This is a genomic window from Anaerolactibacter massiliensis (assembly GCF_900290205.1).
GTDB lineage: Bacteria > Bacillota_I > Bacilli_A > Erysipelotrichales > Erysipelotrichaceae > Bulleidia > Bulleidia intestinalis.
On record NZ_OLMH01000001.1, the window covers coordinates 520,509 to 635,851 of the forward strand.

Here is a 115,343-nt window from a genome sequence, read left to right on the forward strand (position 1 = left end):
GCAGATGATTCGTGTATTGTTCTGTCTGCTGTCTTACCTTACAGTGCAATAAACTGTAGATTCCTGAATGTGGGACTATTCTTGGACACGGGTTCGACTCCCGTCAGCTCCACCATTGTAAAATCAGCCTTTCTGTTTCGGGACACACCCGATTCCCCTCTGTGGGGTAAAGGTGATTATCCTGGACACCAGGCACTGTGTAATTAGCACAAGATTAAGATCTCGTAGAACACGAGGTCTTTTTCTTTTCAACCGCCTTTGTAACCCACCTCAAAAAATTCCGCGATTTGTCCCCCGAGACCGCCCCCGAAGCGTTACCGGAACGAAACAGAAGCGGAAGAAAAAGCCCTGAAAAAATCCACCCGGAAAGATATCGGAACCGAACCGGAACTGATCTGAAAAGATCTGAAACCAGATCGGGAAAGAGATGGAACCGAAACGGGAATTCACCGGGAAACGATCGAAAAAACCGGGGTGTTTCGCCCCGGAAATTGAGGGATTATCGGGATTTTGGGGAATTGTTGTGGGAAGGCTTGTGGATAACCGCCCTTGGATATGGCTGACATTCCAGTACCGTTACCGGAGTGTCCTATGGCTTATGGAAGGTTTCCGTAGGCGTTTCAGGGGGTGACCAGAACAGAGATAATTGACCTTCGTGACGTTCCGGATTCGTTTCAGGATTGACTCGTAAGTGAACTGATTTTACCGAAAGAAAAGACCGAAAAGCACAGTAGTACAGGACCGTACAAAGTGTTGTCAACCGCCGAGGGGACATATCCCGGAATTTTTTGCCGAGGATAGTTGGGTTTGCCCCTTGGAGGATGATTGTTGTTGCCTTGCAACACTTTCGAGGCAGCAATACTGTAAAAGTGTCGGTTTCCGGCAGATGGATGCTGGATGTGCAGATTGATGCGGGCCCTCACTTTTTTCTTTACTGTGTTTCAATAAAAAAGGAGAAGATCAGATGAGAACAACGTCGATCATGGTACAGAATCTTTGTGTTCCGTGCAGCTGCAGGTGCAGATACTGTCTTTTATCATGGGATGGAAGACCGGTTGGCATCTCCTGGGACAAAGGTGCATCGTTTGCGCAAAGATTCATTAACGAAGTGAGACATTCACACCCTGAAATAAACATCTCGTTTACATTTGGTTATTCCATGGACCATCCTCGTCTTCGTGAAACGATCACCTTCCTGAAAGAGATTGGCAGTCCTCAGGCACAGTTCCTGCAGTGTGACGGAATGCGGATGAGAAACGAAGCAGAATGTGATGATCTAATGAGGGTGCTGAAGGAAGAAGGAGTGCAGGATCTGAATTTTACTTTCTATGGTCAGAAAGAATACCATGACCGTTTTGCCTCAAGAAAAGGAGACTATGATCTGCTGATGCGTATGATCCGGGCTGCGTTAAGTCATGGGCTGCAGGTTTCAGCAGGCATTCCTCTTACTGCGGAGAATATATCTCAGGCTGATGTTCTGACAGAAGATCTGAAAAAGCATGGTGTTGAGAAGATCACCATGTTTATCCCGCATGAAGAGGGAAGAGGTATCACGCTTTCGGATATCCGGCTGGATGAAACAGACCTTGCAGGATTATCCGAAGAGTCTTTAAAGCTGCTGAACCGCAGTGTGTACCGCAGTGAACGCGACTGGATCACCGGCATGGATATTCCGGAAGAAAAAGGGAGAATGCTGCTGATCTCGCTGAGACCGGACAATATTGAACGGTATGAACGGATGCGTGCAGAGGAGATCATTCAGGAGATCGAGGAACTGGATGACTGGTACTATGACTCCTTTCCGGACTTTCTTGATCTTGCAAGGATGTACGGAGATCCCCAAAGCGGCAGAATGTATCGATTCCGTGATTTGTTTTACCACTATCGGAAGCTGTATGAGAAAGATCACGGTATACAGGCATACGATGTGACAGATGAACGTCAGTCCGGCAGCAGAAGGTATTAACCAATACATCAGGACAAAATAATCTGCCGCCGCAAACAGGAGGTTCTGCTGAACTCCCGCCAGGCTCACCATTTAAAGAGGAAAGCTTGGAATAATCTGAGCTTTTTCTTTATCTCTTTCTGATCCGGAGAATAAGACGATTCTCCCTGAGGATTAAAAGGAATGCCAAGAGCCCTCGCATAGTCATGCGGTCTTTCTTAATGCTCGACAGGATAGCTCTGCGGAATAAGAATAAACGGGATATTAATGCGTTTGCAAAGCATCGCTTGCCTGGCTGAATACTGCCTGCAAGCACAGCTTTCTTGAAGAACCTGCCCATGTCAGGTAAACCGGAAGAGCCGGAAGGAGAAATGGTATGGAATTTTCAGAACAGATCAGAGAACTCAGGAAAGAGAATCATCTGACCCAGGAAGAGATGGCCGCACGTGACCCGTCAGGCTGTATCCAACTGGGAAAACGGGAAGAATCTTCCTGATATCGAGATGCTGATGGAAATCTCGCTGACCTTTCAGATCTCTCTGGACCGGCTCATATTCGGAGGAGAAGAGAAGATGAATGACATGGCAGAAAAACTGATTGATGATGGCAGTGAAGGAAGACGCGCAAAAAGAAATATGGCTGCTTCCCTGTCCGGAGCAGGTCTTGTGATTGCAGGCGTATTGCTGTTTCTGATGAAAGGCGCAACTGTGGAATATATAGATGCAGAAGGCATCCTGCATGAGAACTTCTGGATGATCGGGATCGGCTGGCTGCTGATCTTTGCAGGAATTGTGACGCTGACGGTCAATATGATCCGCAATCTGCACAGCAGAAAGAAGACGCATTGAGTGAATCGGGAGCAGTGATCAGAACACTGCTTCCTTTTTGAACTCCATTTTCAGAGAAGCTCCGATGATCACCGTTCCGGCTGCGGCATATCCGATGCAGAGCAGAATCATGCTGGAAAGACCAAAGCCATCATAAATCCATCCGGATGTCAGATTGCCAAGCACTGCTCCTACCATCGTGCAGGAAGTCATCATGGCCTGGGCGCTGGAAAGATATCCCGGTGCAATCCGTTCATCCGCATAATACGGAGCAGCACCGGAATAGAGAGCATAGGAGACAATTTCAAGCAGCTGGGAGAGATAGATGACAGCGACATTTCCTGCCATCAGATACATGATTCCTTTGAAGAAGAATCCGAAGCCTGAAATCAGGAGCAGCTTATCTGAAGAAATCTTTTTCAGAATTTTCTCAATGAATATCTCTACAGGGACTTCCATGATCGCTGAAATTGCAAAAGCAGTACCGAGTGCTCTGGTATCTCCGCCGACTCGTTCCAGAATCGGCAGGAGGTAGGTATTGGTTCCGTTATGGAATGCAAACAGCAGAACCAGGCCGAGTGTCATAAGGAAAAAAGCTGGATACCGTCTGCGAATTTCATTTACACCTACCTTCTTGTCTGCTTTCTCAGGGGCTTGCTGATGCCTGGATGATTTCATTGTCATCAATACAATCCATTCGGCAATGCAGAGTGCAATTCCGGAAATCGGCACCATGATCGGACCGCCTTTCTCGGTCATGACACCGATCAGATAGACCGCAATTGCATAGAACAGAGATCCTCCTGCACGGGTTTTTCCGTAGTCCACGGGAAAGCCATTGCTGCGGTATTCAAAGCAGATGATGACCGTGAATGGCATCATGCCATTTCCGAAGATCATCGCCATCATGAACAGGATGCCGGCAATCAGAGAATTGCGAATCAGAGTCATGCAGATCAGAAGGCCAGCGGTGAGCCCAAGCATCAGCCGGAAAATGCGTTTCCAGTTCCACCACCCGCCGCGGTCGTTCAGAGTCCCGAGAACATTTTGGATTGCTGCAGAAAGAACACTTCCGATTGCGGTCATGATTCCGATCTGGGCACTGGAATACCCGATTGATCTCAGATAATATGTGGAGTATCCATAGAAGATGGCCATGATTGCCCAGAACAAGCCATCCATCAGGAAGCACTGGATTGTTTCTTTTCTCATAAATTCTTCTCTCTGATGTTTCAGCTCTTCTATTCTATTACAAAACAAAGAAGGAAAACCGGTGTTCCTCAGCTTGGAGATTTTCAGAGGATACCCTGTTATCTGGAAAGACTGAAAGAACTGACAGAAGCTGGAAATGGCAATAAAGAAAATTGCAAGTATTCTTCAATAAAGAATATCATGCATAAAAGTTGATAATATATTGCTTTAAAGCACAAAAATAAGGTAAAAAAGATAAAAAAAGAAGTAATTCCCACAATTCAACGATGGATTTCCATGTTATAGTGTAACTGCAAGAAAAGGAGAGCAGACCGGAGATCGGAATCCTGACTGATGAAGGGACTTCAGATCTGCTTCTCATTCTCAAAGGAGGTAATGAATGATGTTTGGCAATCCGTTTTCAGCAAATGTAGAGCGCAAGATGACAAAAGAAGAACTGGTTCAGGCAATTCGTGCAGATCTCTCCGGAGAACTGGAAGCAATTTACGGCTATGATGCCCATGTTCAGGCTACCGATGATCCGGTTGCGAAGGCAGTGCTTTCGGATATCCGTGATGAAGAGAAGACACACATGGGAGAGCTTCTGACTCTGCTGAAGTATCTGGATCCGAAAGAAGGAGATCTGTATGCGTCTGGTGAGCAGGAAGTTTTGGAAATGCTCGAAGAACTTGGAATCAAGCCGGCAGAAATTCCAGGCGTGAATGCAGGAACAGTAGGAAGCCTTAAGGAGGAATAAATCATATGGAATTCCTGATGAGAAGTGACAGCAAGCTTTCAGAGGCACAGTGGAAAGCAATTGATGAGAAAGTAGTAGCAGCAGCGCGTTCCGTGCTGACTGGCAGAAGATTTCTGAATATCTATGGTCCGCTTGGCGCAGGCGTGCCTGCAGCAGAGATCACAAGAGATGGAAAGAAGCAGATTGTGATGCTTTCTGAACTGTCCTCTGATTTCACGCTTGGCTGGAAAGAGCTTGAGGCCTCAGAACGGCTCAATGTGCCGATGTCATATTCTGAAGCAGTTTCTGCAGCAGTGAATACTGCTCTGAAAGAGGATCAGCTCATTTTCCTCGGAGACGAGGAGACTGGCGCTGCAGGTCTGCTCAGCAAGCCTGGCAAGACGATCAAGATGCAGAACTGGGATAAAGATGAACATGCATTTGCGGCAGTCTCTGCCGGCCTGCAGTTCATGCTGGAACATCGTACCTATGGTTCAAAAGTTCTGGTGGTGAGTCCGGATGTCTTTGCAATGCTGCAGCGGATTCAGCCTGGCACCGGTACCCTGGAAAGTCAGAGAATCAGTGCGCTGATTGAAGGAAAGATTTATCAGTCACCGGTACTTCCGGCAAAGACTGCTCTGCTGGCAGCGCCGGATGAGCAGAACATGGATCTTGCGATCGGACAGGATCTTGTGACCGGATACCTCGGATCTTCAGAAATGAATCATGATTTCCGGGTATTCGAGACGGTTCTCCTGAGACTGAAAAATCCGAATGCAGTAGTTGTTTATCAGGGATAGAAGACACGGATCGGTCTATGACAAAAGGACTGCGGGAAGTAAAGTGGTCCCTGTAGAAAGGACAGCACTCTGACAGTGCTGAGGTCCTCCTGCAGGGGCCATTTTTATGGGCAGAAAATCCAGAAAACGCAATCCTAAAACTGATTATGTATTCTTCTCTCCAGAGGAAATCCAGATTCTCCAGGCTAATCCGAATGTGAAATTCATCCGGACGAATCACATCGCATTCACCTATGAGTTCAGATGCCGGATGTATGACTGGTATGTCTCTCATCACGAGATCCGCAAGTTCCTGGAGAACAATGGAATCTCCACGAAAATGATAGGGAACCAAGTGATTAAGAAACTGACTGAGAATTTCAGAAAACATGGTCACCCCACCAATGGAAATGGGCCTTCGATTTCTGTTTCTGCGCCGAAGCTTTCAGAAGAAGAAATCCAGCTGCTCATTGACACCGGAGTATTCGTCAGAGCTCGTGGCGGCATCTCTTTTTCAGATGCGTTCGTTAAAGAAGCGATAAGGAGATATCCTGGCACTGACCTTAGAACGCTTCTGAAGGAGCACGGCATTGATCCGAACCGGATCGGTTATCAGAGAATCCATAGGCTTAAACTCCTTCTGGAAGGAAAATTACCTGTTACGGGTAAATTTTTCCGTTCCGATGAAGTGATTTCTGAACTGAAGAGCTGTTCCTGGGTCAGAACAGTCACCCGGAAAAAACTTTCCCTCCGATCAGAATTCTATGAATGTGCTTATCTGATCAGAGACCTTCCGATTCTGGATGTAATGCAGGTATTTGAGATTCCTGCAGACTTGCTCAGCGCGGGAGAACTGATGCGGATTCGATATAAGCTTCTGCACTGGAAGCCGGATCGTGTTAACAGAAAGGTTCATCTTGCCGCTCTGGATCTCAGCACCGCGAAGAAACTGTGCGAGCTGATGGAGAAGATGGAAGAGAGAAAAATGAGTGAGCTAAGAGAAAGCCTTCGTATTACTTCTCCTGAGACTCTCCGGAAAGTGTGTGATCTCATTCATGATCAGGTGAAAGCCTTCCCTTACGTCAGAGGATTCTCGATCAGCGGTGCGTGCAGAATCCTCGGCTTCAGCCACTCTCGCTTCTATCGTCTGAGATACTATGTTTCCAACGGAAAACAGCGTCAGGATGAGAAAGACATTGAACGGATCAGGAAAGTGATTGAATACCGCGGATATCCGAAAGGAACCCGCATGGTGACCATGATGATGCCGAAGCTGCAGAAGACGGTCATGAACCGCAAGAAAGTTCAGAGGCTGATGAGAAAGGCCGGACTGCTGTGTACGGTCAGAGCACCGAAGAAATCCAGGCAGGCAGCCAGAGAACTGCTTCAGAGGAACCGGAAAGAGAATGTGCTGAAGCGCAGATTTCGTCTTGGGAAACCTTATGAACAGGTCATGACAGATGTCACCTATATCAAAGACTGCCGGGGAAATACTTCCTATTACTCTCCGATCAAAGACAGTGTTTCCGGCCTGATTCTGTCTTCTGCAGTAAGCGATACACAGGATCTGAACCTTACTGATGAGATGCTGAGCGGAATCATGAAAGATCAGGATCAGAATACCGTCTGTTCGACAGGAATGGTATTTCATTCCGATCAGGGGGCACTGTATCTTTCCGATGCGTTTCAGAAGAAGCTGAAGAAGATGGGATTCGTTCAGTCCATGTCACGGCGTGGAAACTGCTGGGATAACGCATCCATGGAATCCTTCTTCGGGCATATGAAAGATGAAGCTGACTTCTCCGATGCCCATGATACGTCTGAGATCCGGCAGAAAATCAATGACTACATTGACTATTACAACTTTGAACGGCCGCAATGGAACCGCGGCAGAAAGACACCGATGGACTTTGCCGTCTATCTGAACAATCTTTCTGAGCAGGAATACCAGGAATACCTTTCCAGGGAACAGGCAAAGTATGACCGCATGATGGCCAGGTCTGCAGAAAAGGCACGGAAGCACGCTGCAGATCTTGGTGCTGTGATACCATCGGAATCATAGAGAGGTAATAGAGATGGGTAAGAAGAAAACGAAGTATTACGAGAAACGCAGTGCCATTCAGGAAATTGCAGAGAAGAACGAATACGTGAAGGACATTCACGGAACGAATCTGATCTACAAGACGGAGTTCTATATCAGGATGTGTCAGCAGATGAACAAAGGAATGACGGGAGTGGAAGCTTATGAATCACTCGGCTTCCCGGTAAAGGAACTGGGTACTGATCGTGCAAACAGTGCTGCCAAGCGTGCCAGAGAGATGGAGAAAGACGGATCGTTCGTTGATCCTTCCAGATTTGACGGGAGTATTCCCCGTGATGAGATGGGAGATCTGACGCCGGAGGAAGAAGCCGCTTATTACAAAGCACGGACAGCTTATCTGGAAGCACTGCTCGAACTGGAAAAAAAAGTACACGAACTATTGGCGGAGACGAATACATCATCGAATCCGAACTGAAGAACCATCAGAAGTTCAGAATGGTGTATTACACTCTTCAGAAGCAGGAGACTCAGCCAGCAGGACATGTTCATCAGTTCTCGGCATCAGATCTGTTCCGGATCTTCGGCTGCAGTTCCAGCGGCTATTACAGCTGGAAGAAACGATTTGAGAATCCTGTGGAAACGAAAACGCAGAAAGAAGACCGGGAGATCAAGGAGAAGATGATCTCAATCATCCATAAGCACTGCGGAATTCCCGGAGCGCGGACCTTCCGTACTTACCTGTGGCGTGATTACGATCTCAGGGTGAGCAGAAAACGGATCACCAGACTGATGAAAGAAATGCGCATTACCGCATATGTCCCTCATAAAGATGCCTATAAGGGACAGGCAACTCATTTCCATCCATGTGATGCCAAGCAGAACTATGTCGATCGTGACTTCGGTGACAGCCCGCGGAAAGTGATCCTGACAGACATTACCTATCTCTACTATGGAAGTAATCGCGAGCTCTGCTATCTGTGTGCGTTCAAGGATGGATTCACGAGGGAAATCCTGGGATCAGCAGTAAGCAGGCATATGGATGTCTCTCTGGTTACAGAAGCCTATCACCGTATGATGGACCAGCATCGCAGCGAACTGAATCATCCGGACGCTCTGATTCATTCCGATCAGGGGAGTCAGTACCTGTCCGTTACCTTTCAGAAGCTGCTCGAAGATGACGGCTTCGTGCAGTCCATGTCCAGGCGAGGGAACAGCCAGGACAACGCACCGATGGAATCCTTCTTCGGAAGAATGAAGTGCCAGCTTCTGAAGCTGATCGAGATGTGTCCGGACTATCAGACAGTCAGAGATCTGATTGCAGGCTATATGCACCACTACAATGAGAAAGCTTATCAGTATGATCTTGCCGGTCTTACTCCTGCGGAGTTCTATCAGTACAAGACTACAGGAGTCTATCCATTAGATAACTACTACGGTATCGCAGGAGATCGGATGAGGCCGGTTGAAAGCCTGGTAGAGGATCATCTGAACTATCTGAAGAAGAAGCGGGAAGAAAACGTTCAGAAGAAGAAGGAAGCAGAAAAGAAGCTCCTTCCGATGCACATCATTGCGACAGATCAGAAGAAGCTGAAGAAAGAAATTCAGAAACTGAATACGCTCATTGAAGACTCCAATGAGGAAATCAGAGAACTGGAAGCACTTCTGGAGCGAGTGAGAGCAGCAGGAAAAGCTTACGAAACAGCAGATGAAGAACTGAAGAAGAAGCTTGAGAATCCGCAGGAATGGAAGAACACACCGCCATTTGACTACGTCACAGAAATGGACGCTCTTTACTGATACAGGCACAGAAAGAATAGAGCAGCTTACTTCCCCTGGCCAGAAGATGTTTTCGTCATGCGCAGAATGAATCATCCGAGCACTGATGATCCGGAAACATCTCTCTGAAACCTGCTGAATACAGAAAGAAGACAGCTATGATTCAGCTGTCTTCCGTCTTGATCAATGCATGTGACCCTCAGAAACCCGAACTGTCAGAAAACTGTCCTTGACAACGGGGCCACTTTAAAGCAGTCCTTTTCATGTTAAGATGGTCCTGGGCGAAAGAAGGGCTATTATGGATACGCTGAAGGATTACCTGCTCTGGCACCGGAATATTCCGCTTGCAGAAGATACATTCAGCGATACTGATCATTTCATGCTTGCAGCTGATACGGAAAGGTCCGGAAGACTGGTTCTCAGAAACTATGAGGATCATTTTGATGAGAAGCATGCATGTCAGTTCGGAGCAGTTGAAATAGTTCTGAATGAGCGGTGCCCTTATCTTTCTTTCCGGGGAACAGATACTTCTATAGCGGAGTGAATGGAAGATTTCATGATTCCCTTTGCAAAGACCATTTCCCAGCAGTACGCCCTGAGCTATGCAGAACATGTGATGAAACCGGAACGGCGATATCTGATCGGAGGACATTCCGAAGGCGCAAATCTGGTGCTGTACTGTTCTGCAATGCTAGGCAGGGAAAAACAGAATCAGATTGTCAGAATTTGTATGAACGATGGCAGGCAGAGCAATTCTGATCTCGGCTGCAGGGATTCTGTTCGGTGTTTCCGGAGGGGATATTCTGGCTGCTATGGACCGGGGAATCGGCTGATATATGGTTTCGCTCGGATCAATTCTGATTGCAGATGGCGGAGTTCGGATGATCCAGATTGCAAGATCAGCAAAGGAGGATATGAATGCAGGGAAGGTATGATCATTATGAGCGTGTTTCCTGTGTAACGGAAATCGCTGACGAGAAGGATGGGTGGTATCGCTTTGCCGATACGGTGTTTTATGGCGAAAAAGGCGGGATGCCTGATGATCGTGGAACGATCAATGGCTTTAACGTGGATGGACTTTACTGGGAGGGAGAGGAGCTCTGGCATCATGTGAATGGAATTCTGCATAATCCGATTGTCATGGAATTGGATGCAGAATACCGGCTGGCGGTAACTGCTCCCCAGACAGCACTTCATATTCTGGATACGTATTACCGAAAGAAAGGAATTCTGATTTCATCCACAAATGTGAATCCGGAGAATTCCTACTATGACATCAATACAAGAGATCTGCCTCCATCTCATCTGGAAGAAGTGCAGAGCTATATCAATCACGCAATCGAAATGGATGTGCCGGTGACCTTTTCGTATGTGAAGGGAAGAGAGTATCCGGATCCTGAATATGCGAAATATGACCGGGTGCGGATCGTTACGATCAAAGGGCTGGATCAGCAGCCATGCGGAACGCCGCATGTAAATCATACGGGAGAGATCGGAAGCTTTGTGCTGCTTCACAGCGAGCATATCAGCTCAGGTGCCAGAATCTATTTTGCCTGCAGCAGAGCAGCTGACTGGATGCTGGTCAGGGAAGACCGTCTTCTGCATGAGCTTGCCGGAATTCTGAATACCGGCATCAGTGAGCTGCCAGAGAAACTGGAGAAGCTCTTTGAAAACAATAAGAAGCAGAAGGCAGAGCTTCAGGATCTGACCAGGAGTCTCTGCAGATATGAAGCAGCTGAATATGCAGAGAAAGAGCCTCTGATCATTGACCTCGGAAAGAATCAGAGTCAGAAGCTGAGAGTGTTCTCACAGGAATATGGAAGGGTGGCAAAGTGCACGACGATGATCTATTCCGCAGGTAGTCTGATTGACTTTGCTATCGTGTCACCAGACCAGAAAGCACGTGACTTTCTGGAAATTCTGAAGCAGAAGACAGGATGTTCAGGAGGCGGAAGCCCGAAGATCGTAAGCGGAAGAAGCGAACTCAGCAAAGCGGATTTTGCGGCTGCGGCAGAAGCAATTATGAAAGAAAAGAGAGGACAGTAACAGGATGCTGGAAGAACTGAAAGAACAGGTGATGGAGGTCGCAAAGACGGCTCAGAGAGATGGACTATGCAGGCATAAGTCCGGGAATTTCTCTGCCAGAGACCTGGAGAGCGGCCTGGTTGTGATCACGCCGACCGGAGTGGATCGGGAGAAGATGGTGCTGCAGGATATGGTAGTCATGAATATGGATGCAGAAGTGGTGGAATCGATCAATGGACTTAAACCGACCAGCGAAGCGATGATGCACCTGGCGATCTACCGCACAAGGAAGGATGTAACCGCAATCGTGCATACGCATTCCAAATTTGCTACGGTATTTGCAGTGCTGAATAAGCCGATTCCTGCATTGGTGTATGAGATGTTCCATCTTGGCAATGCGGATGAAATCATCCCGGTCGCTCCCTATGCAAGACCGGGGACTATGGCATTAGCAGAATCGGTCATTGAGCCGGTGAAGCATCATGATGCGTTCCTGCTGCAGGCTCATGGTGATGTGACGGTCGATGAAACAAGTATTGAAGAGGCATATCTCAAGGCATGCTATGTAGAAGAGATTGCAGAATTGTATGAACATGCCTTGCTGCTGAATCAGGGAAAAGAACCTGAGGTGCTTCCTGCAGAGGAACTGCAGAAGTGGGGCTATCCTGCAGAAATCCATCTTGGAAAGTAAAAAAGAGGCTGCAGATTTGGCAGGTGTCCATAAAACAGTAAACCGACCTATGATTACGATCATAGGTCGGTTTTTCGTGTTATGCACCGGCGCAGTGCATAATCGTACTCAACGCACTACACCGGGCGGCGTATAGAAGTGCACCCTTTATCTGTTCAACAAATTGGAATTGGCTGCTCACAATTCCTTTTTTACTAAAACGTACTCGGTGGTTCGCAGAACTTCCACAAACCCACATTTAAGGAATAGTGCAACAGAAGAATTGTCTATAGCAATATCGTCATAGAGTTCCATGATGCCGTTGTCTTTTGCCGTTTCACATAAAAGCAATAGTCCGTTGCGGCCGTATCCCTTTCCTCGGTACGGGGCATAAATGATCACGTCAGCAATATAAATCTGCCGTTCTTCATCAAAATGATATGCTGCCTCGCCAATAAAAGTGCCATTATCTTTAATGTATCTGTAAAAGCGTTTGTTATTGTGGTTTATGATCCATCTGTCATGCCAATCTGCCCAATATTCTTTAGGGAATGGAATTGTGCCTCCGCAGGCATGGTTGTAAGCCATCGTCTGCTCATCACTCATCATTTTTTCCTTAAACCACAAGTCCTCAATATGAGGCTTATATAATTCAAGCATTTCCCTATCTCGTCAAATTTAAGCTTGTCGAATTGTTAAGTCTTTCTATCAGATCGATGAAATATACACAATATACAAGAACATTCCCGTCAGAAACATCTGCCGGGAATGCAACTGTTTTATGAATCCCTGCCCTTCCGCAGCCTCTAGCAGTTTCTTCCCGGGAACAGGCCGAATTCTTCCGGCCGGAATCTCGGACAGACATTTTCTTTTGTTGCGATGACGGAGGAAGCAAGTCTTGTTCCGATCTCACATGCTTCTTTCAGCTTCTTGCCATAGGTGAGTCCTATCGTGACTCCGGCAAAGAATGCGTCCCCGCATCCGGCAGTATCGATGACAGCTGTTTCCTGAGCAGGACATACTCCGCATCCGATATCGGGCTCTGCATAGACTGCTCCGCTTTTTCCCATCGTCACGACAACTCTGCGATATTGCGCAGTGCATGCTTTACGGTAGATGATCGGAGCAAGTTCTTCTGGAGTCATGCCGGTGAAATCGTCGGAAAACAGGAGCCCGGCTTCTTCCTGATTGCATACAACGCAGCCGGTGCGCATCATAAGATCTCTGCGCTCCAATGCAATGGACATATTGGAAACGACTGCATAGACGACTTTATGATACCTGTCGGCAAGATCGAAAATCTGCTTGAGGAGGGAGGAAGCCATATCGATCTCGACTACTACACTGTCGCAATCGCGGAAGATCTCATCGCCATGTTCCGCAAGGACGTCACTGAGCACGGAAAGATCCGGACGCTGAGAGATGGATCCGACAACATCGCCATCCTGATCGAAGATTGCAAGCCAGGTGCCAAGACCTCCTGGGACTTTCTGAATATAATCTGTCACGACTTTGTGCCGCTGAAGTTTATGAATGACGTCTTCACCGGTTCCGGTATCATCGACGACGCTCAGAAAGGTCGGCCTGAGTTCGACGTTTGCGATGTCTTCAGCGACATTGCGGCTGACACCGCCATGAACCTGGACAACCCGGCCGGCGTTTCTTCCGTCCGGTACGTATTTGCCGAGCGGATAGCCTTTGATATCCACGAATACTGCTCCGATTACGACAATTCCCATCTGTCCCCTCCTGTGTTTCAGTAGCCCTTCTTAAGATCAATGACATGCTTCAGAGGCTCACCGGCCGCTGCGTGTTTCAGGTTCTCGAGAATCACTGCACTGACCCGGTCATAATTGAGCGGATTATGATATCTTCCGCTGATGTGAGGCGTGATGATGACATCTTCTTCATTCCAGAGCGGGTTGTTCTTCGGCAGCGGTTCCGGTTCGGTAACATCGAGAATCACTGCCGAAAACCAGTGCTGGCGGGTGAAGCTGAGAAGAGCAGTCTGATCAATCGCAGTGCCTCTGCCGACATTCATGAGGATGCTGCCGCGTTTCGTGCAGGAAAGCATTTCCCTGTCAAACAGGTGAATCGTTTCGGGTGTTTCCGGAAGGCTGAGAGCAACAGCATCCATTTCCGGAAGAATCTGTTTCAGATCGCTGGTCTGATATACGGCTTCCGCAAATTCCGGAACTTCATGAACAGATCGGCGGACGCCATAGCACTTAGCTCCGAGTGCATGCATGCGTTTCAGAAACTCAGAACCAATTGAGCCCATGCCAACCGAAAGAACCTTCATGTTCTCGATGCCGATCCCGTAGCCGAGATTCTTCCAGGAATGATCTGCCTGTGCTTTGACATAGCGATTCAGCTTTTTATCTGTCATCAGAATGCAGGCAGTCATGAATTCTGCAATGCCTGGACCATAAGCTCCATAGGCATTCGACAAGACGATCTGCGGGTCCAGACTACGATAGCGGTCGACTCCGGCAGAATCTGTCTGGATCCATTCCAGATGCTCAGCCATGCGGATCTGCTCCATGGTCGGATCTCCGACAATGATTTCTGCCCAGGAAAGGTCATCGGCAGTGACCTCCTCTGGTTTTCTGAACCGGTATTCATAGCCATCAATGCCATTCATGGCATCGATGGTTTTCTGCTCAAGCAGAAGGGTTACTAGAGTATGCTTTTTCATAGGCATTATTCTAACACAGGCGATTAGACGCAAATCGTCATATGTTGATTGAAATCTATCCGGAAACTCTTATGATTCAAAGGGAGGATGTTATTATGAGAAAACTGAAACACTTCAAGTGGCAGTCGATGATTGCTGCTGTGCTCTACCTGATTGCCGGTCTTCTTCTGCTGTTCTATCCGCAGAATGTTGCAGACTTGGTCTGCAATCTGGTCGGCATCGGCATGATGGTCTATGGTGCAGTGCTGATGATCAGCTATTTCATGATGGATCTGCAGGATTCGCTGTTCCGCAATGATTTCGTGTTCGGCATTGTATGGATTCTGCTTGGTATTCTGATCGTTAAGGAGAAGACGATATTCCAGACGATGATTCCGTTCATCATGGGCATCATGATCATCAGCAGCGGTTTCCTGAAGCTGCAGGATGGCATTGATGCCATCCGGATGGGGTATCCGAAGAGCTGGGTCTATCTCATTATGGCATCGATTTCCATCGTGCTTGGGCTGGTGATTCTCTTCAACCTGCTTTCTGCGAATACCTTGCTCTATCAGATCATCGGTGCATGTCTGATCTACTGCGGGATTACTGATCTCTATTTCACGATTACACTTTCTTCCAAGATCAGAAAATTCATCGGCAAAGCAGAGCAGGCAGCTAAGGTGCTGAATGGAGATGTGATGGACTCTGAAACCGGTGCTCCTCTTCACCAGCCGGAAGATATTCCGGTTTCTGACGATTCTGAATCAGATTCCGGTACGATTGACGCTGAGTACGAAGAAAAGGATTCTCGCAGAGATTGATCTGGATGCCGGCAGGAATGCCGGCGTTTTTCTTTGCTTTAGCAGGCAAATATCATAAAATGAAGAACGGAGGTTATGAATGTACAATAACTGGTTAACGATTGGAAATTTCACTATTCACGGATACGGAGTCATGATCGCAATCGGAATCCTGCTGGCATTCTGGCTTGGCGAAAAACAGGCGAAGAAGTACGGTTTGAATCCGAATGAAGTGGATAATCTGGTATTTGTCTGTCTGATTTCCGGTTACTTCTTCTCCAAGCTTCTGTTCTGTCTGACTAACTGGAACGATTTCATCCAGGATCCTCTGACCTATCTGGGTTCCAGCGGCTGGGTTGTATACGGCGGCATTCTCGGCGGTATTTTCGGCGCATGGCTTTGGTGCAGATATAAGAAGCTGGATTTCATGGGCTATGTGAATCTTCTGTTTCCGGAGGTTGCACTTGCACAGGCATTCGGCCGTATCGGCTGCTTCTTTGCGGGGTGCTGCTATGGAAAAGTGACGGATTCGAAATTCAGCCTGGTGTTTCCGGCTGGTTCGGAAGCCCCGGCAGGGGTCAGGCTGATTCCGACGCAGCTGATTTCTTCTTTCGGAGACTTTGTGCTGTTCTATATTCTGTATACGATTTACAAGGACAGCAGCCGCAGGAATGAAACTGCAGCGTGGTATCTGATTCTGTATAGTGCCGGAAGGTTTGTGGTTGAATTCTTCCGCGGCGATACGATCCGCGGGTTCATCGGAGTGCTTTCTACGTCTCAGTTCATCAGCATCTTTACTGCTGCTGCGGGGGTCATTCTCCTGCTTATGAGCCGCACTCGGACAAAGAATCAGAAGAAGACGGTTCTGATGGAAGGAACTCTGGATAAGTCTGTTACGGAAGAAAAAAAACAGGAAGTTCATGATGCAATCAATGCGCAGGTAGAAGAAATCTCTGCCGGCCGGAAGGAAGGAGAATCATCTAATGAAAATCGGAATTGCGAATGACCACTCTGGTGTTGAGATGAAGAATGAAGTCGTGGAGTATCTGAAGTCGAAAGGCTATGAAGTGGTGAACTACGGAACTGACAGCACAGAATCTACAGACTATCCGATCTGGGGGGAAAAGCTTGCAAATGCAGTAGCAGCAGGTGAAGTTGACCGCGGGATCGGTATCTGCGGGACTGGTGTCGGCATCGGCCTTGCCTGCAATAAAGTTGCAGGAATCCGTGCATGCATCTGCAGCGAGCCATATTCCGCAAAGTATTCCCGCCTGCATAATAACTGTCAGATTCTCTGCTTCGGCGATCGAGTCATCGGGATCGAATTGGCAAAGATGATCATTGATGAATTCATGACGACTGAGTTCGAGGGCGGACGCCATGAACGCAGAGTCAATGAAATCATGGATATCGAGCGCAGAAATCGTGAGAAATGAATAAACCTGTCAGATGGATCTGCATCATCCTGGCAGCTATGACGGCACTGTATTTCATGCCCTTTATCACTGTGGAGAGCAGGGATGGAGAAGGCCGGAAGTGGCGGATTCCGTTTGCCTCATGGTTTGTCTCAGATGATGGTTCTTCGCTTACGTTCGCAAGCATCCGCAGTGCATATGCAGCAGGAAAAGATTCTGCGAATGCCATGCATTCCTATGAAGAAGTAACCTGCCGCGGCAATACTTACTACTACGATGCAGATAACGATGTGTCTTTCAGCGGATATGATGCTTCATCCGGTATTCCTTCTTCCGTGCAGTACCACTATGTTTCCGGAAATGCCTGCAGAGGATGGACAGATGATGACGAAGTAGCGTGGGCGATCGGAGATATTTCAGAAGCAGATCTCTCCATTTCTGCAGAAGATGCAGAAGAGAAAGGCTGGTTTGTGATTCAGAATGGAATTGCTCTGAACGAACCGGCATACAATGACTTCTCACGTATGGCAAAGCAAGGTGTTTACAGCATATTGCGGACATTGGTGATCGATGGCCCTGACCGGAAGCTCATCGATGTGCAGCTGCTGGAAAATCCTGCAACGGTAGAACAGAAGAATTCTGAAGGCGTATCGGTTAAGGCGGAGGCTTTCTTCAAGGTAGTCACCAGGTCTGTAGAAGGCTCAGAAACGAATTATTATACGAATTTCAGCGATACAAAGTCAGATGGCACGTATCCGGTTCAGGTGAAAGCATCTGTCGGTTCGTTTGACAACCTGGAAGAAACCATCCTGTTTGAGTATTCTCTTCATTGAATAGGTTTCCGACAACTCGAGTTTCTGAAGCTCACATGCATTCATACAGAAAGAAGACATCTGAATCCTTACTGTCTTCTTTCTGTATTCGGCAGTGTTCGGATGAGGTGTTTCCGTTCTGCAAGACATGAGAATGCCTGGATCGTTTATCTGAGCATTGGAACGCCTGCATGCATACAGAAGAAATAATCCGGGCTATTCTGAAACAGAGAATGGATAAGACAAATGAAAAGGCTGCTGGAGCTTGCTTGATCAGCTCTGGCAGCCTTTCAGAAGATAAAGATTATGCCTGAGCAGATGGAGTATCTGCAGGCTTTTCCGCGGGGACAGGAAGCGGAATTGCTTTGTCTGGCTCCGGACGCTGGGCTCCGCAATTTGAGCAGAACTTTCCGGTATTTTCGTGTCCGCACTTCGGACAGGTCCATTCAATAGGCTCTTCCGGAGTTTCCGCATCCTTGTGCTCGAGGATGTTCATGAATTCTTCGCCGGTAATAGTCTCTTTTCTATACAGATACATTGCCAGACGATCCAGGTCATCACGATGCTCCATGAGCAGTTTCTTTGCTTTCTCATGTTCTGCTTTGACCAGAGCAACGACACGAGCATCGATATCAGCAGCAGTACTTTCGCTGCAGGACAGTGACGTATCTCCGCCGAGATACTGGTTCTGCACGGTTTCCATAGCAACCATATCGAAGTCATCATCCATGCCATAGCGTGTAATCATCGCTCTGGCAAGCTTTGTTGCCTGTTCGATATCGTTGCTGGCACCGGTTGTGACAGTTCCGAACTTCACTTCTTCTGCGGCTCTTCCGGCAGTGAAGGTAGCGATCTTGTTGCGCAGCTCTTCTTTGCTGTAGAGATAGTGATTGCCTTCCTCAACCTGCATCGTATAGCCGAGGGCACCGCTGGTACGAGGAATGATGGTGATCTTCTGAACTGGTGCACTGTGCGTCTGCAAAGCTGCGACTAATGCATGTCCGGTTTCATGATATGCAACTGTAAGCTTTTCTTCATCCGTGAGAATTGCATTCTTTTTCTGATAGCCGGCGAATACGACTTCAATGCTTTCCTCAAGATCTCTCTGTGTGACGACCTTGCGCTTTTCACGCACGGCTCTGAGGGCACCTTCATTGATGATGTTTGCAAGCTCAGCACCGGATGCACCGGAAGCCATTCTTGCGATCGCGTTATAATCCACATTCGGATCCATCCTGACCTTAGCAGCATGAACCTTGAGGATTTCCTCACGTCCTTTGAGATCCGGCAGCTCTACCGGTACACGGCGGTCAAACCGGCCAGGACGAAGCAGCGCAGGGTCCAGAGATTCCGGACGGTTGGTAGCCGCAAGAATCACGACACCATTATTGGACTCGAAGCCATCCATTTCGGTCAGCAGCTGATTCAGTGTCTGCTCCCGTTCATCATTGCCGCCGATATTTCCTGATACACGCTTTCCGCCGATTGCATCGATTTCATCGATAAAGACAATACACGGTGCTTTTTCCTTGGCCTGCTTGAAGAGATCGCGGACCTTGGAGGCACCCATGCCGACAAACATCTCAACGAATTCAGAACCGCTCATTGAGAAGAATGGAACATTTGCCTCGCCGGCAACTGCTTTTGCAAGCATGGTTTTTCCGGTTCCCGGAGGGCCGACCAGAAGAATTCCCTTCGGCATGCTGGCACCGATTTCACTATATGCTTTCGGATCGTGCAGATAATTGACAATTTCCTGAAGAGACTCCTTGGCTTCATCTTCACCCGCAACATCCTTGAAACGGATGCCGTTCTGAGACTTGATGTAGACACGAGCATTGGACTTTCCCATGTTGAACATCATGGAGTTTCCGCCGCCTTCGCTCTTGATGATCCTGCGCATGAGCATCTGCCCGAGGAAATAGAAGAACGCAATCGGAATTACCCAGCTCAGCAGAAAATCAACCCAGGGAGACTGTTTTTCCTGAATCTCCTTTGTGAATTCCACTCCGTTTTCATACAGACGTTCGGTCAGCCCCGGATCGTCCATGAGACCGGTCTTGTAGATTTTGCTATCTCCACCTGTCTTAGTCGTGAAGAGAATTTCTTCAGAAGTGATCTGAACTTCCTTGATTTCCTTATCTTCCGTCTCCTGAATAAATGTACTATAGCTGACTTCTTCGATCTTTGCCTGGTTGTAGGCAGGAACGAACAGCAGATTGAGCAATGCAAGTACGAGCATCACAACTGCATAATAGTAAATCAGCGGTTTTTTCGGCTTATTAACCTGGTCCACTTGAGATCACCTCGTTTTCTTCAGTATGTACAGTTTAGCACACAAGGATATAGAGTGCTAAACAATTTTGTGTGAAATGATGGGAGAAACGGTTAATTCAGGTCCAGCTGCTGCAGGCGTTTGCTGTCGGCGACAATGATCAGGGAATCATCAGGTCTGATCACATAGTCCGGTGTGAAGCTCATGGTGAGTTTTTTCGAATCCCCGCTGCGGATGCCAATGATATTGACTGCATAATTCTTCCGGAGTTCCAGTTCAATCAGCGAATGATTCTGCCAGAGGGAAGGAGCTTTGATCTCGAGGATGGAATATTCGTTATCCACATTGAACATATCAACGATATTCGGATTGAGCAGCCGTTCGGCAAGACGCTGGCCTGCTTCTTTCTCCGGCTGGATCACGCGGTCGGCACCGACGCGTTCGAGGACATACATGTAATTGTGGTTGTTTGCTTTCGCAATGATTTCCTTCACATGAAGTTCTCTCAGGTGGATGATTGCCATGATGCTTTCTTCCAGATGAGAGCCCATGGCGACAATCGCGATATCCGCATCCTGCACCCCGGCTTCTTTCAGCTGATCAAGGTCACAGCAGTCTGCCTGAACGGCATTGCTGACGACGTCTGCAACGTTCTCGACGCAGCTCATGCTGCTGTCGATGGCAATCACATCAGCCCCGGATCTGGCGATCGTCTTAGCTACGGCGCTGCCGAAGATACCGAGTCCGATTACTACATAAGTTTTGCTATTCATATGCCTCCTATCCGATCATCAGATCTGCATCCGGGTATTCCACATGCTTGCGGACCAGCCCGCTGCGGCGATTCTGGAATACTTCGATAATTGCGAGCGGTCCGACCCTGCCAATGAACATCAGCAGAATGATCACGATTTTTCCGCCCGGAGAAAGCAGCGGTGTGAGTCCTGCTGAAAGACCGACGGTTGCAATTGCTGAGACCTCTTCATAGATGAGGTCGAGGGTATCCATGGTCCTGCCATCGGTGCAGAGCATGATTGCAGTGGCTGCAAACAGAAATCCGATATATACCGAGAAAATGATGAATGCATGGATGAAATCAGAATCCTGGATTCTGCGTTTCCAGATATGGATCGTGTTTCCTTCATCATGAAGCAGGTTCTTCACCGCCACAGCAAGAATTGCAGCAGTTGTGGTTTTCATGCCTCCGGCAGTGCCGCCTGGCGAACCGCCGATCAGCATGAATACGCACATGATAAGCAGTGTCACCTGGCGGCAGGCGCCGATGTTAACCGTATAGAAACCAGCAGTACGGAGCGTGACGGACTGAAACATCGAGATCAGAATTCTGGAAGAAACCGGAAGGCTTGCCAGGGTGCTTGGATTGCCCATCTCAGCCAGGCAGAAGAAAACGGTTCCGGAAACAAACAGAATCAGAGAGATTGAAAGCACTACTTTTGTGTGCGTGCTGAGACTGATCCAGAAGCTGTGAAGGCTTTGCTTTCGTTTTCCTTCATGTAGTTTCCGGCTGAGGTCAAACCAGACCATGAAGCCAAGGCCGCCCATGGTGATCAGTCCCATGACGGTCAGAGACACCAGAGGATCAGAAGCGTAATTCATGAGACTGTTGCTTGCAAAGCAGTCAAAACCTGCATTCGTGAAGGCACTGACGCAGAGGAACAGACTGTTGAAGATTCCTTCTCCGATTCCGAAGTCGCGGATCAGATGAGGCAGAAGAAGAAGAAATCCGATACTCTGGAAGAAAAAGGTATACTTGATGATCTTCTTCAGATAATCGGCAATGTTTGAAACATCTCCTTTGCCTGCTGCTGAAGCAAACATGACTCGTTCGGTCAGAGACATGCTTTTCTTCTGGAGAATGATTGCAGCAGCGACGAACGTCATCAGTCCCAGACCGCCGATTTCCATCAGAAGGATCATGACGGTTTTTCCGAAAAAGGTATAAGTATCTGCTACGGTAAGCGGGCTTAATCCCGTTACGCATACAGCTGAAGTGGAGATGAACAGGCTGTCCAGATAAGATGGGGCTTTACCCTGGACGCTGACCGGCAGCGAAAGCAGCAGTGATCCGATCAGAATAACACTGGCGAAGCTCATTGCCAGAACCCGGGCAATGCCGAATCGGGTAATAAAGCTCACAAACCATTTCGGCCGTTTCTTTCTGAGATCCAGAATTTTCTGTTTTGTTTCCTGCATATGTCCTATTATAAAGTCCGCTGTAATTCCTGCAAATGTCCTTCGAACTGCTCACTCAGAATCAGCAGACGTGCCTGAAGAGATGATCACTTCTTCACCTTCGTATAGTTTCTTTCATCCAGGTTTTCCGCAGGAACTGCAGACGGAAGAAATGGATCGGATCCTGCGAGAAGGATCTGAAGTCAGTCCCGATTCTGTGCTGAATAAAGGAAAGCCGCATTGCTATGCGGCTTTCACACATATGGTCGGGATGACCTGATTTGAACAGGCGACCACTTCGTCCCTAACGAAGTGCGCTACCAAACTGCGCTACATCCCGAAGTGGCACCCCCAGTAGGAATCGAACCTACAACTAACCCTTAGGAGGGGTTTGTAATATCCGTTTTACTATAGGGGCGTGCCTAGTTATTATACACAATTATTCTGTGTTCGGAATTGAATTTCGCGCTTGGGCAAGTGACAATCTGAAATTGTATCTGAAACAGGAAATACTCTAAATAACGAAAAACTGCCTAAAATCTGTAATTCAATCTGAAACAGACTCAATTTTCAGGGCAGTTTTCCTGTTCAAAATCTGTAACTCAATCTGAAACAGGTTACCGTAATCTGGCAAAAGAGTTTCCATAACCAGCATAATAAAACCCATCCATGCGATGGGCTTTACTTTGCTTCAGGCGTTCGATCCTCCATCGCCGGAATCATTGTTCTGAGAGCTTGCAATGCCAAGTACTGTCAGACCAAGCAGTACTCCAGGGCCGACTTTCTTAACACCTTTCATGCTTTTATCGAGAGCCACAAACTGCTTCTTTATGGAAATCTTCTCTTCGTTATTCTTCGCCATGATCTTCCTCCTGATCACTTCTCTTTACCAATGTTACCGGCTCTTTTTCCTTTACCAGATGAATTGCATTGATGAGCTGCTGACCGGTGTATTCAATTTCCACAGCATCCTTAGAAGCGATCATATCAACTTTGGCCCTAATGCCATCCAGAAAGTTCTCTGGATTCTTATACCACATCTGGTCAAAGTTCCCATTGAGCGCGATCTCGAAGTTTGCCAGATTCTTTAGGGCCGGGTGATGCACAAGCTGCTCATTCGGTATGAATACCTTTTTATAGGATGCTTTCTCTTCAATCATGGCATATGCATAGCCGAGAAGCTGCGTTGCCAGGAGATAACATTTGAATAGTTCCTGGATCCTGTTGTAATTTTCAAAAGTTTCTGTCAGAAAATTCTTGTCTTTGACGATCTGGCCTGAAATGCCGAATGCCGAATCCTTTACTTCCGGGAAGTTGTTCAACAGCCGAGTCAGTGCTTCGATGATCCTTCCGCGGGTTCCGTTCAGACTCGGAATCAGATTATTGATGATCCCATGACGAGTGGCGTCACTTGAAACTTCAACCTGTGCCAATGTGTCCCTTGCACCTATCAGATCACCATACATGCTGTCATAATACATACCTTGCAGAGCTATAACGCGGTCACGTACATCATTGACCACTTCAGCCATCTGTTTGATTTCCTGATGCTGTGCATAGGAAGCAAGATGCGTCGGAAGCATACTTCTTGCAGCCTTTGCCTTGTCGACTTCTTCTATTATTGCATGCGCCCTAACGCCAGGTTCCTGCCCCATGATTTCCGCTACGGATTCGCCCGTGTCTTTCTTGGTCATCCAGTGCAGAGCACCTTCCTGCCAGTCCTTCTGTAGGTTCTTTGGTATCTTTGCAATATAGACGGTCTCAGGGTTGATCATGTCAGCAGCATCCTTTGCGATATCTGCCTGGCTGAAGATATCCCGGAGAATCTGATCAGCTTCTTCTCTGCCAACCGTATTAATGTTGTCCTGGATCTCCTTCTTTATATTGTCCGGCATAGAATTAACGCTGATGTCTATGTTTACTTCATATTTCTTATCTTTGCCGCTCATATTCTTTTCCCTCATTCAGAATGATTGACAAACCGCTGCCTGTTACCTTGAGTATAAACCAAAAGGAATATCTGCTGTTCAGTAAATACCAGTGCATATCTGCCAGGACAATAATAAAGCGCACAGCCGGAACCAAATCCGAGCTATGCGCATGCTTTGAATATGAAGCCTGTAATCCTATTTTCTACGGCTGAGCAGCACAACTGCCATGCCTACTGTAATGAATGCTATTACCAGCGCACCGGTATGACCCATGTTGACTCCGGTTGGCACTGAGCCTTCAAGCGTATTCGTGAACGCAGCCGTGGTGTTTCCACCCAGCGTCTGTGTACCTGTTGTTTCACCTTCTGCAAGCACAGGCATGATGTACATGCTGAATGCTGTCATGAATCCGATAACAAGATTTCTGATTCTCATTCATTTCTGTCTCCTTTTCTGTTTGAAGCTTTAATGCTGTTTCAGTACTGCATCTGATGCCAGGCTGTAGCCGGTTATACTTCCGGTAAATGTGACTGCGGCAGATGCATTGCCTGTGCTGTCCTTGCTCAGGGTGAATGTCTTGCTGTAGGAATCCGCCTTGTATCTGGATACTGGCAGGAGTTCCGCAGTGCAGTTTCCGACAGGAACATCCGTGAATACGAAGCTGACTGTGCCATTTACATTAAGCGTGTCTGCTGCATGCAGGCTTCTGCCATCCGGCGTCTTAAGCGTCACAATGGCGGCATAATCGCCAAGCTGTGATATATCAGCCAGTTCACTGGTACAGGTCACATTGATCGTTACTGTGCCTGTATCCAGCTCATTGGTGAATGCTGCGGTAGTATTACCGCCGAGTGTCTGTGTGCCGGTTGTGCGGCCTTCTGCAAGCACGGGAAGTACTGCCAGGCAGACAGCGGCAAGAATGCCGATAATCGCGTTTCTGAATTTCATAATGTGCCTCTTCAGTTTGTTGTTATTTTGCTGCTTGCCGTGTAATTCTCCGGGTCTTCCGTGATGTTATAGGTACAGCTTTCATAGAGATCCTTGAATACAATGGATTCTCCATGTTTCAGCCAGACAGTGACTGTAGCATTGCCGCTACCTCTGTCGGTGCAGCCGTTTCTTCGGCTAATGCCAATGCATTGGAACTGCCATTCATGCTGACGGCAAGCATCAGCGATATCAATATTCTCCATACTTTCTTCATACTGGTGTACCTCATTTATTACCTGCGGCTGTACCGTCTGTAACCAGATGTCACTTAGTGAATGCCGCTTCCTTTATGAAGAATAGCTATTTTATTGGGCTTTATGATTGTGCGGAGCTCAAAATGAAAGACCGCACATTCCATGCGGCCTTCCTGCTGTTTTACAACTCTGTTTCTTATGTTCTTGGCGCATTTGCCAGCTCTCTGAAAAGTTCCCCTGCCAGTGCCGCCATGATTGCATTGTACTTATCCTTATCCTGGAACAAACTGGAATAGGAATCCATGGACTCGACGTAAGCTGCCTGAGCAGTATCCTCGAATGCCTTCGGGAAGATGCTGTTGGTAAACATCTTCTCTCCATCCTGACGAGCAGAAGCCTGAACCTTGGGATCCTTTACCAGCTTGTCATGCAGAGATTTGACGATGACCTTATCAGCGTCCGTGAAGTTTCCTTTATATTCCTTGTTGATCTCATCAATGACATCATCCAGTGGAGACTTCTTTTCGGCTTCTCCACCAGTCGGATTCAGTGTAGGCGGTGCAATCATCGGTGCTGTTCCGTCCAGCATAATGGCACCTTCGAACGTTTTTTCCAGATGATAGTATTCCAGTTTTACCTTTTCACCGAGATCAAACGGTGTTGCTGGCTCCGGCGGAAGCAATCTGTACAAGTAGCTGCAGAAGATGTATTCCTTATGCAGATCCTTATCAAACATGCGGCTCAGCTGTGTGATGAAGTTATAGTACCGGACAAACGCCTTAACTGTCTTCCGGAAGGTAATCCGCTTAGTAACATCATCAATGGCGTTATATCTCTGTGCAACTGGCAGTAATGCATTGGTGATCTTGCCCTGAATGCTGCTGACGCGTTTCTCACCAAGATAGATATCCGTGACTTTCTTTACATCAATATCATCGTACAGATTGAAAGCTCTCAGCTCTTTCTGAACCTGATAGATCTTATTAACGTCTGTTTCCTTCTCAAGTTCTGTGGTCTTGTAGAACGGTTCGAAGGCTTCCTTGATGTCTTCCACGGTGTTCTTGAAGTCCAGAATAAAGGTATCCGTTTTTCCAGGATAGATGCGGTTCAGACGGGATAACGTCTGCACAGCTTTCACATCTCTCAGCTTCTTGTCAACAATCATGGTGTGCAGCAGTGGTTCGTCAAACCCGGTTTGGTACTTTTCAGCCACGATCAGAATATTTCCTTCATCATGGAATACACTGCGTGTCTGAGATTCTGTTACATGATGCCCCTGAGAATCAATATTCATGCCAGATTCCGTGTATTCCGGCCCGTTGACTTCATCCGGATCTTTCAGAGAACCGGAGAAAGCAACGAAAATCTTGTCATCATATCCCTTGGCATCAATGTATGCCTTGATTTCATGGTAGTAGCGGACTGCTGCCAGGCGGGATTCTGTAACCACCATCATCTTGCCCTTGCCACCAATGGAAGGTTTTGTCACAGTACGATATGTTTCAACGATGATCTGCGCTTTCTGCTGCAGGTTATGTGGATGCAGCTCCTCAAAGCGGCGGATCACTTTCAGTGCTTTGCTGGTAGGGACATTCGGATTATCCGGAATGTTCTTTGCAATCTCATAGCACATCTTATAGGTCATGTAGTTCTGCAGAACATCCATAATGAAATGTTCTTCAATTGCCTGACGCATGGAATACACATGGAACGGAACATATCTGCCATCCAGTGTCGGTGTGCCGAACAGCTCCAGAGTTGAAGCCTTCGGTGTTGCAGTGAAAGCAAAGTAAGAAATATTCTTATGCTTACCCTGAGAGATCAGCTCCTGTACCATGCGGTCATCACGATCTTCCTCGGATGCTTCTGCTTCTCCTTCGATCTCTGCATATTCCTTCAGGGCATCTTCCTTGTCTGCCAAGGCATACTTCAGCTTGGCAGCGGCCTTGCCGGTCTGAGAAGAATGGGCTTCATCAATGATGACGGCAAATGTCTTGCCAGATGTTTCCTTGACTTCCTTGTAGATGACAGGGAACTTCTGGAGAGTAGTTACGATGATTCTTCTCCCGTCATTGACAGCCTGCAGCAGATCCTGTGAGTTTTTCTTCTCATCAATGGTCACAACAGAGCCGAGTGTATGGTCAAAACCGCGGATCGTATCCTGCAGCTGAGCATCAAGAAGCCGTCTGTCGGTGACGATAATGACAGAAGTGAATACCGGCTCATTCTGATTGTTATGGAGAGATGCCAGGCGGTATGCAGTCCATGCGATGGAGTTGGACTTGCCGGAACCTGCACTGTGCTGAATCAGATAGCTCTTGCCAGTGCCGTTTTCCTTGACATCGGCAATGAGTTTCCTGACTACGTCAAGCTGGTGATATCTCGGGAAAATTACACGTTTCGATACCTTTTCCTTAACCTCGCCAGTATCATGATCCATGACTTCTTCCCGTTTCACATCATAGGAAATGAACTTCTGCAGGATATCCAGCATGGAATCCTTCTGCAGTACATTCTTCCAGAAGTATGAAGTAGCATAGTCGCCATCCTTGCTCGGAGGATTGCCAGCGCCACCGTCAACACCTGGGCCATTCGAACCCTGATTGAACGGCATGAAGAAAGTTGCTTCCTTCTTCAACTCTGTAGTCATCCATACCTGATAGAGGTCAGCACAGAAGAAGGCCAGGATACGGTGATTCAGCTTGAAGCACTTTTCTCTTGGATCACGGTCAGTCATCCATTGCTGCTTGGCATTATCCACGGACTGCCCGGTAAGCTGATTCTTGAGTTCAATGGCAACCACAGGGATACCGTTGACTGCCAGCATCATATCCACACTGTTGCTGTTTTCGGCAGAGTAGTGCCACTGCCGGATGCACTGACAGATGTTCTGACTGTAATGCTTCGCAGCAAGCTCATTCAGCGTTGATTCAGGCTTGAAATAGCAGACCCGGAAGAGAATACCACGATACTTGAAACCATGCCGTAAAACGGCAATCAAACCATCTGTACGGACTGCATCTTCAAAGATTTCATAGAACTTCTGCTTCGGATCACGGCCTGCACTCTTGACGAAACGAGCCCATTCCACAGGCTGAGAGCTGGATACAAAATCAATGAGTGTATCCAGATCAAGAGCCATATCAATGGACTTCTTGTAGCCGGAATCATCTGCTTTCTGCCATCCGCCCTGTGGAGAGATGAGAAAGGATTCAATATCAGATTCAAATTGTTTTTCTGTATCAGGCATTTGGCACCTCCCGTTTTCCTGTAACGCATTCATAGATGAGAGATTTCTTATAAGCTTCAAGATCAGCAATCTGCGCTTCTTGATCAGCTATCAACTGATTGATAGACTCGCATTTGTCATCCAAATAATTACAGATCATGACTTGATCGTTGTATTGAGGAAAAGCACATTTATATTGCGAGAGGACTTCCATGTTTATTCCAACATATATGGAGCCGGCCAGGTAGTAATCTCTATAGTTGATAAAAGCATTGCTCAATAATGAGTACATAATAAATCGGCTATCAAAGCCATTGTCGGGGCAAATGCGTGCTACCTCTCGTGCAATATTATATCCAGTCATACTTTGAGGAATAACAGCACAACCGCCTAAGGTACCTCTTACATTTACAACTACATCATCTTTTTCAAGAACAGTACGGCTGTATTCCTCTGACAATTCTTGTGTAATTGTACGAATACCTGACGTATCAATCCAACCATCCTTTACGTCACTGCACCGTAACACCATAACTCCTAACGGATCAGGGTCATAAAGTTTAATTACGCCATAGGATATTGCTTTTTTGGAAATCTCCTTCAATTTTTTAATATGCCAATCAGCAGGAATTCTTCCATACCAAAATAATCCGCTATCCTTCATTTCAGCCTTTGGATTCAGCCCTTTTGTCACAGCCTGTGTGATGATTGACTGCTTCAGAACCTTATAGTCTTCAATGCTGGCTTTTGCTTCGGAAATGGCAGAATCAATGTCAATGCATTTAGAATCAAGATACTTCGCAATTTCAGCCTGCGTTGTTTCATTCGGGAGTGCAATCATAAAATCCTTCAACATTGGCAATCTTACAGATGGAACAGTTGACTGTGCACTACCTTTGTCCATCTCGCTTGGGAATCTATTACTAAGCGAGTAATATAAGAATTTCTGATCAACATTCTTAAAGTGCATGAGACAGTAAACTCGTTGATGAACTGCATATTTACCTGATGCCATGTGAAATACTCGACCGGCGCCAGCACCATCTCCAGCCATTAATATTCCATCACCGTCGAAGGTGAAGTTGTTTGAGCGTTCTATTATTGGAGACCTTACATAAAATGGATATTTACCATTAGGATCAGAATTTTGCGTATCTTGATTCCCTGTATAAATGTCACATAAAAACCTAAGGCGAATATTATTCCAGTTTGAAGGAAGATAAATTTCACTTGTCATTATCGTTGGCCTTCTCCAAACAGCTTCTGCAGCTTTTCCATCTGCACTTTCTCACGCTGTTTAATCCGCTCTGCAATCTGATCCGCAGGCTCCAGCTGCTTGTATTCATAGAAGACACGGGTAAAAGGAATCTCATACCCGATCTTTGTCTTGCTCTCGTCCACCCAGCAGTCAGGATTGTACGGCTTCACTTCTCTGACAATGTAGGCGTCAATGTCTTCATCCAGTGGGATCGTCTCTGTATCACGTTTGTCAGCATCAGCAACCATCTTTCCCTTCTTCAGGATCGGCTTGCCGTCTCCATTCAGCATCGGGCTCTCCACCGTGACCTTGTAATAGCCAAGATCAACGGAATCCATGATCTTCGACTTGCATACAATCTCGTTCCCTGACTCGGTCACTGCCTTGTAATCCTTGTTCTCAAATGCACCGTAGGCTTCCACAATCATGTCACGGCATGCATCCGTGATGTCAACACGCTTGGAACCGATGCTCTTGCGGCGCGGTTCATAGCACTTGCTGGCGTCAATCAGCTGAACCTTTCCACGCCTGTTCACCGGCTTTTCTTTTGAAATCAGCCAGATATAGGTTGCAATACCCGTGTTCATGAAGGCATCGTTCGGCAGCTGGACGATTGCATCCAGCCAGTCATTCTCAATGATTCTGCGTCTGATCTCAGACGGGCCGCTTCCGGCATCGCCCGTAAACAGGGAAGAGCCGTTCTGAATGATGGCCATGCGCCCATCTTCCTTCAGCTTTGCAATGCCATTCTGCAGGAACAACATCTGACCGTCGCTTTTGGAAGGAAGACCGGCTCCAAACCTTCCTGCATCTCCCATCTTTGCTTCGGCTTCAACGGACTTTGCTTCACGCTTCCAGTCGATACCGAAGGGCGGGTTGGAGATGCAGTAGTCGAACTGGTAGCCCTTGAACTTGTCATCACTCAGCGTATCACCGAACTGCATGTTATCCGGATCACCGCCTCTGATCAGCATGTCTGCTTTAGCTACGCCAAAGGTGAATGGATTCAGCTCCTGGCCGAATACTGTTACATCCGCATTGCTGTCGAGCTGCTTCAGCCGCTCCTCCATGCATGTCAGCATCTGGGAAGTGCCCATTGTCTGGTCATAGATCGTCTTTTTGATGCCGTCTTTGAAGTCTTCGCCATCGACCAGCAGGTCGCACATCAGATACACGATGTCACGGGAAGTGAAGTGGGCTCCTGCTTCCTCATCGTAGGACTCAGAGAACCTGCGTACGAGATCCTCAAAAATATAACCGAAGTCAACAGCACTGATTTTCCGGGGATCCATGTCTGCCTTTTCGGAAGAGAAATCAGAAATGACCTGGAAGAGAAGTCCTGCCTCTACCATACGATCAATCTGCTGATAGAAGTTCATGCGGGAGAGAATATCGGCGACATTATCAGAGAAACCATTCAGATAGTCCTTGAAGTTAGTCTCGATATTCTCCGGGTCAGCAATCAATGTCTGAAAGGTGAACCTGCTGGTGTTGTAGAACTGGTATCCAGCCGCCTTCTTCAGAAAGCCATCCTTCACAACAATGCCATGCGTATCCAGTTTTTTATTCAGTTCTACTACAGCGTCATGCGTTGGCAGCAGGCAATCATGGAAACGCTTGATTACGGCCATTGGGAGAATCACAAGGCCGTATTCATGCGGCTTGAAAGCACCGTAAAGACTGTTTGCGGCATTCCAGATTACCGTTGATTTTTCCTGTATGTTCTTGCCAACTTCCTGAATTTTTTCATCTGATGTCGTCATACTTTACCCTCGTTTTCCTTATCGTAATTTTCAAGATATTCCACAGCAGCCTTCAACGGCGTTGCTGATTCCGTTACATCCTTGTTGTGTGACAGCGGTTCTGTCAGTCTTCCATACAGCAGCCGCGCCCGGATTGCCGGATACTGACACTTGTATGTATGTTCTCCCTGGGCTGTAAATCTTGCCAGTAAGCTGACATAGCCTTCTCCAAGAAAACGTCTGTTTCCTATATACGTCCTGATATAGGATGCATCTGCTTTAACCATTTTTTCGGAATCAGAATCGCCTTTGAGGCCGGATACCCAGCGGTCGAAGGAGTCAATATCCGAACAGCGGTTCATCAGCTCATCCGCTGTGCTGCTTCTCTGCAGCTTGTATATATCAGTATCTTTATCCTGTATGTGGGCAATGTCCTTCAGCTTATCGGGAATATCCGGCAGATACAGCATCTTAACCGCATCCGGAAACATTGATTCTGCTACGATCCGGAAGGAGTTATGGTAATCCGTCATAACCCTCTTTACCAGCCGGCTGTCCTTATCCGCAAAATATTCACGAAGCGTTTCATCATAGGTGTCCGGCAGAATGGTAAGTACGGTGTTGTGTGCAGCATCTGTAATCAGCGTTCTTGCCATACCTTTGATGCCGATGACATGAATACCGAGAAATTCAGGAAGCACTCTGGATCTGGCTTCATCATTTGCTGCAATCCAGCGTTTGAGCAGCTTGTTGATTCCCTCACGGGTGATTGTTCCCTTGACAGCTTCCGAAGCATTCAGCATCGGCATGTGCATGGCACAGTCCAGGGCATATGCAGCGAGCCTTTTGGAAACCAGTGTGTTGTACCAGACAAAGTTCATCGGAGCTGTAAATGTTGTCTTGCAGGCGCTGTTCCTGCACATATACCTCGAAAAGTATACATAGACGGTAACAAACTGCTTCTGACCATCCGAAAGTTGCAAAACGTCCAGAACTTTTCTTGTATCTGTGGCGTGAAGGATTACCCGCTCAGAGCCGCAGACAGGGCAGTTTCTCCTTACATCATTGCGCAGTTTTGTATAGTAAACAGAATCATCGCCTTTATCCGCCAGAACGTCTAAATCGGGCTGTCCAAGCAGATCAGTGCGTGCTTGATCGACTTTGAACGGCACGAGTTGACCTCCGGAATATATCCAGATCAATCGTACAGTTTCCATGTGTATATCATACCCCATAAGTTTATGAACATAAACACTTTAGTTGCAATTTGCATGTTTTATTAAAAATATCATGTGGATATGTTTGACAATCACGATTTATACTTTATTATGTAAGCACACATAAGTAGCACATAATGTGCTAATTATCAGAAACTGGATGGCGGAATGCAATAAGTGCTTATGAAGGAGGAATATGAAATTTGATTTCAAATATCAATATGCCACGGATGTACCCAAAGGCGGCAATCAGTACCTTATAGGCGGCAGCCTTGATGCCGATACAATTGTGGATGCCAAATATATCCGGTCAAACATTGCACCAGGCAATCCCTATGTGGAGGCGCTTCCCCGCTTCCTGACACCGGAACAGCTTGTGGTCGCTAACAATAGGGCAATTCCTCTGCCGACGGATGAGCAGATTGCGGCCATGGACAAGTACGACAAGGAAGAAGCAGTGGAACAGCTTTCAGATATTCGCTTTCCTCTTTCCTTCCATGGCGACTTCGAGCGGGAATTCCATAATGCGATTGTGACTTCCTATCGCCGCAGAAAGCTGATCTACGATGAAGGAATTGACGTGCACTACGTCATGGGGAATCAGGATCAGATCATGCATCACAAGATGACCGCCAGGAACATGTCAGATTCCATCGAAGGAATTTCTATGCTCGGCACTTCCGGCTGCGGCAAGACTTCCTGTGTAAATATGACGCTCAGCCACTACCCGCAGGTAATCATGCATCATCCATCATCGGATTACCATTTTCCTCAGATTGTCTATCTCGTTGTTGTCTGCCCTCACGAATCGAGTTTCAAGAACATCTATGATGCGATTGCTGCACAGATCGACCTGGCGCTCGGCAACATCAACCCTGTATATCAGGCAAAGATGGCCAAGAAGAAGATGATCGGAGACAAGGTCGCCTACTGTGCACAGCTGATTGATCTGTTCGGCATCGGCATGATCATCTTCGATGAAATCCAGCAGATGAGCAGGCATTCCACCTCTTCATCTTCCGTTACTTCTCTTCTCACCCTGGAAAACAATACGAATGTGGCCATGTCTGTCATTGGCACAGATGATGCCTTCTACGACCTGTTCAGCGAGCGTCATACCGCCCGCCGGTTCTCTACCTACATCAACGCCAATGGATATTGCAATGACCGTGAACTGTTTGATCTGTTCATGGCAAATCTGTTTTCCTACAGCTGGACTGACATTCCGATTGATATCTCGCAGGAAGCACTGGATGCCTCCTATGAAATTACAGGCGGAAGGCTTGGAACCATGGTAAAGCTGGCAAAGTATGTCCAGCTGGATGCGATCAATGCAGGCAGTGGCGTTCAGATGATCAACGCTGACTTCATCAGGAATACAGCAAAGAACCGTCATGTGGATGTATTCAAAGAAGCCCGGGCAAAGGAAAAGTACAAGGATGCAAAAACTGAAAAGGCTATTCAGGCAAGTTTCCCGCTGCTGAATTCCGTGGAACAAAACGAAAAGCAGGACGAGACAAAGAAGCGGATGTCTGAAGCATCAAAGGACAGCCGGAATATTCAGCTCATCGAAATGAAGCGGAATGTCGTAAAGAAGCTTTCCGATAAATACACTGCTGCCAAAGTAGAAAAGGTATTCAACGATATTGTCATGCTTCCCGAAAATGCATCAATCACAGAAGATGAAGCTGTGACAGCCGTACAGCAGAGGCTTGAGCATAATGACGCAAAGGCAGCCGCAAAGCAGGAAGGAAAGAAACGACGTCCTGATTCCGACGCCATGCAGGACGAGATTCTTGCGACAAGAGACAACATCGGGAGCATTCTTGGAAAGGCTGACGCATGAGACAGATCTCTGATGAAACACGGCGGAAACAGCATCGTGGCGAAGGACATGGCAGAACGTACAAGCCATGGATTCTGCCAAGAGAGATCCACGGCCTGTCAACTACCGTTAATTATCACGACGCAAAAGCCGGCAGAACTGTCAGTCTGCTGTCACAGGGAGAGCTGAATATCTATCTCTGCCTTCAATGGCAGGACAACGTTGCGGATATCCGTGAACAGTATCCCCTGCCGCTGACGGACACAGAAGCTATTGCAGAATACTATGGTTTGCGGCATCCGGCACACGCAGGAAAGAACATCGTGATGACAACAGACTTCCTGGTCGATCTGAATGACGGACGTCAGTTTGCTGTATCGGTGAAGCCGGATCAGTCGGAAATTGACGACAGAAGAACAGATGAAAAGCTGTTTATTGAGAAGAAATACTACGAGTCACAGAAAATTCCCTACTATGTTGTCTTCAAAACAGACATTCCTGCGAATACTGCAAAGAATCTGCGGCTTGTCATGAAATATTACAGTCTGGATGATGTGCATTCCCGCAGGGACATGGTGCTGCATCTGATTGCACATAAACGGATTCTGACGGATATGAATGTCTGTCAGCTCCCAATAAAAGAACTGGAATCGGCATTCGTGCCGAATGGAGAAGCATTTGAAAAGCTGAGGAAGGAGGAGCTTGTATGAACGAGAAAATTATGGTCAGAGATATTCTGACAGACCCGAAAACAGGAGAACAGTGGCGGGTGATCTTTCATAACGGGGATATTGCAGTCATCGTGAAGATGAACGTCTCCTCTCTGCAGATCAAATCCATCACAGTAAAAACCATCATGGATCGGCTGTCAGATAAAACACTTGAGGTAAGTGCTGATGATATAACAATCATTTCACCTCGCAAACTTTCGCCACGTACACGAGAAAAGTTTCTATCCGATAAATCCATTGCTGAAGATATATCAAAAGCTTACGGGCCAACCTTTCTCAATCTGGTTGGCAAGCAAAAGAAAGATGAATTTGTAAAAATTGCCGAACAGCACGATGCTGCCAAGTCAACTGTATGGAAAATCACACGTCTGTATCTTCAGGGCGGATTGTCAGATGCCGCTCTGATCGATGGACGCTACAAGAAAGCCGCACCAGCAGTAAAGACAAGAGTCAGAAAGCCCGGGCGGAAATCAGCATATGGCTTAGATCAGGGAAAATTATTGACTGAGACAGATCTGAAACTGTTTGATCAGATGGTTGCCATGAGAACGAAGCCGGATGGATCCGCTCATGGACAGACATGGGATTATCTTTACCACTACATGCTGGACAAATACTATTCCAGCGATATTACCGCTGATGATGGATCTGTAGTTAGAATTCTTCTTCCAGCCAATCAAAGACCGACTTACAACCAGTTCTACCATTATGTACGGCAGCACGCTCCCAAAAAGGCACTTACTGTTGCTGATACCAGTGCATTTGAAGAGAATAACCAGCACAGACTGCATACCGGATCAGCAAAGACGAATCTGATTGGCCCTGGTGATTGTTTTGAAATCGATGCATGCGAAGTCGATGCCGCACTTGTTTCAAGAACCAATCCATCGCAGGCAGTTGGACGTGCTATCGTCTATATCATCATTGATGTATGGACTTCCATGATCATGGGCGTTTCCATAGCTTTTGATAACAACTCTGTTGTCGGTCTGACAAACGCCATTTACAGCCTGGCTCTGAATAAGCATGAACTGTGCAGCAGGTATGATATTACGTTTGAAGATGATCGTTTGTGGCCGACAGGTTACAAGCCTCTGAAATTCCGTGTTGACCACGGTTCTGATTTCATTTCAAAGGATTTCAACCGGATTGCTGAAGAGCTGAATGTTGATATTGATACGGTTCCTGTCATGAACGGTTCCATGAAAGGTACAGTGGAACACATCTTTCATATGATCAATCAGGAAACAGGAATCCCGCTGATTATGCACGGAAAAATCACAAAGCGCTATGATTCCAAACACCATAAGCAGGCAGTCATGACCGTTGAGGATTATACAAAGATCGTCCTGTCCTTCGTGCTTTCTCACAATTCCAAATACATGGTCAGCAAACTGAAGTCTGAAGGACAGATTGAAGCAGGAGTCCGGCCTATTCCGGCAGAACTCTGGACATACTACTGTGATAATTTCAACTATCCCCGGATGCTTCCGGATGATGAATCGCTCAGATACACACTGTGCGTACCTGCAAAAGCAGTCATTTCCTCTGATATGCCAGGATTCTGTGTCAACGGTCTTTACTATGAATGTGACCTGTATCAGGTCAATGCAGACCGCTACAGGCATCAGAGAACACGACAGTATTATGCCATCAGAATTGACCCAAGGAACACATCTTATATCTACATTCTTGATGACGATAATCACCCGGTTCGTGAGAAACTCATTGCCAGCATTCCGGAGAACAACAGCTACCGTGACATGACATGGAAGAGATACGAATACCTCAGAAGAGCCGGAAAAATCATGGACAAGCAGAACGAAGCATACCGTCAGGAGCACAAGATCGCCCTGAACAGAACAGTAGAATCAATCGTTGATAGCGCAGCATCCCGGCATGAAGGGATCACCAACAATACAAAGGATATGGTTCCTGCCCGCAGCGAAGAAAAAGAGGCAATTTCCGTTGAGCACTCTCTTGCCAAAGATGCGTCCGTTCCAACCATGCCAGAGCAGAATGCATCGCCTGATTCTGCAAAGGGAAATACATCCAGCCACATTATCATCGGCAGCAAGATCACCATGGAAGAAAGAAAACGTCAGATCGAGGAAATCGCCCGGAGGAAGATGTAATGCTGATACCTGTCATCATACCAATTATGCCTGGTGAAACACTTTTCTCCTATGTAATGCGGCTGGCGCAGGCAAATGGCATGGGTATTAATGAGTTCTATTTGAATATTCTGTGTCCTAATCTGCCGAATAAACAGATTGGATTTGACGGATATGAGCCTCTTCCTGTTCTTTACAACAATGTTTCCGAAAAAAGCACAGATCAATTGTCATATTTCAAAGACCATACAACATACCCTGTCATAGCAGCTTTTTCCAGAAAATCCGAGCAGGACAGGATTATTCAAAATACCTTTGGAACCTATCCGCGGTATCAGGCTTTGATCGGAGATATTCATTCAGAAGAAACAACACTTCGCGTCTGCCCGGAGTGTGCTCAGGAAGAAACAGAACGGTATGGATTCTGGTGGCTGCACAGAGAACACCAGGTTCCCGGCGTCTGTGCATGTACGAAGCATCACCGGCGGCTTCTTGAAGCAGAAAAATTTATGCCCCGGAAAAGAGACCTTTCAATCAGTGATTTCACCGGAACAGATGAAATAACGGATGCCGATATTCAATATGCCGATACAGTAAATGCCTTTTTCCGTAAAGCACCTGATTGTTCTGCCGAGCAGATTGCTTCTCTCATGAAATCAAAGATGCTGGCACAATATTATCAAAACGTATCGATGAAAGACGGATACAATCGCGTATCAGAAGCAATTCCAGCTGAATACAACCGGTATTTCAAAAGCAGTGTATCAAGTGCCGTCAAAAGAGCAGTTTATCAATCCTATAACATTGTGGAATGCATTGCCCTATATTCTTTTCTCTTTGGCAGCGATATTCCTACTGCACTTGTCACAGATGACATTACTAAAAATATGTTTTTTGATGAAGCGCATGGATATGAATTGCTGGGTGATTATCATAGTAATGGCATTACCCTTCGTCATCAAAAATGTGGAACCGTATTCCAGACAACCCCGCATGCTTTCCTTGCAGGCTGGAGATGTCCCGCCTGCTCAAAAGAATCTGAGCAGGAAATGTTCCGTTCTCTTTGTACAAAGATCTCTCCTGATTATGTTTTGAAAAGCGATTTTCAACGCTTGTCAAGTCCCGTGATTTTTCATCACAAAGCATGCGGAAACGATGTAAAAATCACACCGGTGAACTTTCTGTATAATGGCAGCCGTTGTAAATGCGAAACACGGGTGCTGGAGAAGGAAGCAGTGAAGCGTTTCAAGAATGCCGGTTTTTCTCTTGTGACATACAATGGATTCAAGGAACCTGCAAGGGTTCATGGCGTTGAATGCGGACATACATTCAATATTGATAGTGCATATGTATTTCTTCGGAGCCCATACTGCCCGATTTGCCATCCATATAAAGCGCTCCGCTTTTCATCTGACGAAAATTCGAACAGGGAAATCTATGTGCGAAGAATCCGTGAATTGACCGGAGATGAATATTCCATGACTGGCACATTCGTTAATGGCAAAACACGGGTTGAATTTACACATAATACCTGTGGCCGGACATTTATGATGGCTCCGGATTCATTTACCCATGGACACAGATGCCCCTATTGCAGCAAAGTTACAGCGGACAATCAATTTCCCAGCCTTGTTGCAAAAATGACTTCAGGTATTTACACCTGCTTCCCTGGTCATCGGAAAGATGTCTATCTCATTAGGAATACCGTTACAGGAGCCGAGAAAGAACTGACATCCCATATGATTCTTCAGGAGATCCGCCGGCCAACAAAATCGGAACTGCTTCCAATGGACGGCAGGAAAAAGAGACTTGATATTGAAATAGCAACAAATCCAAGTAAATTGAAAACGCTGATCATAAAGACTTATCCCAGAGGCCGGCTGATCTTCAGCCGCGAATTATTCAAAGAAAAGGAAACCAGGCAATTTCAGGATGCGATCAGAGCATTGACACGCTGCAGATTCATTCGGGCTGTTGCCTACCGTGTTTACTGCTATGGGGACGAGCAATGGGATGCCGGCGAAGCAATTCGTGAAATTTTTATAGTGCGTACAGGCCATCATATTGGCTATCTGATTGACGAAAGCTATGAATTCCAAATAGGTCTATCAAAAACAGCACCGGAAATTCCAAAACTGGCCAGTAATGTATTTGAAAGCTGCACAAGCCTGCACAAAACTACTGTACTAAACGCCACCCTGTTTGCTTGCGGAGTCCTTTTTCCTGTCAATGATACCAATTACGAGATAGCAGCATTGCTTAATTACATTGCCAGGCAGGATAATGGCCGTCAGAAAAATTATGGTTTTCTCGCCGCATATCTTTATGGCAAAGGATGGAACCGTAATACATTTTCAGAATACTTGCATCTGATCAGCAGTTCCTGCCGGCGGCAGCTTGATAAGCTGCTTGCCACATACAGCTGTGCTTTTCTGCTTGCATCGCTTCATATGATTCCGACTGAAGTGCCGGCTATAGGTGATGGCATCATCCATATCCGCGTAAAACCTGCGAAATACTGCACAACACAGATGATGTATAACCTCATGATTGAACTTTTCGGAACTACAGGCATCATCGTTCGTGAGGATATTTCATGGAGAGAACTTGGCTTGTCTGATAGTTCATTTGCCAGTGGCATGAAGCATCTGCTGAAAAAAGGAATGATCACAGAGCTTTTTAAGGGCGTGTACACATTTGCCGGAAAATCACCGACGCCTGAAATGATTATCGGCGGCTTCTACCTCCGCAGAAATGGTGAAAACATTGGTTATTATCGAGGCAACAGTTATTTGTATATTACCGGAATTGTCAATGAAAAACCGACAATCTATACAATTGCAACAGAGAGAAGTCATGGCAAAGTAAGGCATATTGATAACAGGAATGTGCGGCTCCGTAAGCCTCTGATTCCTCTGCCATCAGAGCATCTTTCTGCTATTGCATTCCTTGATGCGGTACTTTCTGTTGTCCGGCATAAATACTGGGACAGCTTGTATAGCTATATGGAAAAAAATATTGACCAAGCAGAACTCAATACCGTTCTTAACATGCTGAGTGCTGAGCAGAAAGCGGTAATTGCAAGGTTCATCGATGATCATGGCTATGAAAAGCACAAACCATGTTATAAAAACAAAGCTCGGCAGCCCCGCAGCAGACCGAAGAAAGAAAAACAGCCAGAAAATACTGATATACTTCTCGCGGCATTAAGAAGACAGTATGCCACGGATGACGTAATTATTGTCAAGGACGTCGATCAAAAGAGTCTTCCTTTTGTGAATCTGCAGTTCTATGCCGCATTCAGGCAGCTCTGCACGAATCACACGCTTGTCCGCATTACAGAGGGTGCCTATCTGTTCAGCGAGCATTGTAACGATATTTCTACCGAAACTATCATCAGAAAGTTGTTTCTGGAAAAAGATGGCCATCATATTGGGTATTACACAGGAGAATCGTACCGCTACACAATGGGCATGTCAGATACTATGCCGGCAGCGACTACAATTGCCACAAATCGAAGAAGTTACCCGGGCGGCCTGTATAAGGCAGACATCCGTGATACAGCAGTGTTTTATAAGGGAACGGTTCTCCCTGTAAATGATGAGAACTATGAGCAGATTGCCCTGCTGAATTACATCTGTACGAACAACGATGAGCGAGCAGTCGATTATCCTTTCCTTGCACAATACATTCACGGGAGAAAATGGAAGCCGACAGATTTGCTTGATACAGCCGCAAGGATTTCGGAAACCTGTGTGCAGCGTCTGAAAGCTCTCCTTGGCGTTTATGATACGGCATATGGAACAATTTCCGTAGATTCCATTCTGATACAGGATCGCATACTGCAATATCTCAAAAAGAATTGTCAGAATAAAGTCATTATTGTAAATGACATTGACCACAAGAATATCGGCGTCTCCCGCAGAACAATGAATTGCAGTATGAGAAAGTTTGAAACAACCGGATATCTTGTGCGAATCACAAATGGATACTATTTTCTGCGCGATGCTGTCATTAGGCCGGATGATGCAATAGACCAAATCTTTCTTCACAGGAAAGGGACGGTATCCGGATATTACATCAATGACAGCTACAGATACCATATAGGTGCTTCCAATATTCAGCCGGAGACAGTGGAAATTGCAACCATATACCGGAAGAAAGACACACACGTTCATCTGATGAACGTTATGGGAACAGTGGTCTCTTACACATACACGCCATATGATCTGAATGCTATTGATGCTGACATGGCTGCGTTCCTGCATTACATCAATGGGAGATCATACAAAAAAGAAGATATTCCCGTTCTCAGAAGGCTTGTTGCGCAGAAAGAATGGGGTATTGATACTTTTGCTCAATGCACGATATCGCTGACAGTCATACAGAAAAGCCGTCTAAAAAAGATTTTCTACAGCCAAGGAAGCAGCGTGTCATAATCATTTCATAAAATCAAATAAGAAAAAACTGTTCGGCTGATTAGGCTGGACAGTTTTTAAGTGCAAAATCAGTTTGAGATTGCAATTCACATTTATACCAAATATTTAACCTGTTTGAGATTGCAATTCATTATTCGAGATTGCATTTCATTTTGTCAGCAAGAGAGGGATTTGAATTATCCTGATTGCCTGAAGTTTATTTCAGGCCGCCGCGATGATCGCAGAAATAGAACAGGGTAAGACCGCTCGGGCCGAGATGAGTTCCGACTACTGGTCCGACTCTTCCCATGACAACTTCCTTTGCAAGACCGGATTCGAGAATCTTCTTCTTCAGGAGTTCTGCATCTTCCGGGCATCCGCATGGGCAGATCAAGACCGGCTTGTCAGCACTCTTGTCAATGCGGGCAGCCATGATGTCGAAGAGACGCTTGATGGATGCCTTGCGGCCATGAACGGTGCCGAGACCGACAAGATGACCGGTGTCATCGATATCGCCGACCGGCTTAAGCTGCAGCAGAGTGCCCGCGAATGCAGCAATATTGGAAAGACGTCCGCCTCTTCTCAGATGATTGAGGTCGGATACAGTCCAGGTGTAGTTGATGTGGAGTTTGGTGTCTTCAAGCCACTTTGCGTTATCTTCAATGCTCATGCCGTTGTCACGGTTTTCTGCTGCGAAATAGGCATGATAGCCCATGCCTCCGGTTGCACCGAGGGAATCGACGATGATGAGCTTGCGGTCCGGGAATTCTTCCTTGAGCTGCTGCTGAGCCAGCAGAGAATTGCTGTACGTGGAAGACATGCCGGAAGTGAAGCAGTAATATAGAATATCTTTTCCCTGGGCAAGCAGCGGGCGGAAGAAGTCCAGGTAAGCTTGAGGAGTGATGGCAGTAGTAGAAGACATCAGTCCGCTTTCTACCTTCTTGTAGAACTCATCCAGAGGCAGCTCGGAACAATCATAGGTTGCGTTGAATTTAAAACCGTCGGTCATGACGACTTCCATCGGAATGACAAGAATTCCTTTCTGATCAGCATATTCCGGGATGATATCAGAACATGCGTCGGTGACAATCAAATAATTCTGAGCAGTCATAGTAACCCCCTATATTTTTACAGAGGTAATAATATCAGACACATGTCTTTTTACAAGTGACGAATTCGGGAGTGTGTATGGGCAGAAGTACAGCGTTTCACGCAGTTTTCACGAATTCTGCATGAATAGAACACAACCGGTGAATATGATGACAATGTCAATAATCATGATTGACGACATTATTTCTTCCCCCTATCTGAAAAGGAACCTGATGCGGCAGGTCCTTTTTCAGTTTGGAAGGAAGCACGAAATGCATCGGATCTGGATCATAGATCATTTCAGCGGGTTCATGGAGAGAGAGTCATGATTCTGAAAGCTGAATCAAAGATTCATGGCGGCCTGCATTTACAGAAAAGGAGTTTTGTATAGTCGCTTTACTTTGGCTACACGGTAAAATGAGCGGGATTGAAGGGAGATTTTTCTTTATGCGAGGATATCAGGCAGTCCTGCTTTTCATCGGCTTGTCACTGGATTCTTTTGTGGTGATGATGAATAAAGCTGCAACGCTGCGCAATCTCACGTTCCGGAAATCTCTGCTTTTTTCTCTCATTTTTTCTCTGATGAATGCAGTTGCCGTGCTCTGCGGGTATGGCCTTTCCAGCATTTTCATGCGCATGATGAATGATCGCGTAGAGATGGCAGTTGCGTGCTTGATTGTGTTTGCAATCGGTATTATTCTTACTACTCGCTCCTACCGGCTGAAGGATATCGAAGAGAAGTGCGATCCGGACTTCGGCTATCGTGAGTGCTTCCGCCTGGCAGCAGGCACCAGTATCGATACCCTGTTTCTGGCTACGAGCTTTTCATTTCTCGATATTTCACTTTCTGCAGGCTTATGTTATGCGTTTTTAGTGACTTTTGTTACAATACTTGTGGCACTTTATGTCGGGTACTCTCTTGGAAGCCGGTACAGCAGGACGCTGGGCATGAGCGGAGGTGCCTTGATGATCATACTTAGTATTTATCTGATGAGCGTTTATGTTCTAAGGTGACGGTGGGAGGAACCTGCGATGGAGAACCGCAAGGGAATGATGCGGACATTCCTGTATGAGAATCTTCGGGATCTCATGCTGCGGAATGTATTTGAGAAAATAACCATCAAGCAGATCTGCGATCAGACCGGAGTCATCCGGGCTACTTTTTATAATTACTTTGAAGATAAATATGACTGCCTGAACGCCATTGTCTACCATGATCTGGTAGAAAGTGCAGAGCAGAATCATAAAGATTCATTTGATGACCAGAAATATCTGGAAATCGTTCTGACGAATGTAGATCAGAATCGTTCGTTCTATCGGGTTGCCTACAATGTGACTGGTCAGAACAGTTTTGAGGACATGGTCCGTGCGAATCTGACACTGGTATTCCGGAACTATCTGAACCGGCAGCGTAAACCGGGAGTCATGGAGAAATATGATAATGATGTGGTTGCCAGATATTTCGGGGAATGTCTGGCGTTTCATGTGAAGAACTTTGTGTTCCGGAAGGATCCATCGTTCGGAGTGAAGGAGTCAAAACAGATGGTGGTTGACTTCATGACGGTTTCGTTCCAGGACTTCATTCAGTCGAAGTAAGCTCTGAAATGGAAAAATTTCTGTTCTGAAATTGTATATTTCCATCAGGAAAAACCCGTCTTGTTGAAAAAGGATAAGAAGTATTGTATAAAAGAATAGCGGATCTTACGGGTACCCGTAAAAGCCGTGATCTGAAGCGCCGATAGCTCAACTGGATAGAGCATTTGACTACGAATCAAAAGGTTGCGGGTTCGACTCCTGTTCGGCGCACCATTGCATTCTCAGAAGCCCGCTTAGGGCTTTTTTCGAGAATAGCAGAGACTGGCATAATCTGTCAGTGAAGGGAGAATAATAATGAGTGATTTTTCTGCTAAGATTCTGGACGCTTCCAGAGCTGCCGTCAGAACTGTGTTTGGGATTGACCCGGATGACAGACAGCTGATGGTGGAAACTCCCAAGGATCCGAAGATGGGAGACTACTCCACAAGTGTTGCAATGCGTCTTGCCAAGACTCTGCATAAGAGCCCGATGCAGATTGCTGAACCGCTCGTGGAAGAACTGAAAAAAAGGCTGCCGGAAGCTCGGAGCATTGAAGCGGTGAAGCCTGGCTTCATCAACTTCCGGATTGCAGAATCTTCGCTTTCTGACTGCATCAATAAAGTCATCGAGGCAGGAGATCATTATGGTCATAATGAAACCGGCAAGGGAAAGAAAATTCTCGTAGAGTGGGTTTCTGCAAATCCGACCGGCGATCTGCATTGCGGCCATGCGAGAAATGCGGCATGGGGAGATAGCATCTGCAGACTGCTTGAAGCTAGCGGGTATGATACTCTGAGAGAGTTCTATATCAACGATGCCGGCAACCAGATTGTCATGCTTGGGGAATCACTCATTTCCAGATATTATGAACATTTCGGGAAGAGCTATCCGCTTCCGGAAGAAGGATATCATGCTCAGGATATTATCGATATTGCAAACGATATCGCGGAACATGATGGCGAGAAATGGCTCGAGGCTGACCCGAAGGAAAGACTGGAATATTTCAAGAAAGAAGGCGTCCGCAGAGAACTGGCAAAGATCCAGAAGGACCTGGATCTGTATGGGGTTCATTTCGATTCCTGGATGCATGAGACGTTCTTCTATGAGAATGACAGCGAACGGATCCGGAAGGTGCTCCAGCGGATGAATGATATGGGGCTGACCTATGAAAAAGATGGTGCCCTCTGGTTCAGAAGCACGGAGTATGGAGACGATAAGGACCGGGTACTCCGCAAGAGCGACGGAACCCTGTCGTATCTGACTCCGGATATTGCAAACCATGTTTATAAAGTGGAGCGCGGATATCCGAAACTGGTAGATCTATGGGGTGCAGATCATCATAGCTATGTAACCCGCATGCAGTGTGCCCTCACTGCTCTGGGCTATCCGAAAGGAACACTTGAGGTGGATCTGATTCAGATGGTCCGCATGGTAGAAGACGGAAAAGAAGTTAAAATGTCCAAGCGTACCGGCAATGCGATCACCCTGCGTGAGCTCTGCGAGGATGTCGGAACGGATGCGGCAAGATGGTTCTTTGTCTCGAAGGATGTTGCGACGCATATGGACTTTGATATGAAGCTTGCAAGAACGAAAGACAATAACAATCCGGTATATTATGCGCAGTATGCATACAGCCGCATGCATTCGATTCTGCATAACCCTGACATTCCTGCATATACTCCGACGGATGATTACGGGCGTCTGACCGATCCGAAGGAACTTCAGATCATGAAGCTGATCAATGAGTTCCCATCTGAGGTTGCAAATGCTGCTGCGATCCGCAAGCCGAATAAGATCACGGAGTATATTCTGAATCTCGTCAAGATCTATCACAGCTATTACAACAGCTGCAAGGTCAACAATCCTGATGATCCGGAGCTGACCAATGAGCGTCTCGGGCTGGTGAAAGCGGCTTCCATCACCTTGAAGAATGCATTGGATCTGATTGGTGTCAGTGCCCCGGATAAGATGTAAGGTTTCCGCAGAACGTACAATATTTCTAAGAAGAGCCATCTCCTTCATGCATGGCTCTTTTTATGCATGTCGTGAATTTCCTTATGTCATGTGGTTTTTTCTTTGCGTAACAAGTTTTTTCTTTCAGAAAACAAATGATGGGAAACCGGATGATTAATCCCGAAATGTACAATTTCCTATCTGGTTTCTTACCGGAGTGATCTTCCTGGAAAAGCTACAGTAACAGTGTAATGAAACCGGATGCAGCGCCTGGCGCGCGGGACTGTATCCCCTCATACAATTGCATAACATTCAGGAGGTTTTTATGAAGGGAATTAATGTCCGGAGCGAAATCAAGCCGCTGAAGAAAGTGCTTCTTCACCGGCCTGGAAATGAGCTCCTGATGCTGACACCGGATCGTCTGCAGGAATTGCTGTTTGATGATATTCCGTATCTCAGAGTTGCTCAGGCAGAGCATGATGAGTTCGCACAGATCTTAAGGGAAAATGGAGCTGAAGTTGTCTATCTCGAAGATCTCATGACGGAAGTGCTGAAACTCCATCCGGAGCTGGTAGAGCCATTTCTCTACCAATGGCTGGAGGAAGGCAATATCCGGACCAGAAAGTGGCAGAAGAAACTTTACGATTATATGATTTCCAATTTCCATGGCAAGGACCTTGTTCTCAAGACCATGGAAGGAATCTCGCTCAAGGAACTGGGAACCGATTATTCTTCCTACTCTCTGCAGGATATGATCACACCGCCTGACAGTCTGATCATTGATCCGATGCCGAATCTCTACTTTACGAGAGATCCGTTTGCGTCGGTAGGAAACGGCGTCTTCCTGCATCGGATGCGCTTCCCGACCAGAAATCGCGAAACGATTTATGCAGACTATATCTTCCGCTATCATCCGGATTTCGAGGGTCTGGTTACCAGATATTATGATCGGACGATGCCTCGCAATATCGAAGGAGGCGACGTTCTGAATCTGACCGAATCGGTTCTCGCAATCGGTATTTCGCAGCGTACTTCTCCGGATGCCATTGAGACTGTATCGCGCAATCTGTTCTCCGATCCGAATGCAAAGATCAGGACTGTGCTTGCTTTTGACATTCCGGTATCCCGCGCATTCATGCATCTGGATACTGTATTCACACAGATTGACACGAACAAATATACGGTTCATCCTGCGATTCTCGGACCGCTCACCGTATATGAAATCACTCCGGGAGAAGATCCCGCGAATCTCAGAATCCGCCGTGTAGATGGAACCCTGGAAAGCATCCTTGAAAAGTATACGGAGACAGACCATGTTGAACTGATCAAGTGCGGCGGTGACGATCTGATTGCAGCAGCACGGGAGCAGTGGAATGATGGCTCCAATACACTTGCAATCGCACCTGGAAAGATCGTTGTCTATCAGCGGAATGAAGTGACGAACGATATTCTCCGCGCTCATGGAATCACCGTGATTGAGATGAGCTCGGCTGAGCTTTCCAGAGGAAGAGGCGGCCCAAGATGCATGTCCATGCCGCTGATCCGCGCAGACTGAAGAAAAAGAAAATGAAAGGAAAAATATAATATGGGTGTGAATATCAGAGGAAGAAGCTTTCTGACACTCCTGGATTTTACTCCGGAGGAAATCAATTATCTCCTCGATCTGGCTTCAGAATTCAAGAAGCTGAAAGCAAATGGCGTTGATCATAGTTTCCTGAAAGGAAAGCAGGTTGTGCTGCTGTTCGAGAAGACATCAACTCGCACTCGCTGTGCATTCGAAGTGGGCGCGCGGGACCTTGGCATGGGCGTTACATTCCTGGATTCCAAATCTTCTCAGATGGGGAAGAAGGAATCGCTGGAAGATACTGCAAAGGTGCTCGGGAAGATGTTTGATGGTATCGAATACCGCGGTTACAAGCAGTCAGTCGTTGAAGACCTTGCAAAGTATTCTGGTGTCCCGGTATGGAATGGTCTGACAGATGACTTCCATCCGACTCAGATGCTGGCAGATGTCATGACGGCACGGGAAGAATTCGGAGATATGCGCGGCCGCAAGCTGACATTCTTCGGTGATGCCCGCAATAACGTGGCGAATTCTCTGATGGTGGTCAGCGCAAAGCTCGGCATGCATTTCTGTGCCTGCGGTCCGAAGGCTCTGATGCCGGATCAGAAACTGATTGAACGCTGCGAGAAGATCGCTGCAGAGACCGGAGCAAAGCTGGAATTCACGGATGATCCGAAAGCCGGTGCAGCAGGCGCAGATGTCCTCTATACCGATATCTGGCTTTCCATGGGTGAACCGGAGGAGCTCTGGGCAGACAGAATCAATCTGCTCCGTCCTTATCAGGTCAATAAAGAACTGATGGCAGAGGCTAAGCCAACGGCAATCTTCGAGCATTGCCTGCCTTCTTTCCATGACCGCAATACGACGATCGGAGAAGATATCTACCAGAAATACGGACTGGAAGCGATGGAAGTTACGGATGATGTATTCCTCGGTCATCAGGCTCGTCAGTTCCAGGAGGCAGAGAACCGCATGCATACCATCAAAGCGGTCATGTATGCAACTCTGAAATAAGCCATGGCGGAGCGGATTGTAGTTGCTCTGGGAGGAAATGCGCTTGGCAAGACTCCGGAAGAGCAGCTTGAACTCGTGAAGCATACTGCCAGAACCATTGCAGACCTGGCGGCAGCTGGCTATGAAGTGATTGTCGGACATGGCAATGGACCGCAGGTCGGAATGATCAATCTGGCAATGGAATTTTCAGCAAATCATGGCGGGAAAACTCCATATATGCCATTTCCGGAATGCGGTGCAATGTCGCAGGGATATATTGGTTATCACCTGCAGCAGGCAATCCAGGAAGAGCTGAAGCGCCGCGGGATCCGGAAACAGTGTGCAACGATCATTACCCAGGTCGTAGTAGATGAGAAAGATCCTGGATTTGCACACCCGACAAAACCGGTTGGCAGCTTTTACAGCAAAGAAGAAGCAGAAGCAATTGCTGCTGAAAAAGGATTTGTATTCGTAGAAGATTCGGGAAGGGGATACCGGAGGGTAGTTCCTTCTCCGATTCCGAAACGGATCGTGGAGCTTGATGTTGTAGAGCAGCTTGTGAATGCGGGGGATATCGTGATCACGGTCGGCGGCGGCGGAATTCCGGTGATTGAGACACCGGAAGGTCTGAAAGGAGTCGCTGCAGTCATTGACAAGGATCGTTCGAGTGCCCTGCTTGCATGTGACATTCATGCGGATAAGCTGATCATCCTCACGGCTGTGGATCGTGTATGCGTCCACTTCAACCAGCCGGACCAGAAGGAACTTTCTGCAATGACAGTATCTGAAGCAGAAGAACTGATCAGGGAAAAGGAATTTGCTCCAGGATCCATGCTTCCGAAAGTTGAGTCGTGCATTGAGTTTGTGAAACAGAATCAGACCGGAGGAACTGCTCTGATCACCTCACTTGCGCGGGCGGCGGAAGCTCTCGAAGGAAAAACGGGAACAGTCATAACGAAATAACTGTTCGGATTAAAGGGGAAAACATAATTATGAGTCAGAAAAAAGAAAAGAGATCACTGAACACATTTACAATACTCTTAATCGTTCTGCTTCTGGTTTCAGCAATGACCTGGCTCGCAGCTGGAAAGCCATATATAGATGCAGATGGAAATGAAGGAACCGTCGCAGCAGCCTCGTTCTCTCAGATTCTCATGGCACCGATTGCCGGATTCCATGATGCGAGTGATGTCATCGGCTTCGTGTTCTGCCTTGGAGCCTTCCTCGGCCTGGTCAATTCGACAGGTGCATTGGAAACCGGAATCCATGTTCTGGTTCGGAAGATGCATGGAAATGAACTTCGCCTGATTCCAATTCTGATGGCTTTGTTCTGCATCGGCGGAACAACCTATGGCATGGGCGAAGAAACGGTTGGATTCTATATTCTTCTTGCTGCAACCATGACTGCAGCTGGCATGGACCCGATTGTCGGAGCAGCCACGGTTCTGCTCGGCGCGGGATCCGGAGTTCTCGGCTCCACGATCAACCCATTTGCGACAGGTGCGGCAGTAGCTGCTGCCGGAGTTCCTGTCAACATGGGAATCGTATATGCGGAAGGCCTGATTCTCTGCCTTGGAACTTATGGCCTGTCGGTCTGGTTTGTTCTGCGGTATGCAAAGAAGGTCATGAAGACCAAAGGATCGATCTTGACTGCAGATCAGCTTGCAACCTGCAAGGCTGCTTATGGCGGCGCAACTGAGATCGAAGATAATCCGGTGCTTTCCTCCAAGCAGAAGGTCTGCCTGAGATTATTCGCTCTTGCCTTCATCGTAATGATCCTCGGTTTTATTCCTTGGGGTTCTTTCGGAGAAGGCGGTGCATACAGCTTCTTCGGATGGTCTTCATTCCTCACCGGGAATCAGTTCGGTGACTGGTGGTTTGACGACGCGGCGACCTGGTTCCTTCTGATGGGAATCATCATCGGTCTGGTTGGAATGAAGGACAAGAAGCACATGGTCAATGTCATCATGAGCGGCTTCGGAGATATGATCAGCGTAAACGTTGTCATTGCGCTGGCTCGTGCAACTTCAGTTCTCATGGCAGAAACCGGGCTTGGTGCTTGGATTGTTCAGATCTCTGTTACCGGGCTTACCAACAGCGGCATGTCCAGCGGTCTATTCGCTTTCCTGGACTATCTGCTCCATGTGGGTCTCAGTTTCCTGGTTCCGTCTTCTTCCGGCCTTGCAGCTCTTTCTTCCCCGATCGTATCCCCGATTGTGGCAGGAATGAACTGGTCGGTTGAAACTTCAATCATGATCACGGTAGCGGCAAATGGACTGGTCAACCTGTTCACACCGACCTGCGGATTCATCATGGGCGGTCTTGCACTTGCGAGAATCCCTTATGAAACATGGGTGAAGTGGGCTGGAAAGCTCCTGATGATCATTGCAATCTTCAGTGCTGTGGTTCTTACTGGTGCAATGGTAATCCTGGGCTGAATGATACGAGTAAGCTGACTGAAGGGACCGGAAAAATCTCCGGTCCTCTTCCTATTTCGGTTATAATGAGTTTGCAGGATTCAGGACTAGGATCATGAATAAAACATGTAGGCAGGTAACACTGCAGGATAATCTGACTTCGGAAGCAGACCCTACTTCTGTCTGTTCCTTCGACTATGAAGCCATTGAAAGACCGACGAAAGCACTGATGCATCAGGCGGCAAGATTTCTGTATTTCAAGCGCGGCAGAGGAACGATCGTGATTGATGGAGAAACCTATGAGATCCGGCCGAATATGCTTGTATCGATCACACCATGGAAGATCTCGGATGTGACGGAAGTTGAGGAAACGCTCCAGCTCATTAAAGTGGTCTATGACTATCAGTATATCAATACGGTGCTCAAGACTACGGTGGGTTTTGAGGAAGACAGCGTAGAACTGCTGCGCTTCATCACTGCTGAGCCGGTAATCTACCTTGATTCCGTGCAGGCAGAAGCAATTGACGGAATTATGGATCAGCTGAAGGAAGAGCTTGGCGTAGAATCGGTCAGAATGACACCTCCGAATAAGCCGCTTACTTTTCTGTTTACCACTAACAAGATTCTGGAACTGATGATTATGTATCGTCGGTATATCATGTCGCTGCGTGGTGAAAGTCATGAGGTGAATCGGATTACCCAGGAACCGATCATGAGTTATATCTATGCGCATTCCTCCGAAAAACTGACGCTGGAGCAGACGGCAAAAGCTTTGTTCATGTCGGAATCATCCGTTGCGAAACAGCTTCAGGAACTTACAGGGACTTCTTTCTCAAAGCTGCTCAGCAGCATCCGCATAGAAAAAGCATCTGATTACCTGATCTACACCAGCTTGACCCTGAATGAAATTGCTGATCTGCTCGGCTTTGTTGATGCGTCTCATCTGACGAAGCACTTTGTGGCAAGAGTAGGGGTCACCCCGATCCGCTATCGCAAGATCTATAGCAAAGTGAAAACGAACTGCAATAAGACCGATAAGGACGTGGCTTTCCGCATTACAGATTATTTATATCAGAATTTTGATCAGGAACATCTTACGGCGGATGAGGTGGCAAGCAAAGTCGGGGTGTCAATTCCGCAGATGAACCGAGCACTGCTGTTCTATTCAGAGCGGAATTTTGATTGCCTGCTGACGTTCATCCGGATCAATGAGGCATGCAAGCTCCTGACGGAAACAGATATTCCGATCTTTGATATCGCAATCCGGGTGGGCTATAACAATATCAAGACATTCAATCTGAACTTCTACAAGCTGAAGCAGATGACTCCTTCTGCGTTCCGCAATTCCATAACCCTTCAGAAAACGGATGGATCAGAAGCTTCAGAACGGCTGAAACCAAAAAAGAAAGGAAATCAAGATGAAACAATTCATAGCGGATGAGAGCTTCTGGGAGCTGTTCCCGGATGTGGAAATTGCTGTGCTCTCTGTGAAAAATGCTGAGACATTCAGAGAACTTTCAGAAGCTCAGAGGGAAGAAATCCGGATTCTCCTTGAACAGGCAAATCAGGCAGCGCGGAAGTTCCTGACCAGCGATGTGATCAGTGAGAATCATGTGCCGGCGGTATGGCGTGCTGCATATCAGAAGTTCCCTGGCAAAAAGGGAGCGAGATGCTCCATCGAGAATCTCCTGAAACGCATCCTTCACGGAAAGCCGGTCGGGATGATTGCACCTGCCGTTGACATCACCAATGCGATTTCTCTGAAATATGCATTTCCGATCGGCGTGGAGAATCTTGATCAGATCAGAGGAGATCTTCATCTTGGCGCGATGAAGGGAGGGGAAGATTTCATTCCGATCGGATCGGAAGAACAGGATCCTCCGCTTCCCGGAGAAATTGCTTACTACGACGAAGCTGGAGCAGTATGCCGCTGCTTCAACTGGCGGGATGGCCGCCGGACCGAAGTGACAGATGATACGCACAATGAGATCATCCTGATGGAAAACGTGGAACCGGAACGTGCTGCCGATCTTCAGAACGCTCTGGAAGAATTGCAGGATCTGATGCGTAAATATCTTGGCGTGAAGATTGTTCATGCTGGCATGGTGTCTCGCTGCCATCCTTCGATCCCGATTGAAGATTGACATATTCTCGGCTTGTGCGGCTGACTGCATGGTCTGATGATCAATCTCATCATGGGAAACTGCAGGGATGAGAAAGAAGGTCTGCACTGGGGTTAGCACTGGCTTTGAAAGCAAGCAATGGTACGAAAAAAGCTGAATGTTCATTCGAGCGATGAAGTGGTTCAGCTTTTTTTCTCTCTCTGATCGGAAATTCCAGATCCTATTGTCAGCTATTCTGCAGCGGTAACTTCTGCTGCGGGGGCAAGCAGTGCTTATGCTTTGGGATCAGCTGAAATAGACGTACGGATCCTCAGGCTCTTTGCAGTGCTGAATTCGTTTTGCGTAAAGAACGACAGTCTTGCCGCCGTTTTCCATGTCGACGAGCTTGAAGGTTCCTTCTACCTCAACCCAGTCGCCAAGGTTCATTTCTTCTATCTTCACACCGGTAACCGTAACGCCGCAGAGGCTGGTATCTGCATTGCAGCATACCATTGCTCTTCTGCCGAGGATGAATGACTGGTGATATCCGGGGATGTTTTCTGCATACATTCCGCGCAGGACGACGGTCTTCCCATCATACTTTTCTGGGTCTTCCGTGCAGTCCATATACCAGAGACCATAGTCATCATCTTTGATGTCGATGACTGCTGCATTGAGGTCAAATGGAAGAGTGCCGCTTTTCAGCTCCACAGGTTCTCCGAAGTTTCCTTCGTAATAGATCTGTGCTCTGCGATTGATTGCCTTGATGTTGCCTCTCAGCATGCGGCCGTTGGTATCGGGCGTGCAGCGGTTGACGATCACCGTGTCGCTGTATCGAAGCTGCTCGAACATCATGGAACGCATGTTGCTGATATAGGATTCAAAGGTCCCTGCATCGACGGTCGTCAGGATCTGCACCAGCGGCCAGAAATCCGGCATCTCACTGAGCAGAGTATCGCTGATCGGGACGCTGCCGTTGTATTCGATGAAGACGAATGAAGGGTGGTAGATTGTGTCGAGCTCTCTCATCCGCTCTTTCGTGAGCTGGTCCGGAGAATCAAAATACTCTACGAATGCGTTGTGAGAATCGAGAAATTGCTCGTCATATTCGGTTTCTCCCTGTTCAAAGCATAGGATCAGAGAACGCTGGACGCCTTCCATGAACTGAGGGTCGTCCATGGTCTGTCTGATCAGCGTTGTTTTTCCGCTGTCTAGGAAACCGGTAAAAAGATACACAGGAGTCGGCATCGGATTACTTCACCTGGAAGATTTCTTTGATCTGGCCAAGATCAACGTGCTCTCCGATGACGGTGATCAGGCCCGTATATGCGGGGCTTCCTCTGCGGACATCGATATCGCCTGGGACGAAGTCGAAGAAGATCCATCCATTCTCATGATCCGGAACAATTCCCTTTGCGCGGACAATGTTGTCGCCTAGCTTGCTGAGCGCAGTGCGGATTTCTTCTTCAGAGTAATGATTGATGGTTTCGATTCCGATGGAATCAAAGACTTCATCCGCATCATGTTCTCCGTGATGATGGTGATGGTGGTGATGCTCGTGCTCATCCTCTCCCAGATGGATCCGGTTTCCTTCAGAGAGTCCTTCATTCGGATCGGTTTCATGTTCATGATGATGTTCATGCTCATCGTGATCATCATGTTCATGATGATGCTCATGCTCATCGTGTTCATCATGTTCATGATGATGTTCATGTTCTTCATCTTCGTCATCATCGTCATCTTCTCCGAGATCTTCCGGGAAGCCGCTGGATGCACCGGTCATCGCATCGAAGATTGCCTGTCCGGAAAGCTCATCCCATGGGGTGGTGATGACTCTCGCATCTGGGTTCAGCTCACGGATGATTTCTGTATCCGCCTCAAGCTTTGCCTCGTCCACATTCTGGGTTTTGGAAAGAATGACGCAGGATGCAGTTGCGATCTGATCGTCAAAGAATTCCTTGAAATTCCGGTGATACACTTTGCAGCGAGCTGCGTCGACCACAGTGCTGTAGCTGTCCAGTTCAACCCCGCTGACTGTTTTCACTGCCCGCAGGATATCGGAAAGCTTTCCGACCCCGGAAGGCTCAATGATGATCCGGTCCGGATGATAGGTATCGATGACCTGCTGCAGAGACTTCTCAAAATCACCTTTCAGGGTGCAGCAGATGCAGCCGCTGTTTATTTCGCGGATCTCAATGCCGGACTCCTTCAGGAATCCTCCGTCAATGCCGATTTCGCCGAATTCATTTTCTACAAGGACTACCTTCTGGCCATGGAAAACATCTTTGATCAGCTTTGAGATCAGAGTTGTCTTTCCGGCTCCGAGGAATCCGGAAATTACATCTACTTTTGTCATAACTACCTTCTTTCTTTTTCGCATCCTCATTATAAGCGGGTTTTGGAAATTGTCATGCCTATCGCCTCACTGGCTCAGCTTGCGAAGATCTGCCCCGCAGAATGGGCAGAACTCAGTCAGAAACGGCTTCCCATCGATGCTAGGGGCAAGCTTGCCGCAGGAAGGACATACTGTCGTTCCATCCGGGGTTTCAGTCCAGGTGAATCTGCCTTCTTTTCTTGCGGCATACTGATTCCTTTCGGCCTTTGCCTGCCGTTCAATCGTGAAGGAAGGATCCTGATGATTGCGCCTTGCGAAGGATTCATAATCCTGATACGTCCATCGCATGCGGTCTGTTTTCTGACGGAACGCTTCATATTCCTGCTGCAGTGCTTCGAGAGAATGCTCCAGTTCCCGCATGGCATTCAGGTTGTCAGCGCTGCGGTACTGGTCCATCTTCCAGAACACGCTGCGGATCAGGCTGTCTTTCAGCATCTCACGCTGCTGATCAGAGATGGCGCGCTTCTGAGCCTTGCGTTTTACGATGAGATCCGGGCCGGCAAGGATCCCTGCATACGGAGGAATATAATTATCAAATACAGGCTGCTGATTCCAGAGGTCCATCCCGCAGACCAGATAGTTGTAATCTCCGTACCAGCTTTTTCTTGCGTCCGATTTCAGATCGGAGACACTGACCTTCAGCTCATAGCATCGGAAGATACTGTGACTGTCCATGGACATGTAATCGACGATCTCGTCCCCATGGGAATTATGGGCAAAACCGATCGTGACCTCTCTGCAGCCGTATTCCCGTCTTTGTCTGCTTCTCTGATCCAGTGCTTCTTCCAGATCCAGAGTTTCCTGTGTTTTTGCCATACCTGTATTTTAGATCTTTTCGAAGGCGATCCGAGGATCATCGTCTTCTTCTACGTGAATGAGACCTGTTCTCTGAAATCCGAGCTTCAGCAAAGTCTTCTGCATGATGAGATTGTCCGGATGCGTATCCATTCTGAGATGGCCGGATTTTCTGAACATCTGCTGAATACACCAGGATCCGGCACCTGGAATAATCCTTGCGGAAGCGATCCGATGCACGACGCCATATGGCGAATCTGACAGCCAGGCTCCTTCAATGTTCCGATAGGTCGGATCTATGTCTTTTCCGAAGTCATAGTAAAAGACTGCAGCAATCTGACTGCCTTCGATGCATACATAGCTTTTTGAGGCTGCGATATCCATACGGATCCGTTCTTCGCTAGGCCAGTTCGAAAGTCCCCACTGGCGGGGATTCCCGGTTTCTTTCATGAATTCTCTGGCACTGGCATAGATCTTCATGACTGTCCCAAGATCTTCCGGTTTTGCAAGTCTTAATTCCATTGGAGCTCCTTCCTGTCTCTGTGTCTTTTAACATCATACTGCAGGCATTCTTCTGATCGGAATGGTCTTCCTGCATGGCGCAGTTAATGGAAGATACCATTCTGCCTGGATCAGATGAAACCGGAATCGACCGGTCCGCTGCAGAGAAGCGCAAGAAAAACCGCCCAATCAGCTTCTGTGATTTCTGAGCGGCTTCCTATTGCTAATGAATGGTGCACCAGACAGGACTTGAACCTGCACGGGTCTCCCCATACGCCCCTCAAGCGTACGTGTCTGCCATTCCACCACTGGTGCATGCCTAGATATTATATACACCGTCGACGAAAAGGTCAAAGGATTGCTATAATTTTTTATGATGAAAATGATATGGAAAATCCTGGCGGCAGGGATGCTGGTGCTTTCCATGGCTGCCTGCAGGCAGGAAACCGCCGTCTGCGAGCCGGAAGAAACTTATGCTGCTCCGGAAGATTTTCCGGATCTTTTCTGTGACTATTACTTTCTCGAGGATTCTGAAACAGGGCAGGTGATTCTGGACCATCGCAGCGAAGAACAGATTTTCCCTGCTTCGATGACCAAGATGATGACCGCCATCCTTGCGATTGAGCAGATTCCTGATCCTGAGAATACCGTGATTCCGTTTACGGAAGAAATGCTTGCAGGTCTGGTAGAAGCCAATGCAAACAGGGCTGGATTCGTCCCGGGAGATGCGCCGACCGCCCTGGACTATATCTATGGAGATCTGCTTCCATCCGGGGCTGATTGTTCGAGAGCGCTTGCGTTCTATCTGGCAGGAAGTGAAGAAGCCTTCGTGGAACAGATGAATGCGAAGGCGGCAGAACTGGGCATGCAAGATACGCATTTTGTGAATACAACCGGTCTGCATGAGGATGATCATTACAGCACCTGCCGCGATATGGCAGTGCTGCTGAATTACTGCATGCAGAATGAACTCTTCCGGACCGTGATCACCACTGAGATCTGGAGAACAGAACCGCTTGCACATTACCGCCGTGGTCTCTTGATGCAGAACTATGTGCTGCTGTACATCAACCAGGAAGATCCTCCGTTCAGCTATGAGTTCGACATCCCGGGATTCATCGGCGGAAAGTCCGGATATACGATTGAGGGACAGTATACGCTTGCCAGCTGTGCAAAGATCGGCGGCATTCCTCTGACGATGGTCAACGCCCATGGCTACCATATTGAGCACTATCCGGCTTCGATTTCGGATGCGGCGGCTCTCTATCACTGGTTCTCAGAACATTATGAACGGAAAGAAGCAGTCTCTGCCGGGCAGGACTTCGGACCTCTGAAGGTCCGGGAAAGCACGGAAGGCGATATCCGGGTTCTGGTTTCAGATTCCCTGACCCTGGATCTTCCGGAAGAGGAGAATGTTCATTACAAGGTAATCCTTCCGGATTCCGTCACTGCTCCGGTTGCAGAAGGAGAAACGGTCGGGACGCTTGAGATCTATGCCTATGATACGCTGGCAGGAACAGTGAATCTGGTTTCTGCAGAGAGCAGGACGAGAACTGCCGGAGGGGTGCTGTATACCTTTGCGGAAGAACGGATCATTCCGGAACTGCCTGGTATCCTGGCTGTTCTGGCATTGATGATCGGGGTGATATTCATGCTGAAGCGCGAACATCCTGGCAAACCGCATAGCTGAGAGGTTGCTTATTGCAGAAAAAAAGCTCGCATCATATAATAGGGAACGTTTCGAGGAAGAATGAATATGGATTATCAGAAGATTATCAACATTGCGGTGATCGCACATGTCGATGCCGGAAAATCTACGCTTGTAAATGCATTCCTGAAGCAGAGCCATGTCTTCAAGGATAACGAGAAGGTTGTGGACTGCATCATGGACAGCAATGACCTCGAACGGGAGAGAGGAATCACCATCTATTCCAAGAACTGCTCTGTCCAGTACAAGGATTACAAGATCAATATCGTCGACACTCCGGGGCATGCGGATTTCTCCTCGGAAGTGGAACGCATCATCAAGACGGTCGATACGGTGATCCTGCTGGTAGACTCTGCGGAAGGACCGATGCCTCAGACCCGTTTCGTTCTCCAGAAGTCTCTTGAAATCGGCCTGCGTCCGATTCTGCTCATCAATAAGATGGACAAGCCTGATGCACGCGCAAATGAAGTCATTGATGAAGTCTATGATCTGTTCCTGGAGCTCAATGCGACAGATGATCAGCTCGACTTCCCGATTCTTTATGGTGTCGCAAGAGAAGGAATCGTGCGCTACAACTGGGACACGGATACGAACAATGACATCACGCCGCTGTTTGAGACGATTCTGCATCATACCCAGGCTTATCCGGATCTGACGAAGGAACCGGTTCAGATGCAGGTATGTGCACTTGCGTATGATGACTATATCGGCAGACTTGGCATCGGACGGATTTACTCCGGCACGCTCAAAGCTGCTACCCAGTATGAAGTCTGCAACGCTGAAGGAAAGACCGGCAAAGGAAAGACCAATCAGATCTTTGTCTACAAAGGACTTTCCAGAATCCCGGTCAATGAGATTCAGTGCGGTGAGATCTGCATGATTTCGGGGATTCCTGATATCTCGATCGGCGATACGCTCTGCCCGGATGGAGCTCCGGATCCGCTGCCGATGATCAAGATCGAAGAGCCGACGCTGTCCATGAACTTCATGGTCAACGATTCTCCGTTTGCCGGACAGTCCGGCAAGTATGTGACTTCCCGCAATATCCGCGAACGTCTGGAAAAGGAACTGGAAGTCAATGTCGGTCTCAAGGTAGAAGAAACCGGATCCACTGATACCTTCAAGGTATCCGGACGCGGCGAACTTCATCTGACGGTTCTTCTGGAGCAGATGCGCCGTGAAGGCTATGAAGTTGCTGTTTCCAGACCGGAAGTCATTCTGAAGAAGATTAACGGACAGACTTGCGAACCGGTTGAAGAAGTTGTCTGCGATGTGCCGAATGAATATTCCGGAACGGTCATCAGTGTGCTGAACAAGAGAAAAGGCATGCTGCAGAACATGGAAGACAATGGCTCTTATACCCGTGTGACTTACCTGGTCCCGACCAGAGGCCTGATCGGCTACCGCACTGCGTTCATCAATACCACACATGGCGAAGGAACGATGGTCCGCAGACTTGCGGGCTATGAGCCATGGAAGGGAGATATCCCGCAGCGTGAGAATGGTGCGCTGATTTCCACGGAAACCGGAAGTGCCATGACCTATGCACTCTGGAACATCCAGGAGCGCGGCCAGTTGTTCATCGGTGCGCAGACTCCGGTCTATGAGGGAATGATCATCGGTGTTTCCAGCAAGAACAAGGATATGACGGTCAACCCGATCAAGAACAAGAAGATGACGGCTGTCCGTTCGACCGGAAATGATGAAGCCATGAAGCTTGTTCCGCCGAAGATCCTGACTCTGGAAGAAGCAATTGAATTCATCAATGATGATGAGCTCGTTGAAATCACGCCGACCGATATCCGTGTGCGCAAGAAGTATCTGACGATCATCGACCGCCGCAGACACGCTCGTGAACTGGGCAAGATTGATGACGAGGAAGACGAATAGAAAATGGAAGAGGAACTCGAAATTCCTCTTTTGTTTTCGGAAATGCCGGTTTTTTCTTCTTCCTGTACTGCCGGAAAATAAAAAAACCGCAGCAGATCAGAGATTGATCTGGCGGACTGTATTTTCCCGACTTTTTAATTATAGCAGAAAAGATAGTGAATGTAAGGGCTTCCAAATGTGCCGGAAAGGGATTATATAGAAAGTGCAAAGGGAACCGGCAGGAATGAGAATCCTGACAGATCGTTCCCGGGAGGTCATGAATATGAGAAGACCAGGAATTCATGGAGGCAGCGCCATCTGAAAAGGTGAGCCTGCGTTAACAATTGCTTCAGATCTGCTGATCTGCCGGAGAACAGGTGATCCAGGAATCTGAAACAGAAGACAGCCGGAAGATGGTGTAAAAACAGAAGGAAAAGAGGACGGATTCGATATCCGGACAAGTACTTCTGGGTATGAATGGAAATGTATCGATGCTGTACCGATTGAGAATTACAATTCAACACGCAGTAAGTTCCACAATGGATTGAAAAATGGTTTGATCTCCGGACTGTCACGATTGACGGATGGGCACAAAGATCCGGTGTCAACGGCAGCAGGTCGCATAAAGAGGGCTCGCAGGAAATGCGAGCCTTTTATCTGCGGTAAAGTTCCTGAGCAAGATCAATGTATTTCTGAACTGCATCTGAGACAGGAGTCTTATATATGATCCCGTAGGTACGGTCCCATCCTTCTGAGAGCGGTATGGAAAGAAGACTGCTTATGGATTGCAGAAAGAGATTGGCGGTGATCAGAATCGTCCCGTCAGACATGCATGCATAAGCCGCTTCTGCCTGATGATCGACATCATCCCTGAGAATCAGATTGAAGGCACCCTCTATGGCTATCAGTTCGGGGCTGGCGCACATTATTGCATGGGCGGCATCCAGATCAATGAGAAGACGCAGGTGCTGGATACGGATGGAAATGTGATTCCTGGACTTTATGCAGCTGGCGAAGTTGCCGGCGGGTTCCATGGGACCTTCCGGGTAGATGGTTCAGGTCTCGGGGACAGCTTCACGTGCGGAAGACTTGCCGGAAAGACCATGGCTGAACTGATCGGCTGATCTGCAGGACTCTGCCCCATGGGGACAGAGTTTTTTAAGAAATTTAATGAAAATGTAGTGCAAAAGAGTCCGATAAAATGAATACTTTTTCAGAAACAGAAAAGAAAATGATTGACAAACGATCCCTGCTCGACTAATCTAAGTTCAAAGTTCTGAGAACAGAAGAGTATCTGCTTAGGGCCATCAGCGAGCCGGGACAGAGTGGAAGTCCGGCGGCAACCGCAGCAGAGAAGCGCATCTGGGAGAAGTTCTTCTGAACGGGAGTAGGAAGAAACGCGGTCCGGCGTTACAGGAAAGAGGTGGCTGGCTGAAGAAGCCGGCAATCAGAGTGGTACCGCGGTGCATGTCGTCTCTGGAATTGAGACGGCTTTTTGTTTTTCAGAAAGAAAAGGCGGTGATGGAATGCAGAGTGACCGACGAATGAATTGCTTTGAATCAGTGAATCAGAAAGAGAAGAAGAGGGAAATGAATATGAAGAAAATGGTATCTGCTGCATTATCTGCACTGCTTGCGATGAGCCTGGCTGGATGCGGTTCATCCTCGTCATCATCCGCTGCTGCATCCACTGCAGCTGCAGAATCTGCTGCTGCGACTGCCGCAGCTGCTGAGGCTTCCGAAGCCCCTGCTGCTTCCGCAGAAGCGCAGAACATCATCATTGCAATGTCTCCGGATTATCCGCCGTTTGATGATCTGACTACCAGCGGTGAGCTGACCGGATTCGACTACGATATGGGCGAATGGCTGTTCACCTGGCTGAATGAGAATGGCTACAACTATACGCATGAATGGAAACAGATGAGCTTTGATACGATCATCTCCGCAATCCAGACAGATCAGGTAGATCTCGGTATTTCCGGATTCACGTATGCAGAGGACCGGAAGGTGCTCTTCTCGGATCCTTATTATGATTCTGCTCAGGTAGCACTGGTTACAGCAGACAGCCCGATTACCAGCACTGATGAACTCAAGGGTGCGAACCTCGGATGCCAGCTCGGATCGACTGGTGAGACGGTTGCTGAAGAACTTTCTCCGGATCATACCACTGCGGTGGAAGATATGGGTATCGCGGTCGAGACGCTGAAGTCCGGCGGATATGATGCAGTGATTCTCGATATCGCAGTTGCCAAGAACTATGCGGCAACCGGAAACTTCAAGATGCTGGATGATGTCCTGCTGGATGAGTCCACGCATATCATTGCCAAGGAAGGCAATACGGAGCTGATGGATGCAGTCAACAAGGCACTGGCTGCGTTCTTGGCAAGTGATGATTGTGCCAAGCTGAAGGAGCAGTACGGACTGCAGTGAGTCTGGTTTAGCAAAGGAGCGAGTTCATGTCTGATATCTTTACTTCAGAGAATCTGACATTCCTGGTTCAGGGAGCAGGAGTCAGCCTGCTGCTGGCGCTTGGTTCTGTGGCAATCGGCTGTGTGATCGGCATTCTGCTGGCAGCGGCCAAGCTGTCGCATTCCAAGGTGCTCCATGTGATCGCAAATGTTTATGTGGAGCTATTTCGGGGAACCCCGATGCTGCTGCAGATCCTGTTCTTCTATCTCGGCGTGCCGGTTCTCTATCAGCGGATCACGGGAACGCGCATGAGCGCAGATCCGTATCTGGTCGGACTTCTGTCCCTGTCGTTCAACTCAGGGGCATATCAGACTGAACTGATCCGTTCCGGAATCCAGGGTGTTGACAAAGGTCAGTGGGAAGCGTGCGAGACGCTTGGCATCAGCTATGGAACCATGATGAAGGAAATCATTCTTCCGCAGGCATTCCGGCATATCATCCCGCCGCTTGTCTCAGAGTTCATCACGCTGATCAAGGACAGCTCGCTGATTTCCAATATCGGTGCACTGGAACTTCTGTACCGGGCGCAGGTGCTCGGCAAGAAGTACTATGACTATCTGGATCCGCTGATCCTGGCTGGTGTTCTGTATCTGATCATGACCGTGATCACCTCTTATTTCTCGAAGAAGCTGGAGAGGAGGCTTGCAGTCAGTGAGTAAGATTAAGGTAGAACATCTGAACAAATCGTTCGGAGAACTGAAAGCATTAAAAGATATCAATCTGGAAATCAATGATGGCGATATCGTATGCCTGATCGGGCCATCCGGTTCCGGCAAGAGCACGCTCTGCCGGTGCATTCATGGACTGGAGACTCCGGAAAGCGGAACCATCTATCTGGATGGCGAAGTCATGAATCGTGCAGACAAGCAGAAATATGCTGCTCAGCGCAAGAAGATGGGCTTTGTCTTCCAGCACTTCAATTTGTTTGCGAATAAGACCGTGCTTCAGAACTGCATGCTTGCCCCGATGAGCGTGGCAGGAAAATCAGCTGCAGAAGCAGAAGCACTGGCCATGGAATATCTGAAGAAAGTCGGTCTGGAGTCCAAGCGGGATGCATATCCTTCCAAGCTCTCCGGAGGTCAGCAGCAGAGGGTTGCGATTGCCCGGGCGCTGTGCATGAATCCTGAAGTCATGCTGTTTGATGAACCGACTTCGGCTCTGGACCCGGAGATGATCAAGGAAGTGCTTGAGGTCATGAAGGACCTCGGAGCACAGGGCATGACCATGCTGGTGGTAACCCATGAGATGGGGTTTGCCCGCAAGGTCGGCAATCGTGTTGTCTTCCTGGATAACGGGGAGATTGTGGAACAGAATACGTCACAGGCATTTTTCACCCATCCGGAGTCGGAACGGGCAAAGGATTTCCTTTCGAAAGTCCTGTATGACTGAAGCTGTCTGAAGGAGATTGTATGAAGCTTCCGGATTTCAAGACGGAACAGTGGATGAATGACTACGAGAGGCAGGCTGTATGCAACATGACGGATACGTGTGCTGCGCCGCTTTCCTTTCCGGAACTGATGGGATTCGACCATCATCATCTGCTGGATTCGGTCACGCTGGATTATGGCGTGATTCCCGGAGATGAACGTCTGCGGAATGAAATCCTGAAGCTTTATTCTTCTGGTACGATTGATCAGATCACGCTTGCGGATGGGTGTCTGCAGGCAAATGAGCTTGTCATGCATACGCTGCTGGAACCGGGCGATCGGGTTGTGACTTTCACGCCTTCCTACCAGCAGTTCGAGGATGTTCCGCGTTCGCTTGGCTGCGAAGTGGCAGTGCTTCCTCTTTCAGAAGCTTCCGGCTGGCAGCCGGATGGCTCAGATCTTCAGAGTGCTTTTGAAAAGCCGGTGAAGATGGTCATTCTGAATATGCCGAATAACCCGACCGGTTCTGTACTGAAACCGGAGCTCTTTTCAGAGCTCCTTTCGCTGTGCAGAAAGCATCAGTCGTGGATTCTGTGCGATGAAGTGTACCGGGATCCGGAAATGCAGAGTGTCGCGGATGTCTATGAATACGGAATCTCGACATCTTCTCTTTCCAAGCTCTTTTCGCTTGCCGGACTGAGGCTCGGATGGGTCAGAGGGCCGGAGAAGCTGATTCATCTGATCAATGTGCGCCGGGATTATTCGATGATTTCCACGGGTCCGCTGGCGGATACGCTTGGCTATCTTGCATTGCTGAACCGGGATTTCCTGCTTTCCAGAAGCAGAAAGCGGATTTCTGCGTGCAAAGCAGTGGTGAAGACATGGCTGAAGAAAGAACCTAAGGCTTCGCTGGTGATGCCGGATTATGGAACGGTCAGTTTTCTGCACTATGAAGCAGATATTCCGAGCCCGAAGCTGGCTCAGGACCTGCTTGAGGAAAGCGGTGTCTTTTTCGTGCCGGGAAGCTGTTTTGACTGTGAACATCATCTGAGACTGACCTTTACTGCCGATCCGCATACTGAAGAATACGGGCTCATGGTGCTGAGCGAATATCTGAATCGGAGCGGCAATTGAATCCTGCTAAGTAAGAATTCGTCCGGAATGTTATAATTTTTACAAACAGAAGGGAAAAGTGATACACATGAGATGTGCGATTTTTCTTGCGGATGGATTTGAAGACTGCGAAGCATTGATTACCGTGGACATGCTGAGAAGAGGCAGCGTTCCGGCAGATATGATTTCCATTACGGATGATCTGGAAGTGCATTCCTCACATGGCGTGACGATGAAGGCAGATATGGTTCTGATGGAATTCCTTCCGGAAGATTATGATGTGCTGATTCTTCCGGGCGGAAAGGTCGGAACCAAGAATCTGGAGAACTGTCAGGTTCTTATAAATGCTCTGAAAGCGCACTTTGAAGCAGGAAAGCTGACGTGTGCGATCTGTGCGGCGCCCTCGATCCTGGGACATCTGGGAATTCTGAAGGGCCGGCATTATACGTGTTTCCCTGGTTTTGAGGAAGCTGGCTTCGGAGGCACTTATGAGATGGAACTGGCGGTCACGGATGGCAATCTGATTACCGGCCGCGGCATGGGTGCGACGATTGAGTTTGCCCGCAGCATTCTGAAGCAGATTGCTGATGAAAATACGCTGAAGCAGGTGGAGTACGGAATGCAGTATGAGCACAGCTTCCGGACTCTGAAGAAGCCGGAGTGAGTGATCGAAGGGGAGGAAGATCTATTCTATGGAGAACATGTTCAGTAACGATTCCAGACAGTTCAAGTTCGATATTCTGGTTCAGTTATGCAAGCAGGTCTATGAGACTGGCCAGGTGGACGAGAAAGCAATCCGGGATTACGGAAAGAAGCTCGTATCTATGGATACGCCGCGAGTGCGCTGCTGTGTCTATAAGGAACGTGAAGTGCTGCGTCAGCGGATCCGTCTTGCGGAGGGCAAGATGGCAAATGACGCGGCTGAATACAATCCGAGGCAGATTGTCCAGGTGATCGATGCGGCCTGCGACGGATGCACGATCAAGAAGATCCGCGTGACGGATAACTGCCGCCGCTGCATGGCGAAGAGCTGCGTGGCTGCCTGCCATTTCGGCGCGATGCATATCGGAACGACGCGTTCTGAGATTGATTATTCCATGTGCAAGGAGTGCGGTGCCTGTGCAAGAGCCTGCCCGTATAATGCGATTGTCGTGACGGAGCGGCCGTGCTATGCGCACTGCCCGGTTCAGGCAATCAGCTGGGACAAGCATAATATCGCTGTCATCGATGAGAACAAGTGCATCAACTGCGGTCAGTGCGAAGGAGCCTGCCCATTCGGTGCTATTGAAGATATTTCCTGGGTTGTTCCGGTGGTGCAGCTGCTGAAGATGAAGACGCCATGCTATGCCATTGTGGCTCCGTCGATCCAGGGCCAGTTTGAAAATACCTCTCTTGCCCAGATCATGAAGGCCATCGAGAAGCTCGGCTTCGAGAAGTGCTATGAAGTTGCGATCGGTGCCGATGCGGTGGCAAAGTTTGAAGCAGCGGAGCTGAAGGAACATAAGGAAAAAGGTCTTCCGATGACGACTTCGTGCTGCCCGGGCTTTGTCAACATGCTGAAGATTCATTTCCCGGAGCAGTACAAGAATAACAAGAGCACGACTGTGACGCCTATGATGGCAATTGCGCGCAAGCTGAAGCAGGAACATCCGGATCATGGCATCGTATTCATCGGCCCGTGCCTGGCCAAGAAGCAGGAAGCGATGAGCGAGAATACGCCGGTTGACTATGTGCTGACGTATGAAGAGCTGGCAGCGCTCCTGATTTCCAGACAGATCAATCCTGCTGAGATTCCGGCTGAGGAACTGAAGGATTATCCTTCCAATTACGGACGCAACTTTGCGGCGACCGGAGGTGTTGCGGCAGCAGTCGCAGAAGCCGCGAAGGAAGCCGGAGATGGTCCGTACACGACTTATCTTGCCAATGGTGCGATGGAGTGCAAGAAGCAGCTGATGCTGATCAAAGCCGGCAAGTTCCAGCAGGATATCCTGGAAGGAATGTGCTGCCCGGGCGGCTGTATTGCCGGACCGGCATGCATTTCTGATCCGATGCAGGTCAAGGGACGCATGATGAAGGAAAATATGAAGACCGATAAGAAGACAATTGCGAAATCCATGGAAATCTACGACTTCGATCAGGTCGACATGGATGTGACTCATAAATTCTGAGCTTGGAGGACAGATCAATTATGGTGAACGTGGAGATTTGCATCGGGAGTGCCTGCTATGTGAAGGGCAGCAGCCAGGTAGTCCAGACCCTGAATGAACTGATCAAGGAGAACGGCTGGGAAGATGAAGTTGCCGTCAAAGGTTCCTTCTGCATGAAGGCCTGCCAGAATCACCTCGGTCTCGGCATCCGGGTAAACGGAAAACAGCTGGAGCAGGTGACTGCTGAGAATGCGAAGGAAGTCCTGAAGAAGGAAATCACGGAAGCTCTGTCATGAGCACGGGTCACTTCATTCGTCTGGAAGAAGCGCAGTGCCATAATTGCATGCGCTGTGTGCGGGCATGTCCGACGAATGCAATGACATACATCCATCAGATGCCTGCCATCGTGGAAGAGGAATGCATCCTGTGCGGAAGATGCTACAGTGTATGTCCTCATGATGCGAAGGAAGTTCTGAGTGAACTCGGTCGCGTAAAGAAGTGGCTGAATGACGGGGAAGAAGTCATTTTAAGTGCGGCCCCGAGCTTTGCGGCAGTCTGGCCGCAGTTGAATGATCTGATCGCGCTGCTGAAGGCAAGAGGATTTTCAGAAGTGGAAGAGACGGCCCGCGGTGCTGCGCTGGTCAGCCGTGCTTATGCAAACCTGGCAGAAAAAGGAGAGATGAAGAATATCATCTCGACTGCCTGCCCGGCAATCAATAATCTGATCGAAAAAGAATACGGAGATCTGACGCAGTACATGGCTCCGGTGGTTTCGCCGCTGATTGCGCATGGCCGCCTGATCCGTGAGAAACATCCGCATGCGAAGGTCATATTCCTTTCGCCATGCATTGCCAAGTATAAAGAGATCCAGGATGCTCGTTTTGCGGGTGCGGTAGATGCCTGCATCAGCATGGAAGAAGTGCTGAACTGGGTAGAGAGCAGTCTGAAGGAAGAAGAGAAGACTGCCTGGGAGAATTTCACCGGCTCGATTTCAAGATTATATCCGACGCCTGGCGGCATCATCGCTACGATGGAGAAGAGCGAGAAATATCATTACGTAAATGTGGAAGGAGTTCCGAGAATCCGCAAGGTCCTGGAAGCGATGCGGGATGGAACGCTTTCGGGTTATTTCTTTGAGGTGAGTGCCTGCGAGGGATCCTGCATCGGCGGACCTCTGCTTTCTCATTTCAAGCATAATGAATGGCTTGGCCAGAGCGTGATCCGGGACAATGTCGATGTGCAGAAGCGGATCGGTCCGGGGGAGCTGCCGTTCTCTCTGGATGCAACGTGGAAAGCGGAACATATCTACCGGCCGGTTCATACCGAAGAAGAGATCCAGGATGAGCTGATTGTGATGGGCAAGACGTCTGCGGACAAGATCCATGACTGCGGCGCGTGCGGCTATGAGACATGCCGGGCAAAGGCGATTGCGGTGCTGGATGGCAAAGCAGATCCGAAGATCTGTCTGCCGGGGGCACTGGAGAGGGCAGAGTCTCTTTCCAATGTCGTGATCGAGAATACGCCGAATGGCATCGTGGTTCTTGACAAGGATCTGAATGTGCGGGAGATGAATCCCAGTGCGAGAAAGATGCTGGATCTTGATATGGTGAATCCGACCGGAATGCCGGTATCGGCAGTGCTGCCAGATGATGCCCTGGAGCGGCTGATCCGTTCGACCGGACGCAAGACGGAATATATCCGGATCTGGTATGAGGGCTATCATAAGCTGATTGATCATGCGATTGTGAAAGTGCAGGGTCAGTCTTATACGGTTGTGATCCTGATGGATCGCACCCAGGAAGATGCCAAGGAAAAGCAGCTGCGCAACATGCGTGAAAGAACGATGGAAGTAACTTCGCAGGTAATTGATGAACAGATGCGCACCGTTCAGGAAATTGCGAGTCTGCTCGGTGAAACGACTGCGAAATCGAAGGTTGCCCTGACGAAACTGAAGCAGGCTATGGATGAAGATGAATGAGGATCTGATCTACATTGATGCCTACTGGCGCTCGCTGAATAAATACGGAGAAGAACTGTGCGGTGACCGGGTTCAGATCCGCCGGGGCGAGAAGTGTTTTGTCATGGTCTTAGCGGATGGGCTCGGAAGCGGCGTGAAGGCGAATATTCTCTCCACGCTGACCAGCACGATCATCAGCGAGATGATCGTTTCCGGCATGGCACTGGCAGATGCGGTAGAGACGATTACGGCGACACTGCCGGTGTGTCAGGAAAGAGGAATAGCCTATTCCACATTTTCGATCGTTCAGATCTTCTCTAACGGGAATACGTATATTGCAGAGTTTGACGGCCCGGATGTCGTGATCATGCGGGATGATCAGATCTACCGGATTGCCAGAGAGAAGATGGTCATGAATGGGCGTCAGATCTATGTCTCCAGCATGCATGCAGAACCGGGCGACCGGTTTGTGGTGTTCAGCGACGGCGTGCTGCATGCCGGGGTCGGCATGGCGCTGAATTTCGGCTGGGGTCAGAAAGAAGTAGAAGAATACCTGCAGGAACAGGTCAGACGGAATGATACGGCAAGCGAGACCACGAGATTATTATTAGCGAATGTGAATTATCTCTATGGCGGCAAGCCGGGAGATGATTCCACGGCGGTATGCCTGCGGGTGATTCCGCTGACTGAGACAATTGTGATGGTCGGTCCTCCTTCGCATCCGGAAGATGATGAGAAAGTGGTTCATCGGCTGCTTTCTGCAACCGGCAAGAAGGCCTGCTGCGGCGGAACGACGAGTCAGATCGTTGCAAGGGTGACTGGCAGAGCACTGACCACGGATGGTCTCATGAGCATGAAGCCGGATGTTCCCCCGAAGGGATTCATCGAAGGAATAGATCTCGTCACGGAGGGTGTTCTGACGCTGCAGAAGGTTGCCAGATATCTGGAAAAAGCGGCTGGCGATGTCAGTTTCCGGGAAGAACTGATGCTGTCGAAAGATACCGATGGCGCAACCATGCTTGCAAAGATGCTTCTTTCTGCCAGCGGCATCACTTTCATGGTAGGATTAAGTGACAATCCGGCGCATGATGCAATTGCATATTCGCCGATTTCACTGAATGCGAAGATTGCTCTGATCAAAGAGATGGCAGAGAATCTGAAGAAGGTCGGAAAAATCGTGCATATTGAGATGTACTGAATGCTATGAATGGAGAGATCAGCCCGAGAGAACTGACATGGTTCCGGAAACCGGAACTGTATATTCTGGAAGATAATCGGCTTGTCCTGGAGACACAGCCCTACACGAGCTTTCATTCGCTTTCTTATGACAGCACGGATGCCTGCGGGATGATTCTGCCCCAGATGGAGTGCTTTTCGTTCTCCACGAAGATTGACTATCAGTTCACGCATCTGGATGAAGAATGCGGACTTTTTCTGAAACGTAATAATACGCATTGGGCGAAAGCGGGAGTAGAATGCAGGAAGGAATTCCTGGATCTTTCCTGTACCGTCTATGAAGACGGGTACGGAGATCGCAGCTGCCGCCAGCTTGGAGCAGGGATCCGGTGGCTGTATCTGAGAATTCTGTACTGGAATGGCAATGTGAGGTTCCAGTACAGTTTTCACGGAGAGGTCTATTCCGACATGCGCTGGCTGCACTTTGCGGACAGTTCGGTGCCGGTTCAGGCTGGCATCTATGCATGCAGTCCGGGAGATTCCAGTTTTGACTGCACGTTTTCGAAGATGAAACTGCAGAAGATATGAATAGAAAGACAAGAGGCATAGAAAATGAGCGCAGCAGAGAAACTGATCCGTTACTGCAAAGTGGATACGCAATCTGATCCGAAGTCGGGAACACATCCTTCTTCCAGCAAGGAGTTTGCCCTGGCAGAGATCCTGGTAGAAGAACTGAAGGAACTTGGTCTGAAGGATGCAGCATGCGATGACAAGTGCTATGTATATGCGCACCTGGAATCCAACCTGGATCATGAAGCACCGGCAGTCGGATTCATTGCGCATATGGATACTGCTCCGGATTTCACCGGAACGGGTGTGAATCCGAGAATCATTGAGAATTATGATGGTGGCGATATTGCCCTGAATGAGGAAATTGTGACGAGAGTCGCGCTGTTTCCGCAGATGAAGAAGCTGAAGGGAAAGACACTGCTGGTGACCGATGGCAATACGCTGCTCGGGGCAGATGACAAGGCAGGAATCGCATGCATCATGCAGGCCCTGGAAGAGTGGCAGAAGAATCCTTCTCTGAAACACGGGAGGATCTGCGTCGCGTTCACGCCGGATGAAGAGATCGGCGAAGGACCGGAATACTTCGACTTTGAGAAGATGGGTGCAGATTTTGCATATACCATGGATGGCGATGCGGTGAATATCATGAGCGATGAAACGTTCAATGCGGCGTCTGCTGTCGTTCATTTCAGGGGCTTCTCGATTCATCCCGGGGAAGCGAAGGATCGCATGATCAATGCCGGCGAGATTGCCTGCCGGTTTGCGGCAGCGCTTCCGGAGGCGATGACGCCGGAACATACGGAAGGAAAAGAAGGATTCATCCATCTCTGCAGCATGCATGGAAATGTGGAATCTGCGGAGCTGGAATATATTCTCCGGGATCATGATGCAAAGAAGATCCAGGATAAGAAGGATCTGATGCAGAAAGTCTGCGATCTCTTCAATGCAGAATACGGAGCCGGAACGGCAGAAATCTCCTTTGCGGATCAGTACCGGAATATGAAAGAAGTTCTGGCGAAGCATCCGGAAGTATCTGAGATTGCCTGGAAGTCGATCCAGGATCTCGGACTTGTGCCGGAGAATGTGCCGATCCGCGGAGGAACCGACGGGGCACAGCTCTCATTCCACGGTCTTCCGTGTCCGAATCTCGGCAATGGCGGCGGCAATTTCCATGGCCGCTATGAATACTGCGTTCTCGAAGAACTGGATCTGGCTGCCAAGCTTGTGCAGCGGATTGCAGAACGTGCTGCCGGAAAGGAGTAATCTCAATGATCTGCACATGTACGATGAATCCATCTCTGGATTATTACATGGAGTTTGAGAAACCGGTTCAGCCGGATTCGGTGAACCGGAGCCAGCTGGAATACTATGAGGCTGGCGGCAAAGGAATCAATGTCTCGATTGTGCTGAACAATCTGCAGATTCCGACGAGGGCCTGCGGGTTTCTCGGGGGCTTCACGCGTGATTTCTATATCACGCTGCTGCAGAAGTATGAGTATATCCAGCCGAATTTCACGTATATCGATGGAAATACTAGAATCAATGTGAAGCTGACCGGACAGGAGGATGAGACAGATCTGAATGCGGCTGGCCCGTATATCACAAGCAGCGATATGGAGAACCTGATGAAGAAGATGGAACGCCTGGATGAAGGAGATTACTTTGTCCTGGCGGGCAACTGCCCGAAGTATCTGTCTTCCGATATTCATACGATGCTGGAGAATGCGGTGAAAGACAAAGTCCGGGTCTGCCTCGATACGAATGCGGAGATTATCCGGGACGTGCTGGCAGATGGCCCGTTCCTGATCAAGCGCTCGCAGGCAGAACTGGAAGCAGAGCTCGGCAGGAAGCTGAGTCCGGAAGAGACTGCGGCGGAAGCAGAAGCGATGTGCAGGCAGGGTGCTCAGCATGTGCTGGTGCTGATGGATTCTGCAAAAGAAGCGCTGCTTGCCTGCAGCCAGGGCTTATTTGCCTGCGAAGTCGTGCACCAGGAGAAAGCGGTGAGCACGGTCGGCACAGGCGATTCCCTGACGGCTGGTTTCCTGATGAATTATCTGCGTACCGGTGATCCGCTGGATTCTTTCCGGTTCGGTGCGTGCTGCGGCAGTGCAACGGCATATTCCAAAGGTCTTGCAACCCGTGAGAAGATTGATTCGTTCTATGAGAAGACCGAGATCCGCCAGCTGAAATAAGGTTCTTTTCCTTGATGCGGAGGGTGGTTCGTGTTACCATTTCGCAGATGAGGAAGAATATGAGAAAACTGACTGGTCTGATTCTTGGGGCTTGCATGCTTGCCGGGTGCTCGTCTTCGGATGGAACTGCTGCTTCTGCATCAGCGTCTGCTTCTGCAGAGACTGTGTATCCTCAGGTGACGATCACGAGTCCGATTGAGATCACGATCAAGGATGAGAATCCTGATCTGAGCGGCTATCAGTTCTTTGAAGATCCGGATCCGGTTCTGAAGGAGATTACCTTCACAGAAGCAACCCGGCTGATTGAAGAAGGCGGAAGCGGTCTGATTCTGTACAGTGCAACCTGGTGCCCGTTCTGCCAGCGGGCGATTCCGCAGGTCAATTATGTGGCCAAGCAGATGGGTGTCACGGTTTACTATGTATGTCTGAACAATGATGCAGAACATGCGGTAAGCACCGAAGAGCTGAATGAGCTCTGCCGGAATCTGGACTGGATCGAATGGGAAAAGGATGAAGCAAACCCGGATGGAGCAGAGCTTCCGAATTTCCAGATCCCGCTGTTTCTCGGCGTGAAGAACGGAGAGATCACGGGGCATCATCTGTCCCTGGTCGACAGCTTCTCGCTTGTGGATGAGAATTCCCAGTTGAATTCAGATCAGATTGCAGAGCTTAGAGGCATCTACGCACAGATTATCGAAGATACTGCTGACTGAGGATCCTGAGGGATCCTCTTTTTCTGACTGCGCGGGAATTTCTGATTCCGGATTCCGGCATAAAAGAAGATAATAGATTTATGTTCGGAAGGTTCTTCAGAAAGCCGAAGCGGGTCGAGGGAAAATGCGTGGATCTGATGCTTGATCAGCATGTTGATGCCAGCAAATACAATCAGATGGTTCCTTCGGATCTGTTCGGCATCTATCTCCATGGCACGAATATCAGGGTCGGATCATGCGATCTGCGCTATGGCATGAATGAAGAGCTTTATTATGCCGGAAATATCGGATATAACGTGCTTTCCGTCTACCGGGGACATGGCTATGCATATCAGGCATGCCTGCTGCTGTTTGAGGTTGCAAAGCAGAAGGGCATGGAAGAGCTGATCATCACCTGTTCTCCGGATAATATTCCTTCCCGGAAGACGCTTGAGAAGCTGAATGGTACCCTGGAAGGAACGGTGAATGTACCCCCGGATCACTGGCTGTACCTGCGCGGGGAGACCGTGAAGAACATCTACCGGTACCGTCTGCTATAATGAATGCATTATGAAGAAACTGCTGAAGATTCTCACCAGCCGGCTGCTGGTGATTATCGCTCTGATTGCTCTGCAGATTGCTTTGCTGTTTTCGTGGCTCTGGAATACTGCAATCTATTTTCAGGTCATTCCGGCAACGGAAATATTCGGTGTGATTCTGGCAATCTATGTGATCAATCAGGAAGAAGATCCTTCTTATAAGATGTCGTGGTGCGTGCTGATTCTGGTGCTGCCATTGTTCGGATGCATGCTGTATCTGCTGGTAGCGGGCAGGAAGATGCCGAAGAAGCTTTCCAATGGCACGACGCAGGCAAGCAGCCGCATGAAGAATCTCCTGGAGCAGGATGATCGTATCATGCAGGGACTGAAAGAAAAGGATCCTGCGGTTCATAATATCTTCAATTATGCATTGAGAGAGAGTCGTTTTCCGGTGTATCAGGATACAGATGCGGTCTATTTTCCAAGCGGAGAGAAGTGGTTTCCGGTGTTTCTGGAAGAGCTGAAGAAGGCAAAGCACTTCATCTTCCTGGAGTATTTCATCATCGATAAGGGATCCATGTGGGATGAGACGCTGACAGTGCTGAAGCAGAAGGCTGCAGAAGGCGTGGAAGTGAAGCTGATCTATGATGATTTCGGCTGCATCACGCTTCCTCTGCATTATGACCGCATGCTGAATGAGATGGGCATTGAGACCTACAGGTTCAATACGCTGAGGCCGGCTTTATTGATTCAGATGAATAACCGGGATCATCGGAAGATCTGCGTGATTGATAATCAGGTCGGTTTTACGGGCGGGGTGAATCTCGCAGATGAATACGGAAACCGGATCCGCAGATTCGGCTACTGGCGGGATGATGCGATCATGATCCGCGGCGAGGCGGTATGGTCGATGGCAGTGATGTTTCTAGGAATGTTCAGCTATCTGAAGAAGGATACGGATACGATGGATTATGCGAGATATCATCTGCCGAATGAAGCATTCCATGGTCAGAAGGGGTATTTCCAGCCGTTCAGCGATACGCCGAAAGATGAGGCGAACGTGGGCCTGTGCATGCACCTGAATCTCGTGCAGAATGCAGAAGATTATATCGATATCAATACGCCGTATCTGATTCTGAATGATGCGATGAAGACGTCTTTGTGCCTGGCTGCGGAAAAGGGCGTGAAGGTCCGGATTCTGACTCCGCATATTCCGGATAAGAAGATGGTATTTGCAATCACGAGGCACAACTATACGGAACTGATCCGGAGGGGGATTGAGATCTATGAGTATACTCCGGGGTTCAATCATACCAAGAGCATTGTCGCGGATGATCGGATGGCGGTCGTCGGTTCGGTGAATACGGACTACCGCAGCTATTATCTGCATTTTGAGGATGGCATTCTGATCTATGATTCTCCGGAAGTGATTCAGATCCGGGAGTCGTTTGACGAAGCCTTGAAGGTTTCCCATCAGGTCACACTGGAAGAGTGCCGGAAGACGAATCTGATTGTACGCATGGTGCGGGGCGTCATGAACCTGATGGCACCATTATTCTGACTATGGCAGGGAAAAAGAGAAAACAGGTTCTGGATCGGGCTTCCAGGAAGATGATCGGCATCATCGGAGTTTTGCTGGTGATCATCATCGGGCTTCTGATCTATGCGATTCAGAATCAGAGCAGAAGAGCACAGCCTGCTGCTGAAGCAGCCGCAGAGGCAGCAGAAGAACGGACGTATATGACGGTGAACCGGGAATTATCTTCTGCAAACGGGATAGAGATCACCCATGCGCATATTCCGTTTGACAGCACGAGAAGACCGGGAGAGATCCGTGAGATCCGCTATGTGATCATCCATGAGACGGACAACCGCAGTTCCGGTGCAGATGCGGCTGCGCACAGTGCGTTTCTGACCGGGGATCAGAATGATATCGTATCGTGGCATTATACAGTGGATGATCATTCGATCTATCATAACGTGCCGGATAATGAGATCTGCTGGAATGCAGGAGACGGTCGCGCGGAAGATGGCGGCAATATGCATGGCATCGGGGTTGAGATGTGCGTAAACCTGACCGATGATTATGAGCTGGTGCTGGTCAATACAGCAGCGCTGACGGCAGAGCTGCTGAAGACGTACGGGCTGACGCCTGATGATGTCCGTCTGCATGAGGATTTTATGGATAAGATCTGCCCGCATCGGCTGATCACCGAGGGCAGGGTGGAAGAATTCATGCAGATGATCCGCGACGATTACGAGAATTCGTCAGTTGAAGGTTCTGAAGCGGCAGGATAAGATACCACAGGGAGACAAAGTCTATGAGCGAGAAATACGGACTGGTACTGGAGGGCGGCGGTGTCCGCGGGGCATATACGGCGGGTGCGCTTGCCTGGCTGAATGATGAGCATATCACGTTTGATTATGGGGTCGGAATTTCCAGTGGAGCAGTTTATATGTGCTGCTACTGGGAAGGAGATAAGCATACGCCGGAGCATATGTCTACGGACTATGCGGCAGATAAAGAGAATGTCGGCATCCGGGCATTCCTGAAAGAGGGATATTATGTGGCCTACAAGCATCTGTTTGATGATGACCTGAAGGGCAAGGAACACATGACGATCCAGCCTCTGAAGGATATGCATGCCCCGATTGAAGTCGGTTCGTATGACCTGGATCAGGGAAAGACAGTATTCTTCACCCCGGATGACATGGATGACAGCCTGGAGCTGCTGAGAGGGTGCTGCGCACTGCCGATTGCGTCTGCGGTTGTGAAGGTGAATGGACATCAGCTGCTGGATGGCGGTATCACGAAGATGATTCCGATTGAGCGTTCCGTGGAGCAGGGAGTCACGAAGCATCTGATCATCACGACGAAGCCTGCCGACTATGTGCGCAAGCCCGCGCCGAAGGCGATTATCTGGCTCATGGGCAAGGTATATAAGAACTATCCTCAGATCAAGAAGGATTATTCGATCCGTCATGTGAATTACTACAAGCAGATCGATCTGATCAATCAGCTGGTCAGCGAAAACAAGGCTATCAATATCCGTCCTTCTGTCGATGTTCCGGTCAGCCGCTGGAAGGGAGACCGGGAAAACTGCCGGAAGCTCTACGATCTCGGTTATTCGGATATGGAAGCCAGAAGAGAGGAGATCTATCGGTTCCTGGATCGCGAAGATCCTAAGAAGATCACAACTCCTGCTGCAGAAGAGAAGGTTCCTGCCTGAAGCGTCTTCGGACGCTTTTTATGATTGAGCCTGTCTTGAAATGAACCGGAAAGAAAGATACTCTGCTTATGAAGCAGGAGGAAGAACATGATACGGAATGAATGTTCCTTCTATTCGAAAGTTCTCGGGGAACCGGTTAAAGTGCTGGTGCTGCTGCCGATCGGAAGCGGCTATGCAATCCGCCAGAGCAGTTCTCTGGATGAAGTCTATGCACAGAAGACTTATCCGGTTCTCTATCTGTTCCATTGTGCCAATGGCTGTGCAGAAGACTGGCTGTATCGCACGGATACGGAGGCTTATGCAGAAGAGGCTGGTATTGCCTTGGCAATTCCGGATCTTCATGACAGCTTCGGAGTGGATATGGCACATGGAAAAAAGTATGGAACGTTTCTTTCGGAAGAGCTTCCGAGGTTCCTTCATCATGTGTTTCCGATCTCTGAAGCCAGGGCAGAAACTGCAGCAGCAGGATGCTCCATGGGCGGATATACTGCTGCATATCATGGATTGATTCACCCGGAGAGGTTCTCTCTGATCGGGGTTCTTTCGGGAGCGCTGCAGGGAGATGTCATTCATGCATGGCTTACTGAAAATGGCATTGCGGATGATCTGAACTGGAAGAATATCTTCGGAGAAGCTCGTACTCAGCATGAGGATACGGACGTGTTTCAGAAGATTGATCCGGACGCGGAATACAAGCCGGAGTTCCTGGTGTTCTGCGGCGAAGAAGAGACTTGCAATGTGGAAATGAATCAGAGATTTCATAAGAAACTGAAAGAGGCTGGATATGAAGCCTCCTTTGCCGGCGGACATGGCGAGCATGGATGGAGGTACTGGGATGGCTGTATCCATCAGGTGATTGAACGATTTGCAGAAAGGATCAGAGAAGATGAAGAAGATTGAGAAATACCGGTTTGACGGAAGCGGAAAGTTCCGGATTCAGGATGCGAAGACAGATGAGACTTCACTCTGCAGCGATAAGAAGAAGGCTGCAGACAAGCTGGAGAAGAATGATGCGGAAATCGATGCGCTGCAGGATAAGCTTTATGCCGAGAAGAAGGAAGGTGTGATCTTCCTGTTTCAGGCCATGGATGCCGCAGGAAAAGACGGAACCATCCGGGCGGTGCTTTCCTGTCTGAGTCCGCATGGAGTCAGAGAAGCAGCGTTCAAGTCTCCGTCTGCGACAGAGCTGGCGCATGACTATCTCTGGCGGATTGAACAGCAGGTTCCGGCCAAAGGAGAGATTGCGATCTTCAACCGGAGTCAGTATGAAGATGTACTGATCGGAAAAGTCCGGAAACTTTATGAAACGCAGGCACACGCTGATCGGATTGATACGGATCATGTGATTGAGAACCGGTACGAAGACATCAGGCATTTTGAAACCTATCTGTATCATAACAGCGTGCGGACGGTGAAGATCTTTCTGAATGTTTCCCGAGAAGAGCAGGCAAGAAGATTCCTGGATCGCATTGAAGAGCCGGAGAAGAACTGGAAGTTCTCAGAGTCTGACTGGAATGAGCGGAAGTACTGGGATGAGTACATGTCTGCCTTTGAAGATGCGATCAATCATACGGCAACGAAAGAATGCCCGTGGTATGTCGTGCCGGCAGATCATAAGTGGTATATGCGCTATGTGGTCAGCGAGATCATCCTTTCTGTGCTGAAGGATATGGATCCTCATTATCCGAAGGTGACGGCAGATCGTCTGTCGCAGTTTGCCCAGCTGAAGCAGGAGATTGAAGCAGAGCTTCCTGAAAAAGACAGATGAGGAATCAGCTGTTTCTGCAGGGGTTTGAGTGGTATCTGCCGGAAGACGGAAAGCACTGGGAACGGCTGAGAAAACAGATTCCGTTCTTTCAGAAGATCGGAGTAACCGGCATCTGGCTGCCGCCTGCTTATAAAGCATGGAATGGCATGCATAATGTTGGCTACGGAACGTATGATCTGTATGATCTCGGAGAGTTTGATCAGAAGGGCAGCATCCCTACCAAGTACGGGACAAAAGAGGAGTATCTGAAGCTGCTTCATGCATTGAAGGAAGCAGGAATATGTTCCTTTGCGGATATCGTATTCAATCAGAAGTGCGGCGCAGATGAACAGGAGACTGTCATGGCCGCGCCATGCAGCTCCAGCGACCGGCTGGAAGAAACCGGAGGATATGCACCACATCAGTTCTGGACGAAGTTTCTGTTCCAGGGAAGGAAAGGCAGATATTCTGACTTTCAGTGGGATTCGTCCTGTTTTGACGGGGCAGAAGATCAGGGCACGATCTATCAGTTCCAGGGGCATACCTGGGATCCGGATGTGAGCAGCGAGAACGGGAACTATGATTATCTGCTCGGAGATGATCTGGATTTCGATCAGGAGAAGGTCTGCCGTGAACTGGAACAATGGGGTGCCTGGTATATGAAGCTGACGGATTGCGACGGGGTCAGACTGGATGCCCTGAAACATATCAACGGACAGTATTTTCAGCGCTGGCTGGACTTTGCCGAAGCAGAAACCGGGAAAAAGCTGCAGGCGATCGGAGAATACTGGAGTGCAGATCTGAAAGCACTTCAGGATTACTATGATCTGAATGATCATAGAATCCATCTGTTCGATGTGCCTCTTCATTTCCATTTTGTCAATGCGTCCCAGGGCGGCGGATACTACGATATGCGCAATCTTCTGTCTGATACCATGATGTCTTCTGCTCCGGAAGGAGCTGTGACATTCGTGGATAATCATGATACGCAGCCAGGACAGTCCTTGCAGTCCTATGTGATGAGCTGGTTCCGGGAGATTGCTTATGCAGTAATCCTGTTCCGGGAAGAAGGAACGCCATGTGTTTTCTATGGAGACCTGTACGGAATTCCGCATGATCAGATTGCTCCGATGGAGCATCTTCCGAAGATGATGAAACTCCGGAATGATGCAGCCTATGGTCCTCAGCATGACTATCTGGATGATCCGGACCGGATCGGCTGGACCAGAGAAGGCGATGCAGAACATCCGGCTGGACTGGCAGTTCTTCTCAGCGACGGACCGGGCGGTGAGAAGACGATGTATCTCGGGACTCAGCATGCCGGCATGGTCTATGAGGATCTGCTTGGAAGAAATGCGCCGGTGATGATCGATCAGAATGGCAATGGAACGTTTGACGTGCAGGGCGGGAGCGCTGCCATCTATACACTCAGAAAAACATGTGCAGCAACGAAGAAACCGCAGGAATGACGGTTTCTTTTCTCATGGAATGCAATCATGATGGAGTATTCGGCAGGGTCAATGTCATAGACTAGACGGATGTGATCTTACAAGGGCAGGACAGGTGCCGTAAGCTTCGCAATCGTTAAAAGCCTTGGTGATCAGGCATAGCATGGCATCATTGGCTAAGGAAATGGTCTGTGTGCCAAGCAGCACGGCTTCCGGAATGCCCTCAGGAGTAAATTCAGTATCGGGTTCATATTCCATGGCTGATTAAGGAGCGATGGAGGCTGCCGCAGACACTCTAGCAGCAGAGAGATCAAATATGGTGTCCTTGAAAATGTCCGCATTTCCATCCAGATCTTCATAAATTGTGAGGATATAAAGCTCGGGCTGCCCATCCATAGCTGGCGTCTGTTCCATGCAGAGAATCGAGTAATTCATTCCTGAAACTACGTGCTGGGCAAGCGGCACGATCGGACTGTATGAGATTCCGGTCTTGCCGTCCAGTGCTTTGCCAAACGCCTTCTGTGTCTCGTCTGGAGGCTCTCTAAGCCTATTTCTACATAAGAGGTGTTCTTCTGCAATCCCGGGATAGAGAAATTCCATGCGGGTGTGTTAAAGTGATTCATATGCTGGAAATTATTTACAGGGGAGCAGTATTATTTCTGATTTATGCGTTCGGAGGCTGGTGCGGAGAAGTATTGTACAATGCGGCAGTCCGGGGAAAGATCATCAATTGCGGAATGCTGAATGGACCGGTATGTCCGATTTACGGATTCGGAGGTCTGGCGGTGACATATCTGACCAGTCAGGTCCCTTCCGGAGTCCAGGTTCCGGTGTGGGTGGTATTTCTGTTCGGAGCGGCCGCTGGCGATCTGATTGAGCTGGCTGGCGGAATGATCCTGGAGAAAGCGTTTCATGTGAAGTGGTGGGACTACAGCCATAAGCCATTTAATTTCAGAGGTTATATCTGCCTTGAATTCACGGTGATCTGGGGCTTTGCGGCAGTCCTGCTGATTGAAGTGATTCAGCCGCTGCTGTCTGCAGTTTCTTTTACAAGGCATAGTTCGACCCTCGGATGGGTGTTTCTGATCATTGCCTATACAGGACTGCTCACAGACCTGTATGTGACGAATCGTTCTGCGCATGCCCTGGATCAGGATCTGGAACATCTGGATCAGATAAGAAAGCGGCTGAGAAGCATCTCGGATCCGATGTCGCAGCGGCTTGGCAGGCAGGCGCTTGAAACCACACAGCGCATGCAGGAATCGCGCGTTCAGGCAGAGCTTGCAAGGGCAGAATTCCGGGATCAGAGAGAACTGGAGCAGAAATATGCAGAACTGAGACAGAAGCTGTATGGCGGAAAAGGCCATGGCGAAAGCCGTCTGGTTCGCGTGTTCCCGGATATGAAACATCGCCATTATGGTTCGCTGAAAGATCGAGAGAAAGAAGAACGATGAGGAGAAAAAAGAAAACATCCGGGTTTCTGAATGTTTTCTGAAGAGATTCAATTAGAGGACGGGCTGGCAGAACTATCTGCAGAAGGAGAAGCAGAAGCTGCAGGTTCTGCAGATTGTCCGAGATAATATACCTTGTAGCTGGCAGCGTTCAGCACTGCATCAGATGGTTTATTGTCTGCACTTTCCCATGGCGCCAGATACAGCATCCAGAATTCATCATAGGTCAGCTGTGAGTTATAGACTGCCTGGGCGATTTCGATTCCGACATAGCGGTAATGCCATGATTCGAATTCGTATCCGGTGATTGACTCTTTGCCCTCCGGATAGCGGAGAATCCATCCGTAGTCCTGGGAGTTCGTGCTGGTCCACTGATAGGCAGCAGTATCCTTGAATTCGAGGCCTTCATCATCTCCGGTCGCGGCTAAGTCAACAGTCAGGCCGGTCTGATGTTCAGAGAAGCCAGGTCTTGCGCTCAGTGCATCAGCACCGTCTTCCCCATAGGCAAGGACATAATTATTATAGACGTTTTCCTGGGATTCAAAGGACCGGTAGGCACTGCTTGCGTAGAAATAGACATTCACTGCCCGGCCGGCATCTCCCCATGCCTGCATGGCTGAGGCTGCTTCTGCCGCAAGCTGCTGTCCGGAGGCGGCATAGTAGCTTGAAAGCTCGGTCAGACCTGCTGGCGAATAAGACTGGTCGAGATAATAGGTCTTGCTGACCAGCATCGTGACGCTGGAGCTGTCGGCTGCTTTCGTGTTGCCATATGGGGTGTAATAGGTTCCGCTCAGCACGAAGTTCGTGCGGGAATTCGTGTCGCGGTGGCTGATGACATCATCGATATAATTCGTTTCGATGGGCTGGTAGTCGAAGACTAAGAGAGGCGTGATTTCCCACCATTCCAGATCCTTGAACAGGTTCTGAATCTGATCGGCTTCATAGCCCTTATCGCTGAGGCGGCGGGCGATCAGAAAGTCTCTGGCATCGAGGCCGCGGTCAGCAGAGACCACCGTGTAAAGATCCAGATAGTCGGTATTCAGGGTTCCATCGAGAATGGAACTCTGCAGATAGTCACTGTAATACTGATTCTCCAGCAGCGTATCAGCGAGATTGTCTTTCCGGATTGCAGTGATCGCTTCTTTGCTGTAGCCAAGCTTCTTCAAGGCATTGGACTGGCGGATGCGCGGTACATAAATCATGAGAAGCACAGCAGCAATGCCAGCCAGTACAAACCAGATTTCCTTGCGCAGGTGACGGCGGACGCGTTTCTTCTTTTTTATCGGAGCTTTGCGGACAGCAGCAGGTTTCCTGGAAGAAGTGCTGGTCTGACCGGGAATGACCAGGCGGTATCTTCTGCGCTTTTTCTTTTTTCTTTCAGGGTTTCGTTTCACAGACATGCTTCACCTCGAACAGATTCCAGGGAGCACTCTCCGGAGGGAACGAAGTGACCCGCACCGGCTCCCTGGTAATCGGGTGCGGGAATACGAGATCATATGCCCATAGGGCGATCTGGCCGCGCTTGGCGCGGGAATTGTAGCGCTGATCATTGACCAGAGGCAGATTTCTGGAAGAAAACTGCACCCGGATCTGGTGGCTGCGTCCGGTTTCAAGATGGACGCGGACCAGAGTTCTGCCTTCTTTTTCAGCAAGTACTTCATAGTGAAGAATGCACTTCTTGCCATGGGCAGGATCGCTGACTCTGACCATGTTGGTACGGGAATCTTTTTCCAGGTAATCAGTCAGGGTTCCCTGTTTCTCTTTCGGGGTTCCGTCCAGAATGGCTAGGTAGGTTTTCTGAAATTCCTTCTTCCGGATGCTGTCGCTGAGACGGGAGGCTGCTTTGGAAGTGCGGGCAAATACCATTGTTCCGCCAGTCGGCCGGTCAAGTCGATGGACGAGGCCGAGATAGACATTGCCTGGCTTGTGATACTTTGCCTTGATATAGTCCTTGCACATCGTAAGCAGATCCATGTCGCCGCTTGCGTCTGCCTGGACGGGAACGTTTACTGGTTTCTCGACGCAGAGCAGGTGGTTATCTTCATACAGGACCTTAATCATTGCGCTGCCATCTTCCGTATATGCCGCAGGGCAGATTCAGATCCCGGTTTTTCATCGGAATCGCGACTTCTCCGGCAGTGACGGCGCCATCCGGATGTTCTGGAAGAATCATCGTCTTCATGAGGTCTTCCAGAACAATGCTTGAGAATCCTGCAGTATAGCTGTTGATCAGGAAGAACAGCGCATGAGGATCGAGAACGTCCAGGCAGGCCTGAATCAGACCGGAGATTTCTTTTTCGAATTTCCACATTTCCCCATTCGGGCCTCTTCCGTAAGAAGGAGGATCCATCAGGATGCCATGATATGTATGTCCTCTGCGCTTTTCCCGTTCGACGAACTTCATGACATCGTCGACGATGAAGCGGATCGTATGATCCTGCAGATTGCAGAGGTCCCGGTTTTCCTTGGCCCACTGCACCATGCCCTTGGCCGCATCCACATGGACGACTTCGGCAGCACCGGCTGCCGAACAAGCCATGGTTGCACCGCCGGTATAAGCAAAGAGATTCAGAATTCTGAGGTTCTCATCAGAATGTGCCCGGATCAGATCGCTCATCCAGTCCCAGTTGACTGCCTGTTCCGGAAACAGGCCGGTGTGCTTGAATCCGGTCGGAGATACTTTGAAGGTGAGGTTCTTATAAGAAACGGTCCAGGATTCCGGAAGCTTCTTACGGTATTCCCACTGGCCTCCGCCTTTGCTGGAACGATGATAGACTGCATCAGCATGGTTCCAGAGAGGCTCTTCCGGATCATTGGGCCAGATAGCCTGAGGGTCCGGACGGCGCAGGGTGATGCCTTTCCACTGCTCCAGTTTCTCACCATTTCCTGCGTCCAGAAGGACGTAATCTTTCCATTGATCTGCTCGTAATAGTGCGCTCATGTTTTTCCCTTTCGGCCATTATATCATGCGGGGAGTCCGGCAGGACTGATGGTATAATCATACTCATGAGAAAAGCGGAAGAAAAAGATTTGAAAGAACTCTCTGCATATCTCGGTCAAAATCCGGCGATGAACCTGTTTCTGATCGGAGATATCGAGAATTTCGGAGTGGATGGAAACAAGGTATCCGTATGGATGGACGAAGATGCTTCGGGAATCCATTCGGTATTTCTTTATTATGCGCCTGGAAGATCGCTGATCCTGCAGAGCTATGAGCATCGGATTGATCAGAAGTTTCTGGAAGAACTGATTCAGCAGCTGGACCCGGTGACGATCAGCGGTGAAACCAGCCTGATCAGAGAATTGAATCTGGATGAATTTCCGGTTCATTCGGAATGCAGATTTGCGGCAATGAAGAAACCATATCAGAAGACGGATACTTCAGAAGTGGCAAGACTGGGGCCGGAGGATGCGGAAGACATCATGGAACTGCTGAATGCTTCGTTTCCGCATTCCCGTGTCAGCAAAGTGAATACCGAAGAAAAAGGGAGCCGGTATTATGGAATCCGGAAGAATGGGAATGCGGTATCTGTCGCTGCCAGTTCAGCGGAGTGCAGGAATCTGGCCATGGTGGTTTCTGTATGCACGAATGAGGAATATCGCTGCCATGGCTATGCGGAAGCGTGTGTGACAAAGCTTTCGGATGATCTTTTGGCAGAGGGAAGGATGCCGTGTCTGTTCTATACCAATCCGCAGGCGGCAAAGATATACAAGAAGATTGGTTATGAAGACATTGGTTACTGGAGCATGAGACAGAAATGATAGATACCGGTTTGCTGAATGAGAATCAGAAGAAAGCAGTGCTGAGTGATTCCAGATATCTGCGGATTGTAGCAGGAGCAGGCAGCGGCAAGACGCGTGTCCTGACGATGCGGATTGCGCATCTGATTGAAGATGAGCGGGTGCCGGCGTGGAAGATCCTGGCCATCACGTTCACGAATAAAGCAGCGAATGAAATGAAGGAACGGATCCGGGGAATGCTGAAGGAAGAAGAGGGCATGCCCTGGATCAGCACGATTCACAGTCTCTGCGTGCGCATCCTGCGCCAGGATATCCAGTCGATGGGATATCCGCGGAATTTCACGGTCATGGATGCGGATGATCAGAAATCGATTCTGAAAGAGGCGTATAAGAAGTATGAGGTTGATACGCAGCAGTTCAGTTTCGGTTCTCTGCTGGATTACATCTCGAACAACAAGGCTGCGGAGATCACGCCGGAAAGGGCAATGGAGATTGCCGGAAAGTATTCCGGAGAGAAGATCAAGGCAAAGGTGTATGAATACTATCTGAAGCGCCAGGAAGAGCTGTATGCGCTTGATTTTGATGACCTCATTTTCTGGACGGTCAGGATGTTCCGGAAGTTCCCGGATATTCTGGCTAAGTGGCAGAATCACTTTGCCTATATCCATGTCGATGAGTTCCAGGATATCGACCGCATGCAGTATGTGCTGATCCGCCAGCTGGCTGGTGAAAAGAACAGTGTCTATGTGGTCGGCGATCCGGACCAGACGATCTATACGTGGAGAGGTGCGGATGTCGACATCATCATGAACTTCACGAAGGACTTTCCTGGTGCAGAGACGATCATGCTCAATCAGAACTACCGTTCGACTGCCTGCATTCTGAATGGGGCAAACTCGGTCATCAAGAATAATAAGCATCGTCTGAAGAAAGAACTGTTCACGACGAACAAGAGCGATGAGAAGATTGTCCATTACAGTGCGGTGAGCGATGAGTATGAAGCTGCCTGGATTGCAGAAGAGATCCGCCAGCTTCATGCCAAGGGCAGCGGATACCGCAGCATGGCGATTCTGTATCGTTCCAACTATCTGTCCCGTTCGATCGAAAAAGGACTCCGGGATGCGTTTGTGCCTTACATCATCTTCGGGGGCACGAGGTTCTATGAGCGTCAGGAAATCAAGGATGCATTATGCTATCTGCGCATGGTTGTGACTGGCGATGATCTGTCGTTCCGCAGAATCGTCAACCGTCCGAAGAGAGGGATCGGTCAGAAGACACTGGAAACATTAGCTGCCAAGGCAGAGGAAGAGTCCTGCAGCATGTACGAGGTTCTGAAGAAGGAACCGCTGTTTTCCGCAAAGACTCAGAATACGCTGGATCATTTCTCTGCTCAGGTGGAATCCTGGCGCAAGGACATGGAGAGCGGAGAATATTCTCTGGATCAGCTGTTCAGCAAAATCATGACGGAATCCGGATATCAGGCTTCCCTGGAAGAGAATCCGGAGGATTCGGATCGGGTGGAGAACCTGAAGGAACTGATTGATGATATCCGCCAGTTCGAGAAGAACAATCCGGAAGGAACCATGGATGAATATCTGCAGGAAGTATCGCTGTATGGAGACCGGGACGAGGCCCAGACGGCAGACTGCGTGCAGATGATGACGGTTCATGCGGCCAAAGGTCTGGAGTTCGATACGGTCTTCGTGACGGATCTGAATGATGGCATCTTCCCGAATGAGCGGGCGATGAATGAAGGCATGCGCGGCGTGGAAGAAGAGCGCCGGCTTGCCTATGTCGCATTCACCCGGGCAAGAAAACGGCTGTTCCTGACGGAAGCAGGAGGATTCAGTTTCATCTTGCAGCGGGTGCGTACGCCTTCCCGCTTCCTGGAAGAAATTGATCCTGCTTATATCCGCCATATCGGCGGACAGCGTCAGGAAGAAGCTTCTTCCGGCAGAAGAATGGCTCAGAATACCAGAGTCCGGGTCGAGGCTGAGCCGAAGATGGATCTGATCCGGACAAAGTCGGTTCTGGAACCTTCGAAAAAAGGCGGCGTGAAGACTGGCGATGTAGTGGAACATGCCAAGTTCGGCGAAGGCGTCGTGATCAGCGTGAGCGGTGGCATTGCCACGATTGCGTTTGCATATCCGGCCGGAGTTCACAAGATTGCGGCAGGACATCCTTCCCTGAAGAAAAAGAACAAGACAGAGGGCTGAAATGAGCGAAGCAGAAGACAAGACTCTGCGCATGCGTCAGCTGGTTGATCAGCTGAATACGGCGGCAGATGCATATTACAACGGCAAGACTGAACAGATGACGGACTATGAATGGGACGCCATGTTCGATGAGCTGAAGAAGCTGGAGCAGGAAACCGGAGAAATCCTCCCGGATTCCCCGACGAACCGGGTCAGTGCAGACTCGATTGCCGGGCAGAAAGAACCGCATGAATTCCCGGCGCTGTCCCTTGCCAAGACCAAGAAACCGGAAGATCTCGTGAAATGGGCAGAGGGCAGACCGATCTGGCTGTCCTGGAAGCTGGATGGCCTGACCCTGGTCGTGACCTATGATAACGGGAAGCTGACGAAGGTTGTGACTCGCGGCGATGGTCATATCGGAACGAATATCACGCATCTTTCTTCCGCGATTCATGGCATTCTGCCTGAAATCACGGAAAAAGGGCATCTGGTCATCCGCGGCGAGGCGGTGATCAGCTATGCGGACTTCGAGAAGTTCCGCATGGAGAGCGATGAGGACTATGCAAATCCAAGAAATCTGGCCAGCGGTTCGCTGTCTCTGAAAGATGTCGAAGAAGTAAAGCGCAGAGGCATCCGCTGGATTCCGTTCACGCTGGTCTTTACCGAGCATGAGATTGTTTCCTGGGGAGAACGCATGGCATTCCTCGAGGGACTCGGATTCCATACCGTGGATCATGAGCGGATTGATCATCCGGATCTCGAGACGATCAATTCCCGCATCCATGCATGGACCGAGAAAGTCACGGATGGCTCCAATCCTTATCCGGTAGACGGGCTGGTCATCTCTTATGATGACACGGTTTATGCAAGCACCGGTTCCGTGACCGGACATCATGCGACCAGGGCTGGATATGCCTTCAAATGGCAGGATGAGTCGGCGGAAACAAAGCTGGAGTATGTGGAATGGTCGTGTGCTGCTTCGACGATCACGCCGGTGGCAGTATTTGATCCGGTAGAGCTCGAAGGGACAACGGTCCGCAGAGCCAGTCTCTGCAATATCAGCGAGTGCGAGCGGCTTTGCATCGGCAGCAAAGGTACCGTTCTTTCTGTTATCAAGGCAAACAAGATCATTCCGAAGGTCATTCATGTAAGCCATACGGAAGGATCTCTGGAGATTCCTTCCGTATGTCCGGTGTGCGGTGCACCGACCGAGATTCATGAAAGCGATGTTTCCGGAACGAAGACGCTGCGCTGCACGAACCCGAAGTGCACGGCCAAGTCGCTGAAGAAGTTCACGCGCTTTGTCTCGAAGGCTGGCATGGATGTGGATGGCATTTCGGAACAGACCCTGTCAAGGTTCATCAATGAAGGCTGGATCAGGACGTTTGCGGATGTGTACCGCCTGCCGATGCACCGGGATGAGATCGCACAGCTGGATGGATTCGGGGAGAAGAGTGCGCAGAATCTCGTGGATTCTGTCGCAAAGGCTTCTTCCGTGACGGATGCCAGACTGATCTATGCGTTATGCATTCCGCTGGTCGGGCCGGATGTTGCCAAGAAGCTGCTTGGTGCTTATTCCTGGAAGGAACTGTTTGCAAAAGCAGAGTCTGCAGAACAGGATGATGTGTTCTCGATGATTGACGGAATCGGTCCGGAGAAGAGCAAGGCGTTTGTGACCTGGTTCAAGGATCCGGAGAACCTGGCCGTGCTGAATGATCTTCTGACGATGATCACCGTCGAAGAGACGACGCAGAAGGCAAGCGGAAATCGCTGCGAAGGTCTGACCTTCGTGGTCACCGGCGATGTGCATCATTACAAGAACCGGAATGAACTGAAGGCATATATCGAATCTCAGGGCGGAAAGGTAACGGGCTCTGTCTCGAAGAGCACGTCCTATCTGATCAACAATGATGTGAATTCTACATCATCGAAGAATCAGAAAGCACATCAGCTCAATATTCCGATTATTTCGGAAGATGAATTCACGGAGCGGTTCGCTTCCTAGTCAGTTGCAATCCTCCAGGGTTGCCTTTAGAATTGAACATTGGAAAAAGAGGCTTGATATGGAAGAAAAACATGATGCGGCTTATTTCAAGGGCCTGGCACATCAGCTGATGTTTGATCTGTCCGATCAGGAAGCAGATGACATCGTAAAAGAATTTGATACGCTGAACCGGCAGCTGGAACTGCTGGATGCAGTGAATACGGATGGCGTTGAGCCGATGGTCTATCCGTTTGAAGAAGAGACTTCTTTCCTCAGAGATGATCAGGTGTCCAACGTCATCACGCAGGAAGAAGCACTTTCGAATGTGGATAAGAAGCTGGAAGGACACTTTGTCCTGCCGCGGGTGGTGAAGTGATGATTGAAGAGATGGCAAAAGACAAGGCCGGCGCAGCAGAACGCTGCCGCGAAGCCTACAGGAAAGCACAGGAACTTCAGCCGAAGCTGAATGACGTCATCACCTTCGTGGATCCGGAAGAACAGCTGAAGGAACTTCCGGAAGAAGGACTGATGCGCGGGGTTCCGATTGCCCTCAAGGACAACGTGAATACGAAAGGAATCCTGACAACAGCCGGATCCCGGATTCTCAGCAACTATGTGCCGATCTACAATGCGGCAATTGTCGACAAGCTCAAGGCAGCCGGGGCTGTGACCATTGCCAAAGCATCCATGGATGAACTGGCCATGGGCGGCACGAATACGACCTGCTTCACCGGACCTGCTTACAATCCATGGGATCAGACCAGAATGACCGGCGGTTCATCCGGTGGCAGCGCAGCGCTGGTCGCAAGCGGGGTTGTGCCGATGGCAATCGGTTCTGATACGGGTGACTCAGTCCGCAAGCCGGCAAGCTTCTGCGGCATTGTCGGCGTCAAGCCGACCTATGGCCGCATCAGCCGCTATGGCATCATCCCGTACGCATCTTCGCTGGATCATGTCGGATACTTCACGCGTTCGATTGAAGACGCATGCGTGACGCTGAAGGTTCTGGCGGGAAGAGATGACCGGGATATGACGACGTCCTATCGCCCGGTTCCGGATTATTCTGCCCTGCTCAATTCGGACATGCATGGCAAGAAGATTGCCGTTTTCGGCAACGTGATGGATTCCCAGCAGAATCAGGAAACCGTGAAGATATTCAATGACCTCATGGCGAAGCTGAAGGAACGCGGGGCGGAAGTGTCGGTGTTCCATTTTGATGAAGACCTCATGAAGGTGATGCTGCCGACGTATTATCTGATTGCTAACTGCGAAGCTACTTCGAATCATTCGAATCTTGACGGAATTCGCTTCGGAGTGCGTGAAGAAGGTGCTTCGATGCAGGAGATCATGACGAATTCCCGCACGAAGGGATTCGGACCGCTGATCCGCAGACGGTTTGTCATCGGTTCCTATGGCTTGTTTGATGAGAACCAGGAGCGTCTGTTCCGCAAAGCGCAGAAGGTCCGCAGACTGATCGTCAATCAGCTGAATGACTGCCTGAAAGATGCGGACTGCCTGATTGCGCCGGCTTCCGGAGGAATTGCACCGAAGCTGAATGACCGCAGCTTGAATGAGCTGAGCGACAACTATCTGATCGCTGAGAATCATATGTGCATCGGCAATTTCAGCGGCTATCCTTCCATGACGGTTCCGATGGGATTTGAAGACGGATGCCCGATCGGAGTGAATCTGACCTGCCGGGCATTTGAAGAAGAAACAATGTTTGACTTCGGCAAGGCAATTGAAGAAATCACCGGTTACAAAGATCTTCATGCGGAGGTGAAATGAGATGGCAGACTATGATGTGACAATCGGCATTGAAATTCACGTACAGCTGAAGACGGCTACGAAGATGTTCTCCGGAGCACCATGCACGTATGGCAGAAAGGCAAATACGGCAGTTAACGAGATCGATCTCGGCGAGCCGGGCGCGATGCCTTGCGTGAACCGGGAAGCAGTGAAGCTCGCTGTTGAAGCATGCACGGCTCTGCATCTGACGATTGATCCGGTCGTGAAGTTTGACCGGAAGAATTACTACTATTCGGATCTTCCGAAGGGATTCCAGATTACGCAGCAGTTCCATCCGATCGGCCGCAATGGCTATGTGATGATCGACACGCCGAACGGAAAGAAGAAGATCCGGATCAACCGGATTCATATGGAAGAAGATACTGCCAAGCAGTATCATCTTGCGTCAGTCAATGAGACGCTTCTGGACTACAACCGTGCCGGAACGCCGCTGATTGAGATCGTATCCGAACCGGATATGACGACTGGCCAGGAGGCGGAGGCATATGTCGAAGCACTGCGTCAGACGCTGTATTATGTCGGTGTTTCCGATGTCAAGATGGAAGAAGGATCCATGCGGTGCGATGTCAACGTATCCATCAAGCCGAAGGGATCTTCTGTGCTTGGCACGAAGAATGAGATCAAGAACCTGAACAGTATCTCCAATATCGGGAAAGCGGTTGACTATGAAGTGGAACGTCAGAAGAAGGTTCTGGAATCCGGCGGAGAAGTGCATCAGGAAACCCGCCGCTGGGATGACAAGACTCAGACCACGGAGCTGATGCGGCGCAAGGAAGGAAATGTCGACTACAAATTCTTCCCGGAGCCGAATATCTTCCCGATCCGGCTGGATCCGGAATGGATCCGGAATATTCAGGAACATATGCCTGAACTCCCGGATGCCCGCAAAGAGCGGTATGAGAAGGAATACGGACTCAGCGAACACGATATCAATATCCTGATTGCCAACAAGGAGATGTCAGAGTTCTTCGAGCAGTGCATGAAGACTTCGAAGAATGCGAAGAGTGTCTGCAACTGGCTGCTGAGCGATGTCAGCGCATGGCTGAACAAGAACGAGAAGACGATCGATCATTGCGCACTGAAGCCGGAAGATCTGTCTGAGCTCGTTGCAATGATTGATGATGGAAAGATATCCAGCAAGCAGGCAAAAGAGCTGATTGATGATGTCATGAACGGAAAGAATCCGGAAGAAGCTGCTAAGGCTAAGGGTCTGTCTCAGATTTCTGATGCCGGGGCAATCGAAACGATGGTGCAGTCGGTTCTGGATGCGAATCCGCAGGCGATCAGCGATTATGCGGCTGGCAAGGATCGTGCAGTAGGCTTCCTGGTCGGACAGGTCATGAAACAGTCGAAGGGGAAAGCAAACCCAGGAATGGTTTCCGGCCTGATCAAGGAAGAACTCGCAAAGCGGATCGGAAAATAACAGAGGAATATGGCAAAGACTGTTCGGAAAAAGAAGAAATCGCGGGCGTATAAACGGACCAGATTTGTTTTCTGGACAGTTTTTATTCTGTTTATCACGCCGTTTGTGATTCTGGGATATATTCTGCTTTCAGCAGCCGGAGATACTGGCAAGCCGATTCTCGGAAATCGCTATGAGGGAGATCTGAATCCGGCAATTGCCGAAGACCAGCTGAAGCAGATTTCTGCTTCAGTCAAGGGCATCAGCGGAGTGGAAGATACGTATTGCAATCTCGCTGCTGGTACGCTCAGAATTTATGCGGATATCAGTGATGATGCATCTTCGGATACTGCTTCTTCAATTGCTTCAGAGATCTATGATGATGTTTCTTCCGTGCTGGATCCTTCCGTCTATTTCTCTCAGCATGATGACATGAAGATGTATGATCTTGAGATTCATGTGTACACGCAGAACTCCGATGCGGATGCGGATAACTTCGTCTATGTGATTGAGACGAAGACAAGCTCCATGGATGCGCCGGTGACGCAGCTGGTCAGCGAACCCATTGATGCTGCCCTGGCAGAAGAACTGCGTCAGAAGGTTGAGGAGCGAAATAACCCGGCGCCATCTGCTTCTTCTGCAGGTGATATGAATGTCAGCGCAGGAGAGACCGAAGATACTCCTTCTCCGGATACGGCTGAATAATGGATGGCAATTATGCAGAAGAATGAAGTGTGGCGCGGAACCTGTGAAGGATATACCTATGATGGCGAAGGCGTAGTTCATATCGGCGGGATTGTTTTCTTTGTGCCGGGCCTGCTGGAAGGCGAAGAAGCAGAACTCGGCATCACTGCCATGAAGAAGAACTATGGCTATGCTCGCATCATCAAGCTGCTGAAGCCATCCCAGCATCGTGTTCAGCCGGTCTGTTCCGTCTATCGGAAATGCGGCGGCTGTCAGCTGATGCACATGGATGAAGAAACGCAGAAGCATTTCAAGGAAGATAAAGTAAAGGGCGTATTCCGCCAGAATGCAGGCATGGAAATCACGCCGGAGCCGATTCTCACGGAGGAACATCGGACCGGATACCGGAATAAAGTTCAGGTTCCTGTCCAGGTGAAAGATGGAAAGGTGCTGATGGGGTTCTATCAGCCTCGCTCGAATACGATCGTGGAATTTGATCGCTGCTGGGTGCAGACGGATCTTTCCAATGCAATCATCCGGGACTGCCATCGCTGGTTTGAGGACCTCGGCTGTGCAAAAACAATGCGCTTCGTGCTGATCAAGCATGCCCATATGACCGATCAGGTCATGGTCTGCCTGGTGGTGCGGGAGTATCCGTTCCGCAACTCAGATCAGCTGATTCAGAAGCTTACTGCAAAGTATCCTGAGATTGTCAGCATCCTTGCGGTCATCAACCGCAGAGAAGACAATGTGATTCTCGATGGCAAAGAGATCACAGTATGGGGTAAACCATATATCGAAGAAGAACTGCTTGGATGCCGGTTCAGGATCAGCGCAAGATCGTTCTACCAGATCAATCCATATGCCACGAGAATTCTTTACAGCAAGGCAATTGAAGCTGCTGGGCTGACAGGCAAAGAAACCGTCATTGATCTTTACTGCGGGACTGGCACCATTGGCATTCTCGCTTCCATGCATGCAAAGAAGGTTTACGGAATCGAGATTGTTCCGGATGCGGTGAAAGATGCTGAAGTAAACGCGGCCATCAATCACAGGGACAACATTGAATTCTTTACTGCCGATGCTCAGGCCGGGGCAAAGAAGCTGATTGCAAATCATATCAAGGCAGATGTGGTCATCGTGGACCCGCCCAGAAAGGGATGTTCCGAAGATACGCTGAAAGCGATTCTGAAGATTGCTCCGAAGCGGCTGGTCTATGTTTCCTGCGATCCGGCAACTCTAGCCAGAGACGTAGCATTCATGCATGAAAACGGGTATGAGCTGAAGATGGTTCAGCCTGTTGATTTATTCCCGGGAACGCTTCATGTGGAAGACATTGCATTACTGCTCAGAACAAATTAAATCAGAGCCAGAAAACTTCCCTCATCAGATTAAGGAGATTGACCAATGACCCTATATGAAAGGCTTTCCGGACTGGCTGATGAGAAGTACAAGGATTTCCAGAGCAAGCTTGTTCCGAATATTCCGAAGGATACGATGATCGGGGTCAGAACGCCAGATCTGCGCATGATCACGAAAGAGCTCAGAGGAACCGAAGAAGCAGAAAAGTTTCTTGCAGAGCTTCCTCATAGGTATTATGAAGAGAATATGATCCATTTCTTTCTGATCGCAATGATTCCGGATTTTGAGGAATGCGCGAAAGCAGTGGAGACCTTTCTCCCGTATGTGAACTGCTGGGCAGTGTGCGATCAGGCAACTCCGAAAGTCTTTACGAAGAATCATGAGAAGCTGCTCCCGCTGATCCGGAAATGGATCAAGTCAGAACAGGTATATACGGTCAGATTTGCCATCCGGATGCTGATGAATGAATTTCTTGAAGAAGACTTCAGATCAGAATACCTGGAGTGGGTTGCGGGAGTCAGAGGTGAGGACTATTATATCCGGATGATGGTCGCATGGTATTTTGCGACGGCCCTGGCGAAACAATATGATGCTTCAGTTGTTTATATTGAAGAGCGCAGGCTTGATCCCTGGACTCATAAGAAGACAATCCAGAAAGCTATTGAAAGCTATCGGATCTCTGAAGAACATAAGGAGTATCTGAAAACGCTCAGGTAGATTGTGGCAGATTCTCTGTTCAGGGAATCTGTTTTCTTTAATTGTGAAATCATGAAATGCAGAGACTTCCTCAGAACATTTTCATGCATGGAATATATCATTCATGCATGAATGCTGCTCGAATCTGATGGAGGATAGTCTGTATTTGTCTTTTCAGGCATTGGGTGTTCCATCTTCTCCTTTTGCAAGCTTCTCTTTCCAGGTCTTCGGAGAGACACGGAACCAGAAGCGGAATGCTTAATAAAAATCTGAAGTATTGTGATAGCAGATCATATCAGCGATTTTCTCCAGAGAGATCGGTGTCCTTCAGAAGCAGTTCCGCCTGTTGCACGCGGAAGGAAAGAAGAAGTTCGGAAATGGCCTTTCCGGTTTTCTTATGAAGCATTGCGTAGATATAGTTCGGGTGATATCCGAAATGAGCAGAAAGGCTGCCAAGCGATGCAGAGCTGAGATACTTTTCAATCCGCAGAATCATCTCATCCGCAGCTGATTTCTCCTGTTCCTGGTTCTGCTGCTTTCCGTGTTCTCTGGTCAGATACATCATGAGAGAGAAAGTCATCGACTTCAGAATCTTCTGAATAATTTCTGTTTTGTCTGCGTATTCCACTAGCATCAGATCGAGCAGCTCCCAGATCGGAGAACTCATCTCAAGCTTCAGATGAATATATTCATCGGAGTACTGATTGATCTGAGGGTTCAGGAAAAAGTGCAGAAAGAGAAGAAAGATATTCATTGAAGAAAACCTGTTTCCGGATCAGGATGCCGGTAATCACGATATCGGTTCTGCTGTCACTGTGCAGAGCATAGTCGCTGATGGCTGGCCGATATAGCAGTCTCCTTCATGAATCACGGTTTCCTGTTCGTTCCAGGAACTAAGTGCGCGGTAGTTTCCCTTCGTCACAGAATTGAAAAAAGTTCGGTCAATGGAATTGTTTAAAGTGGTCCCTGTAAAAAGAAATTCCGGAAGAGCTTTTTGCATCAATCCGGAAACCATGAGCGCAGAAAAAAGAAGCGATCAGAGTGCTCTGATGGCTGCTGAAGAAACTATCTCGTCTGATGTGCAAGGAGCTTTTCCTTATATAGCATGGAGTCTGCTCCATCTGTAAGATCAGCAGGAGATGCGGAAGAAGAAGTACAGAGCGTATAGCCGACACTGATTGAAAGTTCATAGGGCAGCCTCTGTTTCTCTGCATCTGTCCTGACCTGCTGGCGCAGAAGCTCTGCAAAGTCTTCTGCAGGACCGATTGCGCTCTCAGAGCCGATGATCATGAACTCATCACCGCCCCAGCGGGAAAGAAACACTGCGTATTTTCCTGTGACCTGAGTCAGAGAAGAGGCAATCTTCTGCAGCGCACGATCGCCTTCAATGTGTCCGAATCTGTCATTGATGTTCTTGAATCGGTTCACATCGATCATGAAGATATAGAATCCGCAGGCAGGCCCAGCTTTCTCAATGAACTCTTCCAGAACCTGATCAGAGCGGCGGCGATTGTTCAGACCAGTCAGTGCATCAGAATAGATCTGCATCTCCTGCACATTGACGAAGAACAGAAGAAGCGCGGATAGAATGCTTGGGGCCATGGCTGGCGTGTTTGGAATAAAGCTGTCGATGATTCCTGCCGCAAACGGGAACAGCACGAACGTGATCATCGTGAAGTAGCTCTTTTTAGCTACTCTTGATTTTGTATGCACGGACTTCGAGATTGCATGGATAGTGACCAGGATCAGATAGATAAAATCAAAGCCCATGACCAGATCGTAGAGAGGACCGTGGTATTCAGCCACTGGATCGCTGTAGAAGATCAGTCCGGTCTTCAGAGAAGTGAAGATCAGAATGACTGACACGATCATCGGTGCGGCCGTGACCGGGATGAACCAGGACCTGCTGATGATTTCATGTTTCAGGCGCACTTCTGAGAAAAGATACCAGACATAGCAAAGGACCGGCTGGCAGGCAAGACCGATGGCATTCAGCAGGCTGCGGGCCTGGTATGAAATTGAGATGGTCTGACTGATCGCAAGTTCCCATAGGCTGTCATCGATCATGAAGAGGCAGAAGACGAGGAGCAGCAGCTTGAATAAATGAATTTCAAGCGAACTGGCCAGATCGTTTCCGGTATGGCAGTAAAGAATCAGAGCACATAGGAGACAGCTGAAGTTGATGATCAGATAGTTGACTGCAGTCATAGACATCTGCTGATCACCTTCTCTCTGTATATCCCGAAGCAATTCCATGTATGTTTCATACTACCCCTGCTGAATTTCAGAAATTCAGATCATAACAGTTCATGCGATTCTGATCGTGCCGGCTGAAATTGACAGAAACTTTTCCGGCCTGCAGGCATGCGTTTCTTATGCCGGTGTCTAGTATAGTACAGAAAACCAGAAAAACACGGGATGAGCTTCTGACAATCCTGCATAGAACCGGACAATTCCACAAATTCCGGTGAAAATGATTTCTGTGCGGAACAGAATGGATTGATCAATGCACAGGGAAAAGGTCAGAGGGAATCAGACTGGTTCAGAAACTTGATACTTTCAGAAATGAATTGACCTTGTTTCAGAAAAATGCGTTGCTTTTTTTAAGCAATACAGATAAAATGTTGGGTATCAGCGAGGAAGAGAAGAGTATGATCTGCCGGCATCCATAGAGAGCTTCGGTCTGGTGCAACGAAGTGATGCGGGAGGAGAGGAAGATGGTCTCGGAGCTGCAGTGCTGAAGCAATAGTAGGTGCTGCCGGGAGTTCCCGTTAGCGGACTGGGGTATGATGGTACTCCGTGAGCTGTCTGCAGTGATGCAGATGGGAAACAAGGTGGTAACACGAACAGAGCTTTCGTCCTTGGGATGGAAGCTTTTTCTGTTCATGGGATCATACAGAGAAAAGGGGGACATGAAAATGTCAGAAAAGAAAGAATCTGTAAAAACGTACATTCTGGGGAAATGGGACACAAGAACAATTGTAGGGGTAGCGATCGGCGCGGCGCTGTTCGGAGTTCTGATGAACTTCGGCGGCATCAGAGTATTCACGAATACGTCGCTGACAACAGCAATGCTGGTGGATGTGATTGTCGGCGGCCTGTTCGGGGCAGTTCCGGCGGCAGTTGCAGCGTTTTTCGGAAACGTGATTTCTGATCTGATCGGGGGCTGGGGATTCTGGTTTGACTGGTCGATCGGAAATGCGGTTCTCGGCTTCTTCGTCGGTCTGCTTGGAGTCTATGGTGCAAGAATCAATGATGGCATCTTCACCGGCAAGCAGGCAGTGATCTATGCAGTTCTGGTGATTGTCGGAAATGCGGTTGCGTTCGGTCTTGTCACGCCGTTTCTGACGTACGTGTTCTATTCGCAGGAGCTTACCATCACCATGGGTCAGGCACTGGCCGCAGTGATCTCGAATGCGTCGGTTCAGATTATCGTCGGAATTCCGCTGCTGTTCCTGCTGGCAAAGCGCAATGCGCGCAGCACGAACCTGAAACAGGAAGACTGATCTGTGAAGACGCCTGTCATTGAGTTTTCCGATTTCTCCTTCCGATATAAGTCGCAGACGGAGTTCACGCTGAAGCATATCAATCTGACGATTTATCAGGGAGAAAAGGTTCTGATTCTCGGGCCTTCCGGCAGCGGCAAGTCTACTCTTGGCTGCTGCATCAACGGGCTGATTCCTTTTTCCTATCCGGGAGAGATCAGAGGTTCGCTGAAGGTGTCTGGAAAGGAAACATCGGAATCCGGTATCTTTTCTCTGAGCTCGATCGTCGGAACGGTTCAGCAGGATACGGATGCCCAGTTCATCGGTCTGAGCGTTGGCGAGGATATTGCGTTCTCACTGGAAAATGATGCCGTTCCGAGAGAAGAGATGCTGCCGATGGTAGATAAGGCTGCTCAGGTGGTCGGCATGGAGGACTTCCTTCAGGAAGTTCCGTATGATCTTTCGGGCGGCCAGAAACAGCGGGTGGCACTGGCTGGCGTACTGCACAACGATGTTCAGGTGCTTCTGTTTGATGAGCCGCTGGCAGCACTCGATCCGGCCATGGGCATGACGGCCGTGGATCTGGTTGACCGGATTCACCGGGAACAGAACAAGACGGTCGTGATCATTGAGCATCGGCTGGAAGATGTACTGTATCGTCCGGTTGACCGGATTATTCTTCTGAAAGAAGGGCAGATCGAGATGGATACCACTCCGGATGAGCTGCTGAGAAGCGGATTGCTGAAGGAGACCGGAATCCGGGAGCCGCTGTATCTCACGGCGCTGAAGAATGCAGGTGTCCAGTTCGGCAAAGACGATGTGCTTTCTGATCTGGAACGTCTGGATATGAAGAAGTATGCACCGGTCCTGAGGGCACATTACGGACAGGAACGGGTGAAAGAAGAAGACAGCAGGCATTCAGAAGAAGTTCTGCTTGAAGTGAAGGATGTTTCCTTCCGCTATGAGAATGTGCAGGCGCTGAAGGATGTATCGTTCTCTGTCCGAAAAGGAGAACGCATCTCGGTTATCGGCAAGAATGGAGCGGGCAAAAGCACGCTGGCAAAACTGCTCTGCGGAATCATCCGGCCGGAATCGGGCTCGGTGGAATTCCGCGGGACGAACTGCCTGCAGTACAGTATCCGGGAGCTTGGCAGGCTGATCGGCTATGTCATGCAGAATCCGAATCAGATGATTGTCAAAGACATCATCTATGATGAAGTGTCGCTGGCAATGACTCTGAACGGGGCTTCTGAAGAAGAGATCAGAAACGAATGCGGCAACGCGCTGAAGATGTGCGACCTTTATGGAATGCGCAACTGGCCGGTATCCGTATTGTCATATGGTCAGAAGAAACGGGTGACGATCGCTTCGATTCTGTGTCTGCATCCGGAGGTGATCATCGTCGATGAGCCAACGGCCGGACAGGATTACCGGCATTATACGGAAATCATGAACTTCCTCGAGAAGCTGAACCGGGATTATGGAATCACGATCCTGTTCATCACCCATGACATGCATCTGGCAATTGAATACACGGATCGTTCACTGGTATTCGCAGATGGCGAGCTGATTGCGGATGATCGGGTTTCCAGAGTGCTCAGCGATGAAGCAGTGATTCGGAAAGCAAATCTGAAGCAGACATCGCTGGTTCATCTGGCAAAGCAATCCGGGCTGGATCCAGAACAGTTCATCCATGCATTCATCCGGGAAGAGAGGAGTCAGCGGTCATGAACAATCGGCTGTTCATCAATCTGCATCCTGGCACCACGTATATTGACAAGCTTACGGGCAAGACCAAGGTGCGTCTGTTTCTGCTGTTCATCGTGATCCTGATTGCAACCTGGGATCTGCGCATCATCCTGCCTCTGTTCGTGCTGTTTCTGATTGCGCTTCTCTCGCTGCATCCGAGCTGGAAGCGAATCCGTCCGCTGGTGATCTTCGTGGTGGCGGTGAATCTTCTGAATCTGTTTCTGATGTGGCTGGTAGAACCGGACTACGGACTTCAGATGGTCGGAGGTTCCACGATTCTGTTCCGGTTCAATTCATATGCGATTGTGACGAGAGAGACGATGTGGTACTTCCTGGTGCGGTTCATGAAGTTCATGGCGACGTTCCTTGTATCGCTGGTGTTCATTCAGAGCATCACGCCGAGTGAGCTGGCTGCCGGACTGTATTCGATCCGGATGCCGTACAAGGGATGCTTCATCGTGGAACTTGCGTTTCGCTATATTCCGGATATTGCTCGTGATTTCAGCAATATCAAGATCTCCATGCAGGCAAGAGGAATGGAGCTGGATTCCCGCAAGACGAAGCTCAGCACGCGTCTGAAGCAGAATGTGCTGATTCTTGCACCGCTGATCATCACTTCGTTCGACCGGGTCGGAAACATTGCAAATGCAATGGATCTGAGAGGGTTCGGGAAAGGAAAGACCAGAACTTATTATTCTGAGCATGAAGATACGCCGGGAGATCGGCAGATGAGAATTGTGATTCTTCTTCAGATCGTATTATTTGTTCTGCTGGTGATTCATAATATCCGCTTCGGATCGGATCTGATCTGGAGTCCGTGGTACTGAGGAGGAATATGAAACCGAGTATTGTGATTCAGACTGACTTTTCTCTGTCCTGGGGTGCAGTGGCGGAGATGAAGGGAGTCATGAAACAGGTGGATCCCGGACTGGATCTGGTGGATCTCTGCCATGAGATCAGAAACTTCGATCCGTGGGAGGCTTCTCTGTCGCTTGCGACAGTGGAACCATACTGGGCACCAGGAACGATCTTTGTATCGGTCGTGGATCCTGGTGTCGGAACTAGCCGCAGAGCATCTGTGGCATTGCTGAAAGATGGAAGCTATGTGGTGACGCCGGATAACGGCAGTCTGACGCATCTGCTTCATCAGGTCGGAATTGAAGAAATCTGTGAGATTGACGAGAAGGTCAACCGCTATCATGGGCCGGAGGAGGTATCCGTATTTCATGGCCGCGATCTGTTCGGATACTGTGCGGCAAAGCTTGCGGCAGGAGTGATTTCCTTTGAAGAAGTCGGTTCTGCTTATCCGGTGTCTGAGATTGTCGAATGCCCGGAGTATTATGAAAAAGCAATCCTGAAGCCTGGAATGCTGGAAGGATGGATCCTGACGGGCAATCGCCACTTCGGAGGAATTCTGCTCAATGTGACGAATGAAGCATTCCGCAGCGAAGAATATTCCTATGGAGATCGTTTTCAGGTGACGATCATGCATGAAGGTCAGGTCTTCTTTGATCAGAGCGTTCCGTATGAGAAGTCTTTCGGGTTTGTGGAAAAAGGAAAGCCTGTCCTGTACCAGGGGTCTTCCAGATATCTTGCGCTGGATCTGAACTGCGGGAATCTGATGGAGGCATATCATCTGGATACCGGACTTACCTGGAAATTCAGAATGGAGAAGATGAAATGAGAGAAACTGACGGATGGATTGTCATGATGACGGATTTCGGTGCGGATAATATCGGCACTGCAGCAATGAAAGGAGTTGCGGCTAGTGTCGATGAATCGCTGAGACTGGAAGATCTGACCCACAGCATCGAGCCGTTCAATGTATGGCAGGCTTCTGATGCTCTGATGTATGCAGAACCATTCTGGCCGAAGGGAACGGTATTTGTTTCTGTTGTGGATCCCGGGGTCGGCACGAAGCGCAGAGCCTGCGTGGCAAAGCTGAAGGACGGAAAGTTCGTCGTGACTCCGGACAACGGTACGCTGACGCATCTGGAAGAGTTCATCGGAGTGGAAGAAATCCGGGAGATCGATGAGACTGTCAACCGGCTGAAGAGCACGGTAAAGACTTCCGTGTTCCACGGAAGAGATCTGTTTGCGTATTGCGGAGCGAAACTTGCGGCAGGCGTGATTTCATTTGAAGAGGTCGGTCCTGCTTATCCGGTTTCCGAGATCGTGCGCTGCCCTCAGCCGCTTCATGCCGCATGGCAGGGAGATACGGCGTATGGAGAAGTGACATCGGTTTCGAGAACATTCGGAAATGTATTCACGAATATCCCGATCAGTGATCTTGAAGCGCATGGCTATGAGCTGAATCAGAAGTATCATCTGAATATCAGCGATGGAGAAGAGACGGTGTATGATGGCGAAATTGACTACGTCCGTTCGTTCGGCTTCCTTTCAGAGGGAGCACCGCTGATCTTCAATGGCAGCACATTGTATCTCTGCATTGCCTGCAACCAGGCTTCCTTCCTGAAGAGGTATCACATGGATCCGTCAAAGCATTGGAAAGTAACGCTCAGCAAGTAATCATCACTGAAATTTCTGAATGGAGGAAATCCCGTTCATGAACAGATTGTCTGTCAGGTCAATCAGTCGCTGAAGCGGGATCTTTTTTTCGCCTTCGGCCCATTGACGATAGATAGTAAAGCCTTCTCAGGTTGCTGCAATGTTCCCGGGTTTCCTGATGCCGGTGGTATTCCTTGGCAGCATCTTCTATACCTGGCATCAGCTTTCTCCTCTGCCGGTGATGCAGGTGATCGCGCTGCTGGATCCGCTGACCTGGATCAATGAAGCGATCCGTGAGATCATGACACCGCGGATTCAGAGTCTGCCGCTGGCGCTTACCATTGCAGTCATTATTGTATGGGTTCTCGGCATGGGAACGATTGCCCTGAAGAGATTTCATCAGATGGTCTATCATCACTGATATGATCCAGAGAAAAAACTTCTGATCATTTTTTCTGAAACTGTGAAAGAAATACTGGCAAGAAAGAAAGAATCCTCCGGAACATGATAAAATCATGGAAATGAGAAACAGGAGGGCAGTGCTTATGGAATTCGATCTGAGCAAGCCGCAATGCTACTGGTTCAAGAAAATCTCAGAGATTCCGCGCGGTTCCCGGAATGAGAAGGCTGTCAGCGACTTTGTCGTGAAGTTTGCAGAAGAACGCAATCTGAAAGTAAAGCAGGATGCGGCATGGAACGTGATAGTTGATAAACCGGGATCCCCGGGACATGAATATGACCCGGTGCTGATTCTGCAGGCACATATGGATATGGTGTGCGAGAAGACTTCAGATTCGGATCATGACTTCGAGAAAGATCCGCTTGATCTGTATGTTGAGAAAGGCTGGCTTCATGCAAGAGGCACCACGCTTGGCGGAGATGATGGCAACGGGGTTGCATACATGCTTGCTGTGCTGGATGATGATACGCTTGTCCATCCGCCGCTGGAATGCATGTTCACGACTGCAGAAGAGATCGGATTGGTCGGAGCACAGAAGCTTGTTCCGGAGGATCTGCATGGCGATCGGCTGATTTCCCTGGATGGCGGCGGAGAGCACGTGACCGGGCTTTCAAGTTCTGGAGCTGCCACGATCCATATGAGTTATGAGATGAAGATGGAGCCTGCTTCAGACCCTGCATATGAACTCTATGTATATGGACTGAAAGGCGGCCATTCCGCAGCGATGATTGATCGGGAACGGGCCAATGCGCTGAAGCTGGCAGCCCGGATTCTCGAGGAAGCAGAGGGAAGAGGAATCTCTCTCCATCTTGTCAGTCTGGATGGCGGCAGAAAAGACAATGCGATCACCAGAGAAAGCAGGATCCTGTTTACTTCTTCTGCTTCATATGCTGAGCTGGAAAGCTCTGTGAAACAGAGCGCGGCAGGAATTCATGAAGAACTGCAGTACAGCGATGAAGGATTTGCGGCAGAGCTGAAGCAGAAAGATCCGGTCAGCGAACAGGCGGATGGAGATTCTTCTGCAGAGCTTCTGGATTTCCTGTATCTGATCCCGGATGGATTCCAGCATAAGTCTATGGCGATCCCGGGGCTGACGCTGACGTCTCTGAATCTTGGCATTCTGTATACTGACGGAAATAAAGCGGAAATGCAGATCCTTGCCAGGAGTGCGATTGACAGTGCTCTGGATCATATGATCGGTCAGGTGAAGAAGCTTTCTCAGTATATGGGAGTTCAGGTTCAGATTCTCGGCCGGTATAAGGGCTGGAACTACAAAGAAGATTCGGATCTCAGAAAGAAGTTTGCCATGGTGCTTGAGAAACATGGTGAGAAGCTGGAATGCCATGCGAGTCATGGTGGTCTGGAATGCGGAATCTTCAGCGGCATGAGACCTGGAATTGATATCATTACGTTCGGACCGATCTGTCTGGATGTCCATTCTCCGGAAGAACGGCTTGATCTTGCATCATTTGATCGGAGCTATGAGATGCTTCGGGAAATGATCACAGCATGTGCAGAACAGGAGAGCAATTGAATGAAAGAAATCAGAACAGCAGATGCACCAGCAGCGATCGGGCCGTATGCCCAGGGTTATGTATCAAAGGGATTTGTGTTTACTTCCGGTCAGATCGGGGTCGATCCTAAGACCGGCGAAGCCCCGGAAGGAATTGAAGCTCAGGCAGAATTCAGCTGCAGAAATGTCGGCGCAGTCCTGAAAGCAGGCGGCAGCGATTATGACAAAGTCATCAAGACGACTTGCTTCCTGGCCGATATGAAAGACTTTGCGGCTTTCAATGAAGTATATGCGAAGTACTTTACCGGGAAGCCGGCAAGAAGCTGCGTGGCAGTGAAGACGCTGCCGAAGGGATTGCTCTGTGAGATTGAAGCGGTTGCGGAGGAGTGAATGAAGGAACTTGCAGTACTGAAGGAAGACGATAATTCTTTCGTGGTCGGATTGATTTCCGGAGTAGTTTTCTCAATTCTGTTCATCATGTGTCTGACCATGCCTGAGGAAAGCCGGGACGGAATCCTGCCGGTAGAACTGATCTGCCTCGGGGCTGCAGTCCTCGGCTGGCTCCTGGTTGTATTGCGGCAGCGCTGCCGCATGATCTTCACAGATGAAGGTGTCACTTACATCAGGCTTTTCGGCAAGCCTAAGAACATGAAGTATGAAGAAATCTCTCAGTTCATGTGCATGAAGCAGGGCTTCTTTCTCTACAATCAGGATGGCGATCGCATGCTGGAATTTTCGGCAAGGCTGGAACGTCATCCGGAAGTTGAACAGATCATCAGAAGCCATGGCATTGAGGTGAACCATTCCTCGATCCGTTCCGGCAGGAAAGACCGGGAAGTCAGATAAAGATATTGCTTGAGCAGAAACCTGCACGCAAGGTGATTGCTGATATCCTCATTCAGGAGAGTGACAGACCGGGAAAACCCGGTCTTTTTCATGTGATACCAGGTCTTTCGGGAATAGGAGAACCAGAATATGAAGAATACATTGGCTTAATTAGAGTTGGTGATTTTCTTCTTCACTGTGCCTAATGGAGCACAGTACTTGCAGACAAATGGCTTAGACTGCCTCTAGAGAGGTAGATACCCGCATTTATTCCACTCTGTTCCCATACCAGAAGAAGCTTCTGCCCGATCTGGAGAATTGCATGATCCTGAACATTGCTTCCCGGAGTTACTGCATAAAGATCTGTCCAAAATGCGGCTCAAAGACTTCGAACTAAACCAGAGGCGGAAGAGCCAGCTCCGGAAAGCAGATGCTTGTCTGCCATTCATGCAATCATAGGACCGTGGTCGACTATGGCCATCTCACGTATTACTCTTAGCAGGTCCGTTCGAAATGGGATCAGCTGATCAAGGACACTTTTCAGCAGGTTCCGATCCAGAAGACTGCTGAGAGCCTCGGCATCAGCTCTTATACCGTCTGGAGAATGCGCATGAAGCTTCTCCACGCCCTGGAATCCATTGCCAGTGAAACAGTGGTTTCCGATGAAGTAGAGATGGATGAAAAATACCTTCTGAACAGTGATAAAAGCGAAAAGCATCAAATCGCGGGCTTTCCAGTGAACAGATATGTCTGCTTACCGCAGTGCAGAGATAAGGAGATACAGTTCTCAAGGCAGCGAACATGGCAGCTCCGAAATTGGAAGATATCGAGAAAATTCAGAAGAATCTTTCTGGGAACTGCCTTGACTTGGATTGATGGCAAGACTGCATATCAGAGGATCCTGAATCAGAAGAACTGTGAGTTTCGAGCAGCAGGTGATCATAAGCCCTATATCTATCTCTGCAGACCATCTTTGATGAATGGAATCGCGGATACAGAGTAGTGGCAGCAAAGTATATCAACCCAGCTTGCTGCACTGCTGGCAACAGTCCTGAATATGCAAGATTGGCTGCTGATGAAGTGCTGCTTGAGGTCAGAACTTTACTCAGCAATGTCCCGGACTTCTTCAGAATCTGTGATATGAAGACTTCGGACCTGTTTGCTTATTAGCCTAGATCGCCAACCTGCAAATTAAGCCAAAAAGAATGCCTGAGAACTCAGACATTCTGAATAGTTACTCTTCGACTGGTACTGCAGTCAGGAAACACATGTCATTCGGTTCCCCGGATTCTTCATCGAAGAAGTTGTAGAACGTAAAGTTGTACAGGAAGCGCTCCGCACTGTAGACGCCGTAGCCATCCTGGTTGTGGTCAGTTGTATCGTAGGGATCTGCCACAATGATTACATCGTCCTGGGTCGTATCGGTTCCCATGGTATCGTAGCCGATGATGACCTGCCAGTGGCCGCCCCAGTCGTTCCAGCCGACGATGATCGGATGGCCTTGTTTCAGCGTGCCCTGGATATAGTCAAACGTGAATACATCATATACGGTATCCATGCAGTCCAGCGTGGAGTATGTATTGAAGCCGCCGACGCCGTCGAAGATCTCGACCAGCTGAGACATGCTGGTAGCGCCTGGCTCCGTGCCGTTGCTGCGGAAAGCAGCGAGACTTTCTTCGTTATAATCGCCGAGTTTCCCATACCAGTTCATCACCATGAGTGCAGACGAAACGCCGCAGCTCCATTCAGAAGTCTGCTGCTGGGTTTTGAAGTTGTGCAGAATGGTCAGAGTATCCGTGGAGTTCATGTTATAGAAGTCCAGTGTATTGAAGTACGGACTGTCTTTATGGTCGCCTTGACGCTCTACGCTGTCGGAACCGTCTTCCGGACTCAGATCCACGGTATGAGGAATTTTCATTTCATCGGTGTAATTGCCGTGAGATGCAGAACCAGACGAGGTGCATCCTGCTAACAGAGATGCACAGAGAAGAAGAAAAGAAACCTGTTTTTTCATTTGTTTTCCCCCTTGATTTCCCGGTGTCTGTTTCTGAAGTGATGCGTCTCCTGCCGGGAATGAAAAAGTTATATCAGACAGTTTCGTAAAAGTAAACAATAAGTTTAATAATAATAGATTTCCGGAATTGAAGCAGAATGGAAATCTGAACAAATCTGCAGATGGAATTCAGAAAGACTTCAGACTTCCTAGATAAAATGACTCGTGCTCGGAGGCAGAAAATGAAACGAGTCATATCAGGTATTTCGGCTATGGCACTATTGCTGTGCGGGTGCAGCAGCTCGACGGCCAGTACACATAGCAGTGCTTTTGCGCCTGCTTCAGCAGAAACAGAAGCGACTGCTGCAGCTGCCACAGATCTTTCCATGATCGACAACACGAAATGGCAGTACAACAGCGACGATGATGTCTATTATCAGATCGGTATTCAGTATTGTTCTGATCCGGCTGATGCTTCTTATGAGACGCTGGCGATCTTCGTGCCGGGCAGCTATTTTGATACGACAGACAATGGCGACGGTACTTATACCGTGACCGTCAATACGGAAGCAGAAGTGAATGACTATACGGCATCGACCGCACCGATTGTGATGCCGGTGAATACGCCGGGCTATTCTGCACAGGAAGCGCTGACGGAGTATCAGAGTTTCACCGAGTATACGAGCAAGGGTATGGTCTATGTGCATGCCGGATGCAGAGGCAGAGATGCTGGTGCGCCTGCGGGAGTCACGGACATGAAGGCTGCGATCCGGTATCTCAGATATTCTGCCTCGACGATTGCCGGTGATACGGATCAGATTTTCGTATTCGGTATGAGCGGCGGAGGTGCCCAGGGCTCGATTTTCGGTTCTTCCGGAAACAGCGATCTCTATACGCCGTATCTTGAAGCAATCGGTGCGGTCATGGGAGTGAGCGATGCAGTTCAGGGTGTGATGGCATGGTGCCCGATCACGAATCTGGATACTGCGGATGAATCGTATGAATGGATGATGGGTTCTACGCGCAGCGGACTGAGCGATGAAGAACAGTCGATCAGCGATGCGCTTGCAAATGCTTATGCACAATGGGTCAACAGTGCAGATCTGAAGGACGCGGATGGCAATGTGCTGACTCTGGAGGCATCTGATGATGGCATCTATCAGTCTGGTTCCTATTATGATTATCTGAAGTCAGTCATTGAGGAATCTCTGAATAACTTCCTGAGTGATACGGAATTCCCGTATGACGCATCCTCAAGCAATTCTATGGCTGGCGGTCCGGGCGGAGGCGGCATGCCGGATGGCGAAAAGCCAGATGGAGCACCGGATGGAACAGCACCTGATGCTTCTGCTTCCTCCAGCAATGATATGGCTAATGCAGAACAGAACGATGGCATCACGCGAGACACCAGCAATTCTTCCGGCCTGTCACTGACTGGTACTTATGAGACTGCTCAGGACTACATTGATGCGCTGAATGCGAATGGAACCTGGGTAACCTATGATACGGCTACGAATACGGCAACCATCACTTCGATTGCTGACTTCGTAAAGGTGATGAAGAATGCTTCCAAAGGACTGGCTGCGTTTGATCAGCTTGATGCAAGCCAGGGTGAGAATACGCTGTTCGGATATGGCGATGGCAATGGCGCACACTTTGATTCGACGCTTGCAGAGATTGTCCGCGGCACTGATTATGCTTCTTCGTTTGAAACGGATCTTGCAAAGACAGACAGTGTCGGCAATATGGTTCAGACCCGTCTGAATATGTATACTCCTCTGTATTACCTGCTTGATTCTTATGATGGATACGGGACTGCAGATGTGGCTTCTTACTGGCGGATCCGCACTGGTCTGAGCCAGTCTGATACTGCTCTTACCACTGAAGCGAATCTGGCTCTTGCACTGCAGCAGTATTCCGGCGTGAAGTCAGTAGACTTCGCAACGGTCTGGGGACTCGGTCATACTACTGCTGAGCGTACCGGAGATTATGTCTCCAACTTCATTGCCTGGGTTGAAGAGTGCACGAAGTAGAGACTGCTTTGGAAATTCGGCACTGGAGAACAATCTCCGGAGCTTTTTTCTGTCTGAATCGGGATGTTAAGAATTTGTTCAGATTCTGAACGGATTTGTGTTAAATGTCTTTGCTATTCTCCTTTGCGGATAAGAGATTCTGTCCTGAGGAGGAGCTTATGGAACTGCAGATGCTGAATGCGATACAGACGCTGAGAGGTCCGGTGCTTGATTTCTGATGCCGCTGATTTCGAATGGCCTGGTGATTTTTCTGATTCTCCCGTTTATTCTGCTATTGCTGAAGAAGACGAGAACAGCGGGAATGGTGATACTGATGGCACTTGCCCTGGATGTCATATGATGCAATGGAATTCTGAAGAAACTGTTTCAGAGAGTGCGGCCTTGTGATGTGAATACAGCAATTGTTTTGCTGGTGCCGCGGCCGACAGATTATTCCTTCCAATCCGGACATGCGTCATTTTCGTTTGCGGCTGTTTTCGTGCTGATGAATTCGGATTCTTTCAGAAAGCTGAGAGTGCCGGCACGGGTGCTTGCATGTCTGATTGCGTTTTTGAGAATGTACCTGTATCTGCATTATCCGGCGGGTATCCTTACAGGGATCGTCACCGGTCTGTTCTGCGGATGGGCGGCTTATCGGATTGCGGATCATCTTGCTCATCTGCATATCGATGACTTTCGAAGCGGATTCAGAAGCAAGCATCGTTCCGATGACTTCATAAGGCATTCCGGAAAAGCCGTAATTCGCTAGTGCAGCTTCGGAATGTTCCAGCGAGCGGGTGCAGATTCCATCTGCCTACCAGCCCTGTTCCAGGATCACGGGGTATAAATTAGCCATGGCATGCCGGCAGTTGCCGATTAGAAGTGCTGAATTCATATGATCTCCTTCAGAAAGAACAGCGCTCTGTTCTCAATATTCTATACGGAGCATACGTTCTGTAATCTGATGCGTCTATCTCTTCAGATTCATCTCTGGTGGATAGAAAAAAGCTGAGGAACTTTCAGCTAAGAAGGCTCCTCAGTTCTTATCGGATTCTGTCAGTTCAGTTTCTGACCGCAGTTAGGGCAGAAACTGTCATCTTCATCAACAACCTCACCGCAGTTCGGACAATGTTTCTCTCCGGAGATCTGCATCGGCTTTCCGCATTTCCGGCAGAATTTCGCATCGGGCTTGTTCAGAGCTCCGCAGCTCGGGCAGGTGACGGAGTCACTGCTGACCGTGCTGTCCGTATCCTTTGCATTCTTTCCGGTAAATGGATTCGAAGTAGTTGTCTCGAGCGGTTCTGCGCCGATATAGCTGTCGAGGAAGCGGAAGATATCATCGAAGAGACCGAACTGACGGACTGCTCCGAGCCCTGCGGTTACCAGCAGCGGGGAGAAGACGATACCGAGTGCCGCAAAGCCGGCTTTCTCAACCCATTTCTCGGCAGCCACCGAGATCCTTAGATTCGCGTCTTCTTCATTGATGCGGATGCTTACTGCAGCGTCCATGCCGACATATTTGGTCCATTCCATGTTGGCATCTCCCTTGCACTGGACGAGATAGCCCTGGCGGGTACGCATGATCTGGGTGATCATATGCTTATCCGTATCCAGGTATTTTGCCAGCGCATAGGCCGTATCCTGAGCAGAACGGCCATTTGCCGGATATAGTTTTTCAGTGATGAATCCTCTTGTTTCGATATCAGACATATTCTATGCCTTCCTTTCATTCTTCACTGTAATCATTTTCCGGAAGAATTGGGTAAATCACATCACTTCACAAAATCCATAAGGGTCTGAAGGATGAGAGCCTTTTGATCGAACGATACAGAAATCTGTACGGTTTTGCTATTATGTATGGAAAAAAATACCTATTTCACCCTGATCTGCCTGGGCTATTCCAAGCAGATTTCTGCATGCAGGAATCAGATTTTTTTTCGGCGCATTAAATAACAAGGTACTTACCTGCATACATGATAAAGGGAATCGGCATTCGAAAGGTAATTTTTCTTCAGAAACCTGGGAAACGGAAGGAAAAAAATCACAAGAAGAGAACCGAAAAATCTTAAGGGTTCACAGAAAAAAATTGTATGGTCCGGAATGTAAGCGCTTGCTAAATTATAACTGTTGATGAGGGAAACCTCAGATCACAAGGGAGGAAATAATTGTGAACTCGAAGAAGATTTTCAGTATTCTCACGGCTTCTGCAATGTCTGCAACTCTGCTTGCAGGATGCGGCGGCTCAAGCTCTTCGGCAGCTGCTACTTCAGCTGCTGCGGCATCTTCGGCAGCGACCGCTGCTGCAGCAGCAGAGGCTACAGGAAATGCAGCAAAGCCGCTTGTCTGGTTCAACCGTCAGCCGTCCAACAGCTCGACTGGTGAACTGGATATGACTGCTCTGAACTGGAACAAGGATACCTATTATGTAGGATTCGATGCGAACCAGGGTGCTGAACTCCAGGGACAGATGGTTGCTGATTATATCACTTCTCACGGTGCTGAACTGGATCGCAATGGTGACGGAATCATCGGCTATGTTCTTGCAATCGGCGATATCGGACATAACGATTCCATCGCACGTACCCGCGGCGTCCGCAGCGCCCTCGGCACAGCAGTTGATGATGCAAATGGCGTCAATGCTCAGCCGGTAGGAACCAACGTTGATGGATCTTCCACCAATGTTCAGGATGGCTCCATTGAAATCGACGGAACGACCTATGTCGTACGTGAACTTGCTTCTCAGGAAATGAAGAACTCTGCTGGTGCAACATGGGATGCTGCTACAGCAGGAAACGCAATCGGTACATGGGCTTCTTCCTTCGGCGATCAGATTGATGTCGTTGTTTCCAATAACGATGGCATGGGCATGGCAATGTTCAATGCTTGGTCCAAGGAGAACAATGTTCCGACCTTCGGATATGACGCAAACTCTGATGCTGTTGCCGCAATCGCTGATGGCTATGCAGGAACGATCTCCCAGCATGCTGACGTTCAGGCTTATCTTACGCTCCGTGTTCTGAGAAACTGCCTGGATGGTGTTGATATCAATACCGGTATCTCTGTTGCAGATGATGCTGGCAACGTTCTGACGGAAGGCACCGACTATGAATACAATGCAGACCAGCGTTCCTTCTATGCTCTGAACCTTGCTGTCACTGCTGACAATTATCAGGACTTCCTGGATGCTACTGTTACTTACAAGCCGGTAAGCAATCAGCTCGATGCTGGAACTTCCCCGACGAAGAAAGTATGGCTCGACATTTACAATGCTGCAGATAACTTCCTGAGTGCTACCTATCAGCCGCTGCTGGAAAAGTATGACGATCTGCTGAACCTTGATGTTGAATACATCGGCGGCGATGGCCAGACAGAATCCAACATCACGAACCGTCTCGGAAACCCTGATCAGTATGATGCATTTGCAATCAACATGGTCAAGACTGACAACGCTGCTTCCTACACTTCGCTGCTTCAGTAATTTCTGAATTGAGCTTCTCCTGATGGGCTGCGGGCAATTGTCCCTTGCAGCCCTTCATCTTATGAAATCTGATGCGGAATACGCGGAGGATTTCACCACTGTATGAGGTGATAGCATGGCTGATGAAACAAAAGACAATATTCTTGAAATAAGGGGAATGTGCAAGAGTTTCGGGCGCAACCGCGTTCTGGATCATATCAACCTGGATGTGAAGCGCGGAACCATCATGGGACTGATGGGAGAAAACGGCGCCGGAAAGTCCACGATGATGAAGTGTCTCTTCGGTGTTTACCAGAAAGACGAGGGAACGATTGTTCTGGATGGCAAGGAAGTCAACTTTGCGGGTCCGAAAGATGCACTGGAAAATGGAATTGCAATGGTACACCAGGAGCTGAATCAGGCTCTTGATCGCACTGTTGTAGATAATCTGTTCCTCGGAAGATATCCGACTGACCGGTTCGGCGTAGTCGATGAAGCACGCATGAAGCGGGAGGCGGCAGAACTGTTCCGCAGTCTGGGCCTGACCGTGAATCTGAGTGCTCCGATGCGGACGATGTCCGTATCGGCAAGACAGA

The 115,343-nt window shown here is 48.8% G+C and carries 102 protein-coding genes, 4 tRNA genes, 1 other RNA gene, 1 pseudogene and 2 other annotated features (2 of these 110 cut by a window edge); of the genes and pseudogenes, 76 read left to right on the plus strand and 32 right to left on the minus strand.

Annotation, left to right across the window (positions count from 1 at the left end; all coding sequences use genetic code 11):
• The 3 genes from ssrA to C7E00_RS02705 form a co-directional block, all read left to right on the plus strand.
• Positions 1-115: a transfer-messenger RNA gene (gene ssrA / locus C7E00_RS02695) on the plus strand (it extends 245 nt beyond the left edge of the window).
• An 849-nt stretch (positions 116-964) separates the two neighbouring features.
• Positions 965-1,966: a radical SAM protein gene (locus tag C7E00_RS02700; protein WP_105302813.1), complete on the plus strand. Its 1,002-nt coding sequence runs from the start codon at positions 965-967 to the stop codon at positions 1,964-1,966.
• A gap of 425 nt (positions 1,967-2,391) precedes the next feature.
• Positions 2,392-2,793 carry a DUF3955 domain-containing protein gene (locus C7E00_RS02705; RefSeq protein WP_204378544.1) on the plus strand — a complete coding sequence of 134 codons (402 nt, stop codon included), beginning with the start codon at positions 2,392-2,394 and terminating at the stop codon, positions 2,791-2,793.
• An 18-nt stretch (positions 2,794-2,811) separates the two neighbouring features.
• Here C7E00_RS02705 and C7E00_RS02710 read toward each other — a convergent pair whose 3' ends face one another.
• Positions 2,812-3,984, minus strand: coding sequence for an MFS transporter (locus C7E00_RS02710; protein WP_105302814.1), 1,173 nt, complete (start codon positions 3,982-3,984; stop codon positions 2,812-2,814).
• Positions 3,985-4,363: 379 nt separating this feature from the next.
• On the opposite strand from C7E00_RS02710, the gene C7E00_RS02715 reads away from it, so the two are divergent.
• The 8 genes and pseudogenes from C7E00_RS02715 (at position 4,364) to C7E00_RS02755 (ending at position 12,011) form a co-directional block, all read left to right on the plus strand.
• Complete coding sequence (locus tag C7E00_RS02715) at positions 4,364-4,720, plus strand: ubiquinone biosynthesis protein COQ7 (RefSeq protein WP_105302815.1); 357 nt, start codon at positions 4,364-4,366, stop codon at positions 4,718-4,720.
• A gap of 5 nt (positions 4,721-4,725) precedes the next feature.
• Complete coding sequence (locus C7E00_RS02720) at positions 4,726-5,499, plus strand: family 1 encapsulin nanocompartment shell protein (RefSeq protein ID WP_105302816.1); 774 nt, start codon at positions 4,726-4,728, stop codon at positions 5,497-5,499.
• Between the two features lie 106 nt (positions 5,500-5,605).
• Positions 5,606-7,540, plus strand: coding sequence for an IS3 family transposase (locus tag C7E00_RS02725; protein WP_105302474.1), 1,935 nt, complete (start codon positions 5,606-5,608; stop codon positions 7,538-7,540).
• 13 nt (positions 7,541-7,553) lie between these two features.
• Positions 7,554-7,994 (plus strand): hypothetical protein, encoded by a 441-nt coding sequence (locus tag C7E00_RS02730; protein ID WP_105302473.1) that lies wholly within the window; start codon positions 7,554-7,556, stop codon positions 7,992-7,994.
• A 20-nt stretch (positions 7,995-8,014) separates the two neighbouring features.
• The gene (locus C7E00_RS02735; RefSeq protein WP_105302472.1) at positions 8,015-9,316 is read left to right on the plus strand and encodes an IS3 family transposase; all 1,302 of its coding nucleotides are present in this window, start codon (positions 8,015-8,017) and stop codon (positions 9,314-9,316) included.
• A gap of 358 nt (positions 9,317-9,674) precedes the next feature.
• A pseudogene (locus C7E00_RS16450) lies at positions 9,675-9,977 on the plus strand (Mbeg1-like protein); the annotation flags it as partial.
• A gap of 236 nt (positions 9,978-10,213) precedes the next feature.
• Positions 10,214-11,341 carry an alanyl-tRNA editing protein gene (locus C7E00_RS02750; protein WP_105302818.1) on the plus strand — a complete coding sequence of 376 codons (1,128 nt, stop codon included), beginning with the start codon at positions 10,214-10,216 and terminating at the stop codon, positions 11,339-11,341.
• Between the two features lie 4 nt (positions 11,342-11,345).
• Positions 11,346-12,011 carry a class II aldolase/adducin family protein gene (locus C7E00_RS02755; protein ID WP_105302819.1) on the plus strand — a complete coding sequence of 222 codons (666 nt, stop codon included), beginning with the start codon at positions 11,346-11,348 and terminating at the stop codon, positions 12,009-12,011.
• Positions 12,012-12,188: 177 nt separating this feature from the next.
• Here the strand turns inward: C7E00_RS02755 and C7E00_RS02760 are convergent, their stop codons facing one another.
• From C7E00_RS02760 to C7E00_RS02770, 3 genes are all read right to left on the minus strand, one after another.
• Positions 12,189-12,650 carry a GNAT family N-acetyltransferase gene (locus C7E00_RS02760; protein ID WP_105302820.1) on the minus strand — a complete coding sequence of 154 codons (462 nt, stop codon included), beginning with the start codon at positions 12,648-12,650 and terminating at the stop codon, positions 12,189-12,191.
• Positions 12,651-12,796: 146 nt separating this feature from the next.
• A complete protein-coding gene (locus C7E00_RS02765; RefSeq protein WP_105302821.1) occupies positions 12,797-13,729 on the minus strand; it encodes a carbohydrate kinase family protein in 933 nt (310 codons plus the stop codon).
• Between the two features lie 17 nt (positions 13,730-13,746).
• Positions 13,747-14,688 (minus strand): D-2-hydroxyacid dehydrogenase, encoded by a 942-nt coding sequence (locus C7E00_RS02770; RefSeq protein ID WP_167836433.1) that lies wholly within the window; start codon positions 14,686-14,688, stop codon positions 13,747-13,749.
• 95 nt (positions 14,689-14,783) lie between these two features.
• Between C7E00_RS02770 and C7E00_RS02775 the strand changes: the two genes are divergently transcribed.
• The 4 genes from C7E00_RS02775 (at position 14,784) to C7E00_RS02790 (ending at position 17,718) form a co-directional block, all read left to right on the plus strand.
• Positions 14,784-15,491, plus strand: a complete 708-nt coding sequence (locus tag C7E00_RS02775) for an HdeD family acid-resistance protein (RefSeq protein WP_167836434.1) — start codon at positions 14,784-14,786, stop codon at positions 15,489-15,491.
• Between the two features lie 79 nt (positions 15,492-15,570).
• The gene (locus tag C7E00_RS02780; RefSeq protein WP_105302824.1) at positions 15,571-16,476 is read left to right on the plus strand and encodes a prolipoprotein diacylglyceryl transferase; all 906 of its coding nucleotides are present in this window, start codon (positions 15,571-15,573) and stop codon (positions 16,474-16,476) included.
• Positions 16,454-16,906, plus strand: a complete 453-nt coding sequence (gene rpiB, locus C7E00_RS02785) for a ribose 5-phosphate isomerase B (RefSeq protein WP_105302825.1) — start codon at positions 16,454-16,456, stop codon at positions 16,904-16,906. Before C7E00_RS02780 ends, rpiB begins: the two co-directional genes overlap by 23 nt.
• Positions 16,903-17,718: a hypothetical protein gene (locus C7E00_RS02790; protein ID WP_105302826.1), complete on the plus strand. Its 816-nt coding sequence runs from the start codon at positions 16,903-16,905 to the stop codon at positions 17,716-17,718. The genes rpiB and C7E00_RS02790 overlap by 4 nt, the downstream gene beginning before the upstream one ends.
• 283 nt (positions 17,719-18,001) lie before the next feature.
• Here the strand turns inward: C7E00_RS02790 and ftsH are convergent, their stop codons facing one another.
• The 14 genes from ftsH to C7E00_RS02860 all read right to left on the minus strand — a co-directional run bounded on the left by ftsH (position 18,002) and on the right by C7E00_RS02860 (position 32,681).
• Entirely contained in the window at positions 18,002-19,993 is a 1,992-nt protein-coding gene (gene ftsH / locus C7E00_RS02795; RefSeq protein WP_167836435.1) for an ATP-dependent zinc metalloprotease FtsH, read from the minus strand.
• Positions 19,994-20,085: 92 nt separating this feature from the next.
• Positions 20,086-20,745 (minus strand): potassium channel family protein, encoded by a 660-nt coding sequence (locus C7E00_RS02800; RefSeq protein ID WP_105302827.1) that lies wholly within the window; start codon positions 20,743-20,745, stop codon positions 20,086-20,088.
• Between the two features lie 7 nt (positions 20,746-20,752).
• A complete protein-coding gene (locus tag C7E00_RS02805; protein WP_105302828.1) occupies positions 20,753-22,186 on the minus strand; it encodes a TrkH family potassium uptake protein in 1,434 nt (477 codons plus the stop codon).
• Between the two features lie 242 nt (positions 22,187-22,428).
• Positions 22,429-22,505, minus strand: a tRNA-Pro gene (locus C7E00_RS02815).
• A gap of 3 nt (positions 22,506-22,508) precedes the next feature.
• Positions 22,509-22,583 (minus strand) — tRNA-Arg (locus C7E00_RS02820).
• Positions 22,584-22,856: 273 nt separating this feature from the next.
• The gene (locus C7E00_RS16100; protein ID WP_167836436.1) at positions 22,857-23,027 is read right to left on the minus strand and encodes a hypothetical protein; all 171 of its coding nucleotides are present in this window, start codon (positions 23,025-23,027) and stop codon (positions 22,857-22,859) included.
• Positions 23,014-24,114: a hypothetical protein gene (locus tag C7E00_RS02825; RefSeq protein ID WP_105302830.1), complete on the minus strand. Its 1,101-nt coding sequence runs from the start codon at positions 24,112-24,114 to the stop codon at positions 23,014-23,016. The genes C7E00_RS16100 and C7E00_RS02825 overlap by 14 nt, the downstream gene beginning before the upstream one ends.
• A 177-nt stretch (positions 24,115-24,291) precedes the next feature.
• A complete protein-coding gene (locus C7E00_RS02830; RefSeq protein ID WP_105302831.1) occupies positions 24,292-24,531 on the minus strand; it encodes a hypothetical protein in 240 nt (79 codons plus the stop codon).
• A gap of 30 nt (positions 24,532-24,561) precedes the next feature.
• On the minus strand, positions 24,562-25,044 hold the full coding sequence (locus C7E00_RS02835; RefSeq protein WP_105302832.1) for a hypothetical protein: 483 nt from the start codon (positions 25,042-25,044) through the stop codon (positions 24,562-24,564).
• 11 nt (positions 25,045-25,055) lie between these two features.
• On the minus strand, positions 25,056-25,289 hold the full coding sequence (locus tag C7E00_RS02840) for a DUF7601 domain-containing protein (RefSeq protein ID WP_105302833.1): 234 nt from the start codon (positions 25,287-25,289) through the stop codon (positions 25,056-25,058).
• Between the two features lie 187 nt (positions 25,290-25,476).
• The gene (locus C7E00_RS02845; RefSeq protein ID WP_105302834.1) at positions 25,477-28,530 is read right to left on the minus strand and encodes a type I restriction endonuclease subunit R; all 3,054 of its coding nucleotides are present in this window, start codon (positions 28,528-28,530) and stop codon (positions 25,477-25,479) included.
• Positions 28,523-29,746, minus strand: coding sequence for a restriction endonuclease subunit S (locus tag C7E00_RS02850; protein WP_105302835.1), 1,224 nt, complete (start codon positions 29,744-29,746; stop codon positions 28,523-28,525). Before C7E00_RS02850 ends, C7E00_RS02845 begins: the two co-directional genes overlap by 8 nt.
• Positions 29,746-31,530: a type I restriction-modification system subunit M gene (locus tag C7E00_RS02855; RefSeq protein WP_105302836.1), complete on the minus strand. Its 1,785-nt coding sequence runs from the start codon at positions 31,528-31,530 to the stop codon at positions 29,746-29,748. Before C7E00_RS02855 ends, C7E00_RS02850 begins: the two co-directional genes overlap by 1 nt.
• A complete protein-coding gene (locus C7E00_RS02860) occupies positions 31,527-32,681 on the minus strand; it encodes a hypothetical protein (RefSeq protein ID WP_105302837.1) in 1,155 nt (384 codons plus the stop codon). Before C7E00_RS02860 ends, C7E00_RS02855 begins: the two co-directional genes overlap by 4 nt.
• 241 nt (positions 32,682-32,922) lie before the next feature.
• Between C7E00_RS02860 and C7E00_RS02865 the strand changes: the two genes are divergently transcribed.
• The 4 genes from C7E00_RS02865 to C7E00_RS02880 are packed head-to-tail and all read left to right on the plus strand — an operon-like array spanning position 32,923 to position 41,835.
• Positions 32,923-34,572: an AAA family ATPase gene (locus C7E00_RS02865; RefSeq protein WP_105302838.1), complete on the plus strand. Its 1,650-nt coding sequence runs from the start codon at positions 32,923-32,925 to the stop codon at positions 34,570-34,572.
• Positions 34,569-35,261: a TnsA endonuclease N-terminal domain-containing protein gene (locus C7E00_RS02870; RefSeq protein WP_102342135.1), complete on the plus strand. Its 693-nt coding sequence runs from the start codon at positions 34,569-34,571 to the stop codon at positions 35,259-35,261. Before C7E00_RS02865 ends, C7E00_RS02870 begins: the two co-directional genes overlap by 4 nt.
• Entirely contained in the window at positions 35,258-37,417 is a 2,160-nt protein-coding gene (locus C7E00_RS02875; RefSeq protein ID WP_105302839.1) for a DDE-type integrase/transposase/recombinase, read from the plus strand. The genes C7E00_RS02870 and C7E00_RS02875 overlap by 4 nt, the downstream gene beginning before the upstream one ends.
• Positions 37,417-41,835, plus strand: a complete 4,419-nt coding sequence (locus tag C7E00_RS02880) for a TniQ family protein (protein ID WP_105302840.1) — start codon at positions 37,417-37,419, stop codon at positions 41,833-41,835. The genes C7E00_RS02875 and C7E00_RS02880 overlap by 1 nt, the downstream gene beginning before the upstream one ends.
• A gap of 196 nt (positions 41,836-42,031) precedes the next feature.
• Here the strand turns inward: C7E00_RS02880 and C7E00_RS02885 are convergent, their stop codons facing one another.
• Positions 42,032-42,925: a DegV family protein gene (locus C7E00_RS02885; RefSeq protein ID WP_105302841.1), complete on the minus strand. Its 894-nt coding sequence runs from the start codon at positions 42,923-42,925 to the stop codon at positions 42,032-42,034.
• Positions 42,926-43,350: 425 nt separating this feature from the next.
• Between C7E00_RS02885 and C7E00_RS02890 the strand changes: the two genes are divergently transcribed.
• The 10 genes from C7E00_RS02890 to C7E00_RS02935 all read left to right on the plus strand — a co-directional run bounded on the left by C7E00_RS02890 (position 43,351) and on the right by C7E00_RS02935 (position 53,549).
• On the plus strand, positions 43,351-43,917 hold the full coding sequence (locus tag C7E00_RS02890) for a manganese efflux pump MntP (protein ID WP_167836437.1): 567 nt from the start codon (positions 43,351-43,353) through the stop codon (positions 43,915-43,917).
• Positions 43,918-43,935: 18 nt separating this feature from the next.
• Complete coding sequence (locus tag C7E00_RS02895) at positions 43,936-44,499, plus strand: TetR family transcriptional regulator (protein ID WP_105302843.1); 564 nt, start codon at positions 43,936-43,938, stop codon at positions 44,497-44,499.
• Positions 44,500-44,635: 136 nt separating this feature from the next.
• Positions 44,636-44,712, plus strand: a tRNA-Arg gene (locus tag C7E00_RS02900).
• Positions 44,713-44,793: 81 nt separating this feature from the next.
• Positions 44,794-46,452 (plus strand): arginine--tRNA ligase, encoded by a 1,659-nt coding sequence (argS, locus tag C7E00_RS02905; RefSeq protein ID WP_105302844.1) that lies wholly within the window; start codon positions 44,794-44,796, stop codon positions 46,450-46,452.
• Between the two features lie 304 nt (positions 46,453-46,756).
• Positions 46,757-47,986: an arginine deiminase gene (locus tag C7E00_RS02910; protein ID WP_105302845.1), complete on the plus strand. Its 1,230-nt coding sequence runs from the start codon at positions 46,757-46,759 to the stop codon at positions 47,984-47,986.
• A gap of 30 nt (positions 47,987-48,016) precedes the next feature.
• Positions 48,017-49,009, plus strand: a complete 993-nt coding sequence (gene argF / locus C7E00_RS02915; RefSeq protein WP_105302846.1) for an ornithine carbamoyltransferase — start codon at positions 48,017-48,019, stop codon at positions 49,007-49,009.
• Between the two features lie 3 nt (positions 49,010-49,012).
• Entirely contained in the window at positions 49,013-49,951 is a 939-nt protein-coding gene (gene arcC, locus C7E00_RS02920) for a carbamate kinase (protein ID WP_105302847.1), read from the plus strand.
• Between the two features lie 29 nt (positions 49,952-49,980).
• Positions 49,981-51,426, plus strand: coding sequence for a YfcC family protein (locus C7E00_RS02925; RefSeq protein ID WP_105302848.1), 1,446 nt, complete (start codon positions 49,981-49,983; stop codon positions 51,424-51,426).
• A gap of 94 nt (positions 51,427-51,520) precedes the next feature.
• Positions 51,521-52,846: an AraC family transcriptional regulator gene (locus C7E00_RS02930; RefSeq protein WP_105302849.1), complete on the plus strand. Its 1,326-nt coding sequence runs from the start codon at positions 51,521-51,523 to the stop codon at positions 52,844-52,846.
• Positions 52,824-53,549 carry a B3/B4 domain-containing protein gene (locus C7E00_RS02935; protein WP_105302850.1) on the plus strand — a complete coding sequence of 242 codons (726 nt, stop codon included), beginning with the start codon at positions 52,824-52,826 and terminating at the stop codon, positions 53,547-53,549. Before C7E00_RS02930 ends, C7E00_RS02935 begins: the two co-directional genes overlap by 23 nt.
• Positions 53,550-53,813: 264 nt before the next feature.
• Here the strand turns inward: C7E00_RS02935 and C7E00_RS02940 are convergent, their stop codons facing one another.
• The 5 genes from C7E00_RS02940 to C7E00_RS02960 all read right to left on the minus strand — a co-directional run bounded on the left by C7E00_RS02940 (position 53,814) and on the right by C7E00_RS02960 (position 57,513).
• Positions 53,814-54,755 carry a TIGR03943 family putative permease subunit gene (locus C7E00_RS02940; protein WP_105302851.1) on the minus strand — a complete coding sequence of 314 codons (942 nt, stop codon included), beginning with the start codon at positions 54,753-54,755 and terminating at the stop codon, positions 53,814-53,816.
• A gap of 4 nt (positions 54,756-54,759) precedes the next feature.
• Complete coding sequence (locus C7E00_RS02945) at positions 54,760-55,863, minus strand: CobW family GTP-binding protein (protein WP_105302852.1); 1,104 nt, start codon at positions 55,861-55,863, stop codon at positions 54,760-54,762.
• Between the two features lie 66 nt (positions 55,864-55,929).
• On the minus strand, positions 55,930-56,718 hold the full coding sequence (locus tag C7E00_RS02950; RefSeq protein ID WP_105302853.1) for a hypothetical protein: 789 nt from the start codon (positions 56,716-56,718) through the stop codon (positions 55,930-55,932).
• A 9-nt stretch (positions 56,719-56,727) separates the two neighbouring features.
• On the minus strand, positions 56,728-57,219 hold the full coding sequence (locus C7E00_RS02955) for an N-acetyltransferase (protein WP_204378545.1): 492 nt from the start codon (positions 57,217-57,219) through the stop codon (positions 56,728-56,730).
• Positions 57,220-57,429: 210 nt separating this feature from the next.
• Positions 57,430-57,513 (minus strand) — tRNA-Leu (locus C7E00_RS02960).
• Between the two features lie 67 nt (positions 57,514-57,580).
• Here C7E00_RS02960 and C7E00_RS02965 point away from each other — a divergent pair.
• The 23 genes from C7E00_RS02965 to C7E00_RS03075 all read left to right on the plus strand — a co-directional run bounded on the left by C7E00_RS02965 (position 57,581) and on the right by C7E00_RS03075 (position 81,442).
• Entirely contained in the window at positions 57,581-58,888 is a 1,308-nt protein-coding gene (locus tag C7E00_RS02965) for a D-alanyl-D-alanine carboxypeptidase family protein (RefSeq protein WP_167836438.1), read from the plus strand.
• A 66-nt stretch (positions 58,889-58,954) separates the two neighbouring features.
• Positions 58,955-60,796 carry a translational GTPase TypA gene (gene typA, locus C7E00_RS02970; RefSeq protein WP_408022621.1) on the plus strand — a complete coding sequence of 614 codons (1,842 nt, stop codon included), beginning with the start codon at positions 58,955-58,957 and terminating at the stop codon, positions 60,794-60,796.
• Positions 60,797-61,560: 764 nt separating this feature from the next.
• A complete protein-coding gene (locus C7E00_RS02975; RefSeq protein ID WP_239928521.1) occupies positions 61,561-61,899 on the plus strand; it encodes an FAD-binding protein in 339 nt (112 codons plus the stop codon).
• A gap of 145 nt (positions 61,900-62,044) precedes the next feature.
• Positions 62,045-62,256 (plus strand) — a binding site (T-box leader).
• A 114-nt stretch (positions 62,257-62,370) separates the two neighbouring features.
• On the plus strand, positions 62,371-63,204 hold the full coding sequence (locus C7E00_RS02980; protein ID WP_105302973.1) for a transporter substrate-binding domain-containing protein: 834 nt from the start codon (positions 62,371-62,373) through the stop codon (positions 63,202-63,204).
• Positions 63,205-63,230: 26 nt separating this feature from the next.
• The gene (locus tag C7E00_RS02985) at positions 63,231-63,902 is read left to right on the plus strand and encodes an amino acid ABC transporter permease (protein ID WP_105302857.1); all 672 of its coding nucleotides are present in this window, start codon (positions 63,231-63,233) and stop codon (positions 63,900-63,902) included.
• Positions 63,895-64,632 (plus strand): amino acid ABC transporter ATP-binding protein, encoded by a 738-nt coding sequence (locus tag C7E00_RS02990; RefSeq protein WP_239928522.1) that lies wholly within the window; start codon positions 63,895-63,897, stop codon positions 64,630-64,632. The genes C7E00_RS02985 and C7E00_RS02990 overlap by 8 nt, the downstream gene beginning before the upstream one ends.
• Positions 64,633-64,652: 20 nt before the next feature.
• Entirely contained in the window at positions 64,653-65,744 is a 1,092-nt protein-coding gene (locus tag C7E00_RS02995; RefSeq protein WP_105302858.1) for an aminotransferase class I/II-fold pyridoxal phosphate-dependent enzyme, read from the plus strand.
• A gap of 67 nt (positions 65,745-65,811) precedes the next feature.
• Positions 65,812-66,387, plus strand: coding sequence for a DJ-1 family glyoxalase III (locus tag C7E00_RS03000; RefSeq protein WP_105302859.1), 576 nt, complete (start codon positions 65,812-65,814; stop codon positions 66,385-66,387).
• Positions 66,388-66,415: 28 nt separating this feature from the next.
• The gene (locus tag C7E00_RS03005; RefSeq protein WP_105302860.1) at positions 66,416-67,891 is read left to right on the plus strand and encodes a monomeric [FeFe] hydrogenase; all 1,476 of its coding nucleotides are present in this window, start codon (positions 66,416-66,418) and stop codon (positions 67,889-67,891) included.
• 20 nt (positions 67,892-67,911) lie between these two features.
• Positions 67,912-68,166 (plus strand): (2Fe-2S) ferredoxin domain-containing protein, encoded by a 255-nt coding sequence (locus C7E00_RS03010; protein WP_105302861.1) that lies wholly within the window; start codon positions 67,912-67,914, stop codon positions 68,164-68,166.
• Positions 68,163-69,848, plus strand: coding sequence for a [Fe-Fe] hydrogenase large subunit C-terminal domain-containing protein (locus C7E00_RS03015; protein ID WP_105302862.1), 1,686 nt, complete (start codon positions 68,163-68,165; stop codon positions 69,846-69,848). The genes C7E00_RS03010 and C7E00_RS03015 overlap by 4 nt, the downstream gene beginning before the upstream one ends.
• Entirely contained in the window at positions 69,835-71,025 is a 1,191-nt protein-coding gene (locus C7E00_RS03020) for a SpoIIE family protein phosphatase (RefSeq protein ID WP_105302863.1), read from the plus strand. The genes C7E00_RS03015 and C7E00_RS03020 overlap by 14 nt, the downstream gene beginning before the upstream one ends.
• 5 nt (positions 71,026-71,030) lie before the next feature.
• Positions 71,031-71,591, plus strand: a complete 561-nt coding sequence (locus C7E00_RS03025; RefSeq protein ID WP_105302864.1) for a DUF1349 domain-containing protein — start codon at positions 71,031-71,033, stop codon at positions 71,589-71,591.
• Between the two features lie 24 nt (positions 71,592-71,615).
• Complete coding sequence (gene pepT, locus C7E00_RS03030; RefSeq protein ID WP_105302865.1) at positions 71,616-72,836, plus strand: peptidase T; 1,221 nt, start codon at positions 71,616-71,618, stop codon at positions 72,834-72,836.
• Positions 72,837-72,841: 5 nt separating this feature from the next.
• Complete coding sequence (locus C7E00_RS03035; RefSeq protein ID WP_105302866.1) at positions 72,842-73,765, plus strand: 1-phosphofructokinase family hexose kinase; 924 nt, start codon at positions 72,842-72,844, stop codon at positions 73,763-73,765.
• A 59-nt stretch (positions 73,766-73,824) separates the two neighbouring features.
• Positions 73,825-74,478, plus strand: a complete 654-nt coding sequence (locus C7E00_RS03040) for a TlpA family protein disulfide reductase (RefSeq protein ID WP_105302867.1) — start codon at positions 73,825-73,827, stop codon at positions 74,476-74,478.
• Between the two features lie 80 nt (positions 74,479-74,558).
• Positions 74,559-75,017: a GNAT family N-acetyltransferase gene (locus tag C7E00_RS03045; RefSeq protein ID WP_105302868.1), complete on the plus strand. Its 459-nt coding sequence runs from the start codon at positions 74,559-74,561 to the stop codon at positions 75,015-75,017.
• A 10-nt stretch (positions 75,018-75,027) separates the two neighbouring features.
• On the plus strand, positions 75,028-76,557 hold the full coding sequence (gene cls / locus C7E00_RS03050; protein WP_105302869.1) for a cardiolipin synthase: 1,530 nt from the start codon (positions 75,028-75,030) through the stop codon (positions 76,555-76,557).
• Positions 76,558-76,559: 2 nt separating this feature from the next.
• Positions 76,560-77,294 carry a peptidoglycan recognition protein family protein gene (locus C7E00_RS03055; protein ID WP_105302870.1) on the plus strand — a complete coding sequence of 245 codons (735 nt, stop codon included), beginning with the start codon at positions 76,560-76,562 and terminating at the stop codon, positions 77,292-77,294.
• A 23-nt stretch (positions 77,295-77,317) separates the two neighbouring features.
• Positions 77,318-78,226, plus strand: coding sequence for a patatin-like phospholipase family protein (locus C7E00_RS03060; RefSeq protein ID WP_105302871.1), 909 nt, complete (start codon positions 77,318-77,320; stop codon positions 78,224-78,226).
• A gap of 87 nt (positions 78,227-78,313) precedes the next feature.
• Positions 78,314-79,126 (plus strand): alpha/beta hydrolase, encoded by an 813-nt coding sequence (locus C7E00_RS03065; protein ID WP_105302872.1) that lies wholly within the window; start codon positions 78,314-78,316, stop codon positions 79,124-79,126.
• Positions 79,113-79,994, plus strand: coding sequence for a PPK2 family polyphosphate kinase (locus tag C7E00_RS03070; RefSeq protein WP_105302873.1), 882 nt, complete (start codon positions 79,113-79,115; stop codon positions 79,992-79,994). Before C7E00_RS03065 ends, C7E00_RS03070 begins: the two co-directional genes overlap by 14 nt.
• Positions 79,991-81,442, plus strand: a complete 1,452-nt coding sequence (locus C7E00_RS03075; protein WP_105302874.1) for an alpha-amylase — start codon at positions 79,991-79,993, stop codon at positions 81,440-81,442. The genes C7E00_RS03070 and C7E00_RS03075 overlap by 4 nt, the downstream gene beginning before the upstream one ends.
• A 243-nt stretch (positions 81,443-81,685) precedes the next feature.
• Here the strand turns inward: C7E00_RS03075 and C7E00_RS03080 are convergent, their stop codons facing one another.
• Complete coding sequence (locus C7E00_RS03080) at positions 81,686-82,021, minus strand: hypothetical protein (RefSeq protein ID WP_105302875.1); 336 nt, start codon at positions 82,019-82,021, stop codon at positions 81,686-81,688.
• 23 nt (positions 82,022-82,044) lie between these two features.
• Here C7E00_RS03080 and C7E00_RS03085 point away from each other — a divergent pair, with 23 nt between their 5' ends.
• Positions 82,045-82,875, plus strand: coding sequence for a putative ABC transporter permease (locus C7E00_RS03085; protein ID WP_105302876.1), 831 nt, complete (start codon positions 82,045-82,047; stop codon positions 82,873-82,875).
• 47 nt (positions 82,876-82,922) lie between these two features.
• Here C7E00_RS03085 and C7E00_RS03090 read toward each other — a convergent pair whose 3' ends face one another.
• From C7E00_RS03090 to C7E00_RS03100, 3 genes are read right to left on the minus strand one after another with little or no spacing between them, the layout of a single operon-like run.
• Complete coding sequence (locus C7E00_RS03090; protein WP_105302877.1) at positions 82,923-84,272, minus strand: M15 family metallopeptidase; 1,350 nt, start codon at positions 84,270-84,272, stop codon at positions 82,923-82,925.
• Complete coding sequence (locus C7E00_RS03095) at positions 84,250-84,933, minus strand: RluA family pseudouridine synthase (protein WP_105302878.1); 684 nt, start codon at positions 84,931-84,933, stop codon at positions 84,250-84,252. Before C7E00_RS03095 ends, C7E00_RS03090 begins: the two co-directional genes overlap by 23 nt.
• Positions 84,926-85,813: a class I SAM-dependent methyltransferase gene (locus C7E00_RS03100; protein WP_105302879.1), complete on the minus strand. Its 888-nt coding sequence runs from the start codon at positions 85,811-85,813 to the stop codon at positions 84,926-84,928. Before C7E00_RS03100 ends, C7E00_RS03095 begins: the two co-directional genes overlap by 8 nt.
• An 89-nt stretch (positions 85,814-85,902) precedes the next feature.
• Here C7E00_RS03100 and C7E00_RS03105 point away from each other — a divergent pair, with 89 nt between their 5' ends.
• Genes C7E00_RS03105 through C7E00_RS03145 form a run of 9 tightly spaced genes read left to right on the plus strand, consistent with a single transcriptional unit; the run spans position 85,903 to position 96,766 of the window.
• On the plus strand, positions 85,903-86,634 hold the full coding sequence (locus tag C7E00_RS03105) for a GNAT family N-acetyltransferase (protein WP_167836439.1): 732 nt from the start codon (positions 85,903-85,905) through the stop codon (positions 86,632-86,634).
• Positions 86,631-88,829, plus strand: coding sequence for an ATP-dependent helicase (locus C7E00_RS03110; protein WP_105302881.1), 2,199 nt, complete (start codon positions 86,631-86,633; stop codon positions 88,827-88,829). The genes C7E00_RS03105 and C7E00_RS03110 overlap by 4 nt, the downstream gene beginning before the upstream one ends.
• Position 88,830: 1 nt before the next feature.
• A complete protein-coding gene (ligA, locus tag C7E00_RS03115) occupies positions 88,831-90,813 on the plus strand; it encodes an NAD-dependent DNA ligase LigA (RefSeq protein ID WP_204378546.1) in 1,983 nt (660 codons plus the stop codon).
• A 58-nt stretch (positions 90,814-90,871) separates the two neighbouring features.
• Positions 90,872-91,168: an Asp-tRNA(Asn)/Glu-tRNA(Gln) amidotransferase subunit GatC gene (gene gatC / locus C7E00_RS03120; RefSeq protein WP_105302882.1), complete on the plus strand. Its 297-nt coding sequence runs from the start codon at positions 90,872-90,874 to the stop codon at positions 91,166-91,168.
• The gene (locus C7E00_RS03125) at positions 91,168-92,580 is read left to right on the plus strand and encodes an amidase family protein (protein WP_105302883.1); all 1,413 of its coding nucleotides are present in this window, start codon (positions 91,168-91,170) and stop codon (positions 92,578-92,580) included. Before gatC ends, C7E00_RS03125 begins: the two co-directional genes overlap by 1 nt.
• Position 92,581: 1 nt before the next feature.
• A complete protein-coding gene (gatB, locus tag C7E00_RS03130) occupies positions 92,582-94,024 on the plus strand; it encodes an Asp-tRNA(Asn)/Glu-tRNA(Gln) amidotransferase subunit GatB (RefSeq protein WP_105302884.1) in 1,443 nt (480 codons plus the stop codon).
• A gap of 9 nt (positions 94,025-94,033) precedes the next feature.
• The gene (locus C7E00_RS03135; RefSeq protein ID WP_105302885.1) at positions 94,034-94,708 is read left to right on the plus strand and encodes a hypothetical protein; all 675 of its coding nucleotides are present in this window, start codon (positions 94,034-94,036) and stop codon (positions 94,706-94,708) included.
• A 12-nt stretch (positions 94,709-94,720) separates the two neighbouring features.
• A complete protein-coding gene (gene rlmD, locus C7E00_RS03140) occupies positions 94,721-96,049 on the plus strand; it encodes a 23S rRNA (uracil(1939)-C(5))-methyltransferase RlmD (RefSeq protein WP_239928523.1) in 1,329 nt (442 codons plus the stop codon).
• Between the two features lie 45 nt (positions 96,050-96,094).
• A complete protein-coding gene (locus tag C7E00_RS03145; RefSeq protein WP_105302886.1) occupies positions 96,095-96,766 on the plus strand; it encodes a DNA alkylation repair protein in 672 nt (223 codons plus the stop codon).
• A 274-nt stretch (positions 96,767-97,040) separates the two neighbouring features.
• On the opposite strand, the gene C7E00_RS03150 is transcribed toward C7E00_RS03145, so the two are convergent.
• Complete coding sequence (locus C7E00_RS03150; RefSeq protein ID WP_105302887.1) at positions 97,041-97,499, minus strand: hypothetical protein; 459 nt, start codon at positions 97,497-97,499, stop codon at positions 97,041-97,043.
• Between the two features lie 311 nt (positions 97,500-97,810).
• On the minus strand, positions 97,811-98,959 hold the full coding sequence (locus C7E00_RS03160) for a GGDEF domain-containing protein (RefSeq protein WP_167836440.1): 1,149 nt from the start codon (positions 98,957-98,959) through the stop codon (positions 97,811-97,813).
• Positions 98,960-99,373: 414 nt separating this feature from the next.
• Positions 99,374-99,611 (plus strand) — a binding site (T-box leader).
• Between the two features lie 52 nt (positions 99,612-99,663).
• On the opposite strand from C7E00_RS03160, the gene C7E00_RS03165 reads away from it, so the two are divergent.
• From C7E00_RS03165 to C7E00_RS03205, 9 genes are all read left to right on the plus strand, one after another.
• The gene (locus C7E00_RS03165) at positions 99,664-100,251 is read left to right on the plus strand and encodes an ECF-type riboflavin transporter substrate-binding protein (RefSeq protein WP_105302977.1); all 588 of its coding nucleotides are present in this window, start codon (positions 99,664-99,666) and stop codon (positions 100,249-100,251) included.
• Positions 100,252-100,254: 3 nt separating this feature from the next.
• Entirely contained in the window at positions 100,255-101,961 is a 1,707-nt protein-coding gene (locus C7E00_RS03170) for an ABC transporter ATP-binding protein (protein ID WP_105302890.1), read from the plus strand.
• Complete coding sequence (locus C7E00_RS03175; RefSeq protein ID WP_105302891.1) at positions 101,958-102,806, plus strand: energy-coupling factor transporter transmembrane component T family protein; 849 nt, start codon at positions 101,958-101,960, stop codon at positions 102,804-102,806. The genes C7E00_RS03170 and C7E00_RS03175 overlap by 4 nt, the downstream gene beginning before the upstream one ends.
• Positions 102,807-102,814: 8 nt before the next feature.
• Positions 102,815-103,663, plus strand: coding sequence for an SAM hydrolase/SAM-dependent halogenase family protein (locus tag C7E00_RS03180; protein ID WP_105302892.1), 849 nt, complete (start codon positions 102,815-102,817; stop codon positions 103,661-103,663).
• Positions 103,660-104,508, plus strand: a complete 849-nt coding sequence (locus tag C7E00_RS03185; protein WP_105302893.1) for an SAM hydrolase/SAM-dependent halogenase family protein — start codon at positions 103,660-103,662, stop codon at positions 104,506-104,508. The genes C7E00_RS03180 and C7E00_RS03185 overlap by 4 nt, the downstream gene beginning before the upstream one ends.
• A 112-nt stretch (positions 104,509-104,620) precedes the next feature.
• The gene (locus C7E00_RS03190; protein WP_338022628.1) at positions 104,621-104,908 is read left to right on the plus strand and encodes an ABC transporter permease; all 288 of its coding nucleotides are present in this window, start codon (positions 104,621-104,623) and stop codon (positions 104,906-104,908) included.
• Positions 104,909-105,032: 124 nt separating this feature from the next.
• A complete protein-coding gene (gene pepD, locus C7E00_RS03195; RefSeq protein WP_167836441.1) occupies positions 105,033-106,481 on the plus strand; it encodes a beta-Ala-His dipeptidase in 1,449 nt (482 codons plus the stop codon).
• Entirely contained in the window at positions 106,482-106,850 is a 369-nt protein-coding gene (locus C7E00_RS03200; RefSeq protein WP_105302896.1) for a RidA family protein, read from the plus strand.
• The gene (locus C7E00_RS03205; RefSeq protein WP_105302897.1) at positions 106,851-107,306 is read left to right on the plus strand and encodes a hypothetical protein; all 456 of its coding nucleotides are present in this window, start codon (positions 106,851-106,853) and stop codon (positions 107,304-107,306) included.
• A 1,213-nt stretch (positions 107,307-108,519) separates the two neighbouring features.
• Here the strand turns inward: C7E00_RS03205 and C7E00_RS03220 are convergent.
• On the minus strand, positions 108,520-109,299 hold the full coding sequence (locus tag C7E00_RS03220; protein ID WP_105302900.1) for a C39 family peptidase: 780 nt from the start codon (positions 109,297-109,299) through the stop codon (positions 108,520-108,522).
• A 221-nt stretch (positions 109,300-109,520) separates the two neighbouring features.
• Between C7E00_RS03220 and C7E00_RS03225 the strand changes: the two genes are divergently transcribed.
• From C7E00_RS03225 to C7E00_RS03230, 3 genes are all read left to right on the plus strand, one after another.
• Positions 109,521-111,311, plus strand: a complete 1,791-nt coding sequence (locus tag C7E00_RS03225) for a subtype A tannase (protein WP_204378547.1) — start codon at positions 109,521-109,523, stop codon at positions 111,309-111,311.
• A gap of 207 nt (positions 111,312-111,518) precedes the next feature.
• Positions 111,519-111,698 carry a hypothetical protein gene (locus tag C7E00_RS16310; RefSeq protein ID WP_204378548.1) on the plus strand — a complete coding sequence of 60 codons (180 nt, stop codon included), beginning with the start codon at positions 111,519-111,521 and terminating at the stop codon, positions 111,696-111,698.
• Position 111,699: 1 nt separating this feature from the next.
• On the plus strand, positions 111,700-112,059 hold the full coding sequence (locus C7E00_RS03230) for a phosphatase PAP2 family protein (protein ID WP_239928524.1): 360 nt from the start codon (positions 111,700-111,702) through the stop codon (positions 112,057-112,059).
• A gap of 287 nt (positions 112,060-112,346) precedes the next feature.
• Here C7E00_RS03230 and C7E00_RS03235 read toward each other — a convergent pair whose 3' ends face one another.
• Complete coding sequence (locus C7E00_RS03235) at positions 112,347-113,000, minus strand: zinc ribbon domain-containing protein (RefSeq protein WP_105302901.1); 654 nt, start codon at positions 112,998-113,000, stop codon at positions 112,347-112,349.
• Between the two features lie 457 nt (positions 113,001-113,457).
• Between C7E00_RS03235 and C7E00_RS03240 the strand changes: the two genes are divergently transcribed.
• Together C7E00_RS03240 and C7E00_RS03245 are read left to right on the plus strand one after the other, a co-directional pair.
• Positions 113,458-114,768 (plus strand): substrate-binding domain-containing protein, encoded by a 1,311-nt coding sequence (locus C7E00_RS03240; protein ID WP_239928525.1) that lies wholly within the window; start codon positions 113,458-113,460, stop codon positions 114,766-114,768.
• Between the two features lie 115 nt (positions 114,769-114,883).
• A protein-coding gene (locus C7E00_RS03245; RefSeq protein WP_105302902.1) for a sugar ABC transporter ATP-binding protein crosses the window boundary here: on the plus strand, positions 114,884-115,343 show its 5' end (the start). Its footprint extends 1,052 nt past the window's final position; 460 of the gene's 1,512 nt are visible here — the first part of the coding sequence; its start codon is at positions 114,884-114,886; its stop codon lies off the right edge, out of view.

Coding starts and splice junctions, on each gene's coding strand:
- argS (WP_105302844.1), top strand. CDS start 44,794: ATGAGTGATTTTTCTGCTAAGATTCTGGACGCTTCCAGAGCTGCCGTC.
- C7E00_RS02880 (WP_105302840.1), top strand. CDS start 37,417: ATGCTGATACCTGTCATCATACCAATTATGCCTGGTGAAACACTTTTC.
- C7E00_RS03060 (WP_105302871.1), top strand. CDS start 77,318: ATGAGCGAGAAATACGGACTGGTACTGGAGGGCGGCGGTGTCCGCGGG.
- C7E00_RS02885 (WP_105302841.1), bottom strand. CDS start 42,925: ATGACTGCTCAGAATTATTTGATTGTCACCGACGCATGTTCTGATATC.
- C7E00_RS02825 (WP_105302830.1), bottom strand. CDS start 24,114: ATGAGCGGCAAAGATAAGAAATATGAAGTAAACATAGACATCAGCGTT.
- C7E00_RS02945 (WP_105302852.1), bottom strand. CDS start 55,863: ATGACAAAAGTAGATGTAATTTCCGGATTCCTCGGAGCCGGAAAGACA.
- C7E00_RS03000 (WP_105302859.1), top strand. CDS start 65,812: ATGAGATGTGCGATTTTTCTTGCGGATGGATTTGAAGACTGCGAAGCA.
- C7E00_RS02700 (WP_105302813.1), top strand. CDS start 965: ATGAGAACAACGTCGATCATGGTACAGAATCTTTGTGTTCCGTGCAGC.
- C7E00_RS02995 (WP_105302858.1), top strand. CDS start 64,653: ATGAAGCTTCCGGATTTCAAGACGGAACAGTGGATGAATGACTACGAG.
- pepD (WP_167836441.1), top strand. CDS start 105,033: ATGGAATTCGATCTGAGCAAGCCGCAATGCTACTGGTTCAAGAAAATC.
- C7E00_RS03200 (WP_105302896.1), top strand. CDS start 106,482: ATGAAAGAAATCAGAACAGCAGATGCACCAGCAGCGATCGGGCCGTAT.
- C7E00_RS03005 (WP_105302860.1), top strand. CDS start 66,416: ATGGAGAACATGTTCAGTAACGATTCCAGACAGTTCAAGTTCGATATT.
- C7E00_RS03075 (WP_105302874.1), top strand. CDS start 79,991: ATGAGGAATCAGCTGTTTCTGCAGGGGTTTGAGTGGTATCTGCCGGAA.
- C7E00_RS02955 (WP_204378545.1), bottom strand. CDS start 57,219: ATGGAATTAAGACTTGCAAAACCGGAAGATCTTGGGACAGTCATGAAG.
- C7E00_RS02780 (WP_105302824.1), top strand. CDS start 15,571: ATGTACAATAACTGGTTAACGATTGGAAATTTCACTATTCACGGATAC.
- C7E00_RS02865 (WP_105302838.1), top strand. CDS start 32,923: ATGAAATTTGATTTCAAATATCAATATGCCACGGATGTACCCAAAGGC.
- gatB (WP_105302884.1), top strand. CDS start 92,582: ATGGCAGACTATGATGTGACAATCGGCATTGAAATTCACGTACAGCTG.
- C7E00_RS02965 (WP_167836438.1), top strand. CDS start 57,581: ATGATATGGAAAATCCTGGCGGCAGGGATGCTGGTGCTTTCCATGGCT.
- C7E00_RS03125 (WP_105302883.1), top strand. CDS start 91,168: ATGATTGAAGAGATGGCAAAAGACAAGGCCGGCGCAGCAGAACGCTGC.
- C7E00_RS03065 (WP_105302872.1), top strand. CDS start 78,314: ATGATACGGAATGAATGTTCCTTCTATTCGAAAGTTCTCGGGGAACCG.
- C7E00_RS03080 (WP_105302875.1), bottom strand. CDS start 82,021: ATGGAATTTCTCTATCCCGGGATTGCAGAAGAACACCTCTTATGTAGA.
- C7E00_RS02775 (WP_167836434.1), top strand. CDS start 14,784: ATGAGAAAACTGAAACACTTCAAGTGGCAGTCGATGATTGCTGCTGTG.
- C7E00_RS02770 (WP_167836433.1), bottom strand. CDS start 14,688: ATGAAAAAGCATACTCTAGTAACCCTTCTGCTTGAGCAGAAAACCATC.
- C7E00_RS03035 (WP_105302866.1), top strand. CDS start 72,842: ATGATCTGCACATGTACGATGAATCCATCTCTGGATTATTACATGGAG.
- C7E00_RS03220 (WP_105302900.1), bottom strand. CDS start 109,299: ATGAAAAAACAGGTTTCTTTTCTTCTTCTCTGTGCATCTCTGTTAGCA.
- C7E00_RS02715 (WP_105302815.1), top strand. CDS start 4,364: ATGATGTTTGGCAATCCGTTTTCAGCAAATGTAGAGCGCAAGATGACA.
- C7E00_RS03010 (WP_105302861.1), top strand. CDS start 67,912: ATGGTGAACGTGGAGATTTGCATCGGGAGTGCCTGCTATGTGAAGGGC.
- C7E00_RS02800 (WP_105302827.1), bottom strand. CDS start 20,745: ATGAATAGCAAAACTTATGTAGTAATCGGACTCGGTATCTTCGGCAGC.
- C7E00_RS02805 (WP_105302828.1), bottom strand. CDS start 22,186: ATGCAGGAAACAAAACAGAAAATTCTGGATCTCAGAAAGAAACGGCCG.
- C7E00_RS03055 (WP_105302870.1), top strand. CDS start 76,560: ATGGCAGGGAAAAAGAGAAAACAGGTTCTGGATCGGGCTTCCAGGAAG.
- C7E00_RS03145 (WP_105302886.1), top strand. CDS start 96,095: ATGACCCTATATGAAAGGCTTTCCGGACTGGCTGATGAGAAGTACAAG.
- C7E00_RS03020 (WP_105302863.1), top strand. CDS start 69,835: ATGAAGATGAATGAGGATCTGATCTACATTGATGCCTACTGGCGCTCG.
- C7E00_RS02890 (WP_167836437.1), top strand. CDS start 43,351: ATGCGAGGATATCAGGCAGTCCTGCTTTTCATCGGCTTGTCACTGGAT.
- C7E00_RS02750 (WP_105302818.1), top strand. CDS start 10,214: ATGCAGGGAAGGTATGATCATTATGAGCGTGTTTCCTGTGTAACGGAA.
- cls (WP_105302869.1), top strand. CDS start 75,028: ATGAAGAAACTGCTGAAGATTCTCACCAGCCGGCTGCTGGTGATTATC.
- C7E00_RS02790 (WP_105302826.1), top strand. CDS start 16,903: ATGAATAAACCTGTCAGATGGATCTGCATCATCCTGGCAGCTATGACG.
- C7E00_RS02845 (WP_105302834.1), bottom strand. CDS start 28,530: ATGCCTGATACAGAAAAACAATTTGAATCTGATATTGAATCCTTTCTC.
- C7E00_RS02930 (WP_105302849.1), top strand. CDS start 51,521: ATGAATAAAACATGTAGGCAGGTAACACTGCAGGATAATCTGACTTCG.
- C7E00_RS02895 (WP_105302843.1), top strand. CDS start 43,936: ATGGAGAACCGCAAGGGAATGATGCGGACATTCCTGTATGAGAATCTT.
- C7E00_RS02870 (WP_102342135.1), top strand. CDS start 34,569: ATGAGACAGATCTCTGATGAAACACGGCGGAAACAGCATCGTGGCGAA.
- C7E00_RS02710 (WP_105302814.1), bottom strand. CDS start 3,984: ATGAGAAAAGAAACAATCCAGTGCTTCCTGATGGATGGCTTGTTCTGG.
- C7E00_RS02980 (WP_105302973.1), top strand. CDS start 62,371: ATGAAGAAAATGGTATCTGCTGCATTATCTGCACTGCTTGCGATGAGC.
- C7E00_RS02720 (WP_105302816.1), top strand. CDS start 4,726: ATGGAATTCCTGATGAGAAGTGACAGCAAGCTTTCAGAGGCACAGTGG.
- arcC (WP_105302847.1), top strand. CDS start 49,013: ATGGCGGAGCGGATTGTAGTTGCTCTGGGAGGAAATGCGCTTGGCAAG.
- C7E00_RS02985 (WP_105302857.1), top strand. CDS start 63,231: ATGTCTGATATCTTTACTTCAGAGAATCTGACATTCCTGGTTCAGGGA.
- C7E00_RS03205 (WP_105302897.1), top strand. CDS start 106,851: ATGAAGGAACTTGCAGTACTGAAGGAAGACGATAATTCTTTCGTGGTC.
- C7E00_RS03180 (WP_105302892.1), top strand. CDS start 102,815: ATGAAACCGAGTATTGTGATTCAGACTGACTTTTCTCTGTCCTGGGGT.
- C7E00_RS02855 (WP_105302836.1), bottom strand. CDS start 31,530: ATGACGACATCAGATGAAAAAATTCAGGAAGTTGGCAAGAACATACAG.
- C7E00_RS03175 (WP_105302891.1), top strand. CDS start 101,958: ATGAACAATCGGCTGTTCATCAATCTGCATCCTGGCACCACGTATATT.
- C7E00_RS02765 (WP_105302821.1), bottom strand. CDS start 13,729: ATGGGAATTGTCGTAATCGGAGCAGTATTCGTGGATATCAAAGGCTAT.
- C7E00_RS03070 (WP_105302873.1), top strand. CDS start 79,113: ATGAAGAAGATTGAGAAATACCGGTTTGACGGAAGCGGAAAGTTCCGG.
- typA (WP_408022621.1), top strand. CDS start 58,955: ATGGATTATCAGAAGATTATCAACATTGCGGTGATCGCACATGTCGAT.
- C7E00_RS03025 (WP_105302864.1), top strand. CDS start 71,031: ATGAATGGAGAGATCAGCCCGAGAGAACTGACATGGTTCCGGAAACCG.
- C7E00_RS03235 (WP_105302901.1), bottom strand. CDS start 113,000: ATGTCTGATATCGAAACAAGAGGATTCATCACTGAAAAACTATATCCG.
- C7E00_RS02725 (WP_105302474.1), top strand. CDS start 5,606: ATGGGCAGAAAATCCAGAAAACGCAATCCTAAAACTGATTATGTATTC.
- C7E00_RS02950 (WP_105302853.1), bottom strand. CDS start 56,718: ATGGCAAAAACACAGGAAACTCTGGATCTGGAAGAAGCACTGGATCAG.
- argF (WP_105302846.1), top strand. CDS start 48,017: ATGGGTGTGAATATCAGAGGAAGAAGCTTTCTGACACTCCTGGATTTT.
- C7E00_RS16100 (WP_167836436.1), bottom strand. CDS start 23,027: ATGGCGAAGAATAACGAAGAGAAGATTTCCATAAAGAAGCAGTTTGTG.
- C7E00_RS03015 (WP_105302862.1), top strand. CDS start 68,163: ATGAGCACGGGTCACTTCATTCGTCTGGAAGAAGCGCAGTGCCATAAT.
- C7E00_RS02850 (WP_105302835.1), bottom strand. CDS start 29,746: ATGACAAGTGAAATTTATCTTCCTTCAAACTGGAATAATATTCGCCTT.
- C7E00_RS03095 (WP_105302878.1), bottom strand. CDS start 84,933: ATGATTAAGGTCCTGTATGAAGATAACCACCTGCTCTGCGTCGAGAAA.
- C7E00_RS03165 (WP_105302977.1), top strand. CDS start 99,664: ATGTCAGAAAAGAAAGAATCTGTAAAAACGTACATTCTGGGGAAATGG.
- C7E00_RS03040 (WP_105302867.1), top strand. CDS start 73,825: ATGAGAAAACTGACTGGTCTGATTCTTGGGGCTTGCATGCTTGCCGGG.
- C7E00_RS02935 (WP_105302850.1), top strand. CDS start 52,824: ATGAAACAATTCATAGCGGATGAGAGCTTCTGGGAGCTGTTCCCGGAT.
- C7E00_RS02735 (WP_105302472.1), top strand. CDS start 8,015: ATGGTGTATTACACTCTTCAGAAGCAGGAGACTCAGCCAGCAGGACAT.
- C7E00_RS02835 (WP_105302832.1), bottom strand. CDS start 25,044: ATGAAATTCAGAAACGCGATTATCGGCATTCTTGCCGCTGTCTGCCTG.
- rlmD (WP_239928523.1), top strand. CDS start 94,721: ATGCAGAAGAATGAAGTGTGGCGCGGAACCTGTGAAGGATATACCTAT.
- C7E00_RS03090 (WP_105302877.1), bottom strand. CDS start 84,272: ATGTCTGTGAAACGAAACCCTGAAAGAAAAAAGAAAAAGCGCAGAAGA.
- C7E00_RS03150 (WP_105302887.1), bottom strand. CDS start 97,499: ATGAATATCTTTCTTCTCTTTCTGCACTTTTTCCTGAACCCTCAGATC.
- C7E00_RS03185 (WP_105302893.1), top strand. CDS start 103,660: ATGAGAGAAACTGACGGATGGATTGTCATGATGACGGATTTCGGTGCG.
- ligA (WP_204378546.1), top strand. CDS start 88,831: ATGAGCGAAGCAGAAGACAAGACTCTGCGCATGCGTCAGCTGGTTGAT.
- C7E00_RS02910 (WP_105302845.1), top strand. CDS start 46,757: ATGAAGGGAATTAATGTCCGGAGCGAAATCAAGCCGCTGAAGAAAGTG.
- C7E00_RS02925 (WP_105302848.1), top strand. CDS start 49,981: ATGAGTCAGAAAAAAGAAAAGAGATCACTGAACACATTTACAATACTC.
- C7E00_RS03160 (WP_167836440.1), bottom strand. CDS start 98,959: ATGTCTATGACTGCAGTCAACTATCTGATCATCAACTTCAGCTGTCTC.
- rpiB (WP_105302825.1), top strand. CDS start 16,454: ATGAAAATCGGAATTGCGAATGACCACTCTGGTGTTGAGATGAAGAAT.
- C7E00_RS03085 (WP_105302876.1), top strand. CDS start 82,045: ATGCTGGAAATTATTTACAGGGGAGCAGTATTATTTCTGATTTATGCG.
- C7E00_RS02730 (WP_105302473.1), top strand. CDS start 7,554: ATGGGTAAGAAGAAAACGAAGTATTACGAGAAACGCAGTGCCATTCAG.
- C7E00_RS02830 (WP_105302831.1), bottom strand. CDS start 24,531: ATGAGAATCAGAAATCTTGTTATCGGATTCATGACAGCATTCAGCATG.
- C7E00_RS02875 (WP_105302839.1), top strand. CDS start 35,258: ATGAACGAGAAAATTATGGTCAGAGATATTCTGACAGACCCGAAAACA.
- C7E00_RS03225 (WP_204378547.1), top strand. CDS start 109,521: ATGAAACGAGTCATATCAGGTATTTCGGCTATGGCACTATTGCTGTGC.
- C7E00_RS02940 (WP_105302851.1), bottom strand. CDS start 54,755: ATGCCGACTCCTGTGTATCTTTTTACCGGTTTCCTAGACAGCGGAAAA.
- C7E00_RS03045 (WP_105302868.1), top strand. CDS start 74,559: ATGTTCGGAAGGTTCTTCAGAAAGCCGAAGCGGGTCGAGGGAAAATGC.
- pepT (WP_105302865.1), top strand. CDS start 71,616: ATGAGCGCAGCAGAGAAACTGATCCGTTACTGCAAAGTGGATACGCAA.
- C7E00_RS03135 (WP_105302885.1), top strand. CDS start 94,034: ATGGCAAAGACTGTTCGGAAAAAGAAGAAATCGCGGGCGTATAAACGG.
- C7E00_RS02755 (WP_105302819.1), top strand. CDS start 11,346: ATGCTGGAAGAACTGAAAGAACAGGTGATGGAGGTCGCAAAGACGGCT.
- C7E00_RS02840 (WP_105302833.1), bottom strand. CDS start 25,289: ATGGAGAATATTGATATCGCTGATGCTTGCCGTCAGCATGAATGGCAG.
- C7E00_RS03110 (WP_105302881.1), top strand. CDS start 86,631: ATGATAGATACCGGTTTGCTGAATGAGAATCAGAAGAAAGCAGTGCTG.
- C7E00_RS02760 (WP_105302820.1), bottom strand. CDS start 12,650: ATGCTTGAATTATATAAGCCTCATATTGAGGACTTGTGGTTTAAGGAA.
- C7E00_RS03100 (WP_105302879.1), bottom strand. CDS start 85,813: ATGAGCGCACTATTACGAGCAGATCAATGGAAAGATTACGTCCTTCTG.
- gatC (WP_105302882.1), top strand. CDS start 90,872: ATGGAAGAAAAACATGATGCGGCTTATTTCAAGGGCCTGGCACATCAG.